General features: G+C 72.7%; 108 protein-coding genes and 2 pseudogenes (2 of these 110 only partly in view). 59 read left to right on the top strand and 51 right to left on the bottom strand.

Annotation, left to right across the window (positions count from 1 at the left end; translation table 11 throughout):
* The 9 genes from ACIQOE_RS31750 to ACIQOE_RS31710 form a co-directional block, all read left to right on the top strand.
* Positions 1–227, top strand: the 3' portion of a protein-coding gene (locus tag ACIQOE_RS31750) for a tetratricopeptide repeat protein (RefSeq protein ID WP_401415062.1). It extends 1,831 nt beyond the left edge of the window; the window shows 227 of its 2,058 coding nt (coding positions 1,832–2,058); the start codon falls outside the window, past its left edge; its stop codon occupies positions 225–227.
* Positions 228–371: 144 nt separating this feature from the next.
* Entirely contained in the window at positions 372–1,487 is a 1,116-nt protein-coding gene (ald, locus tag ACIQOE_RS31745; RefSeq protein ID WP_351936604.1) for an alanine dehydrogenase, read from the top strand.
* Between the two features lie 411 nt (positions 1,488–1,898).
* Positions 1,899–3,026, top strand: coding sequence for a ParA family protein (locus tag ACIQOE_RS31740; protein ID WP_351320716.1), 1,128 nt, complete (start codon positions 1,899–1,901; stop codon positions 3,024–3,026).
* On the top strand, positions 3,011–3,634 hold the full coding sequence (locus ACIQOE_RS31735; RefSeq protein ID WP_362643691.1) for a hypothetical protein: 624 nt from the start codon (positions 3,011–3,013) through the stop codon (positions 3,632–3,634). Before ACIQOE_RS31740 ends, ACIQOE_RS31735 begins: the two co-directional genes overlap by 16 nt.
* 18 nt (positions 3,635–3,652) lie before the next feature.
* Positions 3,653–4,813: a segregation/condensation protein A gene (locus ACIQOE_RS31730; RefSeq protein ID WP_401415060.1), complete on the top strand. Its 1,161-nt coding sequence runs from the start codon at positions 3,653–3,655 to the stop codon at positions 4,811–4,813.
* Positions 4,810–5,463 carry an SMC-Scp complex subunit ScpB gene (gene scpB, locus ACIQOE_RS31725; protein WP_351320710.1) on the top strand — a complete coding sequence of 218 codons (654 nt, stop codon included), beginning with the start codon at positions 4,810–4,812 and terminating at the stop codon, positions 5,461–5,463. The genes ACIQOE_RS31730 and scpB overlap by 4 nt, the downstream gene beginning before the upstream one ends.
* Entirely contained in the window at positions 5,463–6,587 is a 1,125-nt protein-coding gene (locus tag ACIQOE_RS31720; protein WP_351320708.1) for a pseudouridine synthase, read from the top strand. Before scpB ends, ACIQOE_RS31720 begins: the two co-directional genes overlap by 1 nt.
* A gap of 172 nt (positions 6,588–6,759) precedes the next feature.
* Positions 6,760–7,479 carry an NUDIX domain-containing protein gene (locus ACIQOE_RS31715; RefSeq protein ID WP_351320706.1) on the top strand — a complete coding sequence of 240 codons (720 nt, stop codon included), beginning with the start codon at positions 6,760–6,762 and terminating at the stop codon, positions 7,477–7,479.
* The gene (locus ACIQOE_RS31710) at positions 7,476–8,498 is read left to right on the top strand and encodes an ADP-ribosylglycohydrolase family protein (protein WP_365573371.1); all 1,023 of its coding nucleotides are present in this window, start codon (positions 7,476–7,478) and stop codon (positions 8,496–8,498) included. Before ACIQOE_RS31715 ends, ACIQOE_RS31710 begins: the two co-directional genes overlap by 4 nt.
* 138 nt (positions 8,499–8,636) lie before the next feature.
* On the opposite strand, the gene ACIQOE_RS31705 is transcribed toward ACIQOE_RS31710, so the two are convergent.
* The 3 genes and pseudogenes from ACIQOE_RS31705 to ACIQOE_RS31695 form a co-directional block, all read right to left on the bottom strand.
* Entirely contained in the window at positions 8,637–9,380 is a 744-nt protein-coding gene (locus ACIQOE_RS31705; protein ID WP_401415057.1) for a DNA polymerase beta superfamily protein, read from the bottom strand.
* Positions 9,381–9,402: 22 nt separating this feature from the next.
* Positions 9,403–9,888, bottom strand: a complete 486-nt coding sequence (locus tag ACIQOE_RS31700; protein WP_399013175.1) for a Rieske (2Fe-2S) protein — start codon at positions 9,886–9,888, stop codon at positions 9,403–9,405.
* Between the two features lie 81 nt (positions 9,889–9,969).
* Positions 9,970–10,113: pseudogene (locus ACIQOE_RS31695) on the bottom strand (hypothetical protein); the annotation flags it as partial.
* A 60-nt stretch (positions 10,114–10,173) separates the two neighbouring features.
* On the opposite strand from ACIQOE_RS31695, the gene ACIQOE_RS31690 reads away from it, so the two are divergent.
* The 6 genes from ACIQOE_RS31690 (at position 10,174) to der (ending at position 14,889) form a co-directional block, all read left to right on the top strand.
* Complete coding sequence (locus ACIQOE_RS31690) at positions 10,174–10,359, top strand: hypothetical protein (RefSeq protein WP_399013151.1); 186 nt, start codon at positions 10,174–10,176, stop codon at positions 10,357–10,359.
* 96 nt (positions 10,360–10,455) lie between these two features.
* A complete protein-coding gene (gene aroH / locus ACIQOE_RS31685; RefSeq protein WP_351320696.1) occupies positions 10,456–10,818 on the top strand; it encodes a chorismate mutase in 363 nt (120 codons plus the stop codon).
* Positions 10,815–11,900, top strand: a complete 1,086-nt coding sequence (locus tag ACIQOE_RS31680; protein ID WP_362643686.1) for a prephenate dehydrogenase — start codon at positions 10,815–10,817, stop codon at positions 11,898–11,900. The genes aroH and ACIQOE_RS31680 overlap by 4 nt, the downstream gene beginning before the upstream one ends.
* 95 nt (positions 11,901–11,995) lie before the next feature.
* Positions 11,996–12,682, top strand: coding sequence for a (d)CMP kinase (cmk, locus tag ACIQOE_RS31675; RefSeq protein WP_351320692.1), 687 nt, complete (start codon positions 11,996–11,998; stop codon positions 12,680–12,682).
* Between the two features lie 62 nt (positions 12,683–12,744).
* Positions 12,745–13,332 (top strand): lysophospholipid acyltransferase family protein, encoded by a 588-nt coding sequence (locus ACIQOE_RS31670; protein ID WP_351320769.1) that lies wholly within the window; start codon positions 12,745–12,747, stop codon positions 13,330–13,332.
* Positions 13,333–13,410: 78 nt separating this feature from the next.
* A complete protein-coding gene (gene der, locus ACIQOE_RS31665) occupies positions 13,411–14,889 on the top strand; it encodes a ribosome biogenesis GTPase Der (RefSeq protein WP_351320690.1) in 1,479 nt (492 codons plus the stop codon).
* 55 nt (positions 14,890–14,944) lie between these two features.
* Here der and ACIQOE_RS31660 read toward each other — a convergent pair whose 3' ends face one another.
* The gene (locus ACIQOE_RS31660) at positions 14,945–15,352 is read right to left on the bottom strand and encodes a hypothetical protein (RefSeq protein ID WP_351320688.1); all 408 of its coding nucleotides are present in this window, start codon (positions 15,350–15,352) and stop codon (positions 14,945–14,947) included.
* A gap of 134 nt (positions 15,353–15,486) precedes the next feature.
* Positions 15,487–16,269, bottom strand: a complete 783-nt coding sequence (locus ACIQOE_RS31655; RefSeq protein ID WP_351320686.1) for a hypothetical protein — start codon at positions 16,267–16,269, stop codon at positions 15,487–15,489.
* Positions 16,270–16,808: 539 nt separating this feature from the next.
* On the opposite strand from ACIQOE_RS31655, the gene ACIQOE_RS31650 reads away from it, so the two are divergent.
* Together ACIQOE_RS31650 and ACIQOE_RS31645 are read left to right on the top strand one after the other, a co-directional pair.
* The gene (locus tag ACIQOE_RS31650; protein ID WP_351320684.1) at positions 16,809–17,501 is read left to right on the top strand and encodes a transglycosylase family protein; all 693 of its coding nucleotides are present in this window, start codon (positions 16,809–16,811) and stop codon (positions 17,499–17,501) included.
* A gap of 462 nt (positions 17,502–17,963) precedes the next feature.
* Entirely contained in the window at positions 17,964–18,179 is a 216-nt protein-coding gene (locus ACIQOE_RS31645) for an I78 family peptidase inhibitor (protein WP_351320682.1), read from the top strand.
* 107 nt (positions 18,180–18,286) lie between these two features.
* Here the strand turns inward: ACIQOE_RS31645 and ACIQOE_RS31640 are convergent, their stop codons facing one another.
* Positions 18,287–19,318 (bottom strand): phosphatase PAP2 family protein, encoded by a 1,032-nt coding sequence (locus ACIQOE_RS31640; protein ID WP_351320680.1) that lies wholly within the window; start codon positions 19,316–19,318, stop codon positions 18,287–18,289.
* A gap of 238 nt (positions 19,319–19,556) precedes the next feature.
* Positions 19,557–20,855: a mannosyltransferase family protein gene (locus ACIQOE_RS31635; protein ID WP_401415052.1), complete on the bottom strand. Its 1,299-nt coding sequence runs from the start codon at positions 20,853–20,855 to the stop codon at positions 19,557–19,559.
* 260 nt (positions 20,856–21,115) lie between these two features.
* Between ACIQOE_RS31635 and ACIQOE_RS31630 the strand changes: the two genes are divergently transcribed.
* Together ACIQOE_RS31630 and ACIQOE_RS31625 are read left to right on the top strand one after the other, a co-directional pair.
* A complete protein-coding gene (locus ACIQOE_RS31630; RefSeq protein ID WP_365573392.1) occupies positions 21,116–22,717 on the top strand; it encodes an MFS transporter in 1,602 nt (533 codons plus the stop codon).
* An 80-nt stretch (positions 22,718–22,797) separates the two neighbouring features.
* On the top strand, positions 22,798–23,991 hold the full coding sequence (locus ACIQOE_RS31625; RefSeq protein WP_351320674.1) for an acyl-CoA dehydrogenase family protein: 1,194 nt from the start codon (positions 22,798–22,800) through the stop codon (positions 23,989–23,991).
* Positions 23,992–24,028: 37 nt separating this feature from the next.
* On the opposite strand, the gene ACIQOE_RS31620 is transcribed toward ACIQOE_RS31625, so the two are convergent.
* Positions 24,029–24,469: a cell division protein SepF gene (locus ACIQOE_RS31620; RefSeq protein WP_351320672.1), complete on the bottom strand. Its 441-nt coding sequence runs from the start codon at positions 24,467–24,469 to the stop codon at positions 24,029–24,031.
* A 308-nt stretch (positions 24,470–24,777) separates the two neighbouring features.
* The gene (locus ACIQOE_RS31615; protein ID WP_365562624.1) at positions 24,778–25,740 is read right to left on the bottom strand and encodes an ABC transporter substrate-binding protein; all 963 of its coding nucleotides are present in this window, start codon (positions 25,738–25,740) and stop codon (positions 24,778–24,780) included.
* Positions 25,741–26,200: 460 nt separating this feature from the next.
* Here ACIQOE_RS31615 and ACIQOE_RS31610 point away from each other — a divergent pair, with 460 nt between their 5' ends.
* The 8 genes from ACIQOE_RS31610 to ACIQOE_RS31575 all read left to right on the top strand — a co-directional run bounded on the left by ACIQOE_RS31610 (position 26,201) and on the right by ACIQOE_RS31575 (position 36,390).
* Positions 26,201–27,058, top strand: a complete 858-nt coding sequence (locus ACIQOE_RS31610) for an amino acid ABC transporter permease (protein WP_362643679.1) — start codon at positions 26,201–26,203, stop codon at positions 27,056–27,058.
* Positions 27,055–28,857 carry an FAD/NAD(P)-binding protein gene (locus ACIQOE_RS31605; protein WP_401415049.1) on the top strand — a complete coding sequence of 601 codons (1,803 nt, stop codon included), beginning with the start codon at positions 27,055–27,057 and terminating at the stop codon, positions 28,855–28,857. The genes ACIQOE_RS31610 and ACIQOE_RS31605 overlap by 4 nt, the downstream gene beginning before the upstream one ends.
* Positions 28,854–29,615 (top strand): amino acid ABC transporter ATP-binding protein, encoded by a 762-nt coding sequence (locus tag ACIQOE_RS31600; protein ID WP_351320664.1) that lies wholly within the window; start codon positions 28,854–28,856, stop codon positions 29,613–29,615. Before ACIQOE_RS31605 ends, ACIQOE_RS31600 begins: the two co-directional genes overlap by 4 nt.
* Positions 29,616–29,637: 22 nt before the next feature.
* Positions 29,638–30,453 carry an LLM class flavin-dependent oxidoreductase gene (locus ACIQOE_RS31595; RefSeq protein ID WP_362643676.1) on the top strand — a complete coding sequence of 272 codons (816 nt, stop codon included), beginning with the start codon at positions 29,638–29,640 and terminating at the stop codon, positions 30,451–30,453.
* Between the two features lie 502 nt (positions 30,454–30,955).
* Positions 30,956–31,855, top strand: coding sequence for a S1 family peptidase (locus ACIQOE_RS31590; protein ID WP_401415046.1), 900 nt, complete (start codon positions 30,956–30,958; stop codon positions 31,853–31,855).
* Between the two features lie 124 nt (positions 31,856–31,979).
* Positions 31,980–32,837, top strand: coding sequence for a slipin family protein (locus tag ACIQOE_RS31585; protein WP_401415044.1), 858 nt, complete (start codon positions 31,980–31,982; stop codon positions 32,835–32,837).
* A 231-nt stretch (positions 32,838–33,068) separates the two neighbouring features.
* The gene (locus ACIQOE_RS31580) at positions 33,069–34,148 is read left to right on the top strand and encodes a S1 family peptidase (protein WP_401415042.1); all 1,080 of its coding nucleotides are present in this window, start codon (positions 33,069–33,071) and stop codon (positions 34,146–34,148) included.
* 157 nt (positions 34,149–34,305) lie between these two features.
* Positions 34,306–36,390: a SpoIIE family protein phosphatase gene (locus tag ACIQOE_RS31575; RefSeq protein ID WP_401415040.1), complete on the top strand. Its 2,085-nt coding sequence runs from the start codon at positions 34,306–34,308 to the stop codon at positions 36,388–36,390.
* A 289-nt stretch (positions 36,391–36,679) separates the two neighbouring features.
* On the opposite strand, the gene ACIQOE_RS31570 is transcribed toward ACIQOE_RS31575, so the two are convergent.
* The 3 genes from ACIQOE_RS31570 to ACIQOE_RS31560 all read right to left on the bottom strand — a co-directional run bounded on the left by ACIQOE_RS31570 (position 36,680) and on the right by ACIQOE_RS31560 (position 41,647).
* Positions 36,680–37,660 carry a DNA polymerase thumb domain-containing protein gene (locus ACIQOE_RS31570; RefSeq protein WP_401415038.1) on the bottom strand — a complete coding sequence of 327 codons (981 nt, stop codon included), beginning with the start codon at positions 37,658–37,660 and terminating at the stop codon, positions 36,680–36,682.
* Between the two features lie 5 nt (positions 37,661–37,665).
* Entirely contained in the window at positions 37,666–41,118 is a 3,453-nt protein-coding gene (locus tag ACIQOE_RS31565) for a DNA polymerase III subunit alpha (RefSeq protein ID WP_401415036.1), read from the bottom strand.
* 154 nt (positions 41,119–41,272) lie between these two features.
* Positions 41,273–41,647 (bottom strand): cupin domain-containing protein, encoded by a 375-nt coding sequence (locus ACIQOE_RS31560; protein ID WP_401415034.1) that lies wholly within the window; start codon positions 41,645–41,647, stop codon positions 41,273–41,275.
* 94 nt (positions 41,648–41,741) lie between these two features.
* On the opposite strand from ACIQOE_RS31560, the gene ACIQOE_RS31555 reads away from it, so the two are divergent.
* On the top strand, positions 41,742–42,188 hold the full coding sequence (locus ACIQOE_RS31555) for a MarR family winged helix-turn-helix transcriptional regulator (RefSeq protein ID WP_401415032.1): 447 nt from the start codon (positions 41,742–41,744) through the stop codon (positions 42,186–42,188).
* A 169-nt stretch (positions 42,189–42,357) separates the two neighbouring features.
* A complete protein-coding gene (locus ACIQOE_RS31550; protein WP_351320644.1) occupies positions 42,358–43,218 on the top strand; it encodes an alpha/beta fold hydrolase in 861 nt (286 codons plus the stop codon).
* Between the two features lie 74 nt (positions 43,219–43,292).
* Here ACIQOE_RS31550 and ACIQOE_RS31545 read toward each other — a convergent pair whose 3' ends face one another.
* Positions 43,293–44,246, bottom strand: coding sequence for a lytic polysaccharide monooxygenase (locus tag ACIQOE_RS31545; protein WP_401415030.1), 954 nt, complete (start codon positions 44,244–44,246; stop codon positions 43,293–43,295).
* Positions 44,247–44,429: 183 nt separating this feature from the next.
* Between ACIQOE_RS31545 and ACIQOE_RS31540 the strand changes: the two genes are divergently transcribed.
* A complete protein-coding gene (locus ACIQOE_RS31540) occupies positions 44,430–44,879 on the top strand; it encodes a GNAT family N-acetyltransferase (RefSeq protein ID WP_399013127.1) in 450 nt (149 codons plus the stop codon).
* Positions 44,880–44,899: 20 nt separating this feature from the next.
* Here the strand turns inward: ACIQOE_RS31540 and ACIQOE_RS31535 are convergent, their stop codons facing one another.
* A complete protein-coding gene (locus tag ACIQOE_RS31535) occupies positions 44,900–45,034 on the bottom strand; it encodes a hypothetical protein (RefSeq protein ID WP_351320638.1) in 135 nt (44 codons plus the stop codon).
* Positions 45,035–45,175: 141 nt separating this feature from the next.
* Between ACIQOE_RS31535 and ACIQOE_RS31530 the strand changes: the two genes are divergently transcribed.
* Positions 45,176–45,790, top strand: a complete 615-nt coding sequence (locus ACIQOE_RS31530) for a class I SAM-dependent methyltransferase (protein WP_365573417.1) — start codon at positions 45,176–45,178, stop codon at positions 45,788–45,790.
* A 45-nt stretch (positions 45,791–45,835) separates the two neighbouring features.
* Here the strand turns inward: ACIQOE_RS31530 and ACIQOE_RS31525 are convergent, their stop codons facing one another.
* Both ACIQOE_RS31525 and ACIQOE_RS31520 read right to left on the bottom strand, forming a co-directional pair.
* Positions 45,836–46,336 (bottom strand): DUF402 domain-containing protein, encoded by a 501-nt coding sequence (locus ACIQOE_RS31525; protein ID WP_351320634.1) that lies wholly within the window; start codon positions 46,334–46,336, stop codon positions 45,836–45,838.
* Positions 46,317–47,246, bottom strand: a complete 930-nt coding sequence (locus tag ACIQOE_RS31520) for a GNAT family N-acetyltransferase (RefSeq protein WP_365573420.1) — start codon at positions 47,244–47,246, stop codon at positions 46,317–46,319. Before ACIQOE_RS31520 ends, ACIQOE_RS31525 begins: the two co-directional genes overlap by 20 nt.
* Positions 47,247–47,316: 70 nt before the next feature.
* On the opposite strand from ACIQOE_RS31520, the gene ACIQOE_RS31515 reads away from it, so the two are divergent.
* Positions 47,317–47,688 carry a GntR family transcriptional regulator gene (locus ACIQOE_RS31515; RefSeq protein WP_351320631.1) on the top strand — a complete coding sequence of 124 codons (372 nt, stop codon included), beginning with the start codon at positions 47,317–47,319 and terminating at the stop codon, positions 47,686–47,688.
* 51 nt (positions 47,689–47,739) lie between these two features.
* Here ACIQOE_RS31515 and ACIQOE_RS31510 read toward each other — a convergent pair.
* A pseudogene (locus ACIQOE_RS31510) lies at positions 47,740–47,868 on the bottom strand (DUF72 domain-containing protein); the annotation flags it as partial.
* A 15-nt stretch (positions 47,869–47,883) separates the two neighbouring features.
* Entirely contained in the window at positions 47,884–48,978 is a 1,095-nt protein-coding gene (locus ACIQOE_RS31505; protein WP_351320628.1) for a DUF5925 domain-containing protein, read from the bottom strand.
* Positions 48,979–49,153: 175 nt separating this feature from the next.
* Here ACIQOE_RS31505 and ACIQOE_RS31500 point away from each other — a divergent pair, with 175 nt between their 5' ends.
* Positions 49,154–50,575, top strand: coding sequence for a xylan 1,4-beta-xylosidase (locus tag ACIQOE_RS31500; protein WP_401415026.1), 1,422 nt, complete (start codon positions 49,154–49,156; stop codon positions 50,573–50,575).
* A gap of 37 nt (positions 50,576–50,612) precedes the next feature.
* Here ACIQOE_RS31500 and ACIQOE_RS31495 read toward each other — a convergent pair whose 3' ends face one another.
* The 5 genes from ACIQOE_RS31495 to ACIQOE_RS31475 form a co-directional block, all read right to left on the bottom strand.
* Complete coding sequence (locus ACIQOE_RS31495; protein ID WP_401415024.1) at positions 50,613–54,344, bottom strand: lipopolysaccharide biosynthesis protein; 3,732 nt, start codon at positions 54,342–54,344, stop codon at positions 50,613–50,615.
* The gene (locus ACIQOE_RS31490; RefSeq protein ID WP_351320622.1) at positions 54,337–55,137 is read right to left on the bottom strand and encodes a polysaccharide deacetylase family protein; all 801 of its coding nucleotides are present in this window, start codon (positions 55,135–55,137) and stop codon (positions 54,337–54,339) included. Before ACIQOE_RS31490 ends, ACIQOE_RS31495 begins: the two co-directional genes overlap by 8 nt.
* Positions 55,130–56,143 (bottom strand): glycosyltransferase family 2 protein, encoded by a 1,014-nt coding sequence (locus tag ACIQOE_RS31485; protein ID WP_401415022.1) that lies wholly within the window; start codon positions 56,141–56,143, stop codon positions 55,130–55,132. Before ACIQOE_RS31485 ends, ACIQOE_RS31490 begins: the two co-directional genes overlap by 8 nt.
* The gene (locus tag ACIQOE_RS31480) at positions 56,140–56,961 is read right to left on the bottom strand and encodes a glycosyltransferase family 2 protein (protein ID WP_401415020.1); all 822 of its coding nucleotides are present in this window, start codon (positions 56,959–56,961) and stop codon (positions 56,140–56,142) included. The genes ACIQOE_RS31485 and ACIQOE_RS31480 overlap by 4 nt, the downstream gene beginning before the upstream one ends.
* Positions 56,962–57,381: 420 nt before the next feature.
* Positions 57,382–57,825 (bottom strand): hypothetical protein, encoded by a 444-nt coding sequence (locus ACIQOE_RS31475; protein ID WP_401415018.1) that lies wholly within the window; start codon positions 57,823–57,825, stop codon positions 57,382–57,384.
* Positions 57,826–58,083: 258 nt separating this feature from the next.
* On the opposite strand from ACIQOE_RS31475, the gene ACIQOE_RS31470 reads away from it, so the two are divergent.
* Positions 58,084–58,881: an SGNH/GDSL hydrolase family protein gene (locus ACIQOE_RS31470; protein WP_362643654.1), complete on the top strand. Its 798-nt coding sequence runs from the start codon at positions 58,084–58,086 to the stop codon at positions 58,879–58,881.
* Between the two features lie 28 nt (positions 58,882–58,909).
* Here ACIQOE_RS31470 and ACIQOE_RS31465 read toward each other — a convergent pair whose 3' ends face one another.
* From ACIQOE_RS31465 to ACIQOE_RS31450, 4 genes are read right to left on the bottom strand one after another with little or no spacing between them, the layout of a single operon-like run.
* Positions 58,910–60,535, bottom strand: coding sequence for a serine/threonine-protein kinase (locus ACIQOE_RS31465; protein WP_401415016.1), 1,626 nt, complete (start codon positions 60,533–60,535; stop codon positions 58,910–58,912).
* 12 nt (positions 60,536–60,547) lie between these two features.
* Entirely contained in the window at positions 60,548–62,194 is a 1,647-nt protein-coding gene (locus ACIQOE_RS31460) for a sulfite exporter TauE/SafE family protein (protein ID WP_401415014.1), read from the bottom strand.
* Positions 62,191–63,729 (bottom strand): tetratricopeptide repeat protein, encoded by a 1,539-nt coding sequence (locus tag ACIQOE_RS31455; RefSeq protein ID WP_401415087.1) that lies wholly within the window; start codon positions 63,727–63,729, stop codon positions 62,191–62,193. Before ACIQOE_RS31455 ends, ACIQOE_RS31460 begins: the two co-directional genes overlap by 4 nt.
* Positions 63,730–63,776: 47 nt before the next feature.
* Positions 63,777–65,303, bottom strand: coding sequence for a DUF4331 domain-containing protein (locus ACIQOE_RS31450; RefSeq protein ID WP_399013105.1), 1,527 nt, complete (start codon positions 65,301–65,303; stop codon positions 63,777–63,779).
* Between the two features lie 206 nt (positions 65,304–65,509).
* On the opposite strand from ACIQOE_RS31450, the gene ACIQOE_RS31445 reads away from it, so the two are divergent.
* From ACIQOE_RS31445 to ACIQOE_RS31435, 3 genes are all read left to right on the top strand, one after another.
* Positions 65,510–66,052, top strand: a complete 543-nt coding sequence (locus ACIQOE_RS31445) for a sigma-70 family RNA polymerase sigma factor (RefSeq protein ID WP_362643649.1) — start codon at positions 65,510–65,512, stop codon at positions 66,050–66,052.
* Positions 66,049–66,852 (top strand): anti-sigma factor, encoded by an 804-nt coding sequence (locus ACIQOE_RS31440; protein ID WP_365573447.1) that lies wholly within the window; start codon positions 66,049–66,051, stop codon positions 66,850–66,852. The genes ACIQOE_RS31445 and ACIQOE_RS31440 overlap by 4 nt, the downstream gene beginning before the upstream one ends.
* Before the next feature lie 126 nt (positions 66,853–66,978).
* Positions 66,979–67,251, top strand: a complete 273-nt coding sequence (locus ACIQOE_RS31435; protein WP_351320600.1) for a hypothetical protein — start codon at positions 66,979–66,981, stop codon at positions 67,249–67,251.
* A gap of 15 nt (positions 67,252–67,266) precedes the next feature.
* Here ACIQOE_RS31435 and ACIQOE_RS31430 read toward each other — a convergent pair whose 3' ends face one another.
* The 4 genes from ACIQOE_RS31430 to hmgA all read right to left on the bottom strand — a co-directional run bounded on the left by ACIQOE_RS31430 (position 67,267) and on the right by hmgA (position 71,817).
* Positions 67,267–68,457 carry a CaiB/BaiF CoA transferase family protein gene (locus ACIQOE_RS31430; protein WP_401415011.1) on the bottom strand — a complete coding sequence of 397 codons (1,191 nt, stop codon included), beginning with the start codon at positions 68,455–68,457 and terminating at the stop codon, positions 67,267–67,269.
* 64 nt (positions 68,458–68,521) lie between these two features.
* Entirely contained in the window at positions 68,522–69,673 is a 1,152-nt protein-coding gene (locus tag ACIQOE_RS31425; RefSeq protein WP_401415009.1) for a type ISP restriction/modification enzyme, read from the bottom strand.
* Positions 69,674–69,685: 12 nt separating this feature from the next.
* Positions 69,686–70,435 (bottom strand): GntR family transcriptional regulator, encoded by a 750-nt coding sequence (locus ACIQOE_RS31420; protein WP_351320594.1) that lies wholly within the window; start codon positions 70,433–70,435, stop codon positions 69,686–69,688.
* A 26-nt stretch (positions 70,436–70,461) separates the two neighbouring features.
* Positions 70,462–71,817: a homogentisate 1,2-dioxygenase gene (gene hmgA / locus ACIQOE_RS31415; protein WP_401415007.1), complete on the bottom strand. Its 1,356-nt coding sequence runs from the start codon at positions 71,815–71,817 to the stop codon at positions 70,462–70,464.
* A 157-nt stretch (positions 71,818–71,974) separates the two neighbouring features.
* Between hmgA and ACIQOE_RS31410 the strand changes: the two genes are divergently transcribed.
* From ACIQOE_RS31410 to ACIQOE_RS31370, 9 genes are all read left to right on the top strand, one after another.
* The gene (locus ACIQOE_RS31410) at positions 71,975–72,514 is read left to right on the top strand and encodes a hypothetical protein (RefSeq protein ID WP_365573459.1); all 540 of its coding nucleotides are present in this window, start codon (positions 71,975–71,977) and stop codon (positions 72,512–72,514) included.
* A gap of 97 nt (positions 72,515–72,611) precedes the next feature.
* Positions 72,612–73,229, top strand: a complete 618-nt coding sequence (locus ACIQOE_RS31405; protein WP_351936532.1) for a TetR/AcrR family transcriptional regulator — start codon at positions 72,612–72,614, stop codon at positions 73,227–73,229.
* 160 nt (positions 73,230–73,389) lie between these two features.
* Positions 73,390–74,772, top strand: a complete 1,383-nt coding sequence (locus tag ACIQOE_RS31400) for a citrate:proton symporter (protein WP_365562551.1) — start codon at positions 73,390–73,392, stop codon at positions 74,770–74,772.
* Between the two features lie 23 nt (positions 74,773–74,795).
* Positions 74,796–76,046: an MFS transporter gene (locus tag ACIQOE_RS31395; protein WP_401415004.1), complete on the top strand. Its 1,251-nt coding sequence runs from the start codon at positions 74,796–74,798 to the stop codon at positions 76,044–76,046.
* Positions 76,047–76,147: 101 nt separating this feature from the next.
* Entirely contained in the window at positions 76,148–76,864 is a 717-nt protein-coding gene (locus ACIQOE_RS31390; protein ID WP_351320582.1) for a hypothetical protein, read from the top strand.
* Positions 76,851–77,501, top strand: coding sequence for a class F sortase (locus ACIQOE_RS31385; protein ID WP_351320580.1), 651 nt, complete (start codon positions 76,851–76,853; stop codon positions 77,499–77,501). Before ACIQOE_RS31390 ends, ACIQOE_RS31385 begins: the two co-directional genes overlap by 14 nt.
* Before the next feature lie 172 nt (positions 77,502–77,673).
* Positions 77,674–78,126 (top strand): DUF3574 domain-containing protein, encoded by a 453-nt coding sequence (locus tag ACIQOE_RS31380; protein ID WP_351320578.1) that lies wholly within the window; start codon positions 77,674–77,676, stop codon positions 78,124–78,126.
* 90 nt (positions 78,127–78,216) lie between these two features.
* A complete protein-coding gene (locus ACIQOE_RS31375; protein WP_365562543.1) occupies positions 78,217–79,605 on the top strand; it encodes an aldehyde dehydrogenase family protein in 1,389 nt (462 codons plus the stop codon).
* A gap of 22 nt (positions 79,606–79,627) precedes the next feature.
* Positions 79,628–80,707, top strand: a complete 1,080-nt coding sequence (locus ACIQOE_RS31370) for a Zn-dependent alcohol dehydrogenase (protein WP_401415085.1) — start codon at positions 79,628–79,630, stop codon at positions 80,705–80,707.
* 9 nt (positions 80,708–80,716) lie between these two features.
* Here ACIQOE_RS31370 and ACIQOE_RS31365 read toward each other — a convergent pair whose 3' ends face one another.
* The gene (locus ACIQOE_RS31365; protein WP_351320572.1) at positions 80,717–81,667 is read right to left on the bottom strand and encodes a DMT family transporter; all 951 of its coding nucleotides are present in this window, start codon (positions 81,665–81,667) and stop codon (positions 80,717–80,719) included.
* A 78-nt stretch (positions 81,668–81,745) separates the two neighbouring features.
* Positions 81,746–82,393 (bottom strand): TetR/AcrR family transcriptional regulator, encoded by a 648-nt coding sequence (locus tag ACIQOE_RS31360; RefSeq protein ID WP_351320570.1) that lies wholly within the window; start codon positions 82,391–82,393, stop codon positions 81,746–81,748.
* A 65-nt stretch (positions 82,394–82,458) separates the two neighbouring features.
* Here ACIQOE_RS31360 and ACIQOE_RS31355 point away from each other — a divergent pair, with 65 nt between their 5' ends.
* The 3 genes from ACIQOE_RS31355 to ACIQOE_RS31345 all read left to right on the top strand — a co-directional run bounded on the left by ACIQOE_RS31355 (position 82,459) and on the right by ACIQOE_RS31345 (position 84,671).
* Positions 82,459–83,610 (top strand): acyl-CoA dehydrogenase family protein, encoded by a 1,152-nt coding sequence (locus ACIQOE_RS31355; protein WP_351320767.1) that lies wholly within the window; start codon positions 82,459–82,461, stop codon positions 83,608–83,610.
* Positions 83,611–83,669: 59 nt separating this feature from the next.
* Entirely contained in the window at positions 83,670–83,957 is a 288-nt protein-coding gene (locus tag ACIQOE_RS31350; RefSeq protein ID WP_351320568.1) for a YiaA/YiaB family inner membrane protein, read from the top strand.
* Positions 83,958–84,047: 90 nt separating this feature from the next.
* A complete protein-coding gene (locus ACIQOE_RS31345; RefSeq protein ID WP_351320566.1) occupies positions 84,048–84,671 on the top strand; it encodes a TetR/AcrR family transcriptional regulator in 624 nt (207 codons plus the stop codon).
* Positions 84,672–84,689: 18 nt separating this feature from the next.
* On the opposite strand, the gene ACIQOE_RS31340 is transcribed toward ACIQOE_RS31345, so the two are convergent.
* Positions 84,690–85,151, bottom strand: coding sequence for a MaoC family dehydratase (locus ACIQOE_RS31340; RefSeq protein ID WP_351320564.1), 462 nt, complete (start codon positions 85,149–85,151; stop codon positions 84,690–84,692).
* 113 nt (positions 85,152–85,264) lie between these two features.
* Here ACIQOE_RS31340 and soxR point away from each other — a divergent pair, with 113 nt between their 5' ends.
* Positions 85,265–85,738, top strand: a complete 474-nt coding sequence (gene soxR, locus ACIQOE_RS31335; protein ID WP_399013087.1) for a redox-sensitive transcriptional activator SoxR — start codon at positions 85,265–85,267, stop codon at positions 85,736–85,738.
* Positions 85,739–85,820: 82 nt separating this feature from the next.
* On the opposite strand, the gene ACIQOE_RS31330 is transcribed toward soxR, so the two are convergent.
* A complete protein-coding gene (locus ACIQOE_RS31330) occupies positions 85,821–86,570 on the bottom strand; it encodes a 3-keto-5-aminohexanoate cleavage protein (protein ID WP_401415000.1) in 750 nt (249 codons plus the stop codon).
* 89 nt (positions 86,571–86,659) lie between these two features.
* Complete coding sequence (locus tag ACIQOE_RS31325) at positions 86,660–87,262, bottom strand: hypothetical protein (RefSeq protein WP_351320558.1); 603 nt, start codon at positions 87,260–87,262, stop codon at positions 86,660–86,662.
* Positions 87,263–87,530: 268 nt separating this feature from the next.
* On the opposite strand from ACIQOE_RS31325, the gene ACIQOE_RS31320 reads away from it, so the two are divergent.
* Positions 87,531–90,320, top strand: a complete 2,790-nt coding sequence (locus ACIQOE_RS31320; RefSeq protein ID WP_365573468.1) for a penicillin acylase family protein — start codon at positions 87,531–87,533, stop codon at positions 90,318–90,320.
* Positions 90,321–90,344: 24 nt separating this feature from the next.
* On the opposite strand, the gene ACIQOE_RS31315 is transcribed toward ACIQOE_RS31320, so the two are convergent.
* Positions 90,345–91,664 carry a serine-threonine protein kinase gene (locus tag ACIQOE_RS31315; RefSeq protein WP_401414997.1) on the bottom strand — a complete coding sequence of 440 codons (1,320 nt, stop codon included), beginning with the start codon at positions 91,662–91,664 and terminating at the stop codon, positions 90,345–90,347.
* A gap of 80 nt (positions 91,665–91,744) precedes the next feature.
* Positions 91,745–92,983 carry an exo-beta-N-acetylmuramidase NamZ domain-containing protein gene (locus ACIQOE_RS31310; protein ID WP_401414995.1) on the bottom strand — a complete coding sequence of 413 codons (1,239 nt, stop codon included), beginning with the start codon at positions 92,981–92,983 and terminating at the stop codon, positions 91,745–91,747.
* 204 nt (positions 92,984–93,187) lie between these two features.
* Here ACIQOE_RS31310 and ACIQOE_RS31305 point away from each other — a divergent pair, with 204 nt between their 5' ends.
* Genes ACIQOE_RS31305 through ACIQOE_RS31295 form a run of 3 tightly spaced genes read left to right on the top strand, consistent with a single transcriptional unit; the run spans position 93,188 to position 96,248 of the window.
* Entirely contained in the window at positions 93,188–93,952 is a 765-nt protein-coding gene (locus ACIQOE_RS31305) for an SDR family oxidoreductase (RefSeq protein WP_351320549.1), read from the top strand.
* Positions 93,949–95,625, top strand: a complete 1,677-nt coding sequence (locus ACIQOE_RS31300; protein WP_365562518.1) for an AMP-binding protein — start codon at positions 93,949–93,951, stop codon at positions 95,623–95,625. The genes ACIQOE_RS31305 and ACIQOE_RS31300 overlap by 4 nt, the downstream gene beginning before the upstream one ends.
* 29 nt (positions 95,626–95,654) lie before the next feature.
* On the top strand, positions 95,655–96,248 hold the full coding sequence (locus ACIQOE_RS31295) for a TetR/AcrR family transcriptional regulator (RefSeq protein WP_351320545.1): 594 nt from the start codon (positions 95,655–95,657) through the stop codon (positions 96,246–96,248).
* An 80-nt stretch (positions 96,249–96,328) separates the two neighbouring features.
* Here the strand turns inward: ACIQOE_RS31295 and ACIQOE_RS31290 are convergent, their stop codons facing one another.
* The 3 genes from ACIQOE_RS31290 to ACIQOE_RS31280 all read right to left on the bottom strand — a co-directional run bounded on the left by ACIQOE_RS31290 (position 96,329) and on the right by ACIQOE_RS31280 (position 99,042).
* Positions 96,329–97,543: an acyl-CoA dehydrogenase family protein gene (locus ACIQOE_RS31290; RefSeq protein ID WP_362643628.1), complete on the bottom strand. Its 1,215-nt coding sequence runs from the start codon at positions 97,541–97,543 to the stop codon at positions 96,329–96,331.
* Positions 97,544–97,549: 6 nt separating this feature from the next.
* On the bottom strand, positions 97,550–98,572 hold the full coding sequence (locus ACIQOE_RS31285) for a phosphotransferase family protein (RefSeq protein WP_401414992.1): 1,023 nt from the start codon (positions 98,570–98,572) through the stop codon (positions 97,550–97,552).
* Positions 98,573–98,745: 173 nt separating this feature from the next.
* Positions 98,746–99,042, bottom strand: a complete 297-nt coding sequence (locus ACIQOE_RS31280; RefSeq protein WP_351320539.1) for a hypothetical protein — start codon at positions 99,040–99,042, stop codon at positions 98,746–98,748.
* Between the two features lie 127 nt (positions 99,043–99,169).
* On the opposite strand from ACIQOE_RS31280, the gene ACIQOE_RS31275 reads away from it, so the two are divergent.
* Positions 99,170–100,114 (top strand): NADP-dependent oxidoreductase, encoded by a 945-nt coding sequence (locus ACIQOE_RS31275; RefSeq protein ID WP_365562509.1) that lies wholly within the window; start codon positions 99,170–99,172, stop codon positions 100,112–100,114.
* Positions 100,115–100,133: 19 nt separating this feature from the next.
* Here the strand turns inward: ACIQOE_RS31275 and ACIQOE_RS31270 are convergent, their stop codons facing one another.
* The 4 genes from ACIQOE_RS31270 to ACIQOE_RS31255 form a co-directional block, all read right to left on the bottom strand.
* Positions 100,134–100,448: a DUF202 domain-containing protein gene (locus ACIQOE_RS31270; RefSeq protein WP_351320535.1), complete on the bottom strand. Its 315-nt coding sequence runs from the start codon at positions 100,446–100,448 to the stop codon at positions 100,134–100,136.
* Positions 100,445–100,837 (bottom strand): DUF202 domain-containing protein, encoded by a 393-nt coding sequence (locus ACIQOE_RS31265; protein ID WP_351320533.1) that lies wholly within the window; start codon positions 100,835–100,837, stop codon positions 100,445–100,447. The genes ACIQOE_RS31270 and ACIQOE_RS31265 overlap by 4 nt, the downstream gene beginning before the upstream one ends.
* A gap of 94 nt (positions 100,838–100,931) precedes the next feature.
* Positions 100,932–101,441 carry an NUDIX domain-containing protein gene (locus tag ACIQOE_RS31260; protein WP_351320531.1) on the bottom strand — a complete coding sequence of 170 codons (510 nt, stop codon included), beginning with the start codon at positions 101,439–101,441 and terminating at the stop codon, positions 100,932–100,934.
* A 29-nt stretch (positions 101,442–101,470) separates the two neighbouring features.
* The gene (locus ACIQOE_RS31255; protein WP_351320529.1) at positions 101,471–102,364 is read right to left on the bottom strand and encodes a DMT family transporter; all 894 of its coding nucleotides are present in this window, start codon (positions 102,362–102,364) and stop codon (positions 101,471–101,473) included.
* Positions 102,365–102,756: 392 nt separating this feature from the next.
* Between ACIQOE_RS31255 and ACIQOE_RS31250 the strand changes: the two genes are divergently transcribed.
* From ACIQOE_RS31250 to ACIQOE_RS31240, 3 genes are all read left to right on the top strand, one after another.
* The gene (locus ACIQOE_RS31250) at positions 102,757–103,725 is read left to right on the top strand and encodes a hypothetical protein (RefSeq protein ID WP_401414988.1); all 969 of its coding nucleotides are present in this window, start codon (positions 102,757–102,759) and stop codon (positions 103,723–103,725) included.
* A 90-nt stretch (positions 103,726–103,815) separates the two neighbouring features.
* Positions 103,816–104,538 carry a molybdopterin-dependent oxidoreductase gene (locus ACIQOE_RS31245; RefSeq protein WP_401414986.1) on the top strand — a complete coding sequence of 241 codons (723 nt, stop codon included), beginning with the start codon at positions 103,816–103,818 and terminating at the stop codon, positions 104,536–104,538.
* Complete coding sequence (locus ACIQOE_RS31240) at positions 104,522–105,145, top strand: cytochrome b/b6 domain-containing protein (protein ID WP_351320523.1); 624 nt, start codon at positions 104,522–104,524, stop codon at positions 105,143–105,145. The genes ACIQOE_RS31245 and ACIQOE_RS31240 overlap by 17 nt, the downstream gene beginning before the upstream one ends.
* An 18-nt stretch (positions 105,146–105,163) precedes the next feature.
* On the opposite strand, the gene ACIQOE_RS31235 is transcribed toward ACIQOE_RS31240, so the two are convergent.
* The 3 genes from ACIQOE_RS31235 to ACIQOE_RS31225 form a co-directional block, all read right to left on the bottom strand.
* Positions 105,164–106,162: a nitronate monooxygenase gene (locus ACIQOE_RS31235; RefSeq protein ID WP_365562496.1), complete on the bottom strand. Its 999-nt coding sequence runs from the start codon at positions 106,160–106,162 to the stop codon at positions 105,164–105,166.
* A 74-nt stretch (positions 106,163–106,236) separates the two neighbouring features.
* The gene (locus tag ACIQOE_RS31230; protein ID WP_351320519.1) at positions 106,237–107,634 is read right to left on the bottom strand and encodes a gluconate:H+ symporter; all 1,398 of its coding nucleotides are present in this window, start codon (positions 107,632–107,634) and stop codon (positions 106,237–106,239) included.
* Positions 107,635–107,693: 59 nt separating this feature from the next.
* The gene (locus tag ACIQOE_RS31225) at positions 107,694–108,215 is read right to left on the bottom strand and encodes a gluconokinase (RefSeq protein ID WP_351320517.1); all 522 of its coding nucleotides are present in this window, start codon (positions 108,213–108,215) and stop codon (positions 107,694–107,696) included.
* 160 nt (positions 108,216–108,375) lie between these two features.
* On the opposite strand from ACIQOE_RS31225, the gene ACIQOE_RS31220 reads away from it, so the two are divergent.
* Entirely contained in the window at positions 108,376–109,077 is a 702-nt protein-coding gene (locus ACIQOE_RS31220; protein WP_365562492.1) for a FadR/GntR family transcriptional regulator, read from the top strand.
* Positions 109,078–109,084: 7 nt separating this feature from the next.
* Here the strand turns inward: ACIQOE_RS31220 and ACIQOE_RS31215 are convergent, their stop codons facing one another.
* From ACIQOE_RS31215 to ACIQOE_RS31205, 3 genes are all read right to left on the bottom strand, one after another.
* Complete coding sequence (locus ACIQOE_RS31215) at positions 109,085–109,510, bottom strand: YchJ family protein (protein ID WP_362643620.1); 426 nt, start codon at positions 109,508–109,510, stop codon at positions 109,085–109,087.
* 50 nt (positions 109,511–109,560) lie between these two features.
* Complete coding sequence (locus tag ACIQOE_RS31210) at positions 109,561–110,934, bottom strand: M1 family metallopeptidase (RefSeq protein ID WP_365562489.1); 1,374 nt, start codon at positions 110,932–110,934, stop codon at positions 109,561–109,563.
* A gap of 77 nt (positions 110,935–111,011) precedes the next feature.
* Positions 111,012–111,385, bottom strand: partial view of a Pls/PosA family non-ribosomal peptide synthetase gene (locus ACIQOE_RS31205; RefSeq protein ID WP_401414982.1) — the 3' end only. 3,496 nt of this gene lie beyond the right edge of the window; only the last 374 of its 3,870 coding nucleotides appear in the window; its start codon lies beyond the right edge, outside the window — the gene reads right to left on this strand; it ends in the stop codon at positions 111,012–111,014.

Here is a 111,385-nt window from a genome sequence, read left to right as displayed (position 1 = left end):
GCCAGGAGGCGGTCGAGTGGGCGCGCCGCGCCGAGGACACCCGGCTCCAGGCGGCGCTCCAGCTGCGGCTGGCGGACACCCTGGAGCGCCTCGGCGACTCCACCGCGGCGAGCCTGCACCGCTCGGCCGCCGAGCGCATGCTGGGTGAGGAGCCCCTCGACCAGGACTCCAGCCCGGAACAGGGAGATAACGCCTGCGAAATCCGTAGCGGGTCCGGCGAAGATTGATGCAATGAAAGGCTAGACAGCCGGAACGCCTTCATTAGACTGGCTCTGCCGCCGGTTCTCCTGCGGTGTCTCCTGGTGTGTTCCTCCATGCCGGGTATGTGCTGTTGTGCCCCCACACCCTCTGAGCCAAGGACCGTGATCGACGTGAAGGTCGGCATCCCCCGCGAGGTCAAGAACAACGAGTTCCGGGTGGCCATCACCCCCGCCGGTGTGCACGAGCTGGTGCGCCACGGCCACCAGGTCGTCATCGAGCGCGGCGCCGGTGTCGGCTCGTCGATCCCGGACGACGAGTACATCGCCGCCGGCGGGCAGATCCTGGACACGGCCGATGAGGTGTGGGCCACGGCCGACCTGCTGCTCAAGGTCAAGGAGCCGATCGCGGAGGAGTACCACCGCCTCCGCAAGGACCAGACGCTCTTCACCTACCTGCACCTGGCCGCGTCCAAGGAGTGCACCGACGCCCTCCTGGAGTCCGGCACCACCGCCATCGCCTACGAGACCGTCGAGCTGCCGAGCCGCGCGCTGCCGCTGCTCGCCCCGATGTCCGAGGTCGCGGGCCGGCTCGCGCCGCAGGTCGGCGCCTACCATCTGATGCGCGCGGCCGGCGGCCGCGGCGTCCTGCCCGGCGGCGTCCCGGGCGTGCTGCCCGCCAAGGCCGTCGTCATCGGCGGCGGTGTCTCCGGCTGGAACGCGGCGCAGATCGCCATCGGCATGGGCTTCGACGTGACCCTGCTCGACCGCGACATCAACAAGCTGCGCGAGGCCGACAAGATCTTCGGCACCAAGGTCAAGGCCGTCATGTCCAACTCCTTCGAGCTGGAGAAGGCCTGCCTGGAGGCCGACCTGGTGATCGGCGCGGTGCTCATCCCGGGTGCCAAGGCCCCGAAGCTGGTCACCAACGAGCTGGTCTCCCGCATGAAGCCGGGAAGTGTTCTTGTCGACATCGCGATCGACCAGGGCGGCTGCTTCGAGGACTCCCGGCCCACCACGCACGCCGACCCGACCTTCCGGATCCACGAGTCGGTCTTCTACTGCGTCGCCAACATGCCCGGCGCGGTGCCCAACACCTCCACCTACGCGCTCACGAACGCCACGCTGCCCTACATCGTGTCGCTCGCGGACAACGGCTGGGTCGAGGCGCTGCGCCGCGACGCCGCGCTCGCCAAGGGCCTCAACACGCACGACGGCAAGGTCGTCTACCGCGAGGTCGCCGAGGCCCACGGCCTGGACCACGTCGAGCTCGCCACGCTGCTGGACTGACCCGCCGCGCCGAGGCGGTGGCTAAGTCACCTTTTCGTAAAGGCGATACGTCAACAAGCCGCGTCAACCGCGCCCATCCGGCCGGACCTTGCCGACAAGGTCCGGCCGGATGTGTGTATGGTCACTTTGCGACGCTCGGTCAACTCGCCTCGAACGTAACCCTTCGACCGATTCGCGCACCGGTGAAACCTGCTGTGCGACGGCCGTACGCCCTTGACAGCGAGATGTTTCATTGCCGACACATCCTGCCGGGTCCGGCGGATTGTGTTGCTGCGGACGCCCGACACGCCATAGAGTCGCCGACTGTCGGCATGGTGCCACGCTGACCTGTCTAGAAGTTTCCTGGTCACCAAGGAGGTAAGACGACTTGTGAATGAGTCGACATTTTCTCCCGGGGGTGGTCAACCAGGAATGCCGGTGAGGGACCAGGGTCCCGCGGGGTTCGAGGCTGTCGGCTCCGTCGCGGTGCGCACCTTCGCAGCCCATCAGAGTTCGCTGACCACGCGGACAGCACACCAGAGCATGGATGGCCATCACGTGAACGCCATGGCCGGCGACGGAAGTGGCGCGCCCCACAGCCGGTTCGCCGACTACGACGAACTGCCCGAGGGGCACTTCTACGACCCCGACGCCGAGTACGAGCCCGATCCGGAGTACGCGGCCACGCTCGCGCCCGACGCGGCCCGCCAGCGTCGCGAGCGCGTCGGCCCGACCGGCCGCCCGCTGCCCTACTTCCCGATCCCGGGTCCGCTGACCGATCACGGCCCCGCGAAGATCATCGCGATGTGCAACCAGAAGGGCGGCGTCGGCAAGACCACGTCGACCATCAACCTGGGTGCCGCGCTCGCGGAGTACGGCCGGCGGGTCCTGCTCGTGGACTTCGACCCGCAGGGCGCGCTCTCGGTCGGTCTGGGCGTCAACCCGATGGAGCTCGACCTCACCGTCTACAACCTGCTCATGGAGCGGGGCATGGCGGCCGACGAGGTGCTCCTGAAGACGGCGGTCCCCAACATGGACCTGCTGCCCTCCAACATCGACCTGTCGGCCGCCGAGGTCCAGCTGGTCTCCGAGGTCGCGCGGGAGTCGACGCTCCAGCGCGCCCTGAAGCCGCTGCTGCCCGACTACGACTACATCGTGATCGACTGTCAGCCCTCGCTCGGCCTGCTCACGGTCAACGCGCTGACGGCCGCTCACAAGGTGATCGTGCCGCTGGAGTGCGAGTTCTTCGCCCTGCGCGGTGTCGCGCTGCTGACCGAGACCATCGAGAAGGTCCAGGAGCGGCTCAACCCGGAGCTGGAGCTCGACGGCATCCTCGCCACCATGTACGACTCCCGCACCGTGCACAGCCGTGAGGTGCTCGCGCGGGTCGTCGAGGCCTTCGACGACCACGTCTACCACACGGTCATCGGCCGCACGGTCCGCTTCCCGGAGACCACGGTCGCCGGTGAGCCGATCACCACGTACGCCTCCAACTCCGTCGGTGCCGCCGCCTACCGCCAGCTCGCCAGGGAGGTGCTCGCCCGGTGTCACGCCGAGTGAGTCTGCCGGGGGCCGACGAACTGTTCCGTACGACCGGGGGGATGGCGCTGCAGCCGTCCACCCCGAGGCGCCCGGCCAACGGCGAGGCCCGGGTGCCGGCTCCCGCGACTCCCGCGGAGAGCGAGGACACGGCGGCCGAGGGTGCCGGCGACGCGCCGCACGCGGTGCCGGTGCAGGGCGGTGACGGCGAAGGCGCGGAGCACGTGGCGGCGGACGCCGAGCCGGCCGATGCCGGGGAGTCCCGCAACCACGCCCCGGCGCCGGCCGGGCCCTCGGTGACGGTCACGCCGTCGGCCGACCGGACCGGACGGCGGCAGGCGGCGCAGGAAGGTTCTGGCGCCGCCGAGCAGGCCCAGCCCCGCAAGCGCGGCGGCCGGGCCCCCGCGCGGCGGCCGAGCGGCCGGGAACGGCACGACGAGAAGATCACCGTCTACGTCTCCGCCGAGGAACTGATGGACCTGGAGCACGCGCGTCTGGTGCTCCGCGGCGAGCACGGGCTGGCCGTGGACCGCGGCCGGATCGTCCGCGAGGCGGTCGCCGTGGTCCTGGCCGACCTGGAGTCGCGCGGGGACGCGAGCATTCTCGTACGACGGCTGCGCGGCCGGTAGAGGTAGCCTGCGGGGGCCATGACCTCGACCGACGCTCCCGCTCCCGGCCCCTCCGGTGGCCGTCGGCGTGCGCTGGGACGGGGACCGGGCACGGCGCCCCCGACCGCTTCCGAGCCCGCCGAACCGCAGTCGGCACCCGAGCCCGCTGCGACCGGGCCGGAGCCCGTCGCGACGGATCCGGAACCCGTCAGGGCCGCGCCCGAGCCCGTGGCGGCGGAGCCGGCGGACGTGATGGTCGTGCCGGACGCCCCGGCGGCGGTGCCGGAGCCCGATCCGGCGGAGCCGGAAGCCGCGGTGGCCGGGTCCGGGCCCGGACCGGCCGAGCGGCAGCCGGCCGTCGTGGAGCCGGGACCCGCGGCGGAACCCGTCGCGGACGGTGTCTTCAAGGTCCGGCTGGCCAACTTCGAGGGCCCCTTCGACCTCCTCCTCCAGCTGATCTCCAAGCACAAGATGGACGTCACCGAGGTCGCGCTCTCCAAGGTCACCGACGAGTTCATGGCGCACATCCGGGCCATGGGACCGGACTGGGACCTGGACCAGACGACCGAGTTCCTCGTCGTCGCCGCCACCCTGCTCGACCTCAAGGCCGCCCGGCTGCTGCCCGCCGCCGAGGTCGAGGACGAGGCCGACCTCGCGCTCCTCGAAGCCCGCGACCTGCTCTTCGCGCGGCTGCTGCAGTACCGCGCGTACAAGCAGATCGCCGACATCTTCAACCGCCGCCTGGACGAGGAGGCGCGCCGCTGGCCCCGCACCGTCGGCCTGGAGCCGCATCTGGCCGAACTGCTGCCCGAGGTCGTCATCAGCATCGGCCCCGAGGGGTTCGCCAAGCTCGCGGTCAAGGCGATGCAGCCCAGGCCCAAGCCGCAGGTGTACGTCGACCACATCCACGCACCGCTGGTCAGCGTGCAGGAGCAGGCCCAGATCGTGGTCGCCCGGCTGCGGGAGCTGGGCGAGGCGGACTTCCGGTCCCTCGTCGAGGACACCGACGACACCCTCACCGTCGTGGCCAGGTTCCTGGCCCTCCTGGAGCTCTACCGGGAGAAGGCCGTCGCCCTGGACCAGGAGACCGCGCTGGGCGACCTGATCGTGCGGTGGACGGGCGGGGACGCGCAGTCCCGGCCGATGGTGACCGACGAGTTCGACCGGCCGCCGGAGCCGCCCAAGGAGGACAAGGCGTGAGCGAGAACACGACAGAGCTGCCGGCCGGGCTGCGCCCGGTCGCCGAACTCGACCTCAAGCCGGCCCTGGAGGCCGTCCTGATGGTCGTGGACGAGCCCGCCACCGCCGAGCACCTGGCGAAGATCCTGGAGCGTCCGCGGCAGACGATCACCAAGGCGCTGCGGGCCCTGGCCGAGGAGTACACCGCCCAGGGCCGGGGCTTCGAGCTGCGGTTCGTCGCGGGCGGCTGGCGTTTCTACACCCGGGGCGAGTTCGCACCCGCCGTGGAACGGCTGGTCCTGGAGGGCCAGACGGCCCGGCTGACGCAGGCCGCGCTGGAGACCCTGGCGGTCGTCGCCTACCGCCAGCCGGTGAGCCGCAGCCGGGTCTCGGCCGTCCGCGGAGTCAACTGCGACGGCGTCATGCGCACCCTGCTCCAGCGCGGTCTGGTCGAGGAGGCGGGCGCGGAACCCGAAACAGGTGCGATCCTGTACAGGACGACGAACTACTTCCTGGAGCGGATGGGCCTGCGCGGCCTGGACGAGCTCCCGGAACTCGCGCCCTTCCTCCCGGAGGCGGAGGCGATCGAGGCCGAGACCCAGGAGGGTGTGCCGTCGTTCGATCCGGACGCTCCGGATTCCGAGGACGCAGACGACAAGACGGAACTTTGATGCGAAGCAGCAGCGGCAGGAACAGCAGCGGAAACAACGGCGGGAGCCGTGGTGGCAACAGCGGCGGCCGCGGCGGGAGCAGCGGTGGCCGCGGTAACTACCGCGGCGCCGGGAACGCCCGCGACGACAAGCAGGGTGCCGGGCGGCCGAAGAAGCCGCGCCCGGAGGAGCGGCGCTACGACGTGGGCCCCAACGCCACCCAGGACGGCCCGAAGTCGGGCCGCGGCGCCTCGGCCCGCGGTGGCGCCAAGGGCGGCCCCCGGCAGGGACAGGGCACGGGGCGCGGCCGTACGGCTCCGGCCAGCTCCCGCGAGTACGACGCCCGCGCCGAGGAGCGCAACCGGGAGCGGTACGCCGGCAAGCCGGACGTGAAGCTCCCCAAGACCTTCCCGGGCGCCGAGCAGGAGGGCGAGCGGCTGCAGAAGGTTCTCGCCCGCGCGGGCTACGGCTCCCGGCGCGCCTGCGAGGAGCTGATCGAGCAGGCCCGGGTCGAGGTGAACGGCGAGATCGTCCTGGAGCAGGGCAAGCGGGTCGACCCGGAGAAGGACGAGGTCCGCGTCGACGGCCTGACCGTGGCCACGCAGTCGTACCAGTTCTTCTCGCTGAACAAGCCCGCCGGTGTGGTCTCCACCATGGAGGACCCGGACGGGCGGCAGTGCCTGGGCGACTACGTCACCAACCGGGAGACCCGGCTCTTCCACGTGGGGCGCCTGGACACCGAGACCGAGGGCGTCATCCTGCTCACCAACCACGGCGAGCTGGCGCACCGGCTGACCCACCCCAAGTACGGCGTGAAGAAGACCTACCTCGCGCACATCGTGGGTCCCATCCCGCGCGACCTGGGCAAGAAGCTCAAGGACGGCATCCAGCTGGAGGACGGCTACGCGCGCGCGGACCACTTCCGGGTCGTCGAGCAGACCGGCAAGAACTACCTGGTCGAGGTCACCCTGCACGAGGGCCGCAAGCACATCGTGCGGCGCATGCTGGCCGAGGCCGGGTTCCCGGTCGACAAGCTGGTGCGGGTGTCCTTCGGGCCGATCACCCTCGGCGACCAGAAGTCGGGCTGGCTGCGCCGCCTGTCCAACACCGAGGTCGGGATGCTCATGAAGGAAGTCGACCTCTAGAAGGCCCTGAGCGTTTCCCTGACGGCCGGTTCCGTGTGCGACGGGACCGGCCGTCGTCGTTCCCGTGAACGGGGCTCCAGCGGCCGCTGGGGGCCTTGCGTGCCGGGCCTCGCACTATTTATAGTCGTAGAGACTATTAGTGGGAGTGATCAGAAGGGGGGTGGACGGGTCCGTGCAGGACTACGACAAGCACGCCTACGAACCCTTCGCCGTCACCGTCGACCTCGCCGTCCTCACCCTCCGCGCGGGGGCCCTGCACGTGCTGCTGGTCGAGCGCGGACAGGAGCCGTACGCCGGACAGTGGGCGCTGCCGGGCGGCTTCGTGCTGCCCAGGGAGTCGGCCGAGACGGCGGCCCGGCGGGAACTCGCCGAGGAGACCGGACTGTCGGACGTGTCGGGGCTGCACCTGGAGCAACTGCGCACCTACAGCGCACCGGACCGCGACCCGAGGATGCGGGTCGTCTCCGTCGCCTTCACCGCGCTGCTGCCCGACGCGCCCGAACCGCGCGGCGGCGGCGACGCAGCCGAGGCCCGCTGGCTGCCGTACGACCCGGCGCGGCCGCTCGCCTTCGACCACGAGCGGATCCTGGCCGACGGCCACGAACGCGTCGGCGCGAAACTGGAGTACAGCTCGCTGGCCACCGCCTTCTGCCCGCCCGAGTTCACGCTCGGCGAGCTGCAGAACGTCTACGAGACCGTGTGGGGCGTCGAGCTGGACCGCCCCAACTTCCGCCGCAAGGTGCTCGCCACGCCCGGGTTCCTCGAACCGGTGCCCGGCGCCGCCCGGCTCACCGGCGGCCGCGGCAAGCCCGCCGCGCTCTACCGCGCGGGCACCGCCGCCGCGCTCCATCCGCCCCTGCTCCGCCCGTCCCGGGAAGGACGCCCCGCATGACCTCGAACCCCGCCCGCAAGCGCGCCGCCGGCGGCTCCCTGACCGGCCTCGCCCTCGGGGACGCGCTCGGCTTCCCGACCGAGTTCAACGACGTGCCCTCGATCCTCGCCAAGTGCGGCCCGTGGCGGGAGATGGAGCTGCCCGCGCGCGCCTTCGTCTCCGACGACACGCAGATGACCCTCGCGCTCGGACGGGGGCTGCGCACCGCCATGGACCGGGGGTACCTCGCGCCGAAGCGGCTGGAACGGCCGCTGCGCGAGGAGTTCGTGGACTGGTACCAGTCGCCCGAGAACAACCGGGCCCCCGGCCGGACCTGTCTGCGCGCCTGCGACCTGCTGAAGGAGGAGGGCCGGGTCTGGCAGGACGCCAGCCAGATCGACTCCAAGGGGTGCGGGGCCAACATGCGGGTCGCGCCCATCGGGCTCGCGCCCGGGCTGAGCGACGAACAGCGCTCCGGCGCCGCCCAGTTGCAGTCCGCCCTCACCCACGGCCACCCCACCGCGCTGGCCGCCTCCGACCTCACCGCGCACGCCGTGCGGCTGCTGGCGACCGGGACCGAACCGGCCGCGCTGACCGGGCGGTTGCGGTCGTACGCCCTCGACAACCGCACCCACTACCGCCACACCTGGCTCGGCGACCTGTGGACCCGGAGCCACGACGCGAGCCCCGAGGCGTTCACCGCGCGCGGCTGGGACGAATGCCTGGCGATCCTCGACCGCCTTCAGGAGGCCGTGCGGACCGCCTCCCCGGAGGCCGACCCGTGCCTGGCCACCGGCGCCGGCTGGATCGCCGAGGAAGCCCTCGCGACCGGACTGCTGTGCTTCCTGCTCTTCCCCGACGAGCCGGTGACGGCCCTGCGCCGGGCCGCCTGCTCCTCCGGCGACTCGGACTCCATCGCCTGCCTGACCGGCGCCTTCGCGGGAGCCTGGCTGGGCGCCGACGCCTGGCCCGCCGCCTGGGCCGAGCGGATCGAGTACCGGAGCGAACTGCTGGCCCTCGGCGCACTCTGGGACGCCTGACCGCATGACCGACACCCTGTCCCCGGACCTCGACCTGACGCCCGTCGTCGCGGAGCGCCCCGGGACGGGAAGCCGTACAGGTGCGGGACCCGGTCGCGGGCCCGTCTGCCCACCCTGCTCGACACGGCGCAGGACGCGTCAGCGCTGCCCGGCGTGCCCCGGGCCCACGACGCCCTGCACGACCTCCTGGTCCGGGCGCGGCTGCAGGGCTGACGCGCGGCGGACGTCGTAGAGGAAGCCGGCCACGCGCGCGTGGTCCGGCTCCGCCGGGAGCGGGCTGCCGCGCAGCGCCCGCTCGGCCTCCGCCGCGAGCCGGGCCATCCGGACCTCGACCTCCGGCCAGGAGACCTCGCCGCGCTTCACCGCCAGCAACTCCTCGCGCCGGTCGCCGACGTCGATCGTCAGCTCGCCGGTGCGCAGCAGGTCACGGGCGCTCGCCAGCAGCCGGAGCAGGTGCATCGCGTGCTTCCAGCGCGGGGCGCCGTGCACGCGGACGTCCGCGTCGAGCTTGCGGCGCTGGCCGAGGGCGTAGCGGGTGAAGCTGTCGTACGCCTGCCAGGAGAGGAAGGCGCCGCGCAGGGCGAGCAGTTCGCGGCCGGTGTCGTCGATCTGCTCGACCAGGGGCGAGTGCAGGCACTCCAGGATGTTCGGATTGGCCCGCAGCGCCAGCTCGCAGAACCGCTCCAGCTCCCAGGAGAACCGCTCCTCGCCCGGACCCTCCACGTGCGTCGGCGGTTTCTCGAAGCGCCAGAACAGGGCCGTGGGGGCGAGGAACACACCTCGGCGGTCGGTGTCGCTGCCCTCCGTCGCCAGTCCGAAGGCGCGCGACCCCATGACGCAGGTGTAGACGGTGTGGTCGCGTACCAGGTCCTCGGGCTGCATGCCGGGGAGCGTACGCGGGCGGTCACGCCAGGGTGATCGAATTTCCGCTCACCGTGATGGACTCGGCGGGCAGCGGCCTGGTGGCCGGGCCGTGCGCCACCGAGCCGTCGGCGATGTGGAACCTGCTGCCGTGGCAGGGGCAGTCGATGGTGCCGTCCGCCACCTGCGCGACCGTGCAGCCCTCGTGGGTGCAGATCGCCGAGAAGGCCTTGAACTCGCCCTTCTTCGGCTGCGTCACCACGACCTTCTGGTCCTTGAAGATCATGCCGCCGCCCTCCGGGATCTGGCTGGTCTGCGCCAGCGCCTTCCCGGCGGGCGCGCTCGCCGACCCCGAGGACGCCCCGGCGGAGGCCGACGCCGGGGCCGACTCGGCGGCCGACCCGGTGGCGGTGGCCGACGCGGAGGAGCTGGAGCTGCTGCCGCTGTTGCTGCCGCATCCCACGCAGCACACCGCGAGCGCCGACGCGCCCGTCGTGAGCATCGTGCGGCGGGTGGATCCGTCGGTCATGTCGTCACTCCGAACGTGCGGAAGAACCGGGAGGCGGACGCCAGGGAGTCGCTCCGAGCGGAGCAGCAGCATCTTGGCACTGAAAACACCCAGGACGAAGCAACCGGGTATGGAGTGCCGCAAAACGACCTTTCCGTACGCCCGACAGCCCAACGCGCCCGGCCGGATCCGGCCGCGGCGGGCGGTCCGGCCCCGAGTAGCGGGACGCGGCGATCGGGCCGACATTGACCTGGGGGTTCGACGGCGTCCGCGGACGCCGTCCCGACGACTCCGAAAGGCATGGTCATGGCAGGCGACGATCTGGAAAGGATGCTCGGCAGCCTCCTGGGCGGCGAGGGCGAGGACGCACGGCTCCTGAGCGCGCTGATCGGATTCCTCAGCCACGGCCAGGACGGCGGTTCGCTCGGCGGCCTCCTCGACGGCCTGGCCAGGACCGGCCCCACCGCCCGTCCCGGCCAGGAGTCCCGGTGAGCCGCCGTCTCAGCGGGCGGGCACCGCGCACCGGTCCGCCGGTGGGCTGACTAGGCTGGACGTACGGGAAGAGGACGTCAGAACAGGAGCAGAGCCGTGGCGGTACGAGCGGTCCGGGGGGCCGTCCAGCTGGAGCGGGACGAGGCCGGTCACATGGACGAGCAGGTCGGAGCGTTGCTCACCGCCGTCCTGGAGCGGAACGGGCTGACCGCCGACGACCTGATCAGCATCTGGTTCACGGCCACGCCCGACCTGCACAGCGACTTCCCGGCGGCCGCCGCGCGCAAGCTCGGCATCGTCGACGTCCCCCTGATCTGCGCCCAGGAACTGGACATCGAGGGCGCCATGCCCCGGGTCGTACGGATCCTCGCGCACATCGAGTCCGAACGGCCCCGCACCGAGATCAACCACGTCTACCTCGGCGCCGCGGCCGCCCTGCGCAAGGACATCGCCCAGTGAGGACCGCGCTCGTCATCGGTACCGGTCTCATCGGTACGTCCGCCGCCCTCGCCCTCTCCCGGCGGGGCGTCGTCGTCCATCTGGCCGACCACGACCCCGAGCAGGCCAGGACGGCGGCCGCGCTCGGCGCCGGCACCGACCAGCCCCCGGCGGGCCCCGTCGACCTGGCGATCGTCGCCGCCCCGCCCGCCCACGTGGCCGGCGTCCTCGCCGACGCGATGAGCAGGGGCCTGGCCCGCGGCTACGTCGACGTGGCCAGCGTCAAGGGCGGACCGCGCCGCGAGCTGGAGGCACGGGGCCTGGACCTGGCGTCGTACATCGGGACGCACCCCATGTCCGGCCGGGAGAAGTCCGGGCCGCTCGCGGCCACCGCCGACCTCTTCGAGGGCCGCCCCTGGGTGCTCACCCCGACCCGGGACACCGACACCGAGGTGCTCAACCTCGCCCTCGAACTGGTCTCGCACTGCAGCGCCGTACCGGTCGTCATGGACGCCGACGCCCACGACCGCGCGGTCGCGCTCGTCTCCCACATGCCCCACCTGGTCTCCAGCATGGTCGCGGCCCGGCTGGAGCACGCCGAGGAGGCGGCCGTACGGCTGTGCGGGCAGGGCATCCGGGACGTGACCCGGATCGCCGCCTCCGACCCCGGGATGTGGATCGACATCCTCTCCGCCAACCCCGGCCCGGTCGCCGACCTGCTCGCCGACGTCTCCGCCGACCTGGAGGAGACCGTGCGCGCACTGCGGTCCCTGCAGTCCTCGGACGACGCCAAGCGGCACGAGGGCGGCGCCGGCATCGAGGACCTGCTGCGGCGCGGCAACGCCGGCCAGGTCCGGGTGCCCGGCAAGCACGGGTCCGCGCCGCGCGCCTACGAGGTCGTGGCCGTCCTCATCGACGACCAGCCCGGCCAGCTCGGCAAGATCTTCGCGGACGCCGGCGCGGCCGGCGTCAACATCGAGGACGTGCGCATCGAGCACGCGACCGGACAGCAGGCAGGTCACGTCCAGATCTGGGTGGAGCCCAAGGCGGTGCCGGCGCTCACGGCGGCCCTGCGGGACCGCGGCTGGGCGCTGCGGCAATAGGCTGAATCAGGCGGTCGCGGGGGCCGGTAACCTTGTGCGGGGCGCGCGGAGCCCCGCACACCACCCACCACCCCGCACCCGGAAGGTGTCCCCCCGTGGAAAACGGCGCCGTAAAGCCCGTGATTGTCGCGATCGACGGCCCGTCGGGCACCGGCAAGTCGAGCACGTCCAAGGCCGTGGCCGCCCAGCTCGGCCTCAGCTACCTCGACACCGGCGCCCAGTACCGGGCGATCACCTGGTGGATGGTGACCAACGGCATCGACCTCACCGACCCGACCGCCGTCGCCGCGGTCGCGGGCAAGCCGGAGATCGTCTCCGGGACCGACCCGTCCCACCCGACGATCACCGTCGACGGCGTGGACGTCGCCGGCCCGATCCGCACCGAGGAGGTCACCTCCAAGGTCAGCGCGGTCAGCGCGGTCCCGGAGGTGCGCACGCGGATCAGCGAGCTGCAGCGGTCGCTGGCCACCGGCACCGAGACCGGGATCGTCGTCGAGGGCCGCGACATCGGGACGACCGTGCTGCCCGACGCCGACCTGAAGGTCTTCCTCACCGCGTCCGCCGAGGCCCGCGCGGCCCGGCGCAGCGGCGAGCTCAAGGGCGCCGACGTCAACGCCACCCGCGAGGCCCTGGTCAAGCGGGACGCGGCGGACTCCAGCCGCAAGACCTCGCCGCTCGCCAAGGCGGACGACGCGGTCGAGGTGGACACCACCGAGCTGACGCTGGCCCAGGTCATCGAGTGCGTCGTCACCCTCGTCGAGGAGAAGCGGGCCGGGAAGTGAGCGGCCCCTCCATCCCCTCGCAGCGGGGCGCCGAGGTGGGCCGGCGCATCGGCGTCGGCCTCATGTACGGGCTGTGGAAGCCGCGCGTGCTGGGCGCCTGGCGGATGCCCGCGCACGGCCCGGCGATCCTCGCCGTGAACCACTCCCACAACATCGACGGCCCGATGGTCATGGGCGTCTCGCCCCGGCCGACGCACTTCCTGATCAAGAAGGAGGCGTTCGTCGGGCCGCTGGACCCGTTCCTGAACCGGATCGGCCAGCTCAAGGTGGACCGGCAGTCCACCGACCGCACGGCGGTCACCCGCGCGCTCGGCGTGCTGGAGGCCGGGGGAGTGCTCGGCATATTCCCCGAGGGCAGCCGGGGCGAGGGCGACTTCGCCTCGCTGCGCGCGGGCCTGGCCTACTTCGCGGTGCGCTCCGGGGCGCCGATCGTGCCCGTGGCCGTGCTGGGAAGCTCCGAGCGGCCCGGACGGCTGGTCAAGGGGCTGCCGCCGCTGCGCGCCCGGGTCGACGTCGTCTTCGGCGAACCCTTCGAGGCGGGCGACGGCAGCGGCCGGCGCACCCGCAGCGCTCTGGACCAGGCCACCGAGCGCATTCAGAAGCAGCTGACCAGCCACCTGGAAAACGCCAGGCGCCAGACCGGACGCTAGGCGACACTTGAGTAGTGGATCAGCCCGTCATGGGGGCAGTCCACCGATCACCACGATGAACGACGAGGTACGGACTTCATGAACGACCACATCCAGCCCGGCGACTCGGCTGAGCACGAGTACGACCACGGGGCGCTCGGCGACGCCGAGTACGCGGAGTTCATGGAGCTCGCCGCCGAGGAAGGCTTCGACGCCGAGGACGTCGAGGGTGCCATCGAGGCGGCGGGCCACGGCCCGCTGCCGGTGCTCGCCGTCGTCGGCCGCCCCAACGTCGGCAAGTCGACCCTGGTGAACCGCATCATCGGCCGCCGCGAGGCCGTCGTCGAGGACAAGCCCGGCGTCACCCGCGACCGCGTGACCTACGAGGCCGAGTGGGCCGGGCGCCGCTTCAAGGTCGTCGACACCGGCGGCTGGGAGCAGGACGTCCTCGGCATCGACGCCTCCGTGGCGGCGCAGGCCGAGTACGCGATCGAGGCGGCCGACGCGGTCGTCTTCGTCGTGGACGCCAAGGTCGGCGCGACCGACACCGACGAGGCGGTCGTCCGCCTGCTGCGCAAGGCCGGCAAGCCGGTGGTGCTGGCCGCCAACAAGGTCGACGGCCCGAGCGGCGAGGCCGACGCGTCCTACCTCTGGTCCCTCGGCCTCGGCGAACCGCACCCGGTCTCCGCCCTGCACGGCCGCGGCACCGGCGACATGCTCGACGCCGTCCTGGAGGCGCTGCCCGAGGCGCCCCAGCAGACCTTCGGCACGGCGGTCGGCGGCCCGCGCCGGATCGCGCTCATCGGACGGCCGAACGTCGGCAAGTCCTCCCTCCTGAACAAGGTGGCGGGCGAGGAGCGGGTCGTCGTCAACGAACTCGCCGGCACCACCCGCGACCCGGTCGACGAGCTGATCGAACTCGGCGGGATCACCTGGAAGTTCGTCGACACCGCGGGCATCCGCAAGCGGGTCCACCTCCAGCAGGGCGCCGACTACTACGCCTCGCTGCGCACCGCGGCCGCCGTCGAGAAGGCCGAGGTGGCGGTCATCCTGATCGACGCCTCCGAGAACATCTCGGTCCAGGACCAGCGGATCGTGACCATGGCCGTCGAGGCGGGCCGCGCGATCGTCGTCGCCTTCAACAAGTGGGACACCCTCGACGAGGAGCGCCGCTACTACCTCGAACGCGAGATCGAGACCGAGCTGGGCCAGGTCGCCTGGGCGCCGCGGGTCAACGTCTCCGCGCAGACCGGCCGCCACATGGAGAAGCTGGTCCCCGCCATCGAGACCGCCCTGGCGGGCTGGGAGACCCGCGTCCCCACCGGCCGCCTGAACGCCTTCCTCGGCGAGCTGGTCGCGGCCCACCCGCACCCGGTCCGCGGCGGCAAGCAGCCCCGCATCCTGTTCGGGACCCAGGCCGGCACCAAGCCGCCGCGGTTCGTCCTCTTCGCCTCCGGCTTCATCGAGGCGGGCTACCGGCGCTTCATCGAGCGCCGGCTGCGCGAGGAGTTCGGTTTTGAGGGCACCCCGATCCACATCTCCGTGCGGGTGCGCGAGAAGCGCGGCAAGAAGAAGTAGACGCACGAATGAGGGGCGGCCACCGTCATCGGTGGCCGCCCCTCGGGCATGTTCGTCACTGGCCCCGGCGCGGGCCCGGCGGAAGCGCCGCCGGTACCGGGTGCATCCCGGTCTCCTGGGACCGCCCGAGCGGCCCGATCCGCTGCCACTGCGGCTGCTGCGGCTGGTCACCGCCGTTCCGGGCGCTGTAGGCGCCCGCGCTGTACGCGCTGTAGGAGTTTCCCCCGTACATCCCGAAGCCGTACGTGCCGGTGCTGAACGGGGTCGTCCCGAAGGCGACGAAGCCCAGCTCCTCCTCACCGCTGCGGTCACCCGGCAGCGTTCGGAAGCTCTTGACCCACTCCGCGTAGAGCGAGTCGTAGATCGGCGTGGCCGAGAGCGCGCCCAGGCTCTCCTGTCCCGTCCGGGCGGACGGGACAGCGGAGAAGGACGGCCGGCGGGGCGGAAGGTCGTATGCGTGCACGTATGTCCAAACGACCGGGTCACCAAAGGGATGCGGCTCTCCCGCACCCCGTTGGAGGGCGGCCGGCCGCGCGACCAGCCATGACGCGCCCGCGGCCGCCGCCGCGGTGCGGCCGCGCGGCCCCCGGGCGGTCCTCAGACCCCCGCGAGGGGCAGTGCCGCCGCCACCAGCTTGCCGTTCGCCGCGGCCTTGTCGAGCGCGTCGCGCAGCAGGTCCTCGCGGGGCTGCCGGCCGATCGACCCGACCGGCGCCGCGAACATCAGCACCTGCTGGTGCTTGTTGGCGGCCGCCCGCCAGCCGTCGGTCACCTGCAGCGGCTGGTGCGCCTGCCACCAGGCCACCGGCTGGCCGCCGTTGTTCCCCGGCTGGAGCACCGCGTGCAGCTGGCCCACCGCCAGCAGCACCGACCAGCCGTGCAGCACCGGCGGCACCGCGGCCAGCGCGGTCACCGGCATGAAGCCCTGCTCGATGAGGAGCGGCAGGAAGTCGTCGCCCACCCCGTCCGTGCCCGGCCGCGCGATCGGCGAGGTCGGCTCGACGACGAGCGCGGGGTGCAGCTCCCCGGCGATCAGCACCAGTCCGCTGGTGACACCGAGCACCGCCTGCTCGGGCACGGACTTCCGCGGTCCGCCGGGCGCGCTGTCACCGCTGATCGAGCGGACCGCGCCCTGCAGTTGCTCCTCGGTGACCTGGACGACCTGCGAGGGCAGGCAGCCCGCGTGGGCGAAGGCGAGGACGGCGGTCTCGTCACCGATGAACAGGACGGTGCTGGTGCGCTCCTGTTCGGAGTCGCCCGGGGTGCGGCAGGACGTGCAGTCGTAACTGCCTGGGGCGTTGTCTCCGGCGAGCAGCCGGTCGGCTTCTTCGTCGCCGATCTCGGCGCGTACCTCGTCGCTGACGTCGAGCATGCGCGGCACGGTGGCTCCCTCGGGATGCGGTACGTGAAGGCCCGGGCGGATCCCGGTCCGTGAGCCCCAGGGGGTTGCGGGCTCATGAAGAAGACAACGGGTGATCTGTGGTGGTGGTCACGCCCCCGGGGGATCGGGATCCAACCATCCATCGCACTGGGTCACCCGGCGTGCGGAAAACGGCACGCTCCGTCAACTAGGCGCACGCCAAAGGAGTTTGAGGCGGTGAGGTGGGTCACAGATCCATCGATCGCATGGTCGATACATCATGAAATCAGGGTATGTAGTGGGTGGCCGGAATTCGCCGCTACCCCAGGTAACGTGGAACTGGCCTGGCTCGACGGGGAGTTGGTTGATTCCGGGCGTTCCCGCTCTCTAGATTCCTCCGCCGTGTGCAACGAGCACCGCTCGGGTACGTCCGCCGGCCGGCACCGGAAGAGCACCATCACGGTGCCGGCCGCGGCGGACGGGGCGGCCGCGACGAACCGCGTCCATCGCGGGGACCGCGTCCCGCTTGGGGGATCCCGGGTATGCGGAGAGGGAAATACATGTCCGAGTGTGCCGATACCACCCGTGAGACCGCCGACCGGAACGGCTCCCGCAGGGGCCGTACGACGGCGGCCCTGGCCGGAGCGGCGCTGCTCGCCCCGCTGGGCCTGCTGGCCGCGACCGGCAACGCCGCGGCGGCGGACAACGGGGTGTGGGACCGCATCGCCCAGTGCGAGAGCGGCGGCAACTGGCACATCAACACGCACAACGGCTACTTCGGCGGACTGCAGTTCTCCGCCTCCACCTGGCGCGCGTACGGCGGCTCCGCCTACGCGTCGACGGCCGACCAGGCCTCCAGGGAAGCGCAGATAGCCGTCGCCACCAAGGTCCAGCAGGCCCAGGGCTGGGGGGCGTGGCCGGTCTGCTCGGGGCGGGCCGGAGCGACCGGCTCGGCGCCCGAGGGGGCCTCCGCGACCACGAGGAGCCGCACCGAGTCCGCGACCCGCTCCACCGGCGGATCGGCCGCCCGGCAGAGCACCGGGTCGGCCCCGGCGCACCAGGAGGCGCGGCGCCCGGCGGCCCGTACCGGCCGTGACTCGGCACGGGGCGACTACACCGTCCGCGAGGGCGACACCCTGAGCCGGATCGCCGAGCGCCACGGCACCACCTGGCAGCGCCTGTACGCCGCCAATGAGGACGTCATCGGCGGCGACCCGAACCTCATCGTGCCCGGGCAGCGCCTCGCGCTCTGACGCGCGCTCCTGCCCCGCACCGCCACGCCCCGCCCGGTCCGACCGGGCGGGGCGCGGCGCGTGGTGAGGGCGATTCACCCGCGCCCGGACCGCGTCGAGTTCGCGGCGCCGCCACCGGTCCGGGGCCCCGGCCCCTGCGGGGGTTCCGTGCCGAAGCGGTGAATCTCTTATGCGGTGTCAGCTCGCGCGGCGGCCGTGGAATCGGAATGGAATGCGCCCGGCCGGGCGCTCCGGGTCCCCGCTTCCGGTTCTTTCCGGCGCGCTTTTCGGAAGACCCTACCGGCGTCGGGGAATTGCGTGCGAATGAGCCGGGAAGGCGTACCGAACCGCTCGAACGTGTGACGGAGTTCGATCGAAACGCGTGTCGTGATTCTGTGACAGAAGCGTGACCGGGGAGGGACGTCGGACTTCGCGGGCCGTTCCCGGCTTCCGTCGCCGCCGGAAGCCGCCTAGCGTGGCCGTATGGCACCGAATCCGGCTCCGGCGCAGGAGCCCCAGGACAGCCCGCAGGGATACGTAGGCCTCGACGCGGGCGACGCCGAGCGGCTCGCCCGGCAGCGGGGGTGGCCCACGGTCCGCGCGCTGCCACCGGGCGCGATCATCACCATGGAGTACCGGGCGGGGCGGCTCAACTTCGAGGTGCGCGACGGCGTCGTGGCGCGCGCCTGGAAGGGCTGACCCCCGCGACGGCGAAGGCCCCGGTTCCCGCAGGGGAACCGGGGCCTTCGGTGCGTGCGGGCCGGCTGTGCGTACCGGGTGCCCGCGCGCACGGGCCGGTCCGGGTGTCAGCCGCCCGTCAGCGGGCGGGCCGGCTGGGCGGTGCCGCCGCGCGGCTGGCGCTCGGGGTGCTGCGGCCGGCGGCTGCCGGCCGGGGTGACCGGGGTGCGCTCCGAGCGGGCCGTGTGCGGGCCCGGCGCCAGATGGATCGGGGTCCGCGGCGAGCGGACCTGGGAGACCGGCTCGCGCTCCGGCGCGGGTGCGTCCTCGGCGGCCGCCGAACGCGGCTTGAGCACCACCGGGGAGGCCGGGACGGGCACGGGGACCGGAACCGTACGGCCGCGGCCGGCGCGCCAGCGGTCGCGCAGGTCGAAGATCCAGGTCTCGGCGCGCGCGATGAACGGCTCGCACCACGGCAGCGCCAGCAGGATCAGCAGTCCCGCCGCCCAGCCCAGCAGGACGTCGCTCAGCCAGTGCGTACCGAGGTAGACGGTGGACAGGCCGACGCCGAGCGAGGTGACCGCGGAAGCGGCGGAGAGCCAGCGGCGAGCCCTCGGGGTGGAGGCCAGATATGCCAGAATTCCCCAGGTCACCACCGCGTTCGCGGTGTGTCCGCTGGGAAATATATCGCCGCCCAGGCCCATCTCGTTCGAGCCGATCACGGTCGCGTAGTGCGGACCGAGGCGCCCCATGCCGAGCTTGGCGGCGCCGACCGTGATGTTGAGCAGCAGCAGCGACGCGCCGAGGGTCAGCAGCGGGCGCAGGGTGTGCTGCCGCCAGGAGCGCCAGCCCAGCCAGGCCGCGACCATCACGGCGGTCGGGCCGCGCTGGCCGAGGACCACGTAGTAGTCGACGAACCAGTGGATTTCCGACCACTGCTGGTACGGCCGGAAGAACATGACCAGCCAGTCGAGCCGGACCAGCCAGGACGTGATCACGACGGCCCACACGATCGCCAGGTAGAAGGCGAGGGTCGCGGTGAACAACACGACCCGGTGCCGGCTCATCCGCGGCACATCAATGTGGGCCGGTCGTTCCGGCTCACGGTCCAGCCTGGCGAACACCCGGTCCAGACGGGTGAGGTTTCGTTCGGTACGCACCCAATCGACGTTACAGCGAGTGAGCTCTGTTCCCGGTCGAAACAGCGGCTTTGTGATGACGATGTGATGTGGGAAACCTCTCAGGAGGTCTCCGAATTCTAAGGATTCCGTAATCCGCGGGGTGCCCGGCCTTCAATTCCTTTGATCATGCCGGGCGGCCGTTTTATGGCACTTATGAATTCGTTAACCAAAGCGTGGCGTGGAGTCCCCCGGGTGCTCACCGTCGGTGCGCCGATGATCATGGCGGACCGGAGCCGTTCAGCCAGAACGCGCCATACACCGCCGAAGCCACCGCCAACGCTGCCGTGACCAGCGCCGCTCTGCGCGGGCGTGCGCCGGCGAGGGCCCGGGCGAGCGGCAGCAGCACCGGGAAGGCCGGCATCAGCAGGCGCGGCTTGGAGCCGAAGTAACTCGACGCGCACAGCGCGAGCGCGAGGACGACGCCCGTGTAGACCAGCAGCGGAAGCGGCTGGCCCTGGCGCACGCCGGTCACGTAGAGCCACAGGAGCAGGCAGACGCCGACGGTCAAACCCGCTCCGGCCAGGGCGGACGGAAATGACGTGAACTTGTCGGCGACGAAGCGCGCGAACGCGTAACCGCCGTCGAAGCCGTTGCGCCAGCCCGCCTGGACGTCCAGGTAGCCGAGCGGGCCCCTGCCGGTGCGGTGGCCGACCCACAGCACGTAGGCGGCGGCGCCGACGGGGGCGAGGAGCATGCCGAGGACGCGCCGCCAGGCGGGTGCGCCCTCCGCGGCGTCGGGGGCGGGCGGCGCGGATGATGCGCCGGGCGGTCGCGTAACGCGCCGGGTCCGGCCGGCGCCGGACTCCTCCGGGGCGCATCCGCCGTCCCGCGCGCCGGACGGATGCTCCCCGCTCCGGTCGCGCACGCCCGCGCTCCGAGCCCGCACGAACGAGACCACGCCCGCCGTCCACACCGCCGCCACGACGGCGAGCCCCACCGGCCGGGTCAGCCCCGCCAGCGCGGCCAGGACGCCGGCGCTCACCCAGCGGCCGGTCAGCACGGCGTACAGCGACCACGCGGCCAGCGCGGTGAACAGGGACTCGCTGTACGCCATCGACTGCACGATCCCGACCGGCAGCACCGCCCACAGCAGGACCGCGCAGACACCGGTCCGCGGGCCGTGGACGAGGTCGGCGACGGCGAAGACGCCCCAGGCCGCGGCGAGCGAGGCGAGCAGGGCGACCGTGAGGCCCGCACCGCCGTACGACAGCGGCGTGAGCGCGTGCGCCAGCCGCTCCAGCCAGGGCAGCAGCGGGAAGAAGGCCAGGTCGGAGTGGACGTCACCGTTCGGCAGCCGCACCTCGTAGCCGTACCCGCCCCCGGCGACGCGGGCGTACCACAGCGAGTCCCAGCGCGCCGTCAACAGGACGTACGCGCTCTTGCCCCGCGCCCCGCTCCACACGGCCAGCGCGAGCAGGCCGAGGGCGCGCACGGCGGCGTACCCGAGCAGGGCCGGTGCCGCCCGGCGCAGGGCCGGGACGCGCGGTGCCGCCACGGGCGTCTCAAGATCGGTCACAGGCTCGATTATCGACGCGGCGCGGAGCCCGCGGACCCGGCCCCGTCCGCCGGGACGCGAGGTCAGTGGCGTACACCACACGACTTCCGCGGAACCGGTGAGAGGTCCGCCACGCACCGCCGGAACGAACTCGCGTACGCTGTCGTGTCACTCGCGTTCGTATGCGCGGGCCGGAGACCCCCGCTCCTCTCCGGCCGTACGACGGGGAGTCCCCGCCCGCCGATCCGCCGCACGCGAGGGATCATCTGGGAGGTACGTACATGTCCGGGACGACCACGGCAGCCGTACGGCCGCGCCGTCGGGCGACCGGTACCGGTGCCAACCGCTGGGTCGTCCTCGTCGTCCTCTGCGTCAGCCTGCTGCTGGTCGCCCTCGACGCGACCGTGCTGCACGTCGCCGTGCCCGCCGTCACCGAGGACCTCAAGCCCGGCGCCATGGAACTGCTCTGGATCGTCGACGTCTACCCGCTGGTCTGCGCCTCGCTGCTGATCCTCTTCGGCACGCTCGGCGACCGCGTGGGCCGGCGGCGCGTCCTGCTCCTCGGGTACGCCCTGTTCGGGGTCGCCTCGGCCGCCGCGGCGGCCGCGCCCACCGCCGAAGCGCTGATCGGCGCCCGGGCCCTGCTCGGCGTCGGCGGCGCCATGATCATGCCGGCCACGCTGTCGATCCTCCGGCAGGTCTTCCCCGACCGCCGTGAACGCGCCCTGGCCATCGGCATCTGGAGCGCGGTGGCGGCGGTCGGCGCGGCCGTCGGGCCGCTGTTGGGCGGCTTCCTGCTCGAACACTTCTGGTGGGGTTCGGTCTTCCTGGTCAACATCCCGCTGATGCTGATCAGTCTGCCGGTGGGACGCCTGCTGCTCCCCGAGTCGCGCGGCGACCGCGACGGACCCTGGGACGTCGTGGGCGCCCTGATGGCGGCCGTCGGCCTGTTCGGCGTGGTGTTCGCCGTGAAGCGGCTGGGCAGCGGCGAACCGGCCGCCGACGCGCTGACGGTGGCACCGCTGGTGCTCGGCGCGCTGCTGCTGTTCCTGTTCGTACGACGGCAACGGCGGCGCACGTTCCCGCTGGTGGACCTGAAGATGTTCGCGCGGCCGGCGTTCAGCACGGCGGTGGGCTGCATCGTGCTCGCGATGCTCGCGCTGGTCGGTCTTGAACTGATCGCCGCGCAGTACCTGCAACTGGTGCTGGGCCTGTCGCCGTTGCAGACGGGGCTGCGCCTGCTGCCGCTGACGCTCGCCGCGATGGCGGCCGGGCTGGCGGGTGCGCGGCTGCTGCGGCGGGTCGGGCCGCGCCGGATGGTGTGCTTCGGTTTCTGCCTGACCGCGGCCGCGGTGCTGACGCTGACCGCGATGGGCGGCGCGGACGACGCGGGCCTGCTGCTGTTCGGTTTCGTGCTGCTCGGCTTCGGCCTGGAGACCACGCTCTTCGGGGCGTACGAGTCGATGCTGAGCGAGGCGCCCGCGGCGCAGGCCGGCGGGGCGGCGGCGATCGGCGAGACCTCCTACCAGCTGGGCGCGGGCATCGGGATCGCGCTGCTCGGCAGCGTGATGAACGCGGCCTACGCGCCGGGGCTGGCGCGGGTGCCCGGAGTGCCGGAGACGGAGTCCGCGGCGGCCGGTCATTCGCTGGGCGAGGCCTACGAGGTCGCCGGCCGGCTCGGCGGTCCGGCGGGCGCGGCGCTGCGCCGGGCGGCCCGGGACTCCTTCGTGCACGGTCTGCACGTGACGCTGCTGGTGAGCGCGGGTCTGCTGCTGCTGGGCGCGGTGATGGCGCTGCGGCTGCCCCGGGTGATGCAGTGCGAGGAGGCCCCGGTGGAGGTGCCGGCTCCCAGGGAGCCCCAGATGTCCCGCGTCTCGGCCTGACCGGCCCAGGGCGGCTGGGCGAACGGGGGGACTGCGCGTAGCCTGGTCCGACTAGCGGTGCTAGTTTCAGGAGGGTTTGCATGTCCGCGTCCGGGAAGTTGCCTCCGTTCGATGCCGGTGATCCGCTCGGCATCGACGATCTTCTGGAGCCGGAGGATCTCGCCGTCCGGGAGACCGTGCGGAGCTGGGCGGCCGACCGGGTGCTGCCGTTCGTCGCCGACTGGTACGAGAGCGGGGAACTGCCCGGGATCCGGGAGCTGGCCAGGGAACTGGGCGCGATCGGTGCCCTCGGGATGTCGCTGACCGGCTACGGCTGCGCCGGCGCGTCCGCCGTGCAGTACGGACTCGCCTGCCTGGAGCTGGAGGCCGCCGACTCGGGCATCCGCTCGCTGGTGTCCGTGCAGGGATCGCTCGCGATGTACGCCGTCCACCGGTTCGGGAGCGAGGAGCAGAAGTCCCGGTGGCTGCCGGCCATGGCCGCCGGTGAGGTCATCGGGTGCTTCGGCCTCACCGAGCCCGACCACGGCTCCGACCCCGCCGCCATGCGCACGTACGCCAAGCGCGAGGCCGGCGGCGACTGGGTGCTCAACGGGCGGAAGATGTGGATCACCAACGGCTCGGTGGCCGGCGTGGCCGTCGTGTGGGCGCAGAGCGACAACGGGATCCGCGGGTTCGTCGTGCCCACCGACACGCCCGGGTTCTCCGCGCCGGAGATCAAGCACAAGTGGTCGCTGCGGGCGAGTGTCACCAGCGAACTGGTGATGGACGACGTACGGCTGCCCGCCGATGCCGTGCTGCCCGAGGTCACGGGGCTCAAGGGTCCGCTCAGCTGTCTGTCGCACGCGCGCTACGGCATCGTCTGGGGCGCCATGGGAGCGGCCCGCACCTGTTTCGAGACGGCCGTCGACTACGCCAAGTCACGGGAGCAGTTCGGCAGGCCCATCGGGGGCTTCCAGCTCACCCAGGCCAAACTCGCCGACATGGCGGTCGAACTGCACAAGGGGATCCTGCTCGCCCATCACCTCGGGCGGCGGATGGACGCCGGCCGCCTGCGTCCCGAGCAGGTCAGCTTCGGCAAGCTCAACAACGTACGGGAGGCGATCGAGATCTGCCGTACGGCACGGACGGTCCTCGGCGCGAACGGGATCTCGCTGGAGTACCCGGTGATGCGGCACGCGACCAACCTGGAGTCGGTGCTCACCTACGAGGGCACCGTCGAGATGCACCAGCTCGTGCTGGGCAAGGCGCTCACCGGGCTCGACGCCTTCCGGTGACCCCTGCGCGGGGGCAGGGCCGGCGAGCGGCCCTGCCTCAGCTCTGGTTGAAGAAACCGTCCTCCCGGCGCGAGGCCGGCTCACCGTTGACGATCTCGGTGTTGGCGGGGGAGAGCAGGAAGACCCGGTTGGACACCCGGTCGATCGAACCACGGAGGCCGAAGATCAGCCCGGCCGCGAAGTCGACGACCCGCTTGGCGTCGCCCGCCTCCATGGCCGTGAGGTTCACGATGACCGGCACGCCCTCGCGGAACAGCTCGCCGATCGCGCGGGCGTCCCGGAAGCTGTCCGGGGTGATCGTGCCGATCCGGCGGCCCTTCTCCTCGGCGGTGTCCGTGGCCACCTTGACCCGCGGGTCGGTGACCCAGGCATCCCCGGGCTGCTCGGTCCCTTCGGAGTAGTCGTCGTCGTAGTAGCGCTCGTCATCGTTGTCGTCGACGAGGCCAAGCCAGGCACTCGCCTTGCGTACCGATCCCATGGACGCCTCCTCTCACAGCGGTCTTTCATGCTTCCGCATCCCTATGGTCGTCCATGATGCGGATGGCGCGCCAAGTGGATAGACGCCGCGCGGGGGGTTTGTGACGGTACTGGTGCAGAGCGCGTACGTCGAGAGCCCAGGTACCCCAAGGGTCCTGACCCACACGGCTGCTGACTGTGAGTGAAATATGATTGTTCCGGGCGTATGGGTGATGAGAGGTGCGTCCGGGTGAACCGACGGGCGTCGATGAACTGACAATAGGCCGGTACGACAGCCCAGCTCAGCGTCGTACCGGCCCTGACGTACTGTCAGTTCTTCAGCTCGGGCGGGGAGATCCGCGAGGTGTCGATCGCCGACGCGGTCGTCCCCCACTTCCGCAGAATCCGGTCGTAGGTACCGTCGGTGATGAGCCTGTTCACGGCGGCCTGGAACGCGGGCGCCAGTTTCGTGCCCTTCTTGAAGGCGAAACCGACGTCGAGCCGGTGGTACTCGTTGAGGAACTTCAGGCCCGGCTGGTGGGCGACGGCGTACCGCAGGCCGTTGATCGTGGACATCACGACATCGCTGCGGCCCTGCTGGACCGAGGACCAGACGGCGCTCTGCTCGCCGTAGGTCTGCACGCCGTACGGCTTCTCGCCGGCGTCGGAGCAGACCTTTTTGTTCTCCTCCAGGGTCGCCTCGAAGGTGGTGCCCGCGCCGGTCGCGACGTTCAGGCCGCACAGCTGCCGCAGGTCGGTGATCTTCGACAGCTTGCTGTCCGAGCGGGTGGCGAAGCCCTGGCCGTCGTTGATGTAGGTGACGAAGTCGATGACCTTGCGGCGCTCGTCGGTGACCCCGAAGTTGGCGGCGCCGACGTCGTACTTGCCGCTGTCCAGGGCGGGCAGGATCGCTTCGAAACCGGCCTGCTCGATCGTGAGCCTGATGCCCAGCACCTTCGCCACGGCCTCGGCGAAATCGACGTCCTGGCCGGTCAGGGTCTTGCCGTCGGGCAGATAGGCGGTGCCGGGCGGGGTGCCGCCGACCGTGACCGCGACGGTGAGGGCGGTGGTGCCCGGCGGCAGCAGCGCGGCGGCCCGGCCGTCCTCACGGACCGCGGAGACCACGTCGGTGGTGGGGATCGCGCCGCTCTTGGCCGCCGCCCCCCGGGCGGAGCCGGCGCCCGACGGGACGCCGGAGCCGGAACCGCAGGCGGTGAGGGACAGGGCCGCGACCGAGGCGGCCGCGACGGCGGAGAGCAGGAACCGGAAACGGGCAGGGGTGGGCGTACGCATCGTCGGGCGGTCTCCTGGGATCAGCAGGCGTGCGGAGCACGAGGCACGGCGCGGAAGGGAGTGCGAGGGGAGGGGTGCGCGTGTGAAGGCGAAACGGGCGACGCGGCGGAGAACGCGAGGAGTCCCCGCCGTCGGCGGGGCGCGCAGTGGGTCAGCTCAACAGGAACAGGACCACACGCGACCGAAGTCGATGTGGGAGCGGGTGACCAGCCACTGCTGCGGATGCATGGGCCAAGTGGAACAGGTCTCCGGTTCCCCGTCAACCGACCTGAGACGCGCTGCTCACAGTCCGGACACCCTTGACAGGGAGGGGAAACGGCGCCGTACAGTCGAAGGACGGCCCTGCTGAGGGGCTCGGCCGTGCGAGCGCCGCCCAGCGGCGGCGCTCCGTGTGAAGGCACCCGCCGCACCACCGTGCGCGCGTCCACCGTGCTCGAATGATCCGTCACGGAGCCTTCGCATGTCATCCGACACCCTCGTCACCGTCCCTGCCGCGCCCGGCGCACCCGAGCGCGCGGAAGACCTGAGAGTCGTCCCGCGCCGCCGGTACGGACAGTGGACGGCCGCCGTCGCCGTCCTCGCCCTGCTCGGCCTCGCGACCGCCTCGGTGGTGCGCAACAAGGCGTTCCAATGGGACGTCGTCGCCGACTACTTCACCACCGCCTCCGTGCTGCGCGGCCTGTGGCTCACCCTCTGGCTGACCGCCGTGGTGATGGTCCTCGGCTTCGCGCTGGGATCCCTGCTCGCCGCGTTCCGGCTGTCCGCCAACCCCGTGCTGCGAGGGGTGAGCCGGGGGTACGTCTGGCTCTTCCGGTCGATCCCGATCCTGGTCCAGCTGCTCCTGTGGTTCAACATCGGCGCCCTGTACCCGACGGTGCTGGGCGTACGGACCGTCGACCTGCTCAGCCCGGTCGCCGTCGCGATCGTCGGGCTCACCCTGCACGAGGCGGCCTACGCCGCCGAAGTGGTCCGCGGCGGCCTCCTCTCGGTGGACCGCGGCCAGATCGAGGCCGCCGACGCGCTCGGCCTGAGCCGCTGGCGGCGCCGGCGGCGGATCGTGCTGCCGCAGGCGATGCGCGCCATCGTGCCGCCCGCCGGCAACATGCTGATCGGCACCCTCAAGGGCACCTCGATCGTCAGCGTCATCGCCGTCAACGACCTGCTGTTCTCGGCCCAGTTGATCTACCACCAGACCTACCAGGTCATCCCGCTGCTGATGGTGGCCACCCTCTGGTACACCGTCGTCACCTCGGTGCTCGGCATCGGCCAGCACTACGTCGAGAAGCACTACGCCCGCGGCACGGGAACGGACCGATGAGGTCCCGGCTGGTGATCGTGGGAGCCGGTCCGCGGGGGACCGGACTCCTGGAGCGCATCGCCGCCAACGCGCCCGAGCTGTACGCCGGTGAGGGCCTCGACATCCACCTGGTCGACCCGCACCCGCCCGGCGCCGGCCGGATCTGGCGGGCCGCGCAGTCGCCGCTGCTGTGGATGAACTCGCACGCCGAGGACGTCACCATGTTCACCGACGAGACGGTGCGGATGACCGGCCCGGTACGCGAGGGCCCGACCCTGCACGAGTGGGCGGGCCTGGACGGCCGTACCTTCGCCGACCGGCAGATCCAGGGCCGGTACCTGCGACACGTGTACGACCGTGCCGTGGCCGGCCTGCCCGACGGCGTCACCGTCCACCACCATCCGAGCCGGGCCCTGCGGGTCAGCGGGCCGCGCGACGGGCGCCAGCAGGTCTGGCTGGAGGGCCGCCCGGACCCGCTCCTCGCCGACCTCGTCGTCCTCGCCCTCGGCCACCTGGACGCCGACCTCGACCCCGAACAGCAGGCCCTGGCCGCGTACGCCGGCACGCACGGACTGGTCCACCTGCCCCCGGACTTCACCGCCGACAGCGACCTGTCCGCGCTGCGGCCCGGTGAACCGGTGCTGGTGCGCGGCTTCGGGCTGGCCTTCGTCGACCTGATGGTGCTGCTCACGGAGGGCCGCGGCGGACGGTACGAGGCGGACACCTACGTGCCCTCAGGACGGGAGCCGGTGCTCTACGTCGGCTCACGGCGCGGGGTGCCGTACCACTCGAAGATCGGCTACGACTGGACCGGCGCCCGGCCGCCGCTGCCCCGGTTCCTCGGCCCCGCGGAGATCGACGAACTGCGCGCCAGGCCGGGCGGGTTCGACTTCCGCCGGGACGTGTGGCCCCTGGTGGAGAAGGAACTCGGCTTCGCCCACTACCACCGGCTGTTCACCGTCCACCCCGGGCGGACGGCCGTCGCCTGGCGGGACTTCGAGGAGAAGTACGCCGCCGCCGGTACCGAGGCGGAGATCCGGGCGCTGGTGGCCGCCGCCGTGCCGGACCCGGCCGACCGGCTCGACCTCGCGGCGCTGGACCGCCCGCTGGACGGAGTGCGCTTCGGGTCGCACGAGGAGTTCCAGGAGGGCCTGCGGGCCTACGTCGAGGCGGACCTGAGCCGCCGTCACGACCCCGAGTACAGCGCCGACCTGGCAGTCTTCCTCGGACTGCTCTCCGTCTACGGGCAGTTGGTGCGGCTCGGCGACATAGGACCCTGGTGGCACGGGTTCTTCAGCTACCTGGCCTCCGGCCCGCCCGGCCCCCGGCTGCGGCAGCTGCTCGCGCTGTCCCGGGCGGGCGTGGTCAGGTTCCTGGGCGCCGGGACGGAGGCGACGGCGCGGGACGGCGTGTTCGCGGCGACCGCGGAGACCGTGCCCGGGTTCGTGGTCGAGGCGCGGGCGCTGGTCGAGGCGCGGCTGCCCGAACCGACCGTGGGACGGGCCCGGGACACGCTGCTGCGCGAACTCCTCTCCGACGGGGCCGCCGAGACGCCCGAAGGGCTGCTCAGAGTCGATCCCGCCGACGGCCGCGTCCTGGACGTGAACGGCCGGCCGCATCCCCGCCGGTTCGCGCTCGGACCGTTCACCGACGCCCGTACGCCCGGCGCGTTCACCCGGCCGCGCACCGGCGGGCCCGCCTTCCGGCAGAACGACGGCGCGGCGCGGGCGGCGCTGGCCTTCCTGCGGGACCTGGACGGGCGGTCCGCCGCCCGGCCCGCCGGTCCGTCCTCCACTTCTCCCGAGGGATCCACTCCATGAGCGTGATGGTCGACATCAGGTCCGTGCACAAGAGGTTCGGCACGCTGGAGGTGCTCAAGGGCATCGACCTCCAGGTCCGGGCCGGCGAGGTCACCGTCGTCCTCGGCCCCTCCGGGTCGGGCAAGTCGACGCTGCTGCGCACCATCAACCACCTGGAGAAGGTGGACCGGGGCGTGATCAGCGTGGACGGCGCGCTGATCGGCTACCGGCGTTCCGGGGACAAGCTGTACGAACTGCCCGAACGGGAGGTGCGCAGGCAGCGCACCCGGATCGGGTTCGTGTTCCAGAACTTCCGTCTCTTCCCGCACCTGACGGTCCTGGAGAACGTCATCGAGGCGCCGGTCGCGGCGCTCGGACGGCCGCGTGCGGAGGCCGTGGCCGCGGCCCGGCTGCTGCTGGAGCGGGTGGGGCTCGCCGAGAAGGCCGACGCCTATCCGCGGCAGCTGTCCGGCGGCCAGCAGCAGCGGGTCGCGATCGCACGGGCGCTGGCGCTCCGGCCGAGACTGCTGCTGTTCGACGAACCGACCTCCGCGCTCGACCCGGAACTGGTCGGCGAGGTCCTCGACGTCATCAGGGACCTGGCCCGGCAGGGCACCACGATGATCATCGTGAGCCATGAGATCGGGTTCGCCCGCGAGGTCGCCGACACCGTCGTCTTCATGGCCGACGGGCGGATCGTGGAGGCCGGGCCGCCGGCGCAGGTGCTGGACGCTCCGCGCGAGGAGCGGACCCGGACGTTCCTCTCCAAGGTGCTGTGATGCGCCGTGAGGACGGTCTGTCATGACCGGCCCGTACGGCCGGGGCCTGCTGCACCTGGCCGCCGCCGTGGACCAGGCGGACGGGTCCGACGCGGAGGGCCACGTGGAGCTGGCGCGGCTCGCCGAGAGCGGCGCCCTGGACTTCGTCACCGTCGACGGCCGGTCCGGGTGGGCGGAGACCGACCCGCTCGCCGTGCTGTCGCGGGTCGCGCCGGCCACCCGCCGGATCGGGCTGGTGCCGCTGGTGGCCGTCCCGCAGACCGCGCTGGCCGACCTCGACCGGGTCAGCCGGGGCCGGGCCGGCTGGTGGAGCGAGACGCCGGGACCCTCGCACGGGCATCCGGTCCGGGTCGCCGACGCCACCGAGGGGCCCGCCCTGCGGACCGCGGCACGCCACGCCGACGTTGTCCTGGTGCGGGCCGCGAGCCCGGCCCAGGCCGCCGCCGTGCGCGACGAACTGAGAGGCCGGGCACGGGAGTCGGGGCGGGAGCCGGACGCGCTGCGGGTGCTGGTGAGCCTGCTGGTGGACCTGGGGGACGGGGAGCGGGCGGCCGAGCCGGGGCACGGCGGCGGCGGGCCCCGGCAGACCGTGCGCGGGCCGCTGTACCGGGGCGGCCCGGTGGACCTCGCGGAGCTGATCGCCGGCTGGCACGGCGAGGGCGCCGCCGACGGCTTCCACCTGGTCCCCGCCGAACCGCGCCGCGATCTGGAGCGGCTGGTCAACGGCACCGTGGCGCTGCTCCAGCACCGCGGGCTGTTCCGCACCTTCTATCCGGGCAGCACCCTGCGCGAGCACCTGGGCCTGGCCCGGCCCGCCGGGCAGCTCGCGGCCCCCTGAGACGACCGCGGGCTCCTTGCCGTCGCGGACCGGGCGGGCACGCGGGGGAGGGGGACGCGGGGGAGGGGACGCACACCGTTTCAGGTTCATCTATTCGGCCGCTCCCGGGAGCCGGCGGGTCCGCGCCCGTCGGCTCCGGCCGGGCGCGCCCGCCGCCGTGCGCCGCCGCGGCCCCCGCCATCTGCCCCTTCCCGCCGCCGGGGAACGGGACGGAGCGCGCGGCCGGGGCGGGGGGAGCACACCGTGACCCGAGGGATTCGAGGGATTTGTGACCGGGCGTCATCCCGCCCGGACCACGACGAGTTCGCACAAAGTCGGCATGGTTCGAACACGGTCGCACGGCCGAAAGGCCCCCTTGCGGGTACCGGTCGTTCGCCCGAATACTCCCCCACAGCGCTTGTCAGGGGCATTGCGTGTCCGGAACCCGGACGCCCTCCCTGGCTGCGCCTCACGGGCCCCGACCCCACGCGGGCCCCCTGATTCCCCTGGGAGGGAACGAAAAGTGAGGATCAAGCGCACGACCCCCCGCAGCGGTATCACGAGACGGACCCGGCTGATCGCCGTGGGCACCGGTTTCCTGGCCGCGGCAGCGTTCGCCGTCCCCACCGCGAGCGCGAGTACCGTCCACACCTTCAGCACGAGCGAACTGAAGGCCGTGAACAGCTCCGTTCTGAAGGCGGACGTCCCCGGCACCGCCTGGGCCGTCGACAGCAAGACCAACCGTGTCGTCGTCACCGCCGACTCCACGGTCTCCGCCGCCGAGATCGCCAAGATCAAGGACCAGGCGGGCGCCGACGCCGGCGCGATCACCATCAAGCGCACCCCCGGCACCTTCAAGAAGCTGATCACCGGTGGCGACGCCATCTACGGCGGCTCCTACCGCTGCTCGCTCGGCTTCAACGTGCACAGCGGCAGCACGTACTACTTCCTGACCGCCGGGCACTGCGGTGAGGTGGCCTCGACCTGGTACAGCAACTCCGGCCACACCACGGTCCTGGGCACCAACGTCAGCTACAGCTTCCCGAACAACGACTTCGCGCTGGTCCGGTACACCAACAGCTCGATCGCGCACCCGAGCGCGGTCGGCAGCCAGACCATCAGCAGTGCGGCCACCCCGTCCGTCGGGACGACGGTGTACCGCCGCGGTTCCACCACCGGCACCCACAGCGGCCGGGTCACCGCGCTCAACGCCACCGTCAACTACGGCAGCGGTGACGTCGTCTACGGCATGATCCAGACCACGGTCTGCGCCGAGGGCGGCGACAGCGGCGGCCCGCTCTACGGCGGTTCCGTGGCCTACGGTCTGACCTCGGGCGGCAGCGGCGACTGCACCTCCGGCGGTACGACCTTCTTCCAGCCGGTCACCGAGGCGCTGAGCTACTACGGCGTGAGCGTCGGCTGACGATCCTCCCGGATCGGTTTCTCCCTGTGGGCCCCCGTACGCAACCAGCGTGCGGGGGCTCCCTTTTGACGGGGTGCCGGAGTTACCGTCGAAGGACCATTGGAGTCACCCCCTGGGGGCCGGCATGGTCGAGGCGCTGGTGGCGGCCGGAGCCGCTCTCGTGTCCGTCGGAGCGGTCGGTGCACTGGCCGCGGCACGAGTCGTCAGGCAGTACGAGCGAGGCGTGGTGTTCCGCCTGGGCCGGCTGCGACCGGAGGTGCGCGGCCCCGGCTTCACCATGATCGTGCCCTTCGTGGACCGGCTCCAGAAGGTCAACATGCAGATCGTCACGATGCCCGTGCCCGCGCAGGAGGGCATCACCCGGGACAACGTGACCGTCCGCGTCGACGCCGTCGTCTACTTCAGGGTGACCGGGCCCGCCGAGGCGGTCGTCCGGGTCGAGGACTACCGGTTCGCCGTCTCGCAGATGGCGCAGACCTCGCTGCGGTCCATCATCGGCAAGAGCGAGCTGGACGACCTGCTGTCGAACCGGGAGATGCTCAACCAGGGCCTGGAGCTGATGATCGACAGCCCGGCCGTGGAGTGGGGCGTCACCATCGACCGCGTCGAGATCAAGGACGTGTCGCTGCCCGAGACCATGAAGCGGTCCATGGCCCGGCAGGCCGAGGCCGACCGGGAACGCCGGGCCCGGGTCATCAACGCCGACGCCGAACTCCAGGCCTCCAAGAAGCTCGCGGAGGCGGCCAAGGAGATGTCCGAGCAGCCCGCCGCGCTCCAACTGCGGCTGCTGCAGACGGTGGTGGCGGTCGCCGCCGAGAAGAACTCGACGCTGGTGCTGCCCTTCCCGGTGGAGCTGCTGCGGTTCCTGGAGCGGGCGCAGCAGCAACTGCCGCCGAGTACAGACGGGTCGGCCGGGTCGGCGGTGAACGGGGTCGCGCGGGAGGCGGGCGAGCCCGGAGGGGCGAATTCCGGCCAGGGCTGAAGGTCACGCTCCGCCGATGGTTACTCGCCCGTAGTGTTTGCACTGCGAATTCCCCAGGGGTGACTGCGAACGGCCGGGGAGCCGGGGGCGCGCACCGTCCGCGCACACGCGTCCTGAAGTCGACCTTGTGTGCTCCCTGTGGGTGTCGGAATAGTGGGCGCCCGTCAACCAGCCTTCCGGCCCTGAGGTCCCCACAACCGTACGGGCCGACCCCCCACAGGAGGACGTGAGTTGAAGCACCGACGCATACCCGGACGCCGGGTGGCACTCGCCGCCGCGGGCGCCGCCGCCCTCGTCGGCACCGGAGTGACCTTCCAGAGTGCGAACGCCAGCGAGCCCGCCAAGACCGCCGCACCGCGGGCCCTTTCCGCGCCCGCGGCCGGAAAGCTCGCCTCGACGCTCGTCGCCGACCTCGGCACCGGCGCGGCCGGCACGTACTACGACGCCCAGGCGAAGAGCCTCGTCGTCAACGTGCTCGACGACACCGCCGCACGGACCGTCGAGGCGGCCGGGGCCAAGGCGAGACTCGTCACCAACTCCCTGGCCGAACTCGACGGCGCGCGCAGCACGCTGAAGCAGGACGCCACCATCCCGGGCACCTCCTGGGCGACCGACCCGGTCACCAACAAGGTCGTCGTCACCGCCGACAGGACGGTGGCCGGTACCGCGCTGACCAAGCTCGCCAAGGTCGTCGACGGGCTCGGCCAGAAGGCCGAACTGCGGCACTCGAAGGGGGAGTTCAAGACCTTCATCGCCGGCGGTGACGCGATCAGCGGGTCTGGCGGGCGCTGCTCGCTCGGCTTCAACGTGGTCAAGGGCGGCGAGCCGTACTTCCTGACCGCCGGGCACTGCACCGACGCCATCTCCAGCTGGTCGGACTCCTCCGGCGACGTGATCGGCTCCAACGCCCAGTCCAGCTTCCCGGGCAACGACTTCGGCCTGGTCAAGTACACCTCCGGGGTGGACCACCCGAGCGAGGTCGACCTCTACGACGGCTCCACCCAGAAGATCACCGGCGCGGCCGAGGCCACCGTCGGCATGAAGGTGACCCGCAGCGGTTCCACCACCCAGGTCCACGACGGCACGGTCACCGGGCTCAACGCCACCGTGAACTACTCGGAGGGCACGGTGAGCGGGCTCATCCAGACCGACGTCTGCGCCGAGCCGGGCGACAGCGGCGGCTCCCTCTTCTCGGGCAGCAGCGCCGTCGGCCTGACCTCCGGCGGCAGCGGCGACTGCACCTCCGGCGGGGAGACGTTCTTCCAGCCGGTGACGGAGGCGCTGTCGGCCACCGGCAGCCAGATCGGCTGACCCGCACCGGACACCGAGCCGCCCCGCCCCTGTCGAGGGGGCGGGGCGGCCGCGTTCACCGGCCCGCCCGGCCTTGCTGTGCTCACGACACCGAGGCCGGGCCGGGAGAGCGGCGCGCCGGGGGCCGGTGCAGGCTGGACTAGGGAGGTGGGTTGCCGTGGCGCACAACGAAGCCGTCTCGCCGGGCAAGGGTGCCGCAGTGCTGGAGGCACTGTTCCACCAGTCGCCCACCGGCCTGCTGATCCTGGACACGCGGCTGCGCATCCTGCGGATCAACCTCGTCAGGCCGGAGCTGCACGGCGCGTCGTACGACCAGGTCCAGGGCCGGCACATCACCGACGTGTACGACCTCTCCGACCCCGGCGAGGTGGAGGCGATGCTGGGCGGGGTGCTGGAGAGCGGCGAAGCGGTGCGGGGGCGGCTCGTGGGGGTGCGGCGCAAGAGCACACCGGGGCCGGAATACCTGTTCTCCGTCTCCGCGACCCGGCTGGAGGACGCGCGGGGAGAGGCCTGGGGCGTGCTCACGGAGATGGTCGACGTCACCGAGTGCGAACGGGTGAGCCTGCGGATGCGGGTCCTCGCCTCCGTGCGCGAGCACGTGGGACGGACCCTCGACGTGGTCGCCACCTGCGAGGAACTGGCGGAGGCCGTGGTGCCGGACCTCGCCGACATCGTCGTGGTGGAGGTGGTGGACGCCGTGATACGCGGCGAGGAACCCCCGCCGAGCCCGCTGGGGCCCGGGGTGCCGCTGCGCCGTGCCGCCTACCGCCACGGCGGCGGCGAGGAGCAGACCCAGGCGCATCCGGTCGGCGACGTACGGGCCCTGCCCTTCCCCACCCCCTACGCCCAGACCCTGACCGACCTCAGGCCCCGCCTCGTCGCCCTCGGCCCCGACACGCCCTGGCTGGCGGCCGATCCGCCGCGCGCCGAGGCGATCCGCGCCTCCGGCGCCCGCCTCCTCATCACGGTGCCCCTGACCGTGCGCCGCACCGTGCTGGGACTGCTGAGCCTGTACCGCACCGACCAGGGCGACCTCTACGAGGAGGGCGACATCACCCTCGCCCTCGAAGCCGCCGCCCACACCGCGCTGTGCATCGACAACGCCCGCCGCTACACCCGCGAGCACACCATCGCCCTGACCGTCCAGCGGCACCTGCTGCCGCCCGAGCCCGCGCCGCGGAGCACCGTCGAGACCGCGTACCTGCACGTGCCGTCCGAGGCGGGCGGAGGCGGCGGGTTCGACACCTTCGCCCTGTCCGGCGCCCGCACCGCGCTGGTGGTCGGCGAGGTCGCCGGTGAAGGCGTGCACGCGGCCATCACGATGGGACAGATGCGGACCGCCGTGCACTCCCTGGCCGCTCTCGACCTGGAGCCCGATGAACTCCTCGCCCGCCTCAACGACACCGCGCTCAGCCTCGCCGAGGAACGCTCGGTGCTGCCGCCCGGCGACCCCGTCCCCCTGACGGGAAGCTGCCTGTACGCGGTCCACGACCCGTTCGCCCAGACCTGCACCATCGCCCTGGCCGGGCACCCCCCGCCCGTCGTCGCGCATCCCGACGGGACCACCGAGATCCTGGACCTGCCGAGCGGACCTCCCCTGGGCAGCGCCGCGGGCCCGCCCTTCGCCGCCACCACGGTCCCCGTCGCCGACGGCAGCGTCCTCGCCTTCTACACCGCGGGTCTGATGCACGCCTCGCCGTCCCCGGACACCCTGGCCCGGGTGCTGGCCCGCCCCGGACGGCCCCTGCAGGATCTCTGCGACGACATGCTCTACCGGATGCGGCAGAGCACCCGGCGCAGCGACGTCATCCTGCTGCTCGCCCGCACCCACCCCTTCCCCGCGGACCAGGCCGCCACCTGGCACCTGGGCCACCACGCCAAGGCCGTCGCCAGGGCCCGCGGCCACGCCCGCCGGCAGCTCGGCCGGTGGAATATCGACGAGGAGACGGCCTACGTCACCGAGATGATCGTCAGCGAACTGGTCACCAACGCCATCCGCTACGGCACCCCGCCCGCCCGGCTGCAGCTCATCAAGGACCGCACCCTCACCTGCGAGGTCCACGACGGCAACACCCTCGCGCCGCGGCTGCGCCACGCGAAGACCGCCGACGAAGGGGGACGCGGCCTGTTCATCGTCGCCCAGCTCGCCCAGAACTGGGGCGTCCGGCACACGGCCGACGGCAAGACCGTCTGGGCCGAACAGAGCCTGCCGGCCCCGGCCCGCCGTCGCTCCCGGCGGTAGGCCGTGCCGCCGTACGCCGGGAGCCGCACAGCGAAAAGCCCCGACTGGACGGGGGAGACCAGCCGGGGCGGTACGAGGTGGCGTGCGGAGGGCGGTCGCCTCTCGGCGAAGGGCTCCATGGGGCTTCAGCCGGACGATCGTCCCCATGGGCTGTAGGTGAGGCCCGGGGACACTGTCCCCTCCGCAGCCACGTACAGAGGAACGGCCCGCGGCCCCCCGGTGTTCCCGCTGCCCCGCCCCCGCCGGGGTGACCTGCGGCACACCGCCCCCGGGGCCGTACGGGCCCTCGTCAGGTCGCCAGGGCGGCCGGCCGCACGGCCTCGGGTCCGAAGCGGCGGCGCGCCCGGTCCGCGGCGGCCTCGGCCGCGCGGGCGCGGGCGTCGCCGGGATCCAGGGAGAGCTGGAGACTGGCCCGGCCCGCGGGAAGCAGGTCGTCGGCGCGGAGCGTGTAGGCGCGGACCCGGGCGCGCTGCAGCCCGAGCGAGGCCAGCACCCCCAGGGCGGCCGCGGCGACGGCGGGGGAGTGGCCGGTGGGTTCCGGCAGCGTGCGGGTGCGGGTGGTGGAGCTGCGGTCGGCGTACCGGACGGTGAGGGTGAACCGCCGCGCGACCTGGCTCTCCCCGCGCAGACGCCGGCCGATCTCGTCGGCGAGTCCCAGGACCGCCCGGTGATGGTGGGCCGGGTCGAGACAGTCCCGCTCCAGTACGAGGTCGGCGAGCAGGTGCTCCGCCGGCGCCGAAGGAGTGACCGGGCGGGGGTCGCGGCCGCGGGCGTGCTCGGCCAGCAGCCGGGCCGGAGCGGCTCCGAGCAGCCGCTGGAGGGTGGCCGGCGCGATCTCGTTCACCTGCCCGATGGTGTGCAGGCCGTGCCTGCGGAGCGTCTCCGCGGTGGCGCGGCCGACCCCGGGCAGGGCGGTGACCGGCCGCGGGCGCAGCCAGTCGGCCGCGTCCGCGCCGGGCACCCAGGTGGTCTCGCCGGGCGCGGAGGCGTCGGCCGCCATGGCCGCCAGCATGCGGTTGCCCGCGAGTCCGGCGCTGCTGTCGACGTCGTGGAGCGCCTTCAGCCGCATCATCGCCGTCTGGACCATGTCGTAGGGGGACAGGTCGAAGTACCTGAGCGCCGAGGTCAGGTCGAGTTGCACGGCGTCGGGCGGGACGGCCTGGACGTGCGGCGTGATACCGGACATCAGTTCGACCAGTTGGGCGTACAGCTCCTCGGACGGCGAGCCGTGCAGGTGGAGGTGGGCGATGTGCCGCTGACGTGTACCCATGCCGCTCATCCCGCACTCCCCGGGCTCCGGTGGCCGAACTTCTTCAGGTCGGCGGAGCGGGTGCCGGCCGGCTGGAGGTCGGCGTAGGGGTGCAGGCGGGCGCCCGCGGTGCCGTCGGCCAGGGTGCGCCGCGGCTGGGCGGGGGTCGGGTGCGGGCGGGTCCGGCCGAGCAGGGCGAGCGCGGCCTCGGGACCGTCGTCGCGGCGGGCGGCGGCGATCTCGTCCAGGTCCCAGGCCATGGCGCCGACGACGGTACGACGGCTGCCGCGCACCTGGACCGTGCCGCGGACCAGCAGCAGCCCGCTGTGGAAGACCGTGTACGCGCACGCCGGGTGGGAGTCCTCGAAGAACGCCAGGTCGACCAGGCCGGAGCCGTCCTCCAGGGTGACGAAGATGATCCGCTTGCCGCTCGCGATCGGCGGCGTCTGGGTCGAGGCCCGCACCCCGGCGACCAGCACCACCTGACCGGCCCGCATCCCGGCCAGGTGGGCCGCGTCGGTCGCGCCGACCTCGCGGAGCAGCCGGTGGTGGTGCTCCATGAGGTGCCGGGAGACGTCGATGCCGAGCGTGCTCAGCTCGGCGCTCAGGGCCTCGCGCCCGGTCATCTCCGGCAGCCCGCTCGGCTCGGCCCCGCCGACCGCGCCCGCGTCGAGGGGCAGTTGGCCCTCGTGCGCGGTCCGGCCGCGGGACTGGCGGTGCAGTTCGGCGATCTGGAGCAGCAGGTCGCGGCGGGTGAGGCGGCCGTCGTGGAGGGAGTTCAGGGCGCCGATCCCGGCGAGGCGCTCGGCGACCGGTCTGCTCGGCCGGGCCCGCTGCCAGAAGTCGGAGAGCGACCCGTACGGCTGCCCCTCCTCGATCCTGGCGCACTCGTCCTCGCTGATGCCGTGCATGGCGGAGAGGGCCAGCCGCACGCCCCACCGGTCCCCGTCGGCCTTCTCCACGGTGTGCCGCACCCGGGAGCGGTTGACGTCGACGGAGAGGACGGGCACCCCGCGGCGGCGGGCGTCGGAGACGAGGACCCGCTTGGGCCACATGCCGGGGTCGTGTTCGAGGAGGCCGGCCAGCAGGAACGCCGGGTGGTGCGCCTTGAGCCAGGCGCTCTGCAGCGCGGGCACGGCGAAGGCGACGGCGTGGGCCCGGCAGAAGCCGTACGCGCCGAAGGCCTCGACGGTCTTCCAGACCTCGTCCCGGACGGCCGCGCTGTAGCCGCGGCCTTGCGCCCGGCGGTGGAACCAGTCCCTGATCCGGGGCAGTTGCTCCTTGTCGCCGAGCGCGCGCCGGGTGATCTCCGCGAAGGCCCGGTCGCAGCCGGTCAGCACCGAGAGCGTCTCGATGATCTGCTCGTGCCAGATGGTCACGCCGTAGGTGTCGGCGAGCACCGGCTCCAGGTCCGGGTGCGCGTAGCCGGGCGTGCCGCCGTGCCGGGCGGCGATGTAGCGCTCGGGCATGCCGCCGGCGACCGGACCGGGGCGGAAGAGGCTGATGTCGGCGATGACGTCCTGCACGTCACGGGGCTGGAGCCGGGACAGCAGGTCCTGCTGGCCGGGCGACTCCAGCTGGAACAGGCCGAGGGTCTGGCTGGCCTGGATGAGCTTGAAGGCGAAGACGTCGTCGAGCGGCACCTGGCCGGGGTCGTCCAGGTCGACGCGGCTGCCGGTGGCCCGTTCGATCTCGGTGACGGCGTGGGCCATCGCGGACTGCATCCGCACGCCCAGGACGTCGAGCTTGATGTTGCCGAGCGCCTCGATCTCCTCCTTCGCGGCCATGGCCATGGGGTAGTCGCCCTGCGGCGTGGGCTGCACCGGCAGCCGGTCCAGCAGGGTCGCGTCGCTGATGACCACACCGCACGGGTGCATCGCCATGCCGTGGACCAGGGAGTCGAGCCCTTCGGCCAGCTCCCACAGCGGGCCGTAGCGGTGCGCCTCGGCGGCCAGTTGCCGCAGCTCGGGCAGTTCGGCGAGGGCGCCGGTGATGTCGCAGGCGCGCAGATGCGGGAAGCTCTTGGCGATCCGGTCGACGTCGTCGGGCGCGAGACCGAGGGCGAGGCCGGTGTCCCGGAGGGCCCTGCGCGCCCGGTAGGTCTCGGGCATCGCGGTGACCGCGACCCGCTCCTTCCCGAACCGTTCGAAGATCGTGTCGTAGCACTCCAGCCGTCGGGCGGATTCCACGTCGATATCGATGTCGGGCAGCGAGGCCCGGCGCACGCTGAGGAAGCGTTCGAACAGCAGGTGGTGGTCGAGGGGGTTGGCGGTGGCGATGTCCAGGGCGTGGCAGACCAGCGAGCCGGCGCCGGAGCCGCGGGCGGCGACCCGGATGCCCTTGGCCCGGATGTCGGCCACCACCTGGGCGACGGCGAGGAAGTACGCGTCGTAGCCCAGCTCGGAGACCACCGTCAGCTCTTCGTCCAGCCGGTCGAGCGCCTTGCGGTCACGGTCCAGGCCGCGCCGGACCAGGCCGGCCTCGGAGCGCTGCCGCAGCAGCCGCGCGGCACCGTCCGCCCGGGGTTCGGCGCCGAACAGGGCCGGTTCCGGGAAGTGCGGTGTGCCGAGGCCGAGGCCGGCCGCCGGGTCGAGGGCGCACAGGGCGGCGGTGGCGGCGGTGTCCGCCATCAGCCGGCGGGCCCGGCGGAGGTCGTCTCCGGCGCATTCGGCGGTCATGCGGGCGACGGTCTCCATGCCGCGCTCGTCCTTGAGCCAGCGCTGTCCGCCGTCCAGACGGCGCCGGTCGATCGGCCGCAGCAGCCGGGCCGCGTCCAGGACGTCGGCGAGCCGGTGCTGGTCCGGATCGGCGTAGCGCACGGCGTTGGACAGGACGGCGGTGGTGCCGGTGCGGTCGGCCAGGGCGAGGGTGCGGGCGGCCAGGCGCAGGGATCCGGGTCCGGTGCCGGAACGTTTCTGCGCCACGGCTTCCAATCGAACGTCCTTCCCGAAGATCTCCCGCCAGGGCGCCAGCAGCCTCACGGCCGCGTCCTCCCGGCCCGCCGACAGCGCCCGCGCCGGCTCCGAGAGCGGCCCGAGCAGCACGGTCAGGCCGGGACCGCCGTACGTGCGCAGCGCCTCCCACGGCACCACCGGCGGTACACCGGACACGGCGCCGACGTGGGCGGCCGAGGTGATCCGGCACAGCCGGGCCCAGCCCGCCCGGTCCTGGGCGAGCAGCACGAACCGCAGCGGCGGCTCGACCACGTGCGCGCCGCCGCGCGCCGGGGTGCGGCGGCGCGGGGCGGGCGGCGCAGGCGCGAGGGCCGCCACCGCCAGGTCGATGCCGAAGACCGGCCGGACGCCGTCCTTCGCACAGGCCCGCGCGAACCGGACGGCGCCGGTGACGGTGTCCCGGTCGGTGAGCGCGAGCGCGGACATGCCGCGCTCGGCCGCCCGCCGGACGAGCTGCTCGGGAGGGGAGGCGCCGTAGCGGGCGGAGTAACCGGACGCGACGTGCACGTGGGCGAAGCCCGCCATGCCGCACCTCCATCACTCCACCCCTTTTGCCTCATGCGCCCGATATGCTCATCGTACGCTCGTTCGATTACTCTAACCCCATCAGCCCAGGTGGGCGACTGGAATCGAACGGGTAACCGATTTTCGAGTGGGAGGGAGGTGGAGGGGCGGGGTGTCAGTTGGCCCACGGCGGGGTGAGCCGGGTGCCGTCGGACAGCTCGGCCGCCAGGCCGACGGACGTGGTGACCCAGGACAGCGCGGTGTGGTCGGTCGGGTTCTCGACGGCGAAGAGGGAACCGGCGTTGACGATGACGGTGTCGCCGGTCCGGACGCGGTCGGTGCGGCCGTCGAGCGAGACCAGGAGTTCGCCGACGAGCAGGTGGAAGATCTCCTCGCGGGTGACGGTGTGGGCGGGCGTCCTGGTCCCGGCGGGGATCTCGCCGCGCCACGCGCACAGCTCCTCGCTGCCGGTGCGGGGAGTGGCGTACGAGACGAAGCGGGCGCCGTGGATCTCGTGGGTGGTGGCCTCGACGGAGCGGACTACGGGCATGGCTGCCTCCCGGCAATATGGTCAAGCTGCTTGACTATGTGGGCTTTATGGTCAAGCAGCTTGACCATTCCGTCAAGGGTGTTTCAATGCCACCGTGCAGAACTCCGAGGCCATGGCCCTCTCCGCAGCCCTGCTCGCCGTGGCCGGTGAGCTGACCCAGCGCATCGACGAGGGCGTCGCCGCCCGCGGCTTCGACGGGATCAGGCCCGCCCACGGCTTCGCCTTCGCGCGGCTCGCCCCGGACGGCGCGACCGTCACCGAGCTCGCCGCGCACCTCGGGGTGACCAAGCAGGCGGCGAGCCAGCTCGTCGACGACATCGTGCGCAAGGGCTATGCCGAACGGCGGGCGCACCCCCGGGACGCGCGGGCCCGGCTGGTCGTGCTCACCGCGCGGGGGTGGGCGTGCGCGCGGGCGGCGGAGGAGGCGGCCGCCGAGGTCGTACGGGGCTGGAGCGAGACGCTGGGGGCGGGTGAAGTGCGCGTGTTGCGGGACGCTTTGGCGCGTATCGCACCCTATGGTCCCCTCAGGCCCAGCTGGTGACGTCCCGTCAGGCGAGTGGCGCGCGACCGGTTACCGGGAAGTTTTACCGACGCGTAACTTCACGCTTGCACTACTCGTCCGTAACTTGATGAGTGAACAGCATCCTCGTGATCCGGATCACAGGGCGTAAGGCCGTCGCACCTCCCTTGAGCCGCAAGGAGATCACACGATGCTGCCCTGGAAGCGAGTGCTCAGACCCCTGACCGCACTGCTCTTCGCCGCCGCCGTCGCCACCGTCCCCGCCGCCACCGCCCACGCGTCGAGCGCCCCCAGCACCGGCTGGAACGACTACTCCTGCCGCCCCTCCGCCGCCCACCCCCGCCCCGTGATCCTGGTCCACGGCACGCTGGGCAACTCCGTCGACAACTGGCTCTCCCTCGCCCCGTACCTGGAGGACCGCGGCTACTGCGTCTTCTCCCTCGACTACGGCCAGCTCTCCGGCGTCCCGGTCTTCTACGGCCTCGGCCCCATCGACAAGTCGGCGGAGCAACTCTCCGCCTATGTCGACAAGGTGCTCTCCGCGACCGGCGCCGCCAAGGCCGACCTCGTCGGCCACTCCCAGGGCGGCATGATGCCCCGCTACTACCTGAAGTTCCTCGGCGGCGCCGCCAAGGTGAACGCCCTCGTCGGCCTCGCGCCCGACAACCACGGCGCCACCATCAGCGGCCTCACCAATCTGCTGCCGTACTTCCCCGGCGCCTCGGACCTGATCAAGGCCACCACCCCCGGCCTCGCCGACCAGATCCCCGGCTCCGCGTTCCTCACCAAGCTCAACGCGGGCGGCGACACCGTGCCCGGAGTGCACTACACGGTGATCTCCACCAAGTACGACGAGGTGGCCACCCCCTGGCAGAGCCAGTTCCTGACCGGCTCGGACGTCCACAACGTCCTGCTCCAGGACCTGTGTTCGCTGGACCTGTCCGAGCACGTGGCGATCGGACTCTTCGACCGGATCGCCTTCCACGAGGTGGCCAACGCGCTCGACCCGGCCCACGCCACCGCCACCAGCTGCGCATCGGCGTTCAGCTGAGCGGCCCGCCCGGCTGAACGCCACCGGGGCCTGACCGGCCTGAGCCGCCGGTCGGGCCCCGGAACCATGAGGGATCAGCGCCGGTTCGCCCGCTGCCGTACGGACAGGAAGAGCACGCCGGAGCCCAGCGCCAGGACGGCCGCCCCGCCGACCGCGAGGTACGGCGTGCTGCCGCCGCCACCGGTCTCGGCGAGAACCGTCCGCGAACTCCCGTCCGCCGCGGGCGTGTTGACGGCCGCGGCGATACTCGGCTCGGCCGACGTGGCGGCGTCGCCGTCACCGTGGCCGTGGTGCTCGACCGTCGACCTGCCGGCACCGGCGGCGATCTGCTCGTCGGTGGGAGCGGAGGCGCTCGGGGCCGGGGCCGCGCCGGCGGCACCCGTACCGGTGGAGGCGCTGCCGCCGAAGTCCACGTCCGAGCAGGAGTAGAACGCCTCCGGACTGTCCGAACGCTGCCAGACCGCGTACAGCAACTGGCGGCCGGTGCGCTCCGGGAGCCGCCCCGAGAACGTGTAGAGACCGCTGGCGGCGACCGGGTCGACGGCCGTCGCCACGGGGTGGTCGAGATCCAGGTCCGCCCAGGCCAGCGGCTTGGCCGGGTCGTACCCCGCCTTCGTGAGGTAGACCTCGAAGGTGCCCTTGTGCGGCGCGGTCACCCGGTACTCGAACGTGTACGAGCCGCTGCCGACCTTCGTCGCCGGCCAGTCGGCGCGGGCCAGATCGAGGCCCTTGAACTCGTCGTTGCCCGCGCTGCACAGCCTGCCGTCCGGGATTCGGGCCTGGTGCCGCCCGGCCACGTCGCCGATGCGGATGCCGTTCCAGTCGTAGAGGGCCTGGGTGCCGCCGGCCGCGACCGCCGCCTTGCACGCGTCGGACCTGGGGCTCTCCGGGTTCTCCGCGTAACACTGGGCGACCCGGCTGACCGGGTCGCCCATCGTGCCGTGCGCGGACGCGGGTGCGGCGGCGAGGACGACCGCACCCACGCCGGAAGCGACGGCGACGGCGGCCCTGCGGCGTGCTGCGAGCATGCGGGAACTCCTCGGACGGTCCTCGGGACGGGTGCGGTCCCGCCGGGCTGGATCCCGTGGGGGGCGAACAGAAAACTAGCCCCGAGAAACCGCGGAATCGCCCGCCGGGAGCGGACCGGGGAGATCCTTATGGTCGGCTTAAGGGAGTGTTCGGACTGCGCTGAGGTAGTTAGCGTCGTACTCATGACGAACGACGAGATCCGGCTCGCCCGGGCCGCCGACGTACCGGCCGTACGGACCGTGACCGACCTGGCCTACCGCCCCTACATCGCCCGCATCGGGGTGGTGCCGCAGCCCATGGAGGCGGACCACGCGGCGGACGTGGCCGCGGGCCGGGTGTTCGTCGTCGGGGAACCGGTGACCGGGCTCGTCGTCGTGGAGGCCCGTGACGGCCACCTGTTCCTCGACAGCATCGCCGTCCACCCCGGCGCACGGGGCCAGGGGGTGGGACGGCGGCTGCTGGAGTTCGTGGACGCACGCGCGCGTGCCCTCGGCCTCCCCGAGGTCAGGCTCTACACCAACGCGCTGATGCGGGAGAACCAGGAGCTGTACCCGAAGCACGGCTACGAGGTCGTCGGGCGGCGTGTGGACGGGCCCTACGACCGCGTCCACTACCGCAAGCGGCTGGACTGAAGGGGGCGGGGCGGGCGTGGTCAGCCGTCCGGCCACCAGGTGCGCGCGATGTCCTTCCGCACCTCGGGGCGTCCGGAGGGGCGCTGGTCCGCCTCCTCGCGGATCCGGCGGCTTTCCGTCTTCTTCAGGGGCTTCTGCACGGTTGTGCGGCGCATGGCTGCCTCCTTCAGTGCCTACCGGGTTCCGTGTTGTCACGGAGATAGACGCTTTCGGCGAGAGTTCCTCATCGGTGCCGGTCTGTCAGTGGCCGCTGTCACACGGACCGAGTGTCAGTGGCGGGTGTCACGCTGGGGTGCATGACGAACGAGAGTGACCGCACCGCTGCGGTGCGTATCGACTGGGACGCGCAGGCCGCCACCTTCGACGCCGAGCCGGACCACGGGCTGGGACCGCCCGAGGTGCGCGCGGCCTGGGCGGAGCGGCTGCGGACCTGGCTGCCCGGACACCCCGCCGACCTGCTCGACCTCGGCTGCGGCACCGGCAGCCTGGCCCTGCTCGCCGCCGAGCAGGGCCATCGGGTCACCGGGGTCGACAGCTCGCCCGCGATGGTGGAGCGGGCCCGCGCCAAGCTCGCCGGCCGGGACGCGGTCTTCCTGGTCGGTGACGCGGCGGCACCGCCGGTGGGCGAGCGGCTCTTCGACACCGTGCTCGTCCGGCACGTGCTGTGGGCGCTGCCCGACCCCGCGCGCGTCCTGCGGCACTGGCGCGGCCTGCTGCGCCCCGGCGGGCGGTTCGTGCTGGTGGAGGGGGTGTGGGGGACGCAGGCCCCGGTCGGCGTACCCGCCGGGCGGCTCACCGCGCTGCTGGCGCCGCTCGCCGCCGACGTGCGCCTGGAACGGCTGTCGGCGCAGACGGTCCTGTGGGGCAAGGAGGTGCACGACGAGCGGTACGCGGTGGTGGCGACGGTGTGAAGGCCCGCACGGGCCGGCCTCGGGACAGGCCCGCACGGGCCGGCCTCAGGACAGCAGGGCCTCGAAACCGCCCTCGCGGGCCAGCCGCTCCAGGGTGTCCAGGGCCGCCACGGCGTGCGCGGCCGCGGCCGGGTCCCGCTCCGCCAGCCCGCTCTCGGCGAACTCGTCCTCGTCCAGGCGGCGCACGTCCGTGCCGTCGGCGGAGCGCCACAGGTCCAGGTCGAGGTCCTCCACGACCAGTTCGCCGCCGGAGAGGACCGCGGGGCGGGTGATGTCGCAGTACCAGCCCTTCGGCGTGCCGTCGGCGGCGCGCACCTCCTTGACCGCGTACCAGCGGTCGCGCCAGTAGAACTCGGTGAAGACATCGCCCTGTTCGAAACGGACGAAGCCGAAGTCGCGGGGCGCGTCACCGGCCCAGGGCGCGCGCACGGTGAGCCGGTTCCCGTCGTCGTCCAGCAGCCCTGCGGGGTAACGGATCTTCGTGCGGCCCGCCTTGACCAGCACGACGTCCACCGTGACCGGTGCCTCAGCCGAGTTCGCGGACATACCTGACCTCCGTCGCGCAGATGTCGTACCCGAACCACTTGTTGATCGCCAGCATCGGCCCGTTGCCGCTGTCGTTGCCGGTGAACGCCTCCGTGCAGCCGGCGGCGCGGGCGCGGTGCAGGGAGTCGTTCTTGGCGAGCTTGGCCAGGCCCCGGCCGCGGAAGGCACGGGCCGTGCCGGTCATCACGGTGCCGTAGCGGGTGCCGCCGTCGGTGCGTGCCGCGCTGAACGCCGCCGGGCGGCCGTCCACCACGACGACCGAGGTGAGCTCGTGACTGAACAGGGGGTGCCGCCAGGTCCCCTCCAGCCAGGCCTCGTAGTCGGCGAACTCGGTGTCGATGTCGCTCGGTTCGTCCCGCGTCGTCTCCGCGTCCAGGGCGAAGAGCGCCCGGGGGTCGTCGGCGAAGTCGGCGGCCGTGCGGAGTTCGGCGCCCGGCGGGGGAGTCCGCGGCGGGGGCAGGGCGCCGCCGGCGAGGTCGAGGCGGAGGAAGTGGGCGGAGCGGCTCGCCGTGTACCCGCGGCGCTCGGCGAAGGCGCGGTGGGAGGGGGCGTCCAGGACCCAGGCGTACGAGGTGGTCGCGCCCGCGTCCGACAGGTGCGCCTCCGCCGTACGCGCGAGGAGGCCCCCGGCGCCCCGGCCGGTGCGCCCCGGATGGACGTACACGTTGGCGAAGCCCTGGCCCGGCTCCGTGCTCTCGTGGGCGAGGCCGACCTGCGCCGTGCCGATGATCTCGCCGTCCTGCTCCGCGACCAGCTGACGGAAGCGGGCGTCGGGGTGGGTGCGCGTCAGGTCGTGGACCAGTGACTCCGGGGTGAACAGGACGTAGGGCAGGGCGAGCTGCCGCACCCGGGCGAAGCCCTCGGCGTCCGCACGGACATCGGGGCGCAGATCACGCACGATCACTGTCATGGGGCGCACGCTATGCGGAGGCGAATGCGGGGTGCCTCTCATTTTCCCGCGGATACGGGAGAATCGGGCCGTGACTCTGAAGATCCGCATCGATGACAGCGCGCCGCCGTACGAGCAGGTACGGGCGCAGATCTCCGAGCAGGCACGGGGCGGGGTGCTGCCGGTGGGGTACCGGCTGCCCACGGTGCGGGGACTGGCCGAGTCGCTGGGGCTGGCGGTGAACACCGTGGCCAAGGCGTACCGGGCGCTGGAGACGGACGGCGTGATCGAGACGCGCGGACGCAACGGCACGTTCGTGGCCGCCGCCGGCTCGGCCGCGGAACGTGAGGCGTCCTCGGCCGCCCAGGCGTACGCGGAGCGGGCGCACCGGCTGGGCCTGGGCGAGAAGGAGGCGCTGGCCGCGGTGCGGGACGCCCTGCGGGCCGCCTACGGCGAGGGCTGAGTCAGCCGGCCGTGCTCATCTCCGGTGCCCGCGCCACCCGCAGCCCGGCCCGCTCAGCTCGACGGTCGGGAAGTGCGCCGCGTACTCCTCCAGCCACCGGCGCACCGGAACCCCGGCCGGGTACGGGACGTTCCGCCAGTCCTCGTACTGCCGGCCCGAGGTCCCGATGAACAGGGGCATGCCTCCATCAAAGCACTACAGGTACAGCCCCGCGTCGGCCTCCTCGCGGGCACCCGGCACCGAGGTCGGCGTCGTGCCCCGGCGCAGCGCGTACAGCTCCGCCAGGGTCGATCCGTCGCGGCCCACGCCCTCCTCCGTGCCGAGCCAGTTCACCGCCTCGGCGCGGGTCAGCGCGCCCACCTCGATCCGGGCGAGGCAGCGGCCGGGCCGGACCACGGCGGGGTGCAGGCGCTCCAGGTCCTCGTTGGTGGTGACGCCCACCAGCACGTTGCGGCCCTGGCCGAGCAGCCCGTCGGTGAGGTTCAGCAGCCTCGACAGCGCCTGGCCCGCGGTGTGCTTGGCCTCGCCGCGGATCAGCTCGTCGCAGTCCTCCAGCAGGAGCAGCCGCCAGCGGCCCTTGCCCGCTCCGTCCTCCTCCCCGATGGCGATGTCCATCAGGTAGCCGACGTCGGAGAAGAGCCGCTCGGGGTCGAGGACGCAGTCCACCTGGCACCAGTCCCGCCAGGACCGGGCGAGGGTGCGCAGCGCCGAGGTCTTGCCGGTGCCCGGCGGGCCGTGCAGCAGCAGGAGCCGGCCCGCGATGTCCTCGGGCGTCGTCTTCATCAGGCGGTCCATCGCCTCCGCGACCGGAGCCGTGTAGTTGGCGCGGACCTCGTCCCAGGTGCCGGCGGAGATCTGCCGGGTGGTGCGGTGCGGGCCGCGCCTGGGGGAGACGTACCAGAACCCCATCGTCACGTTGTCGGGCTGCGGCTCCGGCTCGTCCGCCGCGCCGTCCGTCGCCTCGTTCAGCACCTTCGCGGCCAGCTCGGCGGTGGTCGCGGTGACCGTGATGTCCGCGCCCCGGTTCCAGCGGGAGACCAGGAGCGTCCAGCCGTCGCCCTCCGCGAGCGTCGCGCTGCGGTCGTCGTCGCGGGCCACCCGCAGCACCCGCGCCTCCTTCGGCAGCAGGGTCGCCCCGCTGCGCACCCGGTCGATGTTGGCCGCGTGCGAGTACGGCTGCTCGCCCGTCGCGAAGCGGCCGAGGAACAGCGCGTCGACGACGTCGGACGGCGAGTCGGAGTCGTCGACGTTGAGCCGGATCGGCAGCGTCTCGTGCGGCTTGGCAGACATGCCGCCATGATCCGTCACCGGGGCCCGTGGCGCACCCGTTTTCCGAAGTGGGCGCAGAGTGTCGGGTGTGCGCCGAGCTTCCGGAGTATCCGGAGTGCACCCCTGTCCCGGGTGCGCGACGGTCTGTTCCCGATACCCGCCCCCGGGGCGATTTCCGCCATTACTGTGGTCCTTGATGGGACGTCATGAGTGGAATTCGGGGGTTCGGCGGTGGCGGCTCACCGCCCTGCTGGGGGTGGGCGCGGTCGCTCTCGCCCTGCTCGTGACCCTGCTCGGCACGCTGCCCGGAGGCGGCGGCACCGCGGGCACGACCCGCGACGGCGACCAGGTGCACGGCACCCCGGCCACCCCGCAGGGCCCCGCCGGGCCGGACGTGGGCTGGGGCTTCACGCACACCCAGTACAGCGCCGACGAGGGCAGCGCTACCGCCACCGGCCGGGTCGAGAAGCTGCTCTCCCGGGACGCCGGACTGCCCCAGGACCAGGCCGTCATGGGCTGGGGCGCCGACAACCCGGAGCCCGTGAAGGGACGCTACGACTTCGGCGCACTGGACCGCAGGGTCGACTTCATGCGCAGGTCGGGCGGCACCCCGGTGATCACCCTGTGCTGCTCCCCGGACTGGATGAAGGGCGGCAGACCCGGCGCCGGCCGCACCGACTGGAGCCAGGCCGCTCTGGAGACCGCGCCCACTCCCGGCCACTACCAGGACTACGCGGACCTCGCCGCGACCGTCGCCAGGCGCTATCCGGACGTACGGCACTTCATCGTCTGGAACGAGTTCAAGGGTTTCTGGAACGACGGCGAGGCCCGCTGGGACTACGAGGGCTACACCGAGCTGTACAACCTCGTCTACAAGGCGCTGAAGGCCGTCGACAAGGACATCATGGTCGGCGGCCCGTACCTCGTCATGGACAGCTTCGACCCGCGCAGGACCGAGAACGCCTCGCCCGCCCTCAAGGGCCCCTGGGGTGTCATGGACCAGCGGGTGATCGACGCCTTCGACTACTGGAACACCCACAAGGCCGGCGCCGACTTCGTGGTCGTGGACGGCTCCAGCTACACCAACGACGACGAGCCGCTGCCCGACGAGTTCGGGGCCACCGACAAGTTCACCTACGTGAGCCAGTGGGTGCGCGCGCGGACGCACGGCCTGCCGCTGTGGTGGGCCGAGTACTACGTGGAGCCCGCCGACGGCAGGGACGAACGCGACGGCTGGAGCGAACCGCACCGGGTCGCCGTCCAGGCCGCGGGCCTGATCGCCCTGGTGAAGGGCGGCGCGTCCTCCGGCTTCTACTGGAACCCGGAGGACGAGAAGGGCGGCGACTGCGCCGGCTGCCTGTGGACCACGACCGACAGCGCGGACGGCGGCCGTGCGCTGCCCATGTACGACCTGGTGTCGAGGTTCGGCAGGGCGTTCCCGCCGGGCACCCGGTACGCGAGGGTCCCCGTCACCGGTGCCGACGCCTCCCGTGTGCGTGTCCTCGCCGACGACCGGACCGTTCTCGTCGTCAACACCCTCGGCCGGACGGCCGGCGCCCGGGTGGACGGGAAGCGGGTGGAGCTGAAGGGGTACGAGGTGAAGTGGCTCGCCCGGTGAGCCCGGACGAGCCACTTCGGCACCACCCGCCGCCCGCCTATTTGAGCGTCAGGAACCGCTGCGCCAGCGACGCCAGCAGCACCGCGAGCAGAGGCAGCGAGAACCAGAAGCTCCCCTGGAGCCACCGCACCTGACGCACGCCGGGCCGGACCGCGACCCGGACCACCTCGCGCGCCGTCAGCAGCAGGATCAGGGCCACGGCGGCGAGCGCGCCGACCACCGACCACGGCGTCCAGGTGATCCGCGGCCCGATCGGCCCCGGATCCGGCTGCGCCACCGCACCGGTGGGCCGCTCACGCAGCGCGTACAGGGTCACGTCGGCGTTGACCAGGACCTTCGTCAGGTCCTGCCGGCCGTCCAGGCTCCGGATCAGCCGGCTCTCCCAGGCGGCCGGGTAGCCCGCGTCCATCCGGAGGTAGACGGTCTGGCTCCTGCCGACCATCAGGTACGAGTTCGGGCCGGCGTCCTTCAACTCCTTGACCAGACCCGCCACCAGCCTCGGGTCGGCCGGCGCCGGCGTCGGCACGTAGTCGACCCGCTCCATGTCCCGGGCGCCCCACGGGAGCGCCGGGGTCACGTCGGCGACCGTGTCGTTGCTCAGCCACAACAGCCGTACGGTCGGCCTGTCGTGGGCGTAGACGTAGTCCATCGCGGCGACCTCGCCGGGACGCACCCGCTCGAAGGGCTCGTTGCCCCAGCGGGCCACCAGGAAGCCGCCCATGAGCAGCAGCCCCGCCAGCAGCGCGGCCACCGGGGCCAGGACCGTGCGGTCCTTCCCGCGCTCCTGCGCCGTGGCGCCGGTGCGCGGGAACAGGGCGAGACCGGCCAGCAGGGCGGCGCCCGGCAGGGCGAACATGAAGACCCGCAGGGCCATCTCGCCGCCGTACGACTGCATGCCGAAGCCCAGGAACGGGACGAAGGCCAGGATCGGCAGGGACCGCTCGCGGTACCGGTGCAGGCGGCGCCGCCACCAGCCCCAGACGGCGAACGCCATCGTGCCGCCGGCCAGCAGGACCCGGACGTACAGGACCAGCTTGTGGGCCGGACTGCCGCCCTGGATACGGCCGGAGACCGAGGTCGAGACGTTGCTGCCGATTCCGCCGACGCCGCCGAACAGGTCGTCGAAGTGCCCCGACCAGTACGGCTCGGCCATGAATCCCAGCCAGACGGCCGCGACCACCCCGAACAGCAGCGGCTGGCCGCGCAGTTCGGACCGGCCGGCCAGGACCAGGACCGCGAGCACGCCCAGCATCACGAACGGGGTCAGCTGGTGTGCCGGCACGGTCGCCGCGTACAGGCCGGTGAGCACCAGGAGCAGGACCGCCTGCCGGCGCCGGTCGACCGGCTCGACCTCCGCCTCGCCGGGACGGAACCTCGTCCAGATGACGTGCGGGGCGCGGAACCAGACGAGCAGGATCGCCACGAACATCAGGTAGAGGAGGTAGGTGAAACCCTGCGGGGAGAAGTAGTCCTGGCCGACCCAGCCGCACAGCACGAAGATCCAGACGCCGGCCCACTTGGCCCGCCAGCTCGCCCGCATCGACCGCACGAGCAGGAACATCGGTGCCAGGTAGGCGAGCTGGACGCACGTCGGCCACCAGCGGATGACCTCGGTGAAGTCCGTGACCCCGCAGGCCCGGCCGACGAAGGCCGCCGCCGCGAAGAAGCCCGGCCAGCTCCAGCGGGCGTCCAGGTCGGGTACGGCCGACCCGGTGCGGTCGATGTAGTCGATGAACCCGAGATGCTGCCAGGCCGTCGGGAACCGGGGTTCCGTCTCGATCACGGCGGGCAGCGCGTGCAGCGACACCACCGTGGCCAGCAGGGTGACCAGGAGCAGCGCCCGGTGCTCGCGGCGCGGCCGCAGCAGCGCGGCGAACACCACCACCAGCAGCGCCGCCCCGGCCAGGGTCGGCGGCGGCAGCACCGAGACCAGCCCGAGCCCGCCCATCCGGTCCAGGTCGGCGTCGTCGAGCCGGGCGGCGGGCACCCAGTACAGGAGCAGGGCGGCGACCAGCAGGCAGCCGAGCAGGACGCCGGTCCGGGTGGGCATCAGCCGCTCCCGCAGCGGTACGGACGGCGCGCCGGCCGCCGTGTCCTTCGGCGCGGCCTCGGCAGGACCGGCCGAGGCCTCCGCGCCCGGCTCCCGCACCTCCGCCGGCGGGCCGGGGTGCCGCGGTGCCCGCAGCGCCCGGGTCGGCCGGTCGTCCGGGAGGACGACGGGTGTGCCCGTGGGCGGGGTGCCGGGACCCGGGCGGACGTCCGGACGGCGCTCCACGTGGTCGAAGTCCACGTGGATGCCGAGGGCGAGCGTGTCGGAGTCCAGCGCCCACGCCGGGCTCCGCCGGTGCGGCGGGGCCGCGGCCGGGACCTCGTGCGCCCCGAGGTCGGCGAGGTCACCGTCCGGTGCCGCGTCCTCGGGGACGTCGGCCGGGGTCGCGTGCAGTGTCCGCCACAGCTTGGGCGCCGCGATCGTCACGATCACCGCGAGGCTGGAGATCTCGGCCACGCCCGCGCCGGTCAGCCCCATCCTGGGCAGCAGCAACAGGGTCAGCCCGAGCACCAGCACGCACAACAGGCCCTGCAGCCAGGCCAGTCCGGCGGTGCGGCTCTGGGCGCGCAGCACCGCGAAGTAGGTCTCCATCACGACCCTGAGCAGGGCGCCGACCGCGAACCAGCGCAGCAGCGGGGTCGCCGCGTCCGCGTAGCCCGTGCCGAAGACACCGAGGATGAGGGGCGCCCCGAAGAACAGCAGGGAGCAGACGGGCACCATGATCCGGGCCATCCGCTTCAGCGCGGCCCGGGTGTGGGCGGCCAGCCGCGCCGGGTCGTGCGAGCCCTCGACGGTGAGCGAGGCGCCCATGTTGATGGCCAGCAGGTTGGTGGTGCCGCCGATGGTGGTGGTGATGTAGAAGTACGCGTTGTCCTCGGAGCTGACCTGCGAGGCGATGATCACCGGCACCAGGTAGACGACGGCGAGGGAGAACAGCGACCCGGTGTAGTCGCCGGCCAGGAACCTGCCGATCTCCCGCAGGGTGGGCGGTCTGGCGTGTTCCTCGGTCGCCTTGACGTGCCGGGGCACCAGGCGCCGGAACACCAGCCAGCCCAGCGGCACCACCGAGGTGGCGATCGCCGCGACCCAGGACACGAACACGCCGGCCATCGGGACGGCCACCGCGAACGCGACCAGCAGGCCCAGCTTGACGGCCGAGAACACGGTGTTGCCGACCGGCACCCAGGGCGCGTTGCGCAGTCCGGTCAGCACGCCGTCCTGGAGGGTGAGCAGGTTCCAGGCGACGACCGCGACGACGAACCCGAGACCGGGCAGCGGCCCGTGCAGGAAGCGGTACGACGGCCCCCAGAACCCGAGGGTCGTCAGGAAGACGCCCGCGGCCAGCGCCACGATCAGGGAACTGCCCGCGTAGGTGCGGAAGACGAACCGGCCGGTGGCCCGGCCCGCCACCGGGATGAAGCGGGCCAGGGCGCCGGTCAGGGTCACCGCGGTCAGGCCCGCGAGGAGTTTCATGGCGGCGATCGCGGCGGAGCCCTGGCCGACCGCCGATTCGGAGTAGTAGCGGGCCGCCGCCAGCCAGAAGCCCAGGCCCAGCACCGCGGAGATGCCGGTGTTGAGCATCAGCGCGTAGGCGTTGCGGAAGAGCGGGCTGCTGCCCGGCGGGCCGCCGCCGGGCAGCCGGAGGCGGCGCCCGGGCCGCTCGGGTGCCGCTGTCGCGCGGGTCGTTGCCTCGGTCGTGGTGGTCGTCGTGTCAGACACGGGAACGGATGGCCTTCCGGCGGACCTGGCGGGCTCTGCGGAGAACGGCGTACCCCTTGGTCAGGGCACGGTCCTTGGCGAAGGTGCGGGCGATCGCGCGGCCCTGGAGCAGCCGGACGAACTCCGCGGTGTCCGTGGTGCGGCGCACGGTGACGCGGTGCAGCGCGTAGGGACCCTGGCGGCGGTGGGCGAGGCCGTTCCCGACGGCGAGCGCCTGGGTGTGCCCGGTGTCCCGCACGGCGTGCCTGACCCGGCGGCTGGAGTAGCCGAACGGATAGGCGAACGAGGCGGGTGCGGAGCCCAGTTGCTCGGCGACGATGTCACGGCACCACACCAGTTCGGCCCGCAGCCGGTCGTCGTCGAGCTGGTCGAGCTGCGGATGGGTGTGGCTGTGTCCGCCGATCTCGCAGCCGGCGTCGGAGAGTTCGCGCACCTGGTCCCAGTCGAGCATGGCGTCCGGGCCGCCTCCGGTGTCGTACGCGCCCCTGATCCAGCCCGTCGAGACGAACAGGGTGGCGGCGAAACCGTGCTTGGCGAGGACCGGGAGGGCGTGCCGGTGCACGCCCTCGTAGCCGTCGTCGAAGGTGATCAGGACGGGCCGGCCGGGGAGCGGGCCGCCCGAGCGCCAGCCCGCGGCCAGCTCGGCCGTGGTGACGGGGGTCAGGCCCAGGTCCGCGACGAGCGCCATCTGTTCGGCGAACGCCTCCGGTGCCACCGACAGCGCGTGGGTGGCCCGGTTCGGCGCGGTGGCGACCGAGTGGTACATGAGGATGGGCACCGGTGCCTCAGTCATGACGCCTCCCGTCCGTGCCGGCCACGAGGCCCGCGCCGGTCCCGGCGACGGCGAAGGCCGCCCCGCCGCGCCGGGCGCGCACGGTCCCGACCACGTAACCGCCCGCCGCGGTCAGCACCCCGGTGACGATCGCCCCGGCCCGGCCGGCGCCGCCCGGCCGCGCGAGGAGGGCGTCCCGCAGGCCGCGGGCGATCCCGGCGGGCAGCACCCGTGTGGCGTACCGGCGTTCGGACTCCAGTCCACTGGCGGCGCCCACGCTGCGGGCGACCAGGGCCTTGGAGAGGCCTTCGGCCCAGGCGCGGGTGCGGAAGTAGCCGAAGTGCTCGCGGGCCCGCGGCACCCGGTGGTGGATCACCGCGCGGTCGTCGATGAGCAGCACGGCGTCCGGGCGGGCCCGGGTGAGCCGGATGCACAGCTCGGTCTCCTCGCAGCCCAGCGGGCGCCGGTCGCCGTCCCGGCCGATGCCGGTGGCGAAGCCGCCCGCCGCGTCGAAGGCGGTACGCCGGAAAGAAGCGTTTCCGCCGAAGACGTTGCGGACCCGGACCCGGCCCGGTGGCAGTCCCCGGTAGGTGCAGCCGACCACCCAGTCGAACTCCTCCGGGAACCAGTGCGGGCGGCGGCCCGAGGCCCAGACGGGCAGGGTCCGGCCGCCCACGGCCATCACCCGCGGGTCGGCGTACCCCTCGGCGAAGCACAGCAGCCAGTCCCGTTCGGCGACGGCGTCGTCGTCGAGGAAGGCGATCACCTCGCCGTGGGAGGAGGCGATGCCGGTGTTGCGGCCGGCGGACAGGCCGCGGGGGCCCGCGTTGGCGAGCACCCGGACGTGCGCGGCTCGTTCGTACTGCGTCATGAGCCGTTCCAGGAGCACCGGGTTGTGGTCGACGACCAGCAGGGTCTCCAGCGGCGGATAGGACTGGGCGCGCACCGAGGCGACCGCCGCGAGGATGTCCTCCCAGCGGTCCTCGGTGTACACGCAGATCACGACGGAGATGCCGGGATCGCTCAAGACGACTCTCCCTGGCCGGTGCCGAGCATCGGGGAGTGCCGGACCCGGCGGCGCAGCGCACGCCGGTTGGAGCGCTCCCCGAGGATCACCCTGAGGACCCGCAGGCCGTCCCGTACGGCGCGCAGGTTGCTGGTGCCGTGGATCCGGAGGTACTCGTAGCTGGGGATCTCCTGCACCTTCAGACCCGCCTTGACCACCCGGACGTTGATCAGGGTCTCGATCTCGAAGCCGGTGCAGTCGAGGTCGATCTTGTCGAGGCAGTGCCGCCAGAAGGCGTTGTAGCCGTAGCAGAGGTCGGTGTAGCGGGCGCCGAACTTGCGGTTGACGATCGTGCACAGCGCCCAGTTGCCGAGCTTGCGGATGAACGTCATGTCGTCCGTGCCGCCGCCGTTGGCGAACCGCGAGCCCTTGGCGAAGTCGGCACCGGAGACCAGGGCGGAGACGTACGACACGATCTCGTGGCCGTCGGCCGAGCCGTCCGCGTCCACCATGACGATGATGTCGCCGGTGCACGCCTCGAACCCGGTGATCAGGGCGTCTCCCTTGCCTTTCCCGCTCTGTTCGACGACTTTCACGCCGGGCCACAACTCCCGTGCGACGTCCACGGTGCCGTCGGTGGAATTCCCGTCCACCAGGACCACTTCGTGGATCCAGCCGGGAAGTGTCTTGAAGACGTAAGGGAGATTCTCCGCCTCATTCATCGCGGGGATCACCACGCTCACCGGCGGTGTGATCGCCAGGTGGGAGGAGATCGGTCGGTATTCGGCAGCCATTAACGGATCTTGCTCCGAGGCCGGCTGGCGCAGAACAGAACTCACGAGTCTTGTCCCTCTCGTCCGGTGGACCGCCCGCCCCTGGGCGGCCCGCTTCCGTGTCCGGTTCGAAAGGGGGGTTATCACCCGCGGCACGGAGACAAGGATCTCCGTCAGCGCAGGTGAGCTGGTAAAGCCAACCGGTCCGCCGGAAAAAGGCAGCCGGTCGCGCGGCACGACTCGGAAACAGCAAAGGGCGCATTCGAAAAACAATGGCCCTCGCGGTCGCCGAGCACGGCACCCCCCTACCGCGCCCCGCACCGGAACACCGCGGTCCCTGAGCCCTCCCCTGGAGCCGCTGAATGATGTTCCCTTGCGGGTGAGTTGTACGACGGTATTGATGATTGAACCCGTATGGCAAGTCCGGCGAGCGCGGCTTGCTTTTTGTTGGTCGGGCCGTTACGCGGATGCGGCCGGCCCCGCTCTTCACCTCGAACGGATATTCCCGGTCCGCCGGAACATTCGTTTGAGAATGCGCGTCACCGGTCGCGGTCGTACCAGCAGCAGGAGAACGCTGATCGCGGTCACGGCGACGACTCCGCCGCGCCAGGACCAGTGGTGGGTGGCGAGCATGCCCTGTGCGACGAGCATGTCCAGCGCGACGGCGCCCGCGAGTGCGGTGAGCGTGCGCGCGAACGGATCGAGTCCGCGCAGCGCCAGGCCGATCGCCGCGGCCGGCGCGCCGATCAGGAAGAGCAGTGTGAACGGGCCGCGCAGCGGCGAGCCCGAGTCGGTCAGGGCGAGCAGCGCGCCCGCGCCGGCGACGGCGGTCGCGGCGCCCGCGAGCAGCGGTTCCAGGGCCCTCCCCGGTCCTGGCCGTGCCCGTTCCTCGCCCGGTGGTGACGGTGTCTTGAGTCGTATGGTCTGCATGGCCGACTTTGCCCCCCAAGGCGCCGGATGCCGGGCTTCAATGTCGCGCAGGCGAACGCGGAGCGTCAAGCGGGTCTCCGGACCTGACCGTTCCCCGGGGGCGGCTGATGTCTCCTGGGGACAAGTCGCCCAATTTCTTTACAACACCGGTCCGGCGCGGACCGGTTGAGTCCCGAAAAGTTTTGGCATGGACACTTCCCGTCAACACGCGTAGTTGGTACGACGGTTGTGGCAGAGATCCTGCTAAAGGGAGGTTCCATGAGACGTTCCCGAATTACGGCATACGTGACTTCACTCCTCCTCGCCACCGGCCTGGCACTCACCGGGGCCGCAACCGACGCACAAGCGGCCGCCGGGGGTTACGTGGCGCTCGGCGATTCGTATTCGTCCGGTGTCGGCGCCGGCAGCTACATCAGTTCGAGCGGCAGCTGCGACCGCAGCACGAAGGCCTACCCCTACCTGTGGAACGCCGCCCACAGCCCGTCCTCGTTCTCGTTCCTGGCCTGCTCGGGCGCCACCACGGACGATGTCCTGTCCGGCCAGCTCGGCACCCTGACCTCCTCGACGTCCCTGGTCTCGATCACGATCGGCGGCAACGACGCGGGCTTCGCCGACGTCATGACGACGTGTGTGCTCAGCTCCGACAGCACCTGCCTGTCCCGGATCGGCACCGCCGAGGCCTACGTCGACTCCACCCTCCCCGGCAAGCTCGACGCCGTGTACGACGCCATCACCGCCAGGGCCCCCAACGCCCGGGTCGTCGTCCTCGGCTACCCCCGCTTCTACAAGCTGGGCACCACCTGCCTCGGCCTCTCCACGGCCAAGCGCACCGCCATCAACAACGCCGCCGACTACATCGACGCGGCGATCGCCAAGCGCGCCGCCGACCACGGGTTCGTCTTCGGCGACATCCGCACCACGTTCACCGGCCACGAGATCTGCTCCAGCAACTCCTGGCTGCACAGCGTCAACTGGCTGGACATCGGCGAGTCGTACCACCCCACCGCGTCCGGTCACTCCGGCGGCTACCTGCCGGTCCTGACCGGCAACGCCTGACCGGTACGCCGGCCGGACCCGCCCGTTCTCAGTCCGAACCCGAAGGAGAAGGCGAAGAGGAGGCCCCGTCGGTCGGGGTCTCCGTCGCCGAGGCGCAGGTCACCGAGAACGGCACCGAGTCGGACGTGGCCGTCACCGGGCCGCGCACCTCGACGGAGATCGCGTCCTGCAGCGTCCCGCCGCCGGACCAGGTCGTCACCGTCACCCTGGTCTGGCGGGTCTTCCCGCCGCCGTCCGGGAAGGACAGCGTCTTCCACCCCTGGTCGTCGAGCGACCCCTTCTTCAGCACCCAGCGGTACCGCACCTCCGCGGGCACCCTCCCGACCGTGAACGTGGCCGTGAAGGAGGGCGCCTGCGCGGTCGGCGGCGGGCAGCTCCCGGAGTAGTCGGTGCCGGAGCCGGCCACCGAGACCTTCACGCTCTGCGCGGCCGCGCCGCTGCTCGCGGACGGCGACGGCGTATCGGAATGGTCCTCGCTCCGGCTGGGCGCCGGGGAGCTGAGGTTGCTCGCCGAGGTGCTCGGTCCCGCGCCGTCGTCGCCGGCAGCACCGCCGCCCTGGTTCAGGAGGGCGTACGTCAGCCCGCCGAGCGCGAGGACGACCAGCACCAGCCCGATGAGCAGCACGGTGCCCGCCCGGCCGTTGCCGTCGCGGCCGGAGCCGGGCGGCCGGGTGTCCGCCGGGACGGGAGTGGGCAGCGCGGGCGTGGCGGTGGCGGACCCGTACTGCCCGGCGACGAGGGTCGGAGCCTCGTCGCGGGCCGCGACCGGGACGGCGGCGGCCGTGTTCGGGGTGCCTCCCGCGGCGACCAACCTCAGGTCGCGCTCTGCCTGTTCGGCGGAGATCCGCGCGGCCGGGTCCTTGCGGAGCAGTCCCTCGATCACCGGGGCCAGGGCTCCCGCCCGGTACGACGGGGGCAGGTCCTCGTCCACCACGGCCCGGAGCGTGTTCAGCGGGGTGTCCAGCCGGAACGGCGAGGTGCCCTCCACCGCCGCGTACAGCAGCACACCGAGCGACCACAGGTCCGACTCCGGGCCGAACGCGCGTCCCAGCGCCCGCTCCGGAGCGAGGTACTCGGGCGAACCGATCACCTCGCCCGTCATGGTCAGCGCCGAACTGCCCTCGACGGTGGCGATCCCGAAGTCGGTGAGCACCACCCGTCCGTCGTTCGACAGCAGCACGTTGCCCGGCTTCACGTCCCGGTGCAGCACCCCGGCGGCGTGCGCGGCGCGCAGCGCGGACAGCACCTCGGCGCCGACGCCGGCGGCCCGCTGCGGGGACATCGGGCCCTCGGACTCCAGGACGTCGGCGAGGGACACCCCGCGGACCAACTCCATGACGATCCAGGGCCGTCCGCCCTCCATCGCCACGTCGTACACCGTCACGACGTTGCGGTTCGCGACCCGGGCCGCGGCCCAGGCCTCACGCTCCAGGCGGGCGTACATCCGCTCGACGTCGGAGCCGGGCAGCCCGGCGGGCGCGCGGACCTCCTTGACGGCGACCTCGCGGCCCAGCACCTCGTCCCTGGCCCGCCACACGGTGCCCATGCCGCCCTCGCCGAGCGGGGACAACAGTCTGTAGCGGCCCGCGATCACTCGCTCACGGCCCGGCTCTTCGGTCACGGGTGCTCCCCACGGCAGCTCGCGCTGATTCATCACAAAAGTAACTCAGAGCAGTGCGGATGCGGCGCCCTTGAGCACCAGTCCCGCCCCCAGGGCCACGACCACGAGCGCCGAGGCGAGCGGTGCGGTCCCGCGGACCAGCGCGGCCAGGGGGTGGGTGGTCCACCGTGGGCGTCTGTCCAGCACCCGGTTCATTCCCGTACCCAGCCTGACGACGGCGAATCCGGCCGCGGTCAGGGTCAGTGCGAGACCGATGCCGTAGGCGACGACGAGCAGCAGCCCGAACCAGGCCTGTCCGAGGGCGGCGGCACCGACGAGCACGACCACCGCGGAGGGGCTGGGGACCAGGCCGCCGGCGAAGCCGAGCAGGATGGTGCCGCGGACGGTGGGGGCCGTGGAGTGGGTGTGGGTGAACCCGCCGTGACGGTGCGGCACACCGGAGAGGGCCTCGTGGTCGTGGTCGTGGTCGTGCGGGTGCGGGTGGTCATGCGCGGGGCCGTGGTCGTGCGGGTGGTCGTGGGCGCGACCGTGGTCGTGCGGGTGGTCGTGGCCGTGGGTGTGCTCCCGGGCGCCGACCAGGGCCGGCTCCGGCTCGTCGGCCGCTCCGTGCCCGTGGTGGTGGCCGTGTCCGTGGTCGTGACGCGGGGGTCCGCCGTGGCCGTGCCGGTGCGCGCGGGTCCGCCACGCCCTGCGGGTCAGGTTCGCACCCGCCGCCAGGACCATGAGGCCGCTCGCGATGCCCAGCCAGGCGATCACCGAAGGAGTGGCCGCCGACCCGGCCGTGACCAGGACGCCGAGGGCGACCACGCCCAGCGTGTGGGTGACCGTGACCGACGCGGCCAGCGGGAGGACGTCGCGCGGCCGGGCGCGGCCGCCGCGGGCCGCCGCGGTCGCCGCCATCAGCGTCTTGCCGTGCCCCGGTGCGAGCGCGTGCATCGCGCCGAGGCCGACCGAGATGAGGAGCGCGAGTGCCGCGAACCCGGCCGTGAGGTGGTTGCGGGCGACCAGATCGGTCAGGTCCTGGGTCCAGCGGTCGACGCCCCGCGGGAGGATCGCGGCTCCGGGGGCGGACTGCCGCTCCTCGGCGAGGGCCGGTCCGCCCGGCCGTATCCGCACGGCGGCGGTCGTGACGTCCGCCGGGGAGGAGAGCAGATCCTTGGGATAGCGGGTGAGTTCGCGGGAGACGGACGTCGTCGGCACGTCCGTCCGGGTCAGCGTCATCCGGTCGCCGCGTGCCGTGATCTCCCGCCAGCCCGGACCGGTGTCGGCGCCCGCGCTGTGGAAGGAGACGGTGGCCGTGCCGCCCTCGGCGAGCGGCGCGGTGAGGCGGCACTCGACGCGCAGGGTGTGCAACCCGGCCTGGCCGGGGCGGAGTTCGGCGTGGCTGCCGGCCACCGTGAGCGGGGTCGCCCTGCCGTCGACGGTCAGGGCGCTGCCGTCTGCCGCGGCGGCGCAGCGCCGCTCGGCCCATCCGGCGGTGCCCAGCCGCTTGAGGTCCGGTCCGGCCTGGGTCGCCGGGATCTCGGCGAGGTCCTCGACGTGGTCGACGCGGAGCTGCCCCGGCGCGGCGACCAGACCGTCGTACTTGTTGACGGTGAAGTTGCCGAGCGGGTGGGCGCTCGCGGCCGTGGCGGACAGGAGCGTGAGGCCGCCGGTCACGACGAGCAGGGCGGCGGCGCGGCGGAGGTTCACTTCGTGGCCTCCAGCGCCTTGCGGGCCGCGCGTGCGCCCAGCGGGGAGAACCCGGGGTTGAGCTTCAGGGCCCCGGTGAGGGCGGCCCGGCCGGCCGTCCTGTCGCCGTCGGCCAGCTCGATCATGCCCAGGTGGTAGCCGAAGGAGGCGTTGCGGTAGCCGGTGGCGGCGGCCCGGCGGGCGTACGGCAGGGCCTCCTTGTCCTTGCCGTTGACGTGCAGCGCCCAGGCCAGCGCGTCCGCCGTGTGCACGGTGCGGCGGCGGGCCCACTCGGCGCGGGCGGCCTTCAGCGCCTCGGCCTTGTCGCCGTGGTCGGCGGCGGCGAGCGCGGTGTCCAGGTCGGCGTTGACGCCGTTGGCGCGGGCGAGCGCGATCCAGGCCTCGACCAGCGCGTACTGGTCCTCGGCCTTCGCCTTGTCGCCCTCGGCGTTCCGGTCCTCGTACAGCTCGCCGAGTTCGACCAGGGGCTGGGGCAACGGGTAGCGGGAGACGACCAGTTCCATGCCCTTGATGGCGTCGGCCCGGTCGCCGGTCGCCGCCTGGGCGCGGGCCCGGCCCTCCAGCGCGGGCAGGTAGTTCTCGTCGGCGGCCAGCGCGCGGGCGTAGTAGTCCAGCGCGCTCCGGTAGTCGCCCTGGTTCCAGGCGAGGAGCCCGAGCTGCGCGGCCACGTAGGCGATGTCGCCCTTCGAGGTGGCCGTGGACAGCGCCTGCCGCAGCACCTGCCCGGCCGTCCGCACGTCGCCCCGCAGCTCCCGCACGTACGCGTACCGGGTGAACACCGGTACGCCCGGCTTGCGCCGGTCCGCGAGGTCGGCGGCCTTGGACGCGTCGGCGTACCGGCCGAGTTCGACCAGGGCGTCGATACGGGAGGACAGGGCGCCGGCGTTGTACGGGTTCTGGGCGAGGGCCCGGTCGGCGTAGGTGAGCGCCTGCGCGAACTGGTGCCGGGCGGCGGCGAGCGCGGCCTGCCCGGCCAGCGCCTGGTCGTTGCCCGGCGTGATCCGCAGCGCGCGGGCGAGGGACTTCTCGGCCTGCGGGTAGCGGGACGGGTCGCCCTTGGTGCGCGCCTGTTCGACGTAGGCGAGGCCGAGGGTGGCCCAGCTGTCGGAGTCCTTCGGCTGGGTGCGGAGATGGGCCTGGAGGGAGGCGATCGTCGTGTCGAGGTCGCCGCTCGCCAGCATCGCCGGTGACACGGCGCTGGACGCGGCCACCGGCGCCCCGCCCTTCCCGGACGCCCCGAAGGCGATCGCTCCGCCGGTCAGCGCGATGGCCAGCAGCACCGCCGACCCGGCGAGTCGGGCGCGCCGCCAGTTCCGCCCCGCGGCCGCGAAGCGGCGCAGCGCGGCGACCCGCTCGTCGTCCTTCGGGTCGGCGGGCTGTGTGTCGTTCGTACCCGGGGCCATGCCCTCTCCTAGTAGCTGTCGCACGGGTGGCGCGGCCCGCTGCCGTGGGGGATTGAGTGGGAAGCGGGCCGCGCCGGTACATGGGGGATGCCGAGCGCCCTCACGGGGCGTCGCGGGGAGCTGCGTGATCAGCCGCGAACGGGCCGGCGGTCACCCCGCCGCCCCGGCCGCGGTGGGGCTCAGTACGGCCGCTGCATCCGCCGGCGCCACCAGCCGAACGCCGTGCCGATCAGCAGCACGCCCGCCGCGCCCGCGGCCGCGGACCCGGCGATCAGCGTCGTGTTGCTGCCGCTGTCGGCGCCGGTCAGGGCGTCGCCCAGCGCGCTCTTGGTGCTGCTCCCGGCGGCCTTGGCGAGCGCGCCACGGGAGCCGGACGTCGGTTCGGCCACGTACGGGAAGTACTTCTCGAAGTTCTTGTCGTTCTTGTCGACCGCGTCGCCCAGGTCGTTCTTCGCACCGACCAGCTCGCCCTCGACGACCTGCAGCGCCTCGTCGATCACGTCGTCGGTGAGCCGGCGTCCGTTCGGGAAGCCCGCGTTGTCACCGTCCAGGACCCCGAGCCGCTTGGGCTTGGCGGTGGGCTTGATGGACGTGTTCAGGCGCAGCATCTCGGACGGAGTCGCCTGCGGCTGCTCCTGGTTGAGGCCCTTGACGCCCTTGAGGAACACGTCGACGAGGTCGTTGCGTGGTTCCTTCGGTGCCTTGATGTGGTAGATCGCCTCGATGAGCCCCGGCAGTTCCGGGTTGGTCACGTTCTTCAGGAACTGCGCGTCGTCCTTGGGCTGGGACGCGTTGAACTTGTCCTTGTCCTTCTGCGGGTTGACGACCTCGTTGACCAGCGGGTTGCCGAGGCGCGAGACCTGCGTGTAGTAGCCCTGCGCGTTCCTGCGCTGGGTCGTGGCGTAGATGCCGACGGTCGGGCGCGAAGCCGACTGCCGGATCAGGGAGTTCGGCACCTGGAGGGCGATCGTGTTGACGTTGTAGCCCTTGAGGGTGTCGCGGCCGACCTCGCTGAGGTTGCCGCCGTACAGCAGGTCGAAGACGCGCAGGTCGGCGAAGAACGGGTCGTCCGCCTGGCCGGCGAAGGTCGCCCCGCCGTTGACCGTCTTGTAGACGGCCTGGGCGCGCAGCTTGCCGTAGTCCGGCATCGACGCCTTGCCGACGTCCGACGGGGCCGCGGGGATGTCGCTGGCGAGCCGTGTCGTGTGCTGCTGCCTGCCGTTGCTGAACTTGATCAGGTCCAGGTTGTACGACTGCGTGACGTTCAGGTCGGGGTCGGTCAGGTTGTCGACCACTCCGGTGTTGTAGAGGAACGTCTTCTTGTTCTTTGTCTGCGTGCGGAAGGTGTAGCGGAAGACCAGATCGTCCTTCGCGTCACCGTTGTTGTCGATGTGGATGTCGTACTGGGCGTCGTCGGCGAACTGGTAGAAGTTCGGGCCGCCCGCCGGTTCCTCGAAGGGGATGTAGTCCGACACGATCGTCGTCGTGTCCGGCTTGTCCGGGCTGACGAACGCGTACAGGTCGGTGTTGTCGTACTGCGGGGTTCCCGAGATGAGCGGGGCTTCCCGGTGGGAGGAGGCGGAGGCCGCTCCCGGTTCCAGCGCGGCGACGCTGGCGGCTGTGATCCCGCCGGTGGCCAGTGCCCCACAGACGAGCGAGACAAGGCCCTTGCGCCCCGCGCCGCTCCTGGAGATTAGAGGTGTCATGCCGTCCGTCCCTCGATCCCAACTTGCTTGACGGACGGGTATACGGAGCGCGGTCGTCTTTCGGATTGGTCGGAAGAAAAAAATCTTTTCTTCCTGCTCGACCCGCGTTTTCGGTCCTCGCGTACGTACTTCTGCCGGAGGTGCGTCAGTTGCGAATGCCTGGTGTGGGGGGACGGGCCGGGTGCGGCCACAGAGGGGGGAGCGGGGTGGAGGCGGACGAACTGCTGGTGCTCGTCGCGGCCGGCGACCAGAAGGCGTTCGAGGACCTCTACGGACTGGTGTCCGGTCCGGTGTTCGGACTCGTGCGACGCGTGGTCCGCGACCCCGCCCAGTCCGAGGAGGTGGCCCAGGAGGTGCTCCTCGAACTCTGGCGCTCCGCACCCAAGTTCGATCCGGACCGGGGCAGTGCCCTCTCCTGGATCCTCACCCTCGCCCACCGCCGTGCCGTGGACCGGGTGCGCAGCGCCCGCGCGGCCGGCGAACGCGAGCAGCGCGAGGCCCTGCGCGCGGGCGAACCCGCCTTCGACCAGGTCGCCGAGGAGGTGGAGGCCGGTCTCGAACGCGAATGGGTGCGCCGCTGCCTCGGCCGCCTCACCGCACTCCAGCGCCAGTCGGTGACCCTGGCCTACTACGACGGCTACACCTACCGTGAGGTGGCCGAACGGCTCAAACTGCCGCTGGGCACGGTCAAGACGCGGATGCGCGACGGACTCACCCGGCTGCGGGACTGCCTGGGAGGTGCGGCATGAGCCTGGTCGGCCGTCTGCTGCACCGCGAGGACCCGCACTCGCTGGCCGCGCCCTACGCCCTGGACGCCCTGGAACCCGGCGAACGGCGCCGCTTCGAGAAGCACCTGGCGACCTGCGACCGGTGTGCCGCCGAGGTCCGCGCGCTCGCCGAGGACGCGGTGCGGCTGGCCTGGTCGACGGCCGCCCCGCCGCCCCTCGCGATGCGCGAACGGGTCCTGGCCGCCGTCCGCGCCACCCCGCAGGCGCCCGCCCCCGCCCGCGAGCACGTTCCCAGCCTGCCGCCGCACGTCTGGGGCGCGCAGCCGCCGCCGTCGCGCGGCGGGCGCCGGCCCCTGTTCGTGCCGTTCGCCACCGCCACCGCGGCCGCCGCCCTGGTCGTCGCCTCGCTCTTCGCGGTGCAGGCCGGCCGGACCCAGGACCGCCTGGACGCGGAGCGCGCCCAGGCGCGTGAGATCGCCCACGTCCTGGCCGCGCCCGACGCCCGTTCGACCGCCGGCAAGGACTCCCGGGGCCGGAGCATCGCGGCGGTGGTCTCCGTCTCGACCGGAGAGGCCGTCGTCACGCTCAGCGGATACGGCACTCCGCCCGACGGGCGCGTGCATCAGCTCTGGCTCATGCGCCCCCGTGCGCAACCGCGCTCCCTCGGGCTCTTCGCGGCCGACACGCCCTTGGTCGCCACCGGTCTCGACCGATCGGCCACGTCACTCGCAGTGACCGTGGAGCCCGCGGGCGGCTCTCCGCAGCCCACCAGCCAGCCGGTTGTCCAACTCGCCCTGAAATCGGTTGGATTCGGAGAGTAGTCAAAGAGGGGTCGTCAACAGCCTTGCGGGGAAGGTGAATCCTGTGACCGCGATACACGAGTGCCCCATCGGGGCGATAGGGTTACCCTGCCCGGGCCGGGTGGACTCGTACGGGTGGGGAGTGACATGGAGCAGATAACACGCAGCAGGGCGAGGGTTCCTGCGATCACCTGCGGGAGCAGCGCGACCAGTTCGCGCCTCGACCGCCATCTGTCGGTACTGGCGGGTCCCGCCATACCGCAGCAGCAGGCGGTCGAGGCGACGTCACTGATGCGTGAGCTGACCGCGCGTGAACCCGCGCAGCGCAGCGACCGGGGTGCGCGGGTCAGCCGCGTCTCCCTCTTCGCGCCACTGCGCCGGCTGCGCCGTTCGCTGTTCGGCGGCAGCGGCAGACACTGACCGTCCGGCTCGCGCTCAGGCAGCCACACCGTCCCGGCGCAGCGCTGCTCTCTCGGCGTCCGTCATCCCCACGGCACGCAGCAGCGCTTCGGTGTGCTGCCCGAGCGCGGGTACGTCCCCCATCCGCGCCTCGTCCCCGCCCGGCAGCGTGATGGGCGGCAGCAGCGCACGCAGCGGCCCGACCGGCGACCCCACCTCCCGCCACCGTCCCCGGGCCGCCAGCTGCGGATGCTCCGCCAGCCCGGACACGTCCCGCAGCCGCGCGCACGCGATGCCCGCGGCCTCCAGCCGTGCCACCGCCTCGTCCGCACCGACCGCTCCCAGGGCCGCCGCGACGAGCTCGTCGGTCCGCGCCCGGTTCGCCACCCGCGCGGCGTTCGTCGCGAACGCCGGATCCGAACCCAACTCCGGCCGCCCGATCACCTGTTCGGCGAGCCGGCGCCATTCCCGGTCGTTCTGCACCGACAGCAGCACCCGGCCGCCGTCCCCGGTCGGATAGGCGTCGTACGGCGCGATCACCGCGTGCGCGAGACCGGTGCGCTCCGGCGGGGTGCCGCCGTGCAGGGCGAGGTGCAGCGGGTGTCCCATCCATTCGGCCAGCGCGTCCAGCATGGACACCTCCACCGGCCCGCCGCGGCCGGTCGTCCCGCGCCGCACCAGCGCCGCCAGGACCCCCGAGAAGACGTACATGCCCGCCGCGATGTCCGCCGCCGGGATGCCCGCCTTCACCGGCGCTTCCGGCGTGCCGGTGACCGACACCAGCCCCGCCTCGCACTGCACGAGCATGTCGTACGCGCGTTTGCCGGAGTACGGTCCCGTCGCGCCGTACCCGGACACGTCGACGGCGACCAGGCGGGGGTGCGCGGCACAGAGCGTGGCCGCGTCCAGGCCGAGCCGGGCGGCGGCCCCGTGCGCGAGGTTCTGCACGAAGACGTCCGCGTCCGCGACGAGCCGTCGCACGACGTCCTGTCCGCGGGGGTCCTTCAGGTCCAGCGCGATGGACTCCTTGCCCCGGTTGCACCACACGAAGTGCGACGCGAGCCCCCGCGCGGCGGTGTCGTAGCCGCGCGCGAAGTCACCGCCGTCGATCCGTTCGACCTTGACGACCCTGGCACCGAGATCGGCGAGCTGCCGGGTGGCGAACGGTGCGGCGACGGCCTGTTCGACGGCCACCACCGTGATGCCGTCGAGGGGCAGGGGGTCCATAGGGGCGTCCTTGTCTGCGGGTGGGTAGGAGCCGGTCGCGCGGTTCTCCGCGCCCCCGGGCCGGTCACAGCAGGGTCAGCTGACCCGCCGGACCCTCCTCGGTGTGTTCGAGGATCGAGGCCGGCCTGCGGGACGCCTCGGGCGGCGGCAGGACGCCGGCCTCGCGCAGGTCCGTCGCCGTGATCGGGGTCCCGCTCGCCGGCGCGGCCTGCTCGGACCGTACGTCCGCCAGCAGGGCCAGCACCGTGATCAGCTCCAGCAGGTCCGACGTCCACGCCTGGGGCCAGGCCCGCGGGACGATCCCCGCCAGGGTTCCCGGTGCGACCGGCGCCGTCCGGGCCGCGAACCACGCCTCCAGGACCCGCACGTCCCCCAGGGAGAACTTCCAGGCCTGCGGCGGGACCGGCGAGACGCGGCCCTCGTCGATGTGCAGGGTCTCCTCGTCCGGGTCGTAGCGCAGGGTGAGCGGCCGGGCGGGGAGCGGGGCGCGGACGTAGGGGCGGCGGCCGCCCGGCAGCTTGGGGCGTTCGCCGTCGCGGCGGAGCAGCCACAGCGCGCGGTGGCCGAGCCGCACGCCGTGGGACCACAGCTCGGGGTCCCCGGTGAGCGGGACCGTGTGGTCGGGGCGGATTGTGGCCAGCGCCCAGGCCAGCACGTCCGGCGGGGCCGGGGTGTGGCCCAGCCGCCCGCCGAGGTGGGCCAGCAGGCCCGGCGCCAGGTTCGGTTCCCGTCCGCCCGGCCGCCGGTACAGCGGGCGGACCCGGCCCGTGCGCAGCGTGGGCAGCAGGGAGGTCGCCAGCAGGGGCATGCCCTCCGCGGACTCCACGGCGAAGACCTGGTGGGCGTCGGCCACCCGCCACAGTTCCGGGCGGGCCGCGTCGATCAGGCGGTGGTCCGGGATCAGCCACTGCTCGTCGAACGGGGCGGCGAGGACGCGGACCGGGGCCGCGCACGGGCCGAAGGCCCCCGCCAGCCGCTCGGTGCCGGTCGGCTGACCCGGCAGCTGGGGCACGGCCGAACGGACGGTCCGGGCCCGCGTCGGTTCGAACAGGGCCTCGCGGCCGGGGCCCTCGGAGGCGAGGAGCGCGTCCCAGCGGTCCTTCAGGGTCGCCGGATCGGGGGCCGTCGGCCACTCCCGGCCGAGCCGCAGTGGTGCGACGGACCACGGCATGAGGTCCGCCAGCAGCGGAGCGTCGTCGTGCGTCACGCCCGGCATCGTACGACGACTTCAGGTCGCGTCGAGGGTGACCGTGAAGGAGAAGCGGTCGCCCCGGTAGTGGATGACCGCCAGGTCCAGGACCCGGCCCGCGGTGTCGTAGGTGACTCCCGTGTAGTGCAGGATCGGGCTGAGCAGCGGGACCCGGAGCAGCCGGGCCGTCTCCGGGTCGGCCAGCCGGGCCTCGACCGTGTCGGTGATCCGGCCGATGTCCGCGCCGACCACGTCGCGGAGCACCTTGGTCATGGGCCGCCTGGCCAGGTCCTCCGGGTCGATGCGTCCGGCCAGTTCGGGACGGACGTGGTTGCGGGCGTGGTTGGTGGGCTCGCCCGTCTGCTCGTCGCTGCGCAGCCGGTGGTAGGTGGCCACCTCGTCGAGATCCGGGAAGTAGTCGGCGAGTTCGCCGGTCACGGGTGCCGTGCCGTGGTCCAGCAGCTCGGCCGTCATGCCGGACTGCTGGGCCACGATCGCGTCCACCGAGCCGAGGAGCCGTACCGGGGCGGCCCGGCGGACGTCGGGTTCGATGAAGGTGCCCCGGCGGCGGTGGCGGCTGATCAGGCCCTCGTCCTCCAGCTCCTTGAGCGCCTGACGCATGGTCAGCACGCTCACGCCGTAGTGCTCCGCCAGCTGCTCCTCGGTGGGCAGCCGGAGCGGGTCCCTGGGCGAGCGCCCGAGTATCGAGGCGCGCAGCGACTGCGACACCTGATACCAGAGCGGCAGCTTGCGGTTCAGGACGATCGAGTCAGGGGCGAAGGAGGTCACGGGCCATCCGTACCGTCGGGGGATCTTCAGTGCAAGGGCCGGAAGTGCCGCTCCATGCCCCGCCACACGTCGTCGTAGCGCGGCTGGAGGTGCTCGGCGGCCGCCGCCTGCGGGGTGAGCGTCACCGGCCAGCGGGTCTCGAACATGAAGGCGAGGCCGTCGTCGATCTTCTGCGGCCGCAGCTCGGCCGCGCTCGCCCGGTCGAACGTCTCCCGGTCCGGGCCGTGCGCCGACATCATGTTGTGCAGCGAGCCGCCGCCCGGCACGAAGCCCTCCGCCTTGGCGTCGTAGGCGCCCTCGACCAGGCCCATGTACTCGCTCATCACGTTCCGGTGGAAGTAGGGCGGCCGGAAGGTGTTCTCGCCGACCAGCCAGCGCGGGGCGAAGACCACGAAGTCGACGCCCGCCAGGCCGGGGGTGTCCGACGGGGACGTCAGCACGGTGAAGACGGACGGATCGGGGTGGTCGTAGGAGATGCTGCCGATGACGTTGAAACGGCGCAGATCGTAGACGTAGGGCACATGCGTGCCGTGCCAGGCGACGACGTCCAGCGGGGAGTGGTCGTAGGTGGCCGTCCACAGGTGGCCGCAGAACTTGCTGACCACCTCCACCGGTCCCTCCACGTCCTCGTAGGCGGCGACGGGGGCCTGGAAGTCCCGCGGGTTGGCGAGGCCGTTGGCGCCGATCGGGCCCAGGTCGGGGAGGCGGAAGGGCGAGCCGTAGTTCTCGCACACGTAGCCCCGGGCCGTGTCGTCCAGCAGGTCCACGCGGAAGCGGACCCCGCGGGGGATCAGCGCCACGTGCCCCGGCTCCGCGTGCAGCAGGCCGAACTCCGTGCGCAGCAGCAGCCCGCCGCGCTCGGGGACGATCAGCAGCTCGCCGTCCGCGTCCGAGAAGACCCGCTCCATCGAGGAGTCGGCGTGGTAGAGGTGCACGGCCATGCCGGTGCGCTGGGTCGCGTCGCCGTTGCCGCCGAGCGTCCACAGGCCCGCGAGGAGGTCCGTGCCGGGCGCCGGTTCCGGCAGCGGGTTCCAGCGCAGCCGGTTCGGGTCCGGGACGACGTCGGTGAAGGGCGCGGTGCGCAGCGGGCCGTCGTCGGCGGCCCGTGCGAACGCCGGGTGGGCGGCCGAGGGACGGATCCGGTACAGCCAGGAGCGGCGGTTGACGGCCCGCGGCTCGGTGAAGGCCGTACCGCTGAGCTGCTCCGCGTACAGGCCGAGCGGCGCGCGCTGCGGGGAGTTGCGGCCCTCGGGCAGCGCGCCCGGCACCGCCTCCGTGGCGTGCTCGTTGCCGAACCCCGAGAGGTACGCCAGTCCCTCCGCGGTCTTCCGCGCTGCCGCCCGCCGCGACTCGCTCGTGCGGGAGGTGCCCCCATCGCCCATGATCGCTCCCTGGACCGGTGTCCGCCTGATTCCTATGTATCACCGTAGGATTGAGTCGGGGCGGGTGCAAGGGGGCCGGGATCATTCCGGGGAGGTTCGGCGAGAACCCGACTTCAGGGGGATCCGGTCCGCGGCCCGCTGTTCTACGCTCCCGGGCATGTCGTGGACGCGTGGAGTGCCGGGCGCGCTCGCGCTCTGCGTCCTGCTGTCGGCCGCGGCGGCGGGCTGCGGGACCGGGGAGGCGCACGGGCGGCGGGAGCCGGGGCCGTCCGCACCGGCGGGCACGCTGCTCGGCGACACGGACGAGAGCGGACGCCACTACCGCGAGGTCGCCGGGAAGCAGGCGCCCGAGGTGGGCACGGTGGTCACACCCGACGCCGCCGGCGGCTGGGACGTACGGCTCGACGTGCACCGCTTCCGCTTCTCCCGGGCCGGCGCGGCGCCCCGGGCGGTGGCCGGGCAGGGCCTCGCCTACCTCTTCGTGGACGGCGGCCTGGTGACCCGGTTGCGCGGCCCCGCCTACCACCTGCCCGCCGGGCTCGTCCCGCACGGCACCCACCACGTCACCGCCCGGCTCTACGCGGACGACGGCACGGTCTGGGCCGTGCGGGGCAGACCGGTGGAGAGCACGGCCGACGTCACGGCGTCGGGCGCGGAGACGGCACCGGCCACGCCGACCGCCTCCCGGACGCCGTGACCGGCGACGACGGCCGGACCGCCGCCCGGATGAGTGCATGGGGCACTCGTCTCCGTACTGGGGGGCGAGGTTCACCCGGTCCCCGCGGAAAGGCATCATGAAGCCCGTGCCCCCAGCGCCCCCGCTTCGCAAAGCTCCCGTCCAGCGCCGCAGTGCGGAACGGCTGACCAGGATTCTGGACGCCTGCGCCGACCTCCTCGACGAGGTCGGCTACGAAGAGCTGAGCACCCGGACCGTCGCGGTACGCGCCGGAGTGCCGATCGGGTCCGTCTACCGCTTCTTCGGCAACAAGCGGCAGATGGTCGACGCCCTCGCCCAGCGCAACCTGGAGCGCTACACCGAACGGGTCGCCGAGCGGCTGAAGGACGCGCCGAAGGGCGACTGGCGGGCGGCGATGGACGCGGTCCTGGACGAGTACCTGGCCATGAAGCGCACCGCCCCCGGCTTCTCGCTGGTCGACTTCGGCAACCAGATCCCGGTCGGCGCCCGCCACGCCGAACCCAACCGCCGGGTCGCCGACCGCCTCACCGACCTGCTCTCCGACTACATCGGCCGCGTCCCGGACGAGGACCTGCGCCGCACCTTCCTGGTGGCCGTGGAGGCCGCCGACACCCTGGTCCACCTGTCCTTCCGGATGGACCCGGAGGGCGACGAGACGATCATCGCGGAGACGCGGCAGCTGCTGCGCGCCTACCTCGCCCGGGTCCTGGACTGAGGGGCGCGACCTCCGCCGCTCCCGCGGCAACCCTGTGACCTGGCATTCTGCGCTTATTGCTCGCGCGTCGACGTCTTGTTAACGGCGTTTGACGGGACCTAACGTCGCACCACCGCCGGCCCTGGTGGGAGTTCAAGGGCGAACGTTAGGTGCTCCACTCATGCTGACCATCCTCGGCTTCACCATGATCGCGACCTTCCTGGTCCTGATCATGCTGAAGAAGATGTCGCCGATCGCGGCGCTCGTGCTGATCCCCGCGCTGTTCTGTGTGTTCGTCGGCAAGGGGGCCCGGCTCGGCGACTACGTCATCGACGGCGTCACCAGCCTGGCGCCCACCGCGGCGATGCTGATGTTCGCGATCGTCTACTTCGGCGTGATGATCGACGTCGGCCTCTTCGACCCGGTCGTCAAGGGGATCCTGAGGTTCTGCAGGGCCGACCCGCTGCGGATCGTCGTCGGCACGGCGCTGCTCGCCGCGATCGTCTCCCTCGACGGCGACGGCTCCACCACCTTCATGATCACCGTCTCGGCGATGTACCCGCTGTACAAGCGCCTGAAGATGAGCCTGGTCGTGATGACCGGTGTGGCCGCGATGGCCAACGGCGTGATGAACACGCTGCCCTGGGGCGGCCCGACGGCACGCGCGGCGACCGCGCTGAAGCTGGACGCCGGCGACATCTTCGTGCCGATGATCCCGGCCCTCGCGGTCGGACTGGTCTTCGTGATCGCCCTCGCCTACGTCCTCGGCCGCCGGGAGCGCAAGCGGCTCGGCGTGCTCACCCTGGACCAGGCGCTGGCGGAGGAGAGCGAGACGGTCCTGGTCACGGCCGGCGGGCCGGTCGCGCGCACCGGCGGCGGCCCGCGCCCCGGCCTTCCCGAGGAGCCCGCGGCCGACGACGGCCTCCAGGGCCTCGACCCGCACCGCGAGACCCTGCGCCCCGGGCTGTACTGGTTCAACGCGCTGCTCACGGTCGCCCTGCTCACCTCCATGATCATGGAGGTGCTGCCGATCCCGGTGCTGTTCCTGCTCGGCGCCGCCCTCGCCCTGACCGTCAACTTCCCGCAGATGCCCGCCCAGAAGGCCCGCCTCGCCGCCCACGCCGAGAACGTCCTCAACGTCTCCGGCATGGTCTTCGCCGCCGCCGTCTTCACCGGCGTCCTCCAGGGCACCGGCATGGTCGACCACATGGCCGGCTGGCTCGTCGACAACATCCCCGACGCCATGGGCCCGCACATGGCCCTCGTCACCGGCGTGCTGAGCATCCCGCTCACGTACTTCATGTCCAACGACGGCTTCTACTTCGGCATCCTCCCGGTCCTCGCCGAGGCCGGCCAGGCGCACGGCGTCTCCGCCGTGGAGATCGCCCGCGCCTCGATCGTCGGCCAGCCGCTGCACATGTCGAGCCCGCTGGTGCCGGCCGTCTACGTCCTGGTCGGCATGGCCAAGGTCGAGTTCGGCGACCACACCCGCTTCGTGGTCAAGTGGGCCGCGCTCACCTCACTCGTGGTGCTGGGGGCAGGCATTGTGTTCGGGATCATCTGACCTGCGGCACGGAGGACTTCACCATGACGCCCGGCAGGAACCGCGGCTGGCTGCTCCGCCTCGTCATCGCCTTCGGCTTCGCGCAGGGCGCGGTGTCGATGGCCCGGCCCGCCGTCTCCTACCGGGCGCTCGCGCTCGGCGCCGACGAACGGGCCGTCGGTGTCATCGCCGGTGTCTACGCCCTGCTGCCGCTGTTCGCCGCCGTACCGCTCGGCCGCCGCACCGACCACGGCCGCTGCGCGCCCCTGCTGCCGGTCGGCGTGCTGCTGATCTCCGGCGGCTGCGCGCTCAGCGGCCTCGCGAACTCCCTGGGCGCGATGGCCCTGTGGAGCGGGGTGACGGGCCTCGGCCATCTCTGCTTCGTGATCGGGGCGCAGTCGCTGGTGGCCCGGCAGTCGGCCCCGCACGAACAGGACCGCAACTTCGGCCACTTCACCATCGGCGCCTCACTGGGCCAGCTGACCGGGCCGGTCGCCGCGGGAGCCCTGATCGGCGGTCCGGACCGGGCGGGCAGCAGCGCGGCGGCCCTCGTGGTGGCGGGCGCGGGGGCGGCGGTCGCGTTCGGCTCGCTGTGGCGCGTCGAGGACCCGGCGGCGGTGACGCCCCGTCACGAGAGGCGCGGGCGGGTGCCGGTGGGCGGCATCCTGCGGGCGCGGGGCGTACCGGCGGGCATGCTGATCAGTCTGTCGGTCCTGTCCGCGACCGACATCCTGACCGCCTATCTGCCGGTGGTCGGCGAACACCGGGGCATCGCGCCGGCCGTGATCGGCGTCCTGCTCGGCGTCCGGGCGGGCGCGACGATCGCGTGCCGGCTGGTGCTCACCCCGCTGCTGCGGCTGCTCGGCCGGCCGCTCCTGCTGACCGTGACGTGCTTCCTGGCGGCCGTGCTGTGCGCGGGGATCGCGCTGCCGGTGCCGGTGTGGGCGCTGGCCCTGCTGCTCGCCGCGCTCGGCTTCTGCCTCGGCGTCGGACAGCCGCTGTCGATGACGACGGTCGTCCAGGCCGCACCCGAGGGCGCCCGGTCGACGGCGCTCGCCCTGCGGCTCACCGGCAACCGGCTGGGCCAGGTCGCCGCGCCGGCCGGGGCGGGGCTGGTGGCGGGGCTGGCCGGGGTCGCCGCGCCGTTCGTGATGCTGGGCGCGTTGCTGCTGGTCTCGGCGGGAGTGGCGGCGCGTTCACCCGCGGGCGGGGCGGCGGGGCGGCCGGACGGGGGCGGGACGGGGGCGCGGAGCGGGCGCAGGGGACCGGCATTGCGCCGCCCGAGCGATATCTGACGGCGCGTCGGACGTCGATGCCGCGGGCCGTGGAGTGCATGGGTGACAGTCCAGACGAAAGGCCGATTTGTATGAAAATCGTCTAACTCGGAGGAGCTTGCATGCCCACGCTCACACTGCCACGCACCGTCGGTACCCGTGCGGGCGCCACCGTCGTCCTCACCGCCCTCGCCGCGGCGGGCGCGTCGTGGGCGGTCGCGCCGATCGCGGCGGCACAGGGGGAGAACGGCGACATCAGGATCCACCGAGTGGGCGTGCCCTTCGGCGTCTCGAAGGACGACCCGGCGGTCTGCAGGTTCTACCTCGACGCCGTCAACTTCGACGTGCTCACCGCCATCGCCTACACCATCACCCCGCAGCCGCCGCTGCCGACCGCCGCCACCGTCGCCGGCACCATCCAGCTCGCCGCCGGCGCCGGGCACACCGACCCGCTCGGCCTGGCGGACGGGCAGTACAAGATCGCGTGGGTCGTGGGCGGCGCGTTGAAGGAGAAGGTCTTCCGGGTCAACTGCCACGACGGCAAGCAGGACGGGGCGCCGGGCCAGGGCGGGCCGAACGGACCGGGCGGCGACAACGGCCAGGGCGGCGACCACGGCGGTCCCGGCGGCCAGATCGAGGACAACCAGCGGGGCGACTCCTGGGTGCAGGGCGGCGACCACGGCGGTCCGCAGGGCGGCGTGCACGCGGGCGGCGGCGGCCTCGCCGACGCGGCGGCCTCCTTCTCGCCCCTGGCGGCGGTCACGGCCGTGGGTCTGGTCGCGGCCAGCGGTGTGGTGTACGTCCGGCTGATCCGCCGTCGGCCCCATGGCGCCGCGTAGGCGCAGACGCAGGCCCTGGTACCGGACCCGCGGCTTCCGCCTCGCCAGGACGGCCCTGCTGGCGATCATGCTGGTGACCGTGGTCCGGTGCTCGGGGCCCGGCGGACCGGACGGGTCGGACGCCCAGCCGGCGGCCGGCCCGGGCCGGGACGGGTCCCAGGGGCCCCCGCCCGAGCCGCTGTCCCGGTCCCGGCCGACGTCGATGCGGATCCCGTTCCTCGGCGTCGACGCGCCGGTGACCGGGGTCCGGCTCGACCGGGGACGGCAGTTGGAGACACCGCCGGTCGACGACCCGAAGCTGATCGGCTGGTTCGAGGGCGGTGCCACACCGGGCGAGTCCGGGCTCGCGGTCGCCGTCGGCCACCGGGACACCAGGACGGGACCCGCCGTCTTCGCGGCGCTGGCCCAGGTCAAGCCCGGCAAACTGATCGAGGCCGAGCGCGCGGACGGCCGTACCGCCGTCTACACCGTGGACCGGGTGAAGGTCTACGACAAGGCGGGCTTCCCGAGCCAGGAGGTGTACGGCCCGACCCGGCGCCCCGAACTGCGGGTCATCACCTGCGGCGGACTCTTCAGCCGGAAGACGGGCTACACCAGCAACGTCGTGGTCTTCGCCCATCTGACCTCGACCCGGTGACCGCGCGGGTGCGGGCGGCGGCCCGCACCCGCCCCCGCCCGCGGCCCGCACCCGCCCGCCCGGCGTGCCCCGTCGGCCGCACGGCCCCGGCGGAGCGCCCCCGCCGGTCTGGACGGGTGAATCCCGGCGGGAAGCCGGGACCGGAGAGGAACGAACCCCCTAAGAAAGGGGCATGCGCACTCATCCGCTCCGCACCCGCTCGGCCCTCGCGCTGGCCGGAGTCCTGCTCGCCGGTACCCCCGCCGCCTACACCGCACTGGCCGACAGCCGGCCCGCCGAGGCTCCGGGGCGCGGGAAGGCCTATCTGGAGACCCGGCTCTTCTTCGGTACCGCCCGGCCGGACGGCGGCCCCGCCGTCACCGGCCGGCAGTTCGCGGCCTTCGTCGACAAGGAGGTCACCCCGGACTTCCCCGACGGGCTGACCGTGCAGAGCGGGCGCGGACAGTGGCGGGACGCGCACGGCACGATCGAGAAGGAGCGGTCGTACGAACTGATCCTGCTGTACCCGCAGTCGGCGGCGGCCGGCGGCGACCGGAGGATCGAGGAGATCCGGCGGGCCTACGAGAAGGCCTTCGCGCAGGAGAGTGTGGGGCGGGTGGACGAACGCGTCCGGGCCGACTTCTGACGGTCCGGCCGTTCGCGGGTCCCTGGCGCCGAAAAACTATCGCCGCTAGTTTGTGAGCCGGAGACCCAGCCCCGCCGGGAGGACAGCAGCATGAAGGCACACGACGGCCTGTACATCGACGGCGCCTGGCGCGCCGCCGTGAGCCAGGACGTGATCGAGGTCGTGAACCCGGTCGACGAGCAGGTCATCGGCCGGGTGCCGGCGGGCGGCGCGCTGGACGTCGACATCGCCGTGCGTGCCGCCCGTGCCGCCCTGCCGGCCTGGGCCGCCACCCCGCCCGCCGAGCGGGCCGCCAGGCTCGGCGCGCTCCGCGACGCGCTCGCGGCCCGCAAGGACGAGATCGCCGCCACCGTCACCGCGGAGCTGGGCGCACCGCCGCAGCTCGCCCAGGCCGTGCACGCGGCCCTGCCGATCGCCGTCGCCGGCTCGTACGCCGAACTGGCCGCGGTGCATCCCTTCGAGGAGAAGGTCGGCAACTCCACCGTCCACCAGGAGCCGGTCGGCGTGGTCGGCGCGATCACGCCCTGGAACTACCCGCTGCACCAGATCGTCGCCAAGGTTGCCCCGGCGCTCGCGGCCGGCTGCACGGTGGTGCTCAAACCCGCCGAGGACACCCCGCTCACCGCCCGGTTGTTCGCCGGGGCGGTGGCCGAGGCGGGCTTCCCGGCCGGAGTGTTCAACCTGGTCACCGGCCTCGGGCCGGTCGCGGGACAGGCCCTCGCCGAGCACCCGGGGGTGGACCTGGTCTCCTTCACCGGATCCACGGCCGTCGGCCGCCGGATCGGCGCGGTCGCCGGGGCCGCCGTGAAGAAGGTGGCCCTCGAACTGGGCGGCAAGTCGGCGAACGTGATCCTGCCCAGCGCCGATCTCGCCAAGGCCGTCAACGTCGGCGTGGCCAACGTGATGTCCAACTCCGGTCAGACGTGCAGCGCCTGGACGCGGATGCTGGTCCACACCGACCAGTACGCGCAGGCGGTGGAACTGGCCGCGGCCGCCGCCGCCAAGTACGGGGACCGCATCGGGCCGCTGGTCAGCGCCAAGCAGCAGGAGCGGGTGCGGGGTTACATCGTCAAGGGCGTCGCCGAGGGGGCCCGGCTGGTCGCCGGCGGCCCCGAATCCCCGCGCGAGCAGGGCTATTTCGTCAGCCCGACGGTCTTCGCCGACGTCACCCCCGAGATGACGATCGCGCAGGAGGAGATCTTCGGCCCGGTGCTGTCGATCCTGCGGTACGAGGACGAGGAGGACGCGCTCCGGATCGCCAACGGCACGGTCTACGGTCTCGCCGGCGCCGTCTGGGCCGGGGACGAGGCGGAGGCGGTGGCGTTCGCCCGGCGCATGGAGACCGGCCAGGTCGACATCAACGGCGGCCGCTTCAACCCGCTGGCGCCGTTCGGCGGTTACAAGCAGTCCGGCGTCGGCCGGGAACTCGGCGCGCACGGCCTCGCCGAGTACCTCCAGACCAAGTCCCTTCAGTTCTGAGGAGGCCGCTGCGATGACCGCCATGGTCCGAGCCGCCGTACTGTCCGCCGTGGGCGCCCCGCTCACGGTCACCGAGATCGACCTCCCGGACCCCGGCCCCGGCCAGGTCCGGATCCGCCTCGCCGCCGCCGGTGTCTGCCACTCCGACCTCTCCCTGTCCGACGGCACCATGCGGGTGCCCGTCCCGGCGGTCCTCGGGCACGAGGGCGCGGGCACCGTCGTCGCCGTGGGGGAGGGCGTCACCCGGCTGGCGCCCGGCGACCCGGTCGTCCTCAACTGGGCGCCGTCCTGCGGCCGCTGTCACGCCTGCACGCTCGGCGAGGTCTGGCTCTGCTCCGACGCGCTCTCGGGCACCGCCGCCGTCCACGCCCGCACGGCGGACGGCACCGAGCTGCATCCCGGCCTGAACGTCGCCGCGTTCGCCGAGGAGACGGTGGTCGCGGAGTCCTGCGTCCTGCCGCTTCCGGCCGGCGTCCCGCTCACCGACGCGGCGCTCCTCGGCTGCGCCGTCCTCACCGGCTACGGCGCCGTCCACAACTCGGCGCGGGTCCGCGAGGGCGAGAGCGTCGCGGTGTTCGGCGTCGGCGGGGTCGGCCTGGCCGCCGTGCAGGCGGCGCGGATCGCGGGCGCGTCCCGGATCGTCGCGGTGGACGTCTCCGCGGCGAAGGAGGAGCTGGCCCGTGCCGCCGGCGCCACCGACTTCGTGACCGCCTCCGACACCACTCCCCGTGCGGTCCGTGCCCTCACCGGCGGACAGGGCACGGATGTCTCCGTGGAGTGCGCGGGCCGCGCGGTCAGCATCCGCGCGGCCTGGGAGTCCACCCGCCGGGGCGGCCGTACGACGGTGGTGGGCATCGGCGGCAAGAGCGAGCAGGTCACCTTCAACGCCCTGGAGCTGTTCCACTGGGGCCGCACCCTGTCCGGCTGCGTCTACGGCAACGCGGACCCGGCCCACGACCTGCCGGTGCTCGCCGAGCACGTCCGGGCCGGCCGCCTGGACCTGGGCGCGCTGGTGACGGAACGGATCGCCCTGGAGGGCATCCCCGCGGCGTTCGAGAACATGCTGGCGGGCAAGGGCGGCCGGGCGCTGGTCGTCTTCTGACCCGGGCCGTCAGGACACCTGCTCGGAGCGCGGCTCCCCGGCCGCCGGTACGGCGAGGGGAGCCGCGCTCCGAGCGCGCGCCCGCGTCCGGGACACCGCCACACCGGCCAGGCACAGTGCCCCGCCCGCCAGGGTGAGCGGCCCCGGCACCTCGCCGAGGGCCAGCCAGGACATCAGCACCACCAGCGCCGGTACCGCGTACGTCGTCGCGCCCATCCGGCTCGCGGTGGTCCGGGCCAGGGCGTACGCCCAGGTCGTGAAGGCGAGCGCGGTCGGGAAGACGCCGAGGTAGACCATGTCGAGGGTCGCGGACAGCGGCGCGTGGGCCACCTGCCGCACCAGCTGCCCGGCGAACGGCAGACAGGCCGCCGTGCCGACCAGGCACCCGTACGTCGTCACCTGGAGCGCGCTCGCGCGGGCCAGGGCGGGCTTCTGGGCGACCACACCGGCCGCGTAGGCGACCGCGGCGAGCAGGCACAGCACCACGCCCAGCACCGAGGAGCCGCCTCCGCCGGCCATCGACAGGCCCACGGTCACGGCACCGGCGAACGACACCGCCATGCCCGCGAGCAGCCGGGGCGGCATCGGGTCGCCGAGCAGCCGGGTCCCGAGCAGGGCGATCAGCAGGGGGCCGATGTTCACCACCAGCGCGGCCGTCCCCGCGTCCACCTGCTGCTCGCCCCAGTTCAGGGCGACCATGTAGAAGCCGAACCACAGCACGCCGGATATCGCGATGCCCCGCCAGGCCGACCGGGGCGGCAGGCCCTCGCGCCGCACGAGACAGAGCAGGACGAGCGCCAGGGACCCGGAGAACAGCCGGCCGAGCGCGAGGGCGCCGGGGGAGTAGGAGTCCCCGGCGCTGCGGATCGCCACGAAGGCGGAGGCCCACAGCACGACGGTGACGGTGGCGGCCAGGGCGGGGAGCAGCGGACGGCCGGCGGAGGAGGAACGATCGGTCATGGCACCGAGGGTAGGGAGCGGCGGCGGCCGGGGCTCGCGGTTTTCGGACGGGACGCCCGGCGTCCGGACCGGGTCGCCCTAGGCGTCCCGCGTCAGGGCCGAGAACTGCTCCTGCAACCCGTCGAGCAGGGCCCGCAGGCCCGTCTCGAACGCCCGCTCGTCGATCTTCTCCTGCTGGTCCGCGAGCAGGTGCGCCTGGCCGAGGTGGGGATAGTCGGCGGGGTCGTACGCGCTCGCGTCGTCCACGAAGCCCCCGGCGAACGACCCCAGCGCGGACCCCATGACGAAGTACCGCATCAGCGCGCCGATCGACGTCGCCTGCGCCGGCGGCCAGCCCGCGTCCACCATCGCGCCGTAGACCGCGTCCGCCAGGCGCAGCCCGGCGGGACGGCGGCCGGGACCGCGGGCCAGCACCGGGACGATGTTCGGATGGTCGCGCAGCGCGGCCCGGTAGGACACCGCCCAGTCGTGCAGCGCGGTCCGCCAGCCGCGCCCGTCGCCGCCCTCGAACATGGACAGGTCCACCTGGGCGCTCACCGAGTCCGCGACCGCCTCCAGGATCTCGTCCTTGGTGCGGAAGTGGTTGTAGAGCGAGGGCCCGCTCACGCCCAGCCCGGCCGCGAGCCGCCGGGTGGAGACGGCCGCCAGGCCCTCGGAGTCCACGAGTTCCCGCGCCGCCCGGACGATCCGGTCGGTGCTGAGGAGGGGCTTGCGCGGTCGGGCCATGGCGCACATAGTAGGGCGGTAACGGAAAACTAGCAGTGCTAATTTAAATCTGGGGTGATCGCATGGTGGACCTGGGGCTCAGCGAGGAGCAGACCGCCGTACGGCAGCTCGCCCGGGACTTCGTCGCGCGCGAGATCACCCCGCACGTGATCGCCTGGGACCGCGCCGAGGAAGTGGACCGGGGGATCGTGAAGAAGCTCGGCGAGGTCGGCTTCCTCGGCCTGACCGTCGACGAGGAGTACGGCGGCTCGGGCGGCGACCACCTGTCGTACTGCCTGGTCACCGAGGAGCTGGGCCGCGGCGACTCCTCGGTGCGCGGCATCGTCTCGGTCTCCCTCGGCCTGGTCGCCAAGACCGTCGCGGCCTGGGGCGACGAGGAGCAGAAGCGGCGCTGGCTGCCGGGACTGACCTCCGGCGCGTACGTCGGCTGCTTCGGCCTCACCGAACCCGGCACCGGCTCCGACGCGGGCAACCTCACCACCCGCGCCGTCCGCGACGGCGACGACTACGTCGTCAACGGCGCCAAGATGTTCATCACCAACGGCACCTGGGCCGACGTGGTCCTGCTCTTCGCCCGCTCCACCGACGCGCCGGGCCACCAGGGCGTCTCCGCCTTCCTGGTGCCGGCCGACACCCCCGGCCTGACCCGGCGTGCCGTCCACGGCAAGCTCGGCCTGCGCGGCCAGGCCACCGCGGAACTCGTCCTGGAGGACGTGCGCGTGCCCGCCGCCGCGATGCTCGGACCCGAGGGCAAGGGCTTCTCGGTCGCCATGTCGGCGCTGGCCAAGGGGCGGATGTCGGTCGCCGCCGGCTGCGTCGGCATCGCCCAGGCCGCCCTGGACGCGGCCGTCGGGTACGCCGGTGAGCGCGAGCAGTTCGGCACCCCGATCGCCGGTCACCAGCTGGTCCAGGAACTGATCAGCGACATCGCCGTGGACGTGGACGCGGCCCGGCTGCTGACCTGGCGGGTCGCCGACCTGATCGACCGCGGCCTGCCGTTCGCCACCGAGTCCTCCAAGGCCAAGCTCTTCGCCTCCGAAGCCGCCGTGCGCGCCGCCAACAACGCCCTCCAGGTCTTCGGCGGCTACGGCTACATCGACGAGTACCCGGTCGGCAAACTCCTGCGCGACGCCCGGGTGATGACCCTGTACGAGGGCACCAGCCAGATCCAGAAGCTGCTCATCGGGCGGGCGCTGACGGGCGTCTCGGCGTTCTGAGTACGTGCCTGAGTACGCGGGCGGATGTGGCGCGGGCCGGGAGCGGCGATGCTCGGTCCATGAGTGAGACACCCGTCAGACAGCAGAACACCGCCGCGTTCTACGGCCAGGCCGTCGCCTCCTTCGGCCTCGCCATGACCGCGACCTGCATCGGCATCGTCCGGCTGCACGCCGATGCCTGGGTGCGCGGCTTCCTGGGCATCGCCGTCCTCTACCTCGTCACGTCCGCCTTCACGCTCGCGAAGGTCGTCAGGGACCGCCAGGAGGCCGGGCAGATCGTCAGCCGCGTCGACCAGGCCCGGCTGGAGAAGCTGCTGGCCGAGCATGATCCCTTCGAGAAGCTCTGAGTCCGTGACCCGCGCTGAGCGGGCACACTAAGCGCTCGCTCAGCTTCGGCGGTATGGTGGTGCTCCGGTGTCGAGAGGGGCGAGCGAGCGATGAGTACGGCGGAGGAGACGACCGGCGGCGAGGTCGAGCCGTGGGACGAGGTCACCCCGGACGCGGCCCGGCGGCTGCTGGTGGCCGCCGTGGAGGCCTTCGCCGAGCGCGGCTACCACGCCACCACCACCCGCGACATCGCGGGCCGGGCCGGCATGAGCCCGGCCGCGCTCTACATCCACTACAAGACCAAGGAAGAGCTGCTCCACCGGATCAGCCGCATCGGTCACGACAAGGCCCTGGAGATCCTCCGGACCGCGGCCCGGCGCGAGGGCACCGCCGCCGAGCGGCTCGCGGACGGCATCAGCTCCTTCGTCCGCTGGCACGCCGGGCGGCGTACCACCGCCCGGGTCGTGCAGTACGAACTGGACGCGCTCGGCCCGGACGCCCGCGGCGAGATCCTCGCGCTGCGGCGCCAGGTCGACGCCGAGGTGCGCGGGATCATCGAGGACGGCGTCGCGGCGGGCGAGTTCGACGTCATCGACGTCCACGGCACCACGCTCGCGGTGCTCTCGCTCTGCATCGACGTGGCCCGCTGGTTCAACGTGGACGGCCCCCGCACGCCCGAGCAGGTCGGCGCGCTCTACGCCGACCTCGTGCTCCGGATGGTGGGGGCCGGCTGACCTCGCGGCCCGGGGGTCCTACAGGTAGTACCGGGACACCGACTCCGCCACGCAGACCGGCCGGTCGCCGCCCTCGCGCTCCACGGTGAAGGCGACGCTCATCTGCACGCCGCCCGCCACGTCCGTCACGTCCGTGATGGTGGCGGTGGCGCGCAGCCGGGAGCCGACCGGGACGGGAGCGGGGAAACGGACCTTGTTGGTGCCGTAGTTCACGCCCATCTTGACGCCCTCCACGCTGATCAGCTGGGGGCCGAAGAGCGGGAGCAGCGACAGGGTCAGATAGCCGTGCGCGATGGTCGTTCCGAACGGGCCCGCGGCCGCCTTCTCCGGGTCGACGTGGATCCACTGGTGGTCGCCCGTCGCCTCCGCGAACAGGTCGATCCGCTTCTGGTCCACCTCCACCCAGTCGGTGTGGCCCAGCTGCTCGCCCACGGCCGCCTTCAGCTCGTCGGGGGAGGTGAAGATCCTCGGTTCTGCCATGTTCCCGGCCCTCTCGCGGTCGTGCGTCCATGTCTAAGCAACTGCTTAGCATGGTCGGGTGGGGGCTCCCTGTCAACGGAGCGCGACGCTCGCGGGTCGGTAGGCTCTGCGGGGTGCCGCAGATTCCCGAGAAGATCCACGAGCTGACCGTCGGCCAGCTGTCCGCGCGCAGCGGTGCCGCCGTCTCCGCACTCCACTTCTACGAGGCCAAGGGGCTCATCAGCAGCCGGCGGACCAGCGGCAACCAGCGCCGCTACAGCCGCGACACGCTGCGGCGGGTGGCCTTCGTCCGGGCGGCACAACGCGTCGGCATCCCCCTGGCCACCATCCGCGAGGCCCTCGGTGAACTCCCCGAGGAACGCACCCCCACCCGGGAGGACTGGGCCCGTCTCTCGCGGGCGTGGCGTGCCGAACTGGACGAACGCATCAGGCAGCTCAACCGGCTGCGCGATCACCTCACCGACTGCATCGGCTGCGGCTGCCTCTCCCTGGACGCCTGCGTCCTGTCCAACCCGGACGACGCGTTCGGCCGCCGCGCGGCCGGCTCCCGCCTCCTCCCGGAGCGGACGAACGGCAACACGCCCTAGACGCGAGACCGGACCGGTCACCGCGCCGTACAGGTGTCCTCGGCACCCGCCGTCCGCACGGGGAACGGGTGGCACCGGACGATCAGTCCCGGCCGGCGTCGCGCTCCGCCGCCCGCAGCAGGGTCACGGCCTCCGCGACCAACTCCGCGTTGGAGGGGGTCGGTTCGCCGTCGGGGAGGTGCAGCGTGTCCTCCAGGCCGATCCGGGTCGCCAGGCCCAGCCGGCCCGCCAGGCGCAGCACCGGCCAGGCACCGCCGTCCTCGCCGTGCAGCAGGACCGGACGGCCGTGCGCGGTGCCCAGTTCGGCGAGCAGGGCGCGGGCCGACTCCTCGGCGCTCTCCGGCTCGGCGTCCGTCACCTCCGCCAGCACCCTGAGCACCCGGGAGCGCAGCGGGGACGCCGCGAACCGTGCCGCTCCCTCGGTGCCGGACCAGATGCCCGCCTCCACCCCGATGCCCAGGGCGAGGAGTTGTCCGGCGACGGCCTCGGCGCCCGGTTCGTGCCAGTTGACCGAGGCGAAGTCGGGGCGCGCGGAGAGCGCGGACCAGCCGCGCACCCGCTCCAGGCGCAGCGCCGGATCGGGCTCCGTCCAGGCGCCGGTGGTCACGCCGACCGGCACACCCGGCCGGGCGCGCAGCGCCGCCACCGTGGGTTCCACCACGCGCGGCGACAGGCTCTCCCGCCCGCACGGGGTTCTCGGGTGGACATGGACGTGGGTCGCCCCGGCCGCGACGGCCTGCGCCGCCGACCGGACCAGGGTGCCGGGGGAGAGGGGCACCGCGGTGCCGTCGGCGCCGCCCCTGCCGCCGTTGAGACAGACGTGCAGTTCCATGGGTGCGATGGTGCCAGCGGTCGGGGCGGGGCGGTACGGGTGGAATGGGGGGAATGGGGGTGCGGCATCCCCGGCGCACCCCCGTGCGGTCAGGCCGACATGAGCAGTCGTCCGCGTCTGGCGTAGGCCAGGGCCTCGGGGGTGAGCACCGGACGCGGCACCAGGATCCCGCAGTCCGCGCAGACCGGACCGGCGGAGGGTTCGTGATCCAGGTCGTACTTCCAGTGGAGGCGCTCCCCGGCGCACACCGGGCAGATCGCGCCCGGTTCGCGCTCCAGGGCGGCGATCAGCCGTCGCAGCACCTCGGCCAGTGGTTCGTCGGGGTGGACCCGCGGGTCGTCGCACCAGGCCACTCCGAAACCGCCCCAGGTCAGCCGGTGCCAGTCGTCCACGCTGCCCGGGCGGCGCAGCCCGTCGTGCTTCTCCTTCTTGCGGCGCGAGGCGAACTCGACCTCGTAGGCCAGCCAGACCGCCCGCGCCTCTTCCAGCTCCTCCAGTGCGCCCACGAGACGCGCTGGGTCGGGGGACCGGTCCTCAGGACCGAACCCGGCCCGCGAGCAGAGATGGTCCCAGGTCGCGCGGTGCCCGTAAGGGGCGAACCGCTCAAGGCACTTGCGCAGCGAGTAGCGCCGCAGCGCCAGATCACACCGTGGGTCTCGCACCTGTCTCGCCAGACTCCGGAAACCGGCCATCGCCCTGCACCTCCGTCACACCTGCACCTGTACTTCGGTCACTTCGGCGGCGTCGCACGGACTTCGCGCGGCGTTGCCGTATAGACGTATCGACACTCGAATCGGCTCCATCCGATTTCCGATGCCGTCCATAAGGCCGCCCGCCTTGACCGACGGCCGGTGACGCCACCGACTCGGGCGACCACTCCAAAACTTGACGCATGTTCATCTTCAATCTCGGGGATACCGGCGGTAACGTCCGGCACCACCCCCGTCGTGAGGAGTCGCCATGCCCCGGCGCACCAGACATCACGCGTTGTTCGACAAACTGAGAACTCCCCGCAAGCTCCCCGGGTTCCTGAAAGCGGCATCTGTATGCGTCCTCGTCGCAGGTCTGCTCTCTCCACTGGCCCAGGCGACTCCGGCCGCTGCGGCCACGGCCTCCAACGACTACTGCGGCGGCCAGTGTTCGGACATCTTGCCGCCAGGCGAGAACGGAAACGCCACTCTCGCCCAGGTTCTCCTCAACCAGATCTTCGGCACCCAGCCCGCACACGCCGAGGACCAGCTCGGCCCGTACAACAACCTGGCGACCGGCTACTCCGGTCTCACCGACGCGAAGATCAACACGTTCTTCAACGACTCGTCGTTCGGCGTCGCCTCCGACCAGGTCGCCTCCACGGAGAGCCCGGCGGGCCGCAGTGACGTGACGATCGTCCGCGACAAGAAGACCGGGGTGCCCCACATCACCGGCACCACCCGGTACGGCACCGAGTTCGGCGCCGGCTACGCGGCCGCCGAGGACCGGCTGTGGCTGATGGACGTGTTCCGGCACGTCGGCCGCGGCCAGCTCACCGCCTTCGCCGGCGGCGCCCCCTCCAACCAGGGCCTTGAGCAGCAGTTCTACCGCAACGCCCCGTACACCGAGGCCGACCTCCAGGCGCAGATCGACAACGCCGTCGCCAACAACGGCGCCCGCGGGCAGCAGGCGCTCGCCGACGCCGACGCCTACCTCGCCGGCATCAACTCCTACATAGACGCCTCCGACAGCGGGCGTTACTTCCCCGGCGAGTACGTCCTGACCGGTCACAAGGACTCGATCACCAACGCCGGCACCATCGACCACTTCAAGATCACCGACCTGGTGGCGCTGGCCTCCGTCATCGGCTCGCTGTTCGGTTCCGGCGGCGGCGGCGAGGTCAACAACGCGCTCTCGCTGCTCGCCGCCCAGCAGCAGTACGGCGTCGAGCAGGGCACGAAGGTCTGGGAGTCGTTCCGCGAACGCAACGACCCCGAGGCCGCGCTCACCGTCCACAACGGCGAGAGCTTCCCCTACGGCACCAAGCCCGCCACCGCGCAGGGCGAGGCGCTCCCGGACGCCGGTTCGGTGACGACCGAGCCGCTGGTCTACGACGCCACCGGCACCGGCGCCTCCCAGAGCGCCTCCGCCACCTCGGCCGCCGCCACCGCGACCGCCCTCAGCTCGGCCCGGCGCGGCATGTCCAACGCCCTGGTGGTCAGCGGCAAGTACACCGCGAGCGGCCACCCGGTCGCCGTCTTCGGGCCGCAGACCGGCTACTTCGCCCCGCAGCTGCTCATGCTCCAGGAGATCCAGGGTCCGGGCATCAGCGCCCGCGGCGCCTCCTTCGCCGGCCTGAGCATGTACGTCGAACTCGGCCGCGGCCAGGACTACGCCTGGTCCGCCACCACCTCCGGCCAGGACATCATCGACAGCTACGCCGTCGAACTCTGCCAGGACGACTACCACTACCTCTTCCACGGCACCTGCACGGCCATGGACAAGGTCGAGCAGAAGAACTCCTGGAAGCCCACGACCGCCGACGGCACGGCCGCGGGCTCCTACACCATGCGCGTGTGGAAGACGAAGTACGGGCCCGTCCAGTACCGCGCGACCGTCGGCGGGAAGAAGGTCGCCTACACCACCCTGCGCTCCTCCTACATGCACGAGGCCGACTCGATCATCGGCTTCCAGATGCTCAACGACCCCGACTACGTGAAGAGCCCGGCCACCTTCCAGAGCGCGGCGCAGCACATCAACTTCACCTTCAACTGGTTCTACGCCGACTCCTCGCACACCGCGTACTACAACAGCGGCGACAACCCGGTGCGCCCGAGCGGTGTCGACCCCGAGTTCCCGGTCTGGGGCCAGGCCGCCTACGAGTGGCAGAACTGGGACCCCGCCACCAACACGGCCACCTACACACCGCCCTCCCAGCACCCCAACTCCGTGGACCAGGACTACTACGTCTCCTGGAACAACAAGCAGGCGCTGAACTACACGACGGCGAGCTGGGGCGACGGGTCCGTGCACCGCGGCAACCTGCTCGACGACCGGGTGAAGAAGCTCGTCGCCGCCGGCGGAGTCACCCGTTCGTCGCTGGTCAAGGCCATGGCGGACGCGTCCCTCACCGACCTGCGGGCCGAGGACGTGCTGCCCGACCTGCTGAAGGTCGTCACCAGCAGCACGGTGACCGACTCCACCGCCGCCGCGGCCGTCACCAAGCTCCAGACCTGGCTGACCGCGGGCGGCAAGCGCACCGAGACCTCGGCCGGTTCGAAGACCTACGCCAACGCCGACGCCATCCGGATCCTGGACGCCTGGTGGCCGCTGCTGGTGAAGGCCGAGTTCCAGCCCGGCCTCGGTGACAGCCTGTACACCGCGATCACCGCCAACCTGCCGGTCGACGAGACCCCGTCGGCCGCCCACGGGCCCACCGGTTCGCACGCGGGAAGCTCCTTCCAGTACGGCTGGTGGAGTTATGTCGACAAGGACATCCGGGCGGTGCTCGGACAGAACGTGTCCGGACCGCTGGCCCAGAAGTACTGCGGCGGCGGCAGCCTCAGCGCCTGCCGGGACATCCTCATCAGCACGCTGAAGACGGCGGCCGGCACGAGCGCGTCCGCGGTCTACCCCGGGGACTCCCTGTGCTCGGCGGGCGACCAGTGGTGCGCCGACTCGATCGTCCAGCGCACCCTGGGCGGCATCAAGCACTACAACATCAGCTGGCAGAACCGCCCGACCTTCCAGCAGGTCGTGGAGTTCACCTCGCACCGCTGACCGGGCACGACCACGGCGGCGGGGTCAGCCGATCCGCCCCGCCGCCAGCACCACCCGCGCCAGTTCGGGGTGCACGATGTCACTGTGCGCCCCGCACGGCGGGCCGCCCCTGCGCACCACCGCCGCCGCGTCGACGTTCACGCAGCCCGGCGCGGCGAGCGGCCCGCGCAGCGCCGCCGCCAGATCCAGCGACCGGGTGCCCGGCACCGCCTGCACCCCGTCGTGCCCCATCGCACCCCACCGGGCGCCCAGCACCGCCCCCAGGTCCACGCCCAGCAGCGACGCGTCGTCGTCCGCCATCCGCGAGGCCAGCGGATACATCGTGCCGAGCGCCCCGTCGAAGCGCGAGTAACAGCACACCAGCGGACCGTCGATGCGGTTCTCCTGGCCCTGCAGCACCCCTCCGGCGCGCGGGTCGTGCGGCAGCCGGGCGGCGAACGCGTAGTGCGAGAAGGCCCCTTGCAGCAGCGTCACGGACTTCACCGCGCGCACCCCGTCCGGCAGCCCGCGCAGCGCGAACGACACCAGCCGGCCGCCGAAGCTGTGCCCGACCAGGTGCACCCGCAGCCCCGGGGCCGCGCCGGACAGCTGTCCGACGACCCGCCCGAGCCCGCGCTCCCCGACCGTCCCCGCGCGCCGCTTCATCGCGTAGTACGCCGCCTGCCGCAGCAGCTCCTTGGCGCCGTCCCACGGGTCGGGCAGCGCGAACTCCGCCGCCCCCGCGCCCCCTCCGGTGCGGGCCAGCGCCCGCGCGAACTCCTCGCACAGGGCCGTCGTGTCCTCGGCGAACAGCACCGGCTCGCTCTGCGGGACGCCCTCGGCGAGGGTGTCCGCCGCGAACAGCGGCTGGGGACCGCCCGGCAGGACCTCGACCAGCAGCCGCACCAGCCGCCCGAACTCGGCCAGCTCCGCCGCCGGACGCTGTTCCAGCATCCGGGCGATCTGGTCCACCACGGTGGCCCGGCCAGGGAACGTGTCGAGGAGCGCGTGCCGGGTGTCCTTGTCGAGGACCGGCGCAGGTCTCTCCTCCGCCTCCGTGGCCACCACGGACTTCGGGAAGTCCGGGATCGGCTCGTCGCAGAACCGCATCGACGGCCACACCACCCCGACGTACCCGAGCCGCGCCCGCGGGGCCAGCGCCGGGACCGGTGCGAAGAACCGGCGGTACAGGGCGGTCGCGGTCGTACGGTCGTTGTTCCAGCCGTGCGCGAAGACGATCAGGTCGCGGACGCCGTGCGCCGTGACCTCGTCCAGCAGCCGGTCCCGTTCGGCGCCGTCCGGGTCGCCGTCGGCGTCGAAGGTCAGCTCCCAGTAGGGAGCCACGCTCATCCCAGGATCGGCCATACCGGGCTCCTCGTGCCGCGAACCGGTGCGATGTGCGCGCATCGTCCCGCTGCCGGGCAAGGTTGGCCATACACCGCGCCTCACCTGTAGAGGAGAAATTCCTTTCGGATCCGGCGGAACGCGGCGAGTTCGTCCTGCCAGGCGCCGACGATCTCGTCCGTGCCGGCGCCCGCGTCGGTCATCGTGCGCACGGTCGTCGACCCGGTGAGCGTGTCGATCCAGTGGTCCTCCCGCCACGCGAAGCCGCTCCACACCTTCTTCGCGGTGACCAGCAGCGCGATGCCGGTGCGCACGGGATCGAAGGCGGCCCGGTCGTGCACGTGGAGCTGGACCCCGCCGACGGTCCTGCCCTGGAACTTGGAGAACGTCGGCGCGAAGTACGCCTCCCTGAACCGCACGCCCGGCAGACCCAGCCCGTTGACGGCGGCCGCCCACCGCGCGTCGAGGCCCTCCGCGCCCAGCAGTTCGAACGGGCGGGTGGTGCCGCGCCCCTCGGACAGGTTCGTGCCCTCGAACAGGCAGGTGCCGGAGTAGACGAGGGCGGTGTCCGGGGTCGGCATGTTGGGGCTCGGCGGCACCCAGGGCAGCCCGTACGCGTCGTAGAAGCGGTCGCGCCGCCAGCCGGTCATCGGCACGACCTCCAGCTCGACCGGCGGGGTCAGGAACCGCGCGTCGAACAGCTTCGCGAGTTCGCCGACCGTCATCCCGTGCGCCTGCGCGATCGGCTGCCGGCCGACGAAACTGGCGAACTCCCGGTGCAGGACCGGGCCCCGGGCCTCCCGCCCGGTGACCGGGTTCGGGCGGTCGAGCACGACGAACCGCAGGCCCGCCAGCCGGGCGGCCTCCATGCAGTCGTACAGCGTCCAGATGTACGTGTAGAAGCGGGCGCCGACGTCCTGGATGTCGAAGACGACCGTGTCCACGCCGGAGGCGGTGAAGACGTCGGCGAGGGGCCGGCCGCTCTTGAGGTAGGTGTCGTAGACGGGCAGGCCCGTCGCCGGGTCGTCGTAGCGGCCCTCGGAACCGCCGGCCTGCGCGGTGCCGCGGAATCCGTGCTCGGGACCGAAGACCGCCGTCAGGTCGACGCGCGGGTCGGCGTGCATGACGTCGACGATGTGGCGGACGTCGGCGGTGACGCCGGTGGGGTTGGTGACGACGCCGACCTTCTGCCGGGCCAGGAGGGCGTAGCCGTCGGTGGCGAGGCGGTCGAAACCGGTGCGGAAGCGAGCCGTTGCGTCGGGTGCGGTCGGTGTGAGGGTGAGGGGTACGGCCGCCGCCGTGGCCGCTGTGAGCAGACTTCGTCTGGAAGGGCGCCGCATGAGTGGCCTCCGTCGTCGTCCGGGTGCGGGTCGTGGGTGGCTGGTCGCGCGGTTCCCCGCGCCCCAGGGGGCTGCGCTCGCCGCGTGTCAGGCAGCGGCGCCGCGCTCCTATGGGGGTGTGACAGCCGCCCTATCCTGAAACATACCGACCGGTTAGTGTGTCGTGACTGAGCCGTGTTGTTCGCGTCGTGTCGAAGGAGACCGATGGTGGGAGCCGTGCAGGATGCCGGAGTCGTCGTCACCGGGGCGGGAGGCGGCATCGGCGCCGCCCTGGCCCGGCGGTTCGCCGCCGAGGGCGCCCGCGTCGTCGTGAACGACCTGGACGCGGAGAAGGCGGGCGCCGTCGCCGCGGAGATCGGCGCGACCGCCGTGCCGGGAGACGCCTCGGGCATCGTCGGCGCCGCCCGGGACGCGCTCGGCGGGCGCATCGACGTCTACTGCGCCAACGCCGGGCTCGGCTCCGGCGGGTCCGAGGCGGCCGACGCCGACGTGTGGGCCTCGGCCTGGGACGTCAACGTCATGGCACACGTGCGGGCCGCGCGGGAACTGGTGCCGGAATGGCTGGAGCGGGGCGACGGGCGGTTCGTGTCCACCGTCTCCGCCGCCGGACTGCTCACCATGATCGGCGCGGCGCCGTACAGCGTGACCAAGCACGGTGCGTACGCCTTCGCCGAGTGGCTGTCCCTGACCTACCGGCACCGCGGGCTCAAGGTGCACGCCATCTGCCCGCAGGGCGTCCGCACCGACATGCTCGCCGCCACCGGCAGCGCGGGCGACCTGGTGCTCCAGCCGACCGCGATCGAGCCGGACGCCGTCGCCGACGCGCTGTTCAAGGGCATGGCGGAGGACCGGTTCCTGATCCTGCCGCATCCCGAGGTCGCCGGGTTCTACCGGGCGCGCGCCGCCGACCCCGACCACTGGCTGACCAACATGAACCACATCCAGCAGAAGTGGGAGGCCACCCGGTGACCCAGCCGCGGACCGATTCCCTCTACGCCGCCCGGCCCTGGCTGGCGCTCCTCAGCGAGGCCCAGCGCGGCCCCGTCGATCCGCCCGCCTCGATGGTGCACGCCCTGCGCACCGCCGCCGCCGAGGCGCCCGACCGCGCCTTCCTCGCCTACTTCGACGCCCGGCTGAGCTTCCGCGAGGTCGACGAGCTGAGCGACTCGGTCGCCGCGCACCTCGCCGGACGCGGCCTGGAGCGCGGCGACCGGGTCGCCGTGATCCTGCAGAACTCACCGCACTTCGTGCTCGCGGTGCTCGGCGCCTGGAAGGCGGGCGCGACCGTCGTCCCCGTCAACCCGATGTACAAGTCGGGCGAGGTCTCCCACGTCCTGCGCGACGGCGAGGTCGCGGCGCTCGTCTGCTCGCAGCGGGCCTGGGAGTCGTACCTGCGCGACACGGCGGCCGGCTCGACCGTGCGGATCGTGCTCACCACCGGCGAACTGGACTTCCAGACCCGGAACGACGCGCGCGTGCTGCCCTTCGAGCGGCTGCCGCAGGCCGCCGACGCCGACGACCTGGTGGACGTCGCGCGCCGGGGCGGCAAGGCTCCCGAGGGACGTGACCCGGTACCGTCCGACATCGCGCTGATCAGCTACACCTCGGGGACGAGCGGCACCCCCAAGGGCGCCACCAACCTGCACGGCAACATCATGTACAACGCCGAGCGGCAGCGCACCGGGCTCGCCCTGCCCGACGCGCCGGTCTACTACGCCCTCGCGCCCCTCTTCCACATCACCGGCATGGTCTGCCAGCTGGGCGCCTGCCTCACCAGCGCGGGCACCCTCGTGCTGACGTACCGCTTCGAGCCGGGCCTGGTCCTGGAGGCGTTCGCCGAGCACCGGCCGCAGTACACGGTCGGTCCCTCCACCGCCTTCATGGCCCTGGCCGCCCACCCGGACGTCACCCCGGAGCACTTCGCCTCCTTCGCGAACATCTCCTCCGGCGGCGCGCCCCTGCCGCCGGCCCTGGTCGAGAAGTTCCGCGCCGGGTACGGGCCGTACATCAGGAACGGCTACGGGCTCACCGAGTGCACCGCGCCCTGCGCCTCCGTGCCGCCCGCCCTGGAGGCGCCCGTGGACCCGGTCTCCGGGACCCTGGCGGTCGGCGTGCCCGGCCCCGACACGATCGTCCGGATCGTCGACGACGAGGGCGCCGAGCTGCCCTTCGGCGAGCAGGGCGAGATCGTCGTGAGCGGGCCGCAGGTCGTGCCCGGGTACTGGCGGCGGCCCGAGGCGACCGCCGAGACCTTCCCGGACGGCGAACTGCGCACCGGCGACATCGGCTTCATGGACCCGCAGGGCTGGCTGTACGTCGTCGACCGCAAGAAGGACATGATCAACGCGTCCGGCTTCAAGGTCTGGCCGCGCGAGGTCGAGGACGTGCTGTACACCCATCCGGCGGTGCGCGAGGCGGCCGTCGTCGGGGTCCCCGACGGCTACCGCGGGGAGACCGTCAAGGCGTACATCAGTCTCCGGCCCGGCGCTGCAACCGATCCGGACGATCTGGCCCTCTATTGCAGGGAGAGGCTGGCCGCCTACAAATATCCGCGGCTGGTGGAGATCCTGCCCGACCTGCCGAAGACGGCAAGTGGGAAGATCCTCCGACGGGAACTGCGTTCCCGACCGCAACAGGGTTAGCAGACATACGAGAGAGGCAGGTGGCGGCAGTGGCCAGGACGACGGACGGTGACGGAGCCCCTGTTCCGCAGCGGCTCCTGGCCGCCGCCACCCGGCTCTTCGCGGAGCAGGGCTACGACCGCACCTCCGTGCAGGAGATCGTGGAGGCGGCCGGCGTCACCAAGGGCGCGCTGTACCACTACTTCGGCTCCAAGGACGACCTCCTGCACGAGGTGTACGCGCGCGTGCTGCGCGTCCAGCAGGAGCGGCTGGACGCCTTCGCGAACGCGGACGAGCCGATCGAGAAGCGGCTGCGCGGGGCCGCCGCCGACGTCGTCGTGACGACGATCGAGAACCTCGACGACGCGTCGATCTTCTTCCGGTCCATGCACCACCTGAGCCCGGAGAAGAACAAGCAGGTGCGCGCCGAGCGCCGGCGCTACCACGAGCGCTTCCGCGCGCTGATCGAGGAGGGCCAGCGCGAAGGCGTCTTCTCCACCGCGACCCCGGCCGACCTGGTCGTGGACTACCACTTCGGCTCGGTCCACCACCTGTCGACCTGGTACCGCCCGGACGGCCCCATGACCCCGCAGGAGGTCGCCGACCAGCTGGCCGACCTGCTGCTGCGCGCACTGCGGCCCTGACCGGCCGGGTGACGACGACGAGGGCGAGGACGACGCAGGGGCCCCGGCCGCACGGCCGGGGCCCCTGCCTCGTGCTCCGCCTACATGTACTTCATCAGCTCCCGGCGGGCCAGCGAGCGCTGGTGCACCTCGTCGGGACCGTCCGCGATCATCAGCGTGCGGGCGCCCGCGTACAGGTCGGCCAGCGGGAAGTCCTGGCTGACACCGCCCGCGCCGTGCAGCTGGATCGCCCGGTCGATGATGCCCACCACCGCCCGCGGTGTGGCGATCTTGATGGACTGGATCTCGGTGTGGGCGCCCCGGTTGCCGACGGTGTCCATCAGCCAGGCGGTCTTCAGGACCAGCAGCCGCAGCGATTCGACCGTCACCCGGGCGTCCGCGATCCAGTTGTGGACCACGCCCTGCCGCGCCAGCTCCTTGCCGAACGCGGTGCGGGACACGGCCCGCCGGCACATCAGCTCGATCGCCCGCTCGGCCATGCCGATCAGCCGCATGCAGTGGTGGATCCGGCCGGGACCGAGCCGGGCCTGGGCGATGGCGAAGCCGCCGCCCTCCTCGCCGATCAGGTTCGACACCGGCACGCGCGCGTGGTCGAAGACCACCTCGGCGTGGCCGCCGTGCGCGTGGTCCTCGTAGCCGAAGACCTTCATCGCGCGCTTGACGGTGACGCCCGGGGTGTCGCGCGGGACCAGGACCATGGACTGCTGGCGCCGGATGTCGGCGCCGTCCGGGTCGGTCTTGCCCATCACGATGAAGATCTTGCAGTCCGGGTTCATCGCCCCGGAGATGTACCACTTGCGGCCGGTGACGACGTAGTCGTCGCCGTCCCGCTCGATGTGCGTGGTGATGTTGGTGGCGTCCGAGGAGGCCACCTCCGGCTCGGTCATGGCGAACGCGGAGCGGATCTCACCGGCGAGCAGCGGTTCCAGCCACTGCTTGCGCTGCGCCTCGTCGGCGAACTGGGCCAGCACCTCCATGTTGCCGGTGTCCGGGGCCGCGCAGTTCAGCGCGGTGGGCGCCAGGTGCGGGGAGCGGCCGGTGATCTCGGCGAGGGGCGCGTACTGGAGGTTGGTGAGGCCCGCGCCGTACTCGGCGTCGGGGAGGAAGAGGTTCCACAGGCCCTGCCTGCGCGCCTCCGCCTTCAGTTCCCCGACCACGGCCGGGGTGTCCCACGGCGAGGCGAGCGCGGCCCGCTGCTCCTCGGCGACCGCCTCGGCCGGGTACACGTGGTCGTCCATGAAGGCGAGCAGCTTGGCGCGCAGTTCCTCGGTGCGCGCGTCGAACGCGAAGTCCATGGCCGGTCAGCCTTCCTGAAGAGTGGTCAGTCCGTGGTCGATGAAGACGGGGACGAGTTCGCCGATGCGGTCGAAGCCCTGCCCGAGCGTCTGGCCCTGCGTGTACCGGTAGTGGATGCCCTCCAGGATCACGGCGAGCTTGAACCAGGCGAACGCCGTGTACCAGGCGATGTGCGAGACGTCCCGGCCCGAACGGGCCGCGTAGCGCTCGACCAGTTCCCGCGGGTCCGGGTGGCCGGGCGCCTCGGCGGTCGTCGACACCGGCGAGTCGGGGGTGCCCAGCGGCTTGCTGTACATCACCAGCAGACCCAGGTCGGTCAGCGGGTCGCCGAGCGTGGACATCTCCCAGTCGAGGATCGCGTTGATCCGGTCGTCGTCGCCGATCAGGACGTTGTCCAGCCGGTAGTCGCCGTGGATCACGGTGGGCGCGGGGGAGTCGGGCAGCCGGCGGCCGAGAGTGGCGTGCAGCTCGTCGATGCCGGCCAGCTCACGGTTGCGGGAGGCGTCCAGCTGCTTGCCCCAGCGGCGCAACTGCCGGTCCAGGAAGCCCTCCGGACGCCCGAAGTCGGCGAGGCCGACCTCCTCGGGGTCCACGGCGTGCAGCTCGACGAGGGTGTCGACCAGGGACAGCACGGCGTCGCGGGTGCGCTCGGGGCCGAGCGGTGCGAGCTGGTCGGCGGTGCGGTACGGGGTGCCGGCCACGAACTCCATCACGTAGAACGGCGCGCCGATGACGTCCGTGTCCTCGCACAGCAGCACCGGCCGCGGCACCGGCACCTCGGTCGGGTGGAGCGCGCTGATCACCCGGTGCTCGCGCTTCATGTCGTGCGCGGTGGCCAGGACGTGGCCCAGCGGCGGCCGCCGGACGACCCACTTCGAGACGGAGTCGGAGACCGCGTAGGTGAGGTTCGACCGTCCGCCCTCGATCAGCCTTCCGGTCAGTGGACCGGTCACCAGGCCGGGGCGCTCCTGGTCGAGCAGGCCGCGCAGCCGGTCGAGATCCAGTCCGGGCGGGTGGTCGGGGCTCATGCATCGCTCCTACGAACGAGTGAACAGGACCCATTCATGATGCCGACCAGTCGGTATGTCGTCCAGCCGGTGGGCCAAACGTGACCGGGACCACCCCGTGAACCGGCCGTGACGCGACGGCTCCCCGCTCGCTCGGAGCGGGGAGCCGTCGTCGTCCGTGGAACGGGACCGGGTCAGTGGTCGTCCCAGTGGCCGTTGTGCTCGGCGTGCCGGTGGCCGTCGTGCAGGTAGTCGATGTGGTCGCCGTGCAGGACGCCGGTGTGGCCGCAGCCGTCGCCGTGCCGGTGGTCGTGGGCGTCGTGGGTGACGTGGCCGGCGGGCTCGCACTCGTCCCAGTGGCCGCCGTGCTCGCGGTGCAGATGCCCGTTGTGCGCGTAGTCGACGTGGTCGCCGTGCGGTACCTGGTCGTGTCCGCAGTCCGGTCCGTGGCTGTGACCGTGCGCGGTGTGTTCCTGGTGAAGGGTGGTCATGGTGTTCGCCTTCAGCGGTACGGGGATCGGGAGGTGGCATGCTGCCGACGGACAGGCTGCCACGCGAACGGCACATATCGGGGCATCCCGGTTGCGTGGCGTCCGAGTACCCCGGAGGGTCGGTTCCATGAAGGGCATCAGCTACAGCCGGTACGGCGGACCCGATGTGCTGGAGTACGGCGAGGTCAAGGACCCGAAGGTGGGCCCCGACTCGGTCCTGGTGAAGGTCCGGGCCGCGGCCGTCAACCCGGTCGACTGGAAATGCCGCGAGGGCGCCCTGCACGGCGTCATGGACGCCGTCTTCCCGGTCGTCCCCGGCTGGGACGTCTCCGGCGTGGTCGTGCAGCCGGGCCCGGCCGTCACCGAGTTCGCGGTCGGCGACGAGGTGATCGGCTACGTCCGCGAGGACTTCCTCTCCCGCGGCACCTTCGCCGAGTACGTCGCCGCCCCGGTGCGCACCCTCGCCCGCAAGCCGCGCAACCTCTCCTTCGAGGAGGCCGCGGGGCTGCCGCTGGCCGGGCTGACCGCCTACCAGGTGCTGGTCCACGCCCTGGAGGTCAAGCGCGGTGAGACGGTCCTGGTGCACGCCGCCGCGGGCGGGGTCGGCTCCCTCGCCGTCCAGATCGCGGCGCACCTCGGGGCCCGGGTCATCGGCACCGCGAGCGAACGCAACCACGGCTTCGTCCGGGACATCGGCGGCGAGCCGGTGAGCTACGGTCCGGGCCTGGCCGAACGGGTCCGGGGCCTGGCCCCCGAAGGCGTGGACGCGGTCTTCGACACCGTCGGCGGCGAGGCGCTGACCGTCTCGGCCAATCTGCTCGCCCCCGAGGGCCGGATGGCCTCGATCGCCGACCCGGACGTCGTCGACTTCGGCGGCCGCTACTGCTGGGCCCGCCCCGACGCCGCCGACCTGGCCAAGCTCGCCGCGCTCGCCGAAGGGGGCGCGGTGGCCGTGCACGTCGCCGAGACGTTTCCGCTCAAGCGCACGGCCGACGCCCAGCGTCGCAGCCAGGAGGGCCGCACCCGCGGCAAGCTGATCGTCACGGTGGAGTGGCCGGAGGAGGAGGGCTAGGCGGGACTTCCGCGACGCCCTAGACGACCAGGGCCGCGGCGCACAGGGCCACGGCGACCGTGCACAGGACGGCCGCGGCCGCCTGCCGCGGGGCCAGTGCCGGGGGGCGGGCGGTGGCCTCCAGGGCGCGGATGCGGCGGTTGGCGACCAGCAGAAAGCCCAGCCACAGGACGCAGCAGGCCGCGCAGGCCAGGACGCCGCCGACGGAGGTGCTGCCGTGCAGGGCGGTCTTGGCGGCGAGCAGGGCCGCGACGGTCGCGGAGAGGGTGGTGCGGCGCCAGGCGAGCCGGGTCCGCTCCGGCTGGAGCCCCGGATCGCGGGCCGGCGCCGTCATCCCTCCCACCCGACGAGCACCACGACGACCATCGCGACGGCGACCACCGCGACCAGCACGCCGAGCAGGGCCGGGAACCGGGAGACCGGCAGGTCCTCACCGCGCCGCATGGCCCGCTCGCAGCGCGTCCAGTGGTTCACCGCCCGCAGCGAGCACAGCACCCCGGCGGCGAGCAGCGCGAGCGCCAGGCCGACCCGCCAGGCCCAGCGCAGGTCGGGCAGGAACTGGTCCACCGCGAAGCCGCCGCCGATCAGTGCGAGGGCGGTGCGCAGCCAGGCCAGGAAGGTCCGCTCGTTGGCGAGGGAGAAGCGGTAGTCGGGGGTCGTGCCCTCTTCGCGCACCACTTCGGGGGCGAACCACAAACGGACGTTCCGCGCGAATTCGATCACGTACAGGGAGCCTACCGGGGGCGGGCGGCGGCCGTTCGGGCGCGGGCGTACGCGCTGCCCGCGCGGGGCGCCGCCGCCGAGGCGTGTCCGCGCCTCAGCCCCGCCGCTCCCGCAGCCGCTCCCACGCCGCCAGGCCGTCCGGAACCCACTCCCACGTGCCGAGACGGGCCGCCAGCTCCTCCTCGGTCAGGAAGTCGTGCCAGGCCACCTCCTCGGCCTGCGGCCGTACCGGCAGCTCGCAGCGGACCTCGTACACCGCCGACCACCAGCTCAGGCCGCGGTCGTCGTCGTACCGGAACTTGAAGAGGTACCGCGGCCGCGGCAGCCCGGACACGCCCAGTTCCTCCTCGGCCTCGCGCAGCGCCGCGTCGTCGTAGGACTCGCCCGCGCCGACCACGCCGCCGACGAACATGTCGTACAGGGAGGGGAAGACCAGCTTGGTCGCGGTGCGGCGGTGGACGAAGATCCGGTCCGCGCCGTCCCGGGCCAGGATGAAGGCGCAGCGGTGGCGCAGGCCGCGCGCGTACGCCTCGCCGCGGGGGGCCTGTCCGATCACCCGGTCGTGCTCGTCGACGATGTCGAGGATTTCGTCAGCTGGCTGCATACCGCCATCCAAGCAGGCCGGGCGGGCGGTCAGCGCGGCTGGAGGTCGAGCGAGGGCTCCTTCTGCGCGGGACCGCGGGGCATCGCCGGATGCAGCCCGAGCAGCACGATGCCCGCCACGATCGCGGCGAGCCCGGCCGCCTCCCAGGCCAGTGCCCCGGTGTCGGTGCGCAGCCGGTCGCCGAGGAAGCCGACACCGCAGAGGATCCCGGCGAGCGGCTGGGCCGCGGTGAGCGCGGGCAGCGACATGCGCAGCTCGGCCGTCTCGAACGCGCTCTGCACGAGGATCAGCCCGCTGACGCCGAGCACCAGGACGCCGTACGGCTGCCAGCCGGTCAGCACCTCGGAGATGCCGCCCTCGGAGAAGCGGGTGCCGGTGACCCGGGTCAGCGCGTCCTGCACGCCGTACAGCAGGCCGGCGGCCAGCGCCAGCAGGGTCGGTCCCGCGCTGAGCCGGGACCGCTTGGCGCAGGTGGTGAGCACCAGGGCGATGCCGACCACCACGCCGATGATCAGCCAGTGCCGCAGCGGGTTGGCGATGGCATCGCCGCCGCGTGGCTGGCCCGCCAGGATGAAGGTGGTCACCCCGCCCGCGAGCAGCGCGAGCCCGGCCCAGCCCTGGTGGCTGAGGGGATGCTTGGTCTGGTGGCGGGAGAGCGCGAGGGCGAACAGCAGGTTCGTCGCCAGCAGGGGTTCGACCAGGGAGATCTCGCCCTTGCCGAGGGCTATCGCGCCGAGGACCATGCCGGCGATCATCAGGCCGATCCCGCCGAGCCAGCGCGGCACCCGCATCAGGTCCAGCAGCAGCCGCGGCGACAGGAAGTCGCTGAGCGGGGCTTTCTGGGCGACGTTCTGCTGGAGCACGAACCCGAAGCCAAGGCAACAGGCCGCGCTCACGGCGAGGGTCAGAACCAGAACGGACACGCTGCGTACCTCGATCATGCGGCCGGGCTACGGAGTGCGTAGTGGCCGACTGTAGCGCTCGCGGATGGGTGATGCCCCGGGAGTACCCGGAACCGGGCGATCGACTCGGTCACGAGGCCCGAGCCGCACGCGACGGGTGGAGCGGGACGGCGGCCGGACCGGTACCGCCATGGTCCGATGCCCGGGCGGCCCGCGCCATGGCGTACGCCACAGCCGGAACCCGGAGCCCCACGGTCACGGTACGCCCGACGGGCCCCGGCGCGCGCCAAGTTCCGCTGCGTTCGGGGTAGTTGAACGGGCTACGAGTTCTGTCCAGCTTGACGCAAAGTCTTGGCGGGGGGTTTGCTGTGCGTGATCGGCCGATGGCAGCCCGACAACCAGGAAGTTCCGCGGTGCCCCCAACCCCGCCCCTCTTAGGCCCAGGCCGGGCCGTCGCCGCAGGTCCCCGCGCGAGCGCGCACCCCCGGTGCGGACACTGCCCCGACGACGCCCTCGACGACGCCGAACTCATCTCCGCGCGAGCCGCGTTGGCCCAGGGCCGCTGGCAGGCCGCCCGCTCCCTGTTGCTCCACACGGGTGAGGACTGGGACCGCAGGGGCCACCGGGTCGCCGTCCTCGCCGCCGAACCCTACGCCGCCGCCTGGGCCCGCGAATGGCTGCTCGCCGAACCCGGCTCCGCCGGTGCCGCCGCCCTGCACGCCCTGACCCTGGTCCGGCGGGCGCTGCGCGGCAAGGAACCCCCCGACCGGGCCCGCGAGGCCTGCGCCGGCGCCGCCGCGCTCGCCCCCGCCGACCCCACCCCCTGGCTCGGCCTGCTGCTGCTCGCCCGCCGCCTCGGCACCGACGACGAGACCCGCCGCGCCTTTAACGAGGTGCGCGACCGCCATCCCGAGCACCACCACGCCCACCACCTGATGGCCGCCCGGATCGCGGAGACCGAGACCGAGGGGACGTACGAACTGTGCGCCTTCGCGGAACGCGCGGCCGACGCCGCCCCGGCCGACTCCCCGCTCGCCGTCCTCCCGGTCGTCGCGTACGCCGAACGGCACCGGGTGCTCGCCGCCGCCGGCCGGGCGCCCGCCGACCCGGCCGCGGCCCGCCACTGGGCCGAGCCGTCCGCCCGCGGCGCCCTGAGCGCGGCCTTCGACTGGTGGCTGGAATGGGGGACCGAGGAGCACCCGCGCCGCCATGTCGACCTCAACCACCTCGCCCACGCCACCGCCGGCGCGGGCCGGTGGGCCGAGGCCGCGGCCCTCTTCCAGCGCATCGGCCGGCACGCCACCCGGATGCCCTGGTCCTACCCGGACCGCGACCCCTGCGAGGCGTTCCGGACGGCCCGGGAGCGGGCGCTCTGCGGCTGACGGCGCGCGTTCGATGAGAAGAGGTTGTGGATTTCTTACGGCGGCCCGATTTCCTGGCCGGGCGCGCCCCGAGGGTGTTCGAATGAGTGCGTGAACTCTGAACGACCCGAGGAGGGCAGGCCGGTCGGCCGCCGGGTGTTCCTCGGCACCATCGGCCTGGGCGCCCTCGGTGTGGTGACCGCGCCGGTGCTGCAGCGCGTCACCGAATCGGTCCTCGGCACCTTCTCCGGCAAGGACCCCACGGGCCTGACCGGCCTGCTCCCGAACGGCGGCGGATTCCGCTACTACTCGGTGACCGGTTCGGTGCCGGACAGAACCGCGGCGGACTACCAGCTGAAGATCGACGGCCTGGTCGACACCCCGCGCACCTACAGCCTGGCCGACCTGCGCGCCCTGCCGCAGACCCGCATGGTCAAGGACGTCCAGTGCGTGACCGGCTGGCGGGTGCCGGACACCCCGTTCGAAGGCGTGCGCCTCTCGCACCTGCTGGAACTGGCGGGGGTCCGCGACAGCGCCAAGGCGATCCGGTTCACCTGCTTCGACGGCGCGTACTCCGAGAGCCTCACCCTCGACCAGGCGCGGCGGCCGGACATCCTGGTCGCGCTGCGCATGCAGGACAAGGACATCGGCCACGACCACGGCGGCCCGGTCCGCCTCTACGTCGCCCCCATGTACTTCTACAAATCGGCCAAGTGGCTCTCCGGGATCACGGTCACCGACAAGGTGCAGCCGGGCTACTGGGAACACCTCGGCTACGACGTCGACGCCTGGGTCGGCCGTTCGAACGGACGCGACGATGCGCCTACGAGCTGAGGCACCGGCCGCCACGGACCGGCTGCACCGCTTCACCCCCGCCGAGCGCTGGATCCACCGCACGACGGCCCTGCTGATGGGCGTCTGCGTCCTGACCGCCGGCTGCCTGTACATTCCGCAGCTGGCGGTCCTGGTCGGGCGCCGCGAACTGGTCGTCCGCATCCACGAGTGCGCCGGCGTGGCCCTGCCCGTGCCGGTCCTACTCGGCCTCGCCTCCCGCGCCTTCCGCCGGGACCTCGGCTTCCTGAACCGCTTCGGCGCCCACGACAGGCTCTGGCTGCGGGCCGCCCTGAACCGCGACAAGCGCCCGTCCTCCCGCCCGGCGGGCAAGTTCAACGCCGGGCAGAAGATCTACGCGAACTGGATCGCCGGGGCGACCCTGGTGATGCTCGCCACCGGCCTGCTGATGTGGTTCACCCACCTCGCCCCGCTGATGTGGCGCACCTCGGCCACCTTCGTGCACGACTGGCTGGCCCTGACGATCGGCGTGGTCCTGGCCGGCCACATCGGCATGGCCATGGGCGACCCGGAGGCGCGCCGGGGGCTGCGCACCGGGAGGGTGAGCAAGGAGTGGGCCAAGCGGGAGCACCCGCTGTGGCGGCCCTGACGCGGGCCGGCACACCGGTCAGGCGGGCGGCCCGCCGAGCAGCGAGCGCGGCCGCGACGCCAGGATCTCCTCGGCCTCGGCGCTGATCGAGCGGACCACCTCGGCGGCCGGGCGGACCCGTTCGACGAAGGCCGCCGACTGGCCGTAGAGGATCTCGCCGGTGCCGGGGTCGGGCGGGTTCGCGAAGGGGTCGGCGCCCGCCGGGTCCCGGAGGCCTGGCGCGCGCTCGCGCAGCGCCGGTTCGCGCCCGGACCACTCGTCGGTGAACCGGTTGCGGCGGACGCGTTCGCCGATGCCGTCCGGCCACGGCAGCCCCGACACGATGTCGTAGGCCCGGGTCCAGACGGTGTCGCCGCCGTCGCTGTCGACGATCAGCCGTTTGTGGACGTCGTGCACCTCGACGGCCTCCGGTGTGGCGAGGAACGCCGTGCCCAGCCAGGCGCCGTCCGCCCCGGCGGTGAGGACGGCGGCCAGGGTGCGTCCGTCGCCGATGCCGCCCGCGGCCAGGACCGGGACGTCGGGGTACCTGCGCACGAGGCCGGCCAGGAACGGCAGCAGGCCCATCGTGCCGGTGTGACCGCCGGCCTCGTGGCCCTGGGCCACCAGGACGTCGGCGCCCGCGGCCACCGCCGCCGCCGCGTCCTGGTGGTTCTGGACCTGGCACATCACGCGGGCGCCCGCGTCCCTGGCCCGGACCAGCCACGGCCCGGGATCGGCGAAGGACAGCGCGACGACCGGGGGCCGCTGCTCCAGCGCGGCGTCGAACACCGCCTCGGTGAAGGGGAGGAACGGCGTGATGAAACCGACCGCGAACGGGCGGTCCGTGGCGGCCCGGACGGTCGCGATCTCCGCCCGGATCCAGTCGGGGTCCCGCCAGGGATGGGTGCCGCCGAAGCAGCCGAGGCCGCCGGCGGCAGAGACCGCGGCGGCGAGCGTGCCGCCGCTGTGCAGGGCCATGGGAGCGCACATGACCGGATGGGCGAGCCCGAACATGTCGGTGAACCGCGTCCGCAGCATGGGGCGAACAGTAGCGGACCACCGCAGAAGCGATGGTCCGCCTGTTCCGCCTGTTCCGGCTGTTTCTGCCGGTGCTAGATGATCAGCGAGAGGAGCAGCACCAGGCCGCCCGCGACCACCGAGATGATCGTCTCCATGATCGACCAGGTCTTGACGGTCTGGCCGACGCTCAGCCCGAAGTACTCCTTCACCAGCCAGAAGCCGGCGTCGTTGACATGGCTGAAGAAGAGCGAGCCGGCGCCGATGGCCAGGACCAGCAGGGCGGTGTGGGCCGTCGACATGTCCGCCGCCAGCGGGGCCACCAGGCCGGCCGCCGAGACGGTCGCCACCGTCGCCGAGCCCGTCGCCAGCCGGATCGCCACCGCGATCAGCCAGGCCAGCAGCAGCGCCGGGATCGACCAGTCCTTGGAGATCTCCAGGATCATCTGGCCGACACCGCAGTCGATCAGCGTCTGCTTGAAGCCGCCGCCGGCGCCGACGATGAGCAGGATGCCCGCGATCGGCATCAGGCCCTTCTCGACGGTCCGCTGGAGCCGCTCCCGGGAGAACCCGGCCGGGCGGCCCAGCGTGAAGAAGCCGACGATCACGGCCGCGAGCAGCGCGATCAGCGGCGAGCCGATGACGTCGAAGACCCGCTGGACGGTGTGCGCCGGGTCGTCGACGACGATGTCCACCAGCGCCTTGGCCAGCATCAGCACGACCGGGAGCAGGATGGTGGCGAGGGTGGCGCCGAAGCCCGGGCGCCTCTCCAGCTCCTCCGAGGGGCGCTGCGGGAGCATCCGGTCCGGGGCGGGCACGTCCACCCAGCGGGCGGCGACCTTGGAGAACAGCGGACCGGCGACGATCACCGTCGGGACGGCGACCAGGACGCCCAGGGCCAGGGTCACGCCCAGGTTGGCGCCGACCGCGTCGATCGCGACCAGCGGGCCGGGGTGCGGCGGCACCAGGCCGTGCATCACGGACAGACCGGCCAGCGCCGGGATGCCGATGCGCATCAGGGAGTAGTTGCCGCGCTTGGCGACCATCAGCACCACGGGGATCAGCAGCACGATGCCGACCTCGAAGAACAGCGGCAGACCGATCACGGAGGCGATCAGCACCATCGCCCACGGCATCGACCGTCCGCCCGCCTTGGCGAGGATCGTGTCGACGATCTGGTCGGCGCCCCCGGAGTCGGCCAGCAGCTTGCCCAGGATCGCCCCGAGCGCGATCAGGACACCCACGCCGGCGACTGTGGAGCCGAGGCCGGCGGTGAAGCTGGTGATGACCTTGTCCAGCGGCGCCCCGGCGAACGCGCCGAGCGCGAGCGAGCCGATGGTGAGCGCCAGGAAGGCGTGGAGCTTGAACTTGGTGATGAGCAGGACGATGACGGCGATGCCCGCCAGGACGGCGATGCCGAGCTGGGCATGTCCGGCCGAGGTGATGGGCGCGACGGTGTCCGCTGCCAGCATCTCGACGCTGAGTCTGGTCACGGGGGTTCCTTGCGGGTACGGGGGGACGGGGGACGAGGGAGGGGAGGAGCGGGGCGGGACTACCGGGGGGTGAGGTCGGGCAGCGCGTCCAGGGCCCGCACGGCCCGTGCGGTGATCTCCTCGGGGCTGCCGGTGACGTCCACGGCGACGCCCGCCTCGTCCGCCTCCAGGGGCTGGAGGGTGGCGAACTGGGAGTCGAGCAGCGCGGTCGGCATGAAGTGGCCCTGCCGGTGGGACATCCGGTCCTCGATGAGCGTGCGGTCACCGGTGAGGTGCACGAAGACGACGCCGGGGGCGGCGGCGCGCAGCCGGTCGCGGTACGACCGCTTCAGCGCGGAGCTGCTGACCACCCCGCCCAGGCCCTCCCGCCCGTGCGCCCAGGAGCCGATGGCGTCCAGCCACGGCCACCGGTCGGCGTCCTCCAGCGGGTGCCCGGCCGACATCTTGGCGATGTTGGCCGGCGGGTGGAAGTCGTCGCCCTCGGCGTAGGGGACGCCGAGCCGGGCGGCGAGCAGAGGACCGATGGTGGTCTTGCCGGTGCCGGCGACGCCCATCACGACGACGACGTGGGGGGTCCGCATCACTGCCTCGCTGTCTTCCTCGGGTTTCCTCAACGAGAGACACCGGCGTACGACATCCGGCGTCGGCCTCACTGAAACCCATTAGGTACGACGAATTCAAGAGTCTGTGACAAATAAGTCTGACTTTTTGGCTCTGTGATCCGCTCGGTACGCTGAGTGCATGAGCACCATGGGCCGCGGGCTGCACGGCCGCGTACTTGACTCCCTCGGCCCCGCGATCACCGCAGGCGAGTACCCGCCGGGCAGCGTCCTGCGCACCGACGAGCTGGCCCAGCACTTCGAGGTGTCGCGCTCCGTGATGCGCGAGGCGGTCCGGGTGCTGGAGTCCATGCACCTGGTCGAGTCCCGCCGCCGGGTCGGCGTGACGGTCCGCCCGAAGGCCGAGTGGAACGTCTACGACCCGCAGGTCATCCGCTGGCGGCTGGCCGGCGCCGACCGCCCCCACCAGCTGCGCTCACTGACCGTGCTGCGGTCGGCGGTCGAGCCGGTGGCCGCGCGGCTCGCCGCGAAGAACGCCACCGCCGAGCAGTGCGCCGAACTCACCGAGTGCGCGCTCGGCATGGTGGCCAACTCGCGCGGCCGCCGGCTGGAGCAGTACCTGATCCACGACATGGCCTTCCACCGGGTGGTCCTCACCGCGTCCGGCAACGAGATGTTCGCCCGGCTCGGCGACGTCGTGGCGGAGGTCCTGACGGGCCGCACCCACCACGAGGTGATGTTCGAGGACCCCGACCCGGCCGCCGTCACCCTCCACGTCCAGCTCGCCGAGGCCGTCCGCGAGGGCGACGCGTCCCGCGCGGAACAGCTGACCCGCGAGATCACGGTCGGCGCGCTCCAGGAACTCGACATCCTGGCGCCCTAGCGCCGCTCTAGGCGTCCGGGAAGTCGCCGTCCACGTAGACCCAGGCGCCGTCGACGCGCTCGAACCGGCTCCGTTCGTGCAGGGAACCGCCCCGGTAGGACGCCCGGAACTCCACCGTCCCGGTGGTGTGGAAGGCCGTGCCGTCGGCCGTGGCCAGGATCTCCAGGCCGGTCCACCGCATGCCCGGATCCAGATCGAGCCGGTCCGGACGGGTCCGGGGGTGCCAGGTGCGCAGCAGGTACGGCTCGTCCCGCTCGACGAAGGCGCTGTAGCGCGAGCGCATCAGCCGCTCCGCCGTGGGCGCCGCCGCCTCGCCCCGGTGGAACCGGCCGCAGCACCCCGCGTACGGCTCCGGGAGACCGCACGGGCACGGGCGTGCCGGATCCGGGGCGGTGCCGTGCGGCCGGCGGGACGGCGAGGTGCGTCGGGACATGGCCCCATTCTGCGGCACCCGCCGGGCCGCCGGATCCGCCAGGACACGGCCTAGGCCGACTCGGCGTTGGTGGGCGGCTGCACGGGGCGGGCCGGCACGGTCTGGACGGGCAGCGCGGGCAGCGCCGTGCCGTGCACCCAGGCGTCCAGGAGCGCGTCGAGCGGCTCGTCCGCGAACCGGTTGACGTGCGCCGTGAACAGAGCGGTCGTCACCGTCCCGCCACGGTGCAGCCCCGCCCACGCCCGCAGCATGTGGAAGAACCGCTCGTCGCCCAGCGCGCAGCGCAGCGCGTGCACCGTGACCCCGCCGCGCTCGTAGAGCCGGTCGTCGAACATCGACTTGCGGCCCGGGTCGGCGATCCGGATGTCCTGCGGCAGCCCGGACAGCAACCGGTGCGCGCCGGCCGCCAGTTGCTGGGCACTGCGGCCGCCGGACCGCTCCGACCACAGCCACTCCGCGTACTTGGCGAGCCCCTCGTTCAGCCAGATGTGCCGCCAGTCGGCGATGGACACGCTGTTGCCGAACCACTGGTGCGCCAGCTCGTGCGCCACCAGCCGCTCCGAACCCCGGGCCCCGTCCACGTGGTTGACGCCGAACAGCGACAACCCCTGCGCCTCGACGGGGACGTCGAACTCCTCGTCGGTGACGACGACGGCGTACTCTTCGAACGGGTAGGGGCCGAAGAGCCGTTGGAACAGGTCCATCATCGCGGGCTGCCGCGCGAAGTCCCGCGAGAACTCGGGCAGCAGCTGTGCGGGTATGTGCCCGTGCATCGGGATCCCGCCGAATCCGGGATCGCCCAGCAGCACCGTCTCGAACTTGCCGATCGCGAGGCCCACCAGGTAGCTCGACGTCGGCGCCGCCTGCTCGTACACCCAGGTCGTCGTGGACGCCTTGGTGGCGCGGGTCAGCAGCCGCCCGCCGGCCACCACCGAGTAGGCGGACGGGCAGGTGACCGAGATCAGGTAGGACGCCTTGTCGGCGGGCCGGTCGTTGCACGGGAACCAGGAGGGCGCGCCCACCGGCTGGCTCGCCACCAGCGCGCCGTCCGTCAGCTCCTCCCAGCCGAGCCCGCCCCACGGGCTGCTCACCGGCTTGGGGTTCCCCGACCAGTGGATCTCCACGGTGAACGCGGTGCCGGCCCGCAGCGGCTTGGCGGGCTTCACCCGCAGCCGGCCGCCCCGGTGCGTCCAGTGCGGCTGGCGGCCGTCCACCCGGATCCGGCCGATCTTGAAGTCGGCCAGGTTCAGCTGGAACTCGGGCAGCGCCGCCCGGCCCGCGATGGCGTTGATCCGGACCGAGCCGGTCAGTCGGTTGGGGCCGGGCCGGTAGTCCAGCGTGAGCTCATAACGATGCACCCGGTACCGGGCGTCGCCGTTGTCCGGGAAGTACGGGTCCGGACCCGCTGACTGCTGCACTGCCACTTCCGCGTCCGCTCCCTGCGCTGTGCTCGAACCGTCCCTCGGTGCGCCGACACCCGCGGCCACCGTACGGCCCGCGCTCAGGGACGCCATGCCTCGATCGGGTTGCCGAGCCAGCGGGTGTCGTCGGGAACCGACTCCGCCGCCATGACGAGCGACGCGGGACCCAGGGTGGTACGGGCCCCGATCGTGCTGCCGGGCAGCACGATCCCGCCAGGACCCAGTGTGGCGCCCTCACGGAGAACCACAGTATCCGTCCGCAAGATCCGGTCGTGGAAGAGGTGAGTCTGCAGGACACAGCCGCGGTTCACGGTGGCCGCGTCCTCCAGGGTCACCAGATCCGTCTCCGGAAGCCAGTAGCTCTCCACCCAGACGCCCCGCCCGATCTGCGCGCCGAGGCCGCGCAGCCAGGCCGTCATCAGGGGAGTACCCGGAACCGAGCCGGCCAGCCACG

Source organism: Streptomyces sp. NPDC091282 (assembly GCF_044757385.1).
Lineage (GTDB): Bacteria > Actinomycetota > Actinomycetes > Streptomycetales > Streptomycetaceae > Streptomyces > Streptomyces gramineus.
This window is presented reverse-complemented; position numbering and strand designations above follow the sequence as displayed.

What these genes read in the sequence shown, in the direction of transcription:
- ACIQOE_RS31740 (WP_351320716.1), top strand. Translation starts at nt 1,899, where the DNA reads ATGCCGGTGAGGGACCAGGGTCCCGCGGGGTTCGAGGCTGTCGGCTCC.
- ACIQOE_RS31730 (WP_401415060.1), top strand. Translation starts at nt 3,653, where the DNA reads ATGACCTCGACCGACGCTCCCGCTCCCGGCCCCTCCGGTGGCCGTCGG.
- ACIQOE_RS31720 (WP_351320708.1), top strand. Translation starts at nt 5,463, where the DNA reads ATGCGAAGCAGCAGCGGCAGGAACAGCAGCGGAAACAACGGCGGGAGC.
- ACIQOE_RS31710 (WP_365573371.1), top strand. Translation starts at nt 7,476, where the DNA reads ATGACCTCGAACCCCGCCCGCAAGCGCGCCGCCGGCGGCTCCCTGACC.
- ACIQOE_RS31705 (WP_401415057.1), bottom strand. Translation starts at nt 9,380, where the DNA reads ATGCAGCCCGAGGACCTGGTACGCGACCACACCGTCTACACCTGCGTC.
- ACIQOE_RS31700 (WP_399013175.1), bottom strand. Translation starts at nt 9,888, where the DNA reads ATGACCGACGGATCCACCCGCCGCACGATGCTCACGACGGGCGCGTCG.
- ACIQOE_RS31690 (WP_399013151.1), top strand. Translation starts at nt 10,174, where the DNA reads ATGGCAGGCGACGATCTGGAAAGGATGCTCGGCAGCCTCCTGGGCGGC.
- ACIQOE_RS31670 (WP_351320769.1), top strand. Translation starts at nt 12,745, where the DNA reads ATGTACGGGCTGTGGAAGCCGCGCGTGCTGGGCGCCTGGCGGATGCCC.
- der (WP_351320690.1), top strand. Translation starts at nt 13,411, where the DNA reads ATGAACGACCACATCCAGCCCGGCGACTCGGCTGAGCACGAGTACGAC.
- ACIQOE_RS31650 (WP_351320684.1), top strand. Translation starts at nt 16,809, where the DNA reads ATGTCCGAGTGTGCCGATACCACCCGTGAGACCGCCGACCGGAACGGC.
- ACIQOE_RS31645 (WP_351320682.1), top strand. Translation starts at nt 17,964, where the DNA reads ATGGCACCGAATCCGGCTCCGGCGCAGGAGCCCCAGGACAGCCCGCAG.
- ACIQOE_RS31630 (WP_365573392.1), top strand. Translation starts at nt 21,116, where the DNA reads ATGTCCGGGACGACCACGGCAGCCGTACGGCCGCGCCGTCGGGCGACC.
- ACIQOE_RS31625 (WP_351320674.1), top strand. Translation starts at nt 22,798, where the DNA reads ATGTCCGCGTCCGGGAAGTTGCCTCCGTTCGATGCCGGTGATCCGCTC.
- ACIQOE_RS31620 (WP_351320672.1), bottom strand. Translation starts at nt 24,469, where the DNA reads ATGGGATCGGTACGCAAGGCGAGTGCCTGGCTTGGCCTCGTCGACGAC.
- ACIQOE_RS31615 (WP_365562624.1), bottom strand. Translation starts at nt 25,740, where the DNA reads ATGCGTACGCCCACCCCTGCCCGTTTCCGGTTCCTGCTCTCCGCCGTC.
- ACIQOE_RS31610 (WP_362643679.1), top strand. Translation starts at nt 26,201, where the DNA reads ATGTCATCCGACACCCTCGTCACCGTCCCTGCCGCGCCCGGCGCACCC.
- ACIQOE_RS31605 (WP_401415049.1), top strand. Translation starts at nt 27,055, where the DNA reads ATGAGGTCCCGGCTGGTGATCGTGGGAGCCGGTCCGCGGGGGACCGGA.
- ACIQOE_RS31600 (WP_351320664.1), top strand. Translation starts at nt 28,854, where the DNA reads ATGAGCGTGATGGTCGACATCAGGTCCGTGCACAAGAGGTTCGGCACG.
- ACIQOE_RS31595 (WP_362643676.1), top strand. Translation starts at nt 29,638, where the DNA reads ATGACCGGCCCGTACGGCCGGGGCCTGCTGCACCTGGCCGCCGCCGTG.
- ACIQOE_RS31585 (WP_401415044.1), top strand. Translation starts at nt 31,980, where the DNA reads ATGGTCGAGGCGCTGGTGGCGGCCGGAGCCGCTCTCGTGTCCGTCGGA.
- ACIQOE_RS31570 (WP_401415038.1), bottom strand. Translation starts at nt 37,660, where the DNA reads ATGGGTACACGTCAGCGGCACATCGCCCACCTCCACCTGCACGGCTCG.
- ACIQOE_RS31565 (WP_401415036.1), bottom strand. Translation starts at nt 41,118, where the DNA reads ATGGCGGGCTTCGCCCACGTGCACGTCGCGTCCGGTTACTCCGCCCGC.
- ACIQOE_RS31560 (WP_401415034.1), bottom strand. Translation starts at nt 41,647, where the DNA reads ATGCCCGTAGTCCGCTCCGTCGAGGCCACCACCCACGAGATCCACGGC.
- ACIQOE_RS31550 (WP_351320644.1), top strand. Translation starts at nt 42,358, where the DNA reads ATGCTGCCCTGGAAGCGAGTGCTCAGACCCCTGACCGCACTGCTCTTC.
- ACIQOE_RS31545 (WP_401415030.1), bottom strand. Translation starts at nt 44,246, where the DNA reads ATGCTCGCAGCACGCCGCAGGGCCGCCGTCGCCGTCGCTTCCGGCGTG.
- ACIQOE_RS31540 (WP_399013127.1), top strand. Translation starts at nt 44,430, where the DNA reads ATGACGAACGACGAGATCCGGCTCGCCCGGGCCGCCGACGTACCGGCC.
- ACIQOE_RS31535 (WP_351320638.1), bottom strand. Translation starts at nt 45,034, where the DNA reads ATGCGCCGCACAACCGTGCAGAAGCCCCTGAAGAAGACGGAAAGCCGC.
- ACIQOE_RS31530 (WP_365573417.1), top strand. Translation starts at nt 45,176, where the DNA reads ATGACGAACGAGAGTGACCGCACCGCTGCGGTGCGTATCGACTGGGAC.
- ACIQOE_RS31525 (WP_351320634.1), bottom strand. Translation starts at nt 46,336, where the DNA reads ATGTCCGCGAACTCGGCTGAGGCACCGGTCACGGTGGACGTCGTGCTG.
- ACIQOE_RS31520 (WP_365573420.1), bottom strand. Translation starts at nt 47,246, where the DNA reads ATGACAGTGATCGTGCGTGATCTGCGCCCCGATGTCCGTGCGGACGCC.
- ACIQOE_RS31505 (WP_351320628.1), bottom strand. Translation starts at nt 48,978, where the DNA reads ATGTCTGCCAAGCCGCACGAGACGCTGCCGATCCGGCTCAACGTCGAC.
- ACIQOE_RS31500 (WP_401415026.1), top strand. Translation starts at nt 49,154, where the DNA reads ATGGGACGTCATGAGTGGAATTCGGGGGTTCGGCGGTGGCGGCTCACC.
- ACIQOE_RS31490 (WP_351320622.1), bottom strand. Translation starts at nt 55,137, where the DNA reads ATGACTGAGGCACCGGTGCCCATCCTCATGTACCACTCGGTCGCCACC.
- ACIQOE_RS31475 (WP_401415018.1), bottom strand. Translation starts at nt 57,825, where the DNA reads ATGCAGACCATACGACTCAAGACACCGTCACCACCGGGCGAGGAACGG.
- ACIQOE_RS31470 (WP_362643654.1), top strand. Translation starts at nt 58,084, where the DNA reads ATGAGACGTTCCCGAATTACGGCATACGTGACTTCACTCCTCCTCGCC.
- ACIQOE_RS31465 (WP_401415016.1), bottom strand. Translation starts at nt 60,535, where the DNA reads ATGAATCAGCGCGAGCTGCCGTGGGGAGCACCCGTGACCGAAGAGCCG.
- ACIQOE_RS31450 (WP_399013105.1), bottom strand. Translation starts at nt 65,303, where the DNA reads ATGACACCTCTAATCTCCAGGAGCGGCGCGGGGCGCAAGGGCCTTGTC.
- ACIQOE_RS31440 (WP_365573447.1), top strand. Translation starts at nt 66,049, where the DNA reads ATGAGCCTGGTCGGCCGTCTGCTGCACCGCGAGGACCCGCACTCGCTG.
- ACIQOE_RS31435 (WP_351320600.1), top strand. Translation starts at nt 66,979, where the DNA reads ATGGAGCAGATAACACGCAGCAGGGCGAGGGTTCCTGCGATCACCTGC.
- ACIQOE_RS31430 (WP_401415011.1), bottom strand. Translation starts at nt 68,457, where the DNA reads ATGGACCCCCTGCCCCTCGACGGCATCACGGTGGTGGCCGTCGAACAG.
- ACIQOE_RS31425 (WP_401415009.1), bottom strand. Translation starts at nt 69,673, where the DNA reads ATGCCGGGCGTGACGCACGACGACGCTCCGCTGCTGGCGGACCTCATG.
- hmgA (WP_401415007.1), bottom strand. Translation starts at nt 71,817, where the DNA reads ATGGGCGATGGGGGCACCTCCCGCACGAGCGAGTCGCGGCGGGCGGCA.
- ACIQOE_RS31410 (WP_365573459.1), top strand. Translation starts at nt 71,975, where the DNA reads ATGTCGTGGACGCGTGGAGTGCCGGGCGCGCTCGCGCTCTGCGTCCTG.
- ACIQOE_RS31405 (WP_351936532.1), top strand. Translation starts at nt 72,612, where the DNA reads ATGAAGCCCGTGCCCCCAGCGCCCCCGCTTCGCAAAGCTCCCGTCCAG.
- ACIQOE_RS31400 (WP_365562551.1), top strand. Translation starts at nt 73,390, where the DNA reads ATGCTGACCATCCTCGGCTTCACCATGATCGCGACCTTCCTGGTCCTG.
- ACIQOE_RS31395 (WP_401415004.1), top strand. Translation starts at nt 74,796, where the DNA reads ATGACGCCCGGCAGGAACCGCGGCTGGCTGCTCCGCCTCGTCATCGCC.
- ACIQOE_RS31390 (WP_351320582.1), top strand. Translation starts at nt 76,148, where the DNA reads ATGCCCACGCTCACACTGCCACGCACCGTCGGTACCCGTGCGGGCGCC.
- ACIQOE_RS31385 (WP_351320580.1), top strand. Translation starts at nt 76,851, where the DNA reads ATGGCGCCGCGTAGGCGCAGACGCAGGCCCTGGTACCGGACCCGCGGC.
- ACIQOE_RS31380 (WP_351320578.1), top strand. Translation starts at nt 77,674, where the DNA reads ATGCGCACTCATCCGCTCCGCACCCGCTCGGCCCTCGCGCTGGCCGGA.
- ACIQOE_RS31375 (WP_365562543.1), top strand. Translation starts at nt 78,217, where the DNA reads ATGAAGGCACACGACGGCCTGTACATCGACGGCGCCTGGCGCGCCGCC.
- ACIQOE_RS31370 (WP_401415085.1), top strand. Translation starts at nt 79,628, where the DNA reads ATGGTCCGAGCCGCCGTACTGTCCGCCGTGGGCGCCCCGCTCACGGTC.
- ACIQOE_RS31365 (WP_351320572.1), bottom strand. Translation starts at nt 81,667, where the DNA reads ATGACCGATCGTTCCTCCTCCGCCGGCCGTCCGCTGCTCCCCGCCCTG.
- ACIQOE_RS31360 (WP_351320570.1), bottom strand. Translation starts at nt 82,393, where the DNA reads ATGGCCCGACCGCGCAAGCCCCTCCTCAGCACCGACCGGATCGTCCGG.
- ACIQOE_RS31350 (WP_351320568.1), top strand. Translation starts at nt 83,670, where the DNA reads ATGAGTGAGACACCCGTCAGACAGCAGAACACCGCCGCGTTCTACGGC.
- ACIQOE_RS31345 (WP_351320566.1), top strand. Translation starts at nt 84,048, where the DNA reads ATGAGTACGGCGGAGGAGACGACCGGCGGCGAGGTCGAGCCGTGGGAC.
- ACIQOE_RS31340 (WP_351320564.1), bottom strand. Translation starts at nt 85,151, where the DNA reads ATGGCAGAACCGAGGATCTTCACCTCCCCCGACGAGCTGAAGGCGGCC.
- ACIQOE_RS31330 (WP_401415000.1), bottom strand. Translation starts at nt 86,570, where the DNA reads ATGGAACTGCACGTCTGTCTCAACGGCGGCAGGGGCGGCGCCGACGGC.
- ACIQOE_RS31325 (WP_351320558.1), bottom strand. Translation starts at nt 87,262, where the DNA reads ATGGCCGGTTTCCGGAGTCTGGCGAGACAGGTGCGAGACCCACGGTGT.
- ACIQOE_RS31320 (WP_365573468.1), top strand. Translation starts at nt 87,531, where the DNA reads ATGCCCCGGCGCACCAGACATCACGCGTTGTTCGACAAACTGAGAACT.
- ACIQOE_RS31315 (WP_401414997.1), bottom strand. Translation starts at nt 91,664, where the DNA reads ATGGCCGATCCTGGGATGAGCGTGGCTCCCTACTGGGAGCTGACCTTC.
- ACIQOE_RS31310 (WP_401414995.1), bottom strand. Translation starts at nt 92,983, where the DNA reads ATGCGGCGCCCTTCCAGACGAAGTCTGCTCACAGCGGCCACGGCGGCG.
- ACIQOE_RS31305 (WP_351320549.1), top strand. Translation starts at nt 93,188, where the DNA reads ATGGTGGGAGCCGTGCAGGATGCCGGAGTCGTCGTCACCGGGGCGGGA.
- ACIQOE_RS31290 (WP_362643628.1), bottom strand. Translation starts at nt 97,543, where the DNA reads ATGGACTTCGCGTTCGACGCGCGCACCGAGGAACTGCGCGCCAAGCTG.
- ACIQOE_RS31285 (WP_401414992.1), bottom strand. Translation starts at nt 98,572, where the DNA reads ATGAGCCCCGACCACCCGCCCGGACTGGATCTCGACCGGCTGCGCGGC.
- ACIQOE_RS31280 (WP_351320539.1), bottom strand. Translation starts at nt 99,042, where the DNA reads ATGACCACCCTTCACCAGGAACACACCGCGCACGGTCACAGCCACGGA.
- ACIQOE_RS31275 (WP_365562509.1), top strand. Translation starts at nt 99,170, where the DNA reads ATGAAGGGCATCAGCTACAGCCGGTACGGCGGACCCGATGTGCTGGAG.
- ACIQOE_RS31270 (WP_351320535.1), bottom strand. Translation starts at nt 100,448, where the DNA reads ATGACGGCGCCGGCCCGCGATCCGGGGCTCCAGCCGGAGCGGACCCGG.
- ACIQOE_RS31260 (WP_351320531.1), bottom strand. Translation starts at nt 101,441, where the DNA reads ATGCAGCCAGCTGACGAAATCCTCGACATCGTCGACGAGCACGACCGG.
- ACIQOE_RS31240 (WP_351320523.1), top strand. Translation starts at nt 104,522, where the DNA reads ATGCGCCTACGAGCTGAGGCACCGGCCGCCACGGACCGGCTGCACCGC.
- ACIQOE_RS31235 (WP_365562496.1), bottom strand. Translation starts at nt 106,162, where the DNA reads ATGCTGCGGACGCGGTTCACCGACATGTTCGGGCTCGCCCATCCGGTC.
- ACIQOE_RS31225 (WP_351320517.1), bottom strand. Translation starts at nt 108,215, where the DNA reads ATGCGGACCCCCCACGTCGTCGTCGTGATGGGCGTCGCCGGCACCGGC.
- ACIQOE_RS31220 (WP_365562492.1), top strand. Translation starts at nt 108,376, where the DNA reads ATGAGCACCATGGGCCGCGGGCTGCACGGCCGCGTACTTGACTCCCTC.
- ACIQOE_RS31215 (WP_362643620.1), bottom strand. Translation starts at nt 109,510, where the DNA reads ATGTCCCGACGCACCTCGCCGTCCCGCCGGCCGCACGGCACCGCCCCG.